Below are 115343 nucleotides of genomic sequence, written 5' to 3' on the forward strand. Positions count from 1 at the left end.
CGGCGCCGGCGCGGGTGCCTGGCCACGACCGCCAGCAGGTTGCCCTTGGTCGAGCCCACGTCGATAACCGTTTGCTGGTCGGTTACGAGGTCGAGTACCTGGGGCAGCACGGTCAGCATGGCATCCATGGGCACGGCCACGATGACGAGGCCCGCCGGCGCCACGGCGGCCCCTAGGTCGGCATGTATCTCATCGACCAAGCCCAGCTCCAGGGCCCGGCGGGCGTAGGGCAGGTGGTTTTCTACCCCAATAAGCTGGTCGGCCAAGCCGTGCTGCCGCAGGCTGAGCGCCAGTGAGCCGCCAATAAGCCCTAGGCCGATAATGGTGATAGTCATGGTTAATTAAGCTTTTGTCCTTGCGAGCGCAGCGAAGCAATTCTTCCTTTCCGCATTGCAGACGTTCACTAACGGCGTAAGGAAAGATTGCCGCGCTGCGCTCGCAAGGACAAGCGTTTTTTATATTGTTTGAACGACAGTCATACTCTTGACCCGCTCCAATGCCTCACGCAGCACGCTTTCGGGCTGGCAGAGGCTAGCGCGGATGTAGCCAACACCATTACTACCGAAGATGCCGCCCGGCGTGAGAAACACGCGGGCTTCGGCCAGCACGACGTCGCTGAGGGCGTAGCCATCGGCGTACTGCGGCGGCACAGCAGCCCAGATAAATAGTCCCACCTGGCCGGGTGCCGGCTCGCAGCCCAGGGCTTGCAGCAGCGCCACCACTAGCTCACGGCGGGCGCGGTACGTGGCGTTTAACTCCGCAAACCAGTCGTCGCCGAGGCTTAGAGCCGCCACAGCCGCCTGCTGGATACCAAGGAACATCCCCGAATCCATGTTGCTTTTAAAGCGCAGCACTTCGGTCAGCCAGTCGGCGCGGCCCACTAGCATGCCCACCCGCCAGCCGGCTAGGTTGTGGCTTTTGCTGAGCGAGTTGAGTTCCAGCGCTATTTCCTTGGCGCCGGGGATGCTTAGCAGGCTGGTCGGCGGCGTCTCGTTCAGCACGAAACCGTAGGGGTTGTCGTGCACCAGCATGATGCGGTGGGCGGCCGCAAAAGCCACTAGCTTTTGCAGGAACTCGGGGCTGGCCGGCGTGCCGGTGGGCATGTGCGGGTAATTGACCAGCATCATTTTGACGCGGCTCAGGTCACTCTGGGCCAGCGCGTCTAGGTCGGGCAGCCAGCCGGTGGCGGCCGTTAGGTCGTACTCGCGCACTTCGGCCCCGCAAATTTCGGCCACGGCCCGGTAGGTCGGGTAGCCGGGATTGGGAATGAGCACCGCGTCGCCGGCTTCCAGAAACGTCATGCCGATGTGCATCAGGCCTTCTTTCGAGCCGGCCAGGGGCAGCACTTCGGTGGCGGGGTCGAGGGCTACGCCGTAGCTTTTTTGGTAGAAAGCCGCCATGGCCTGGCGCAGGGCCGGCGTACCCTGGTAGCTCTGGTAGCCGTGGGCATTGGGCTGGGCCGCGGTAGCACCTAGGGCCGCCACCACGCTCGGGTGAGGCGGCAGGTCGGGGCTGCCGATACCCAGGCTGAGGATATTGGCGCCGGCGGCATTGAGGGCGGCTATTTCGCGCAGCTTGCGCGAGAAATAGTATTCGCCGGTGTTGGCCAGGCGGCTGGCGGTGGAGACGTTCATTTAACAGTTATCATTTAACAGTTATCATCTGTCATGCAGAGCGTAGCGAAGCAATCACCTCTGCTCGTCGCATGGGTCAGTTACCGTTCAAGTAACTCGTTCTGATGCGATTGCTTCGCTGCGCTCGCAATGGTAGCCGGCTCGGTTACGCTTTCCTGCCCAAAGTCCATGCTGCCGCGCTGGTAGGCACCTAGCACGCGCAGCTCTTCGGTTACGGTGGGCATTTCGGTTAGCAGTGCCGCTAGCTGGGCGGCGGTGGCGAACTCCACATCGGCGTGGAAGCCGTAGTGCCAGGGCTGGCTGGGGCGCGGGCACGATTGCAACTTGCTTAGGTTCAGTCCGTGGCCAGCTACTAGCGTCAGCACCTTGGCCAGCATACCCGGCGCGTGCGAGGTGTAGAAATACAGCGACGCCTTATCGGGCTGCGCCACGGGCGCGGCCTCGGCGGCGCGCTCCAGCACCAGGAAACGGGTGTAGTTGTTGGGGTCGTCGTTGATGGCGGGCGCCAGGATTTCTAAGCCAAAAGCCTCGGCAGCTTGGCCGCCGGCTATCACGGCCAGGCCGGGCGTGCGGCTTTCGGCTAGGCGCTGGGCGCTGAGGCCGGTATCCTCAGTTTCGACGAGCTGCCAGGCTGGGTATTGGCTCAGGTAGTCGCCGCACTGGCGCAAAGCCATGGGGTGCGAGTGCACGGCCTGCACGTCGGCGTGCGTGGTGCCGGGCAGCACCAGCAGGTGCTGATGAATGGGCAGGTACACCTCGCCGGTGATGGTGAGGTCGGCGCGCTCCAGCAGCAGATAATTAGGTAAAATACTACCAGCCAGCGAGTTCTCCATGGCCATTAGGGCGGCATCGGCGCGGCCGTCGGCCACTTGGGCTACTACCTCGCCGAAGGTGGCGCAGAAATTCAGGGCCGGGGCCGCGCCGAAATACTGGCGAGCGGCTACTTCGTGGAAACTCCCTTTGAACCCCTGAATGGCAACGTGCTGTGGCATGGTAGTAGAGAAAGAAACGCGGCGATTGGGAAACCGGCCCGCTGAAAAAACATAAAAAAAGCGCCACCCGAAGAACGAGTGGCGCTGCTAATTTTTTGTGGCTTAGCTACATGGCGACTCGTTCTACGCGGGGGGCGTAAAATAGAAATAGCCAAAAAAGTAGCGGTTGCTGAACATGATATCTGTCGAATTGGGTGGCAAGGTAGGCAAGAATTTTAAACTGACAAATTTCGCCACCTCTTTTTTAGCAAGCTTTTAGCCGTTCCAACGGCCAAATTTTCCCTGTTGGTAGTCGGCATACGCCTGTTCGATTTCAGCCTCAGTATTCATTACGAAGGGTCCGCCCGACACCACTGGCTCGGCGAAGGGCTCGGCGTGACCTAGGAGCAATACGCTGTCAATCAAGGCTTCGATAGCCAACTCGTCGCCGTCGTGGTCGAACTCGACCAGCTCGCGGGCGAAGGCTTCGGTACCGTTCACGCGCACGCTGCCCCGCACCACGTAGAAAAAAATGCTGCGGCTGGCCGCGATGGGCAGCGTGGCGGTGGCGCCTTCGGCCAAATCGAGCCAGGCCAGGGCCACGTCGGCCAGTGGCTGCACGGCGCCGGTGGCCTCGCCCCAGGTGCCCGATACGGCGTGCACCGTGACGCCGGCGGCCAGCTCGGCCGTGGGTATCTCTGGGGCTTGCAGGCCTAGGTAGCGCGGCGCGGTCATTTTATACTTGGCCGGCAGGTTGACCCAAAGTTGCAGGATTTCGAGCGGGCCGCCCGTTTTCTTAAACTCATTAGACGAAACTTCGGCGTGGATGAGGCCCGAACCGGCCGTCATCCACTGAATGCCACCGGCTTTAATGACGCTTTCGTGGCCACTGCTGTCCTTGTGCAAGATGTCGCCTTCGAGGATGAACGTGACCGTTTCGAAGCCGCGGTGCGGGTGCGGGCCGAAGGGCAGGCCCCGGTTATTGGCCCGGTACACCTGCGGGCCGTGGTGGTTCAGGAACAGAAATGGGTCGATGTACTCGACCGATGGCGTGGGAATGGCCCGGTAGGTGACGAGGTCAGCGATGGGCGCATTCACGGCCTGATGCTTTTGAATGACGGTGCGCATAGGTAGTACTAACTGCGAAACGGCGCCCCGGTTATGGCTGCACCAGGAAGGGCACGTTACCGGTGGCCACGTTGCCGTGCCCATCGTGGGCGTACAAAAAGAGGCGGTAGGCGCCGGGCTGCGCGGGCGCCGTAAACGACGCATGGCGCAGCTTGTCGGTTCCCATCGTGAAGGGCCGCGCCGCGGGCCGCGCCTCCCGGTCGCCGCCTTGCTTGAGGTCAGTGCTTTCGGGCAGCAGCTCCCAGTTGAGAATTAGCATATCAGCGTCGGGGTCGGTAACGTGCTGCTGCACTGCCGCTGGCTGGCCAGGCTTCAGGGTCACGGCCTGAGTTGCCGTTTTTCCTTCTACGGTGAAGCTCGCGATGTGCGGGGCGCGGTTTTTGGGCCAGTGGCCACTCCACTCATATTGCAGCACGTCCATGACCTCCGTTTCCTCGCCGGCTTCAGTAAAGAGGCCGTACCAGGTGGGCGTGCGCTCCTGCTTCTGACCCCAGAGAAAAATGTAGGAACCCAGGCAGTGCGCCCGGTCCTTGAGCACCGAGGCCTCGTAGCGGCTTTGGTACACGGCGGCTTTTTGGCTGCTGGTTTCCTCTACGGCGGCTTTCCAGGGCGTTTGAGGGCCTTCCCAGTGGCCGGTGGGGCCCCACTCGGCCACCAGGTACGGGCCTTGCCAACCGGCTTCGCGCACCTGCTGGGGCAGCGTGGCCAGCCCCGCGTAGGTGTTGATGCTCAGGATGTCCACGGCCGGGCAACGCGCCATGATGTACGCCACCTCGCGCCGGCCCACGCCCGCCAGCACCGTGGAGGTGGGGTGGTTGGGGTCCAGCTTGTGAATCATCTTGGCGATGTTATTCACCGCGTCCCACACCTTGGGGTTGGTGTAGTCGAGGTTCAGCTCATTGCCGATGCCCCAGACCAGTACGGCCGGGTCGTCCTTGTACTTCAGTACCTCGGCCTTAATCTTTTCGAGCTGCTCTGCCACAGATGAGGCGTCGTCGTAGTCGAAGCCGTGGCGCTCGCGGGCCACGTCGAGGCCCAGCATCACGGTCAGGTGGTTTTTATTAGCGGCGGCCAGCACCCTAGGTGCCTCGCTAGTGCTCCAGGTGCGGAGGGAGTTGCCGCCGTAGGCCGCCAGGCGCTCGGGGTACTGGCTGCCGCCCGCACCTTTCACGAAGTAGGGCTTGCCATTGCGCAGCAACTCGTAGCCGCTGGCCGTGCGGCTTACGGTTACCTTAATGGGCCCAGCGGGTGGGTCAGCCCCGGCGGGCGCCGCGGCTAGGGTCAGCGCGGCCAGAACCAAGCCGGCGCGTAAAGAATAGAATGGCATAAAGGAAAAGAATGGGCGGCAAAAGTAGCCAGATAGCCCAGTTATGACTGGATAGGCATCTGAAAACCCATAAAACACGTCCGTCATGCTTCGACTTCGCTCAGCATGACGGACGTGTTTGTGTCTTACCCTCCTCCTAGGTGGCTTTTCTAGGCTTGCTCCTCGGTGGGCGGCGTGCCGCGGAAAGCGTCCGTTTTACCTACGCCAGCGGTTAGCTTCACCGGCTTGTTGTCCTTGGCCGACTGGTAGATGGCTTCCATGATGCGCTGGTCCTGTAGGCCTTCCTCACCGGGCGTATAGGGCGTTTTGTTGTCGCGCACGCACTCGGCCATGTGGTCCATTTCGAGGGCAAACTGCTGCTTGCCGGGGTTGCTGGGCTGCTCTATCATTTGCTTGCCGTTAGGGGCGTGCACCAGCTCTTGTTTGAGGCCTTTGTAGGGGAAGGCCGGGTCCATTTTGATGGTGCCCGTTTCACCGTGCACGGCGTAGCTCTTGTTATTGAACGAGCCGTAGCCCGTCATGCACTGCGCAATCACGCCGCTTGGGAAGCGGAGCGTAAAGCTCACGTTCTCTTCAATTTCCTTGAAGCGGTCGTCGCCGGGTGTGCTGTAGATTTGGGCGCTCACCTCGGTGGGCTCCTCCCCTAGCAAGAAGCGCGTAGTGTTGAGGCAGTACAAGCCCACATCGGGCAGCGAGCCGCCGCCGGCCAGCGCCTTTTTGTGGCGCCACTGCTGGTCGTGGGCCTGGTTTTGGCAGTTCATCATCTGGATGAGCTTGGTCTTGCCGTAGGTTTTGTCGCGCACCAGCTTCTGGGCGGCGCGGTTGAGGGGCTCGTACTGAATCCGGTAGGCAATCATAAGCTTTTTGCCGGCCTTGTTGCAGGCCGCAATCATCTCCTCGCACTCCTTCACCGAGTTAGCCATCGGCTTTTCGCAGAGAATATGCTTGCCGGCCTTGGCGCCCCGCAGGGTAAACTCGTGGTGCTGCGAGTTGGGCAGCACGATGTAAATCACCTGCACCTCGGGGTTGTCCTTGAGCTTGTCGTAGTTCGCGTACGAGTAACAGCTGCTGGCCTTAATACCGTATTGCTTAGCGGCTTTGGCCATTTTATCGGCGTCGCCGCTCACCAGGGCTACCGGCTTGCAGTGCTTGGCCTGACCAAAGGCCGGCAGAATCTCGGCGAGCGTGAGGTGACCTAGGCCCACGATGGCGAAGCCCACGCGCTGGTCGGGCGCGTCGGGGTTGGGGAAGGGGCCGGCCTTGGGGTCGGTGGGCGCCTCCAGCGGCGGCAGCTTGATGTCGAGCGGGCCGGTGGGCGGCGCGGTGGTGTCGAAGCCCCCTAGGTCGGCGGCTTCGGCGGCGGCCAGCGGTAGGGCCGTGGCGATGCCCGCGGCGAGCAGGCCGCGCCCGGCGTGGTTGATGAACTGGCGGCGCGAGGTGCCGGGGGTAGTGGGTTCGCTCACACCTAGGGCAGCTTGGTCGAGGGTGTTGGCGGCAGAATCTTGAAACATAGCTAGCTAAAATGGGATGAAAGCGCGGTGGCAGCTTGGCTGTACGTGCCGACATCTGTAAAATGTTGCCTTCGCGACTGCGCATCAATTCTGTTGGCAACTCATTAATTGCTAAGCACCTTTAGGCTTGACCTAGTTAGCTCGTTTTGGGGTGAGCTTAGTTTACGTCAGTGCGCTAGTCGGTCAGCCGCAACTGGTCCTTGCAGCACCTGCTTAGTGAGGCGCGCATCTTTCTAGCGAGTGGCGCGCCACCCGCCAGTTGGCACTTACCGGCCAGGCCTCCATGAATGCGGGTAATCACCTAGGCCGCACGCAGCTACCCCTGCGCAATACCTACTTACTTTTGCTATATACCGAATCATTTATTTGATTTTTATGGCGGACTCAACTCCTTCTGCCCCGGCTTTTTTAAGCGAGCTCACCATACCGGCCGAGTGGGATGCGCTGTATCCGCTGGGCGAACTGGTAGCCCAGCTCAATGAAGGCGGGTTTTTGCTGCTTCCCGGCTTTGAGGCCGATTTTGTGCTTAACTCAGCTACAGGCGGCTGGGTAATAACAGGAGGCGACTACGCCCGCAGCAACGCGTTTGAACCTCAAAAGGCTGCTGCTCAATTTCAAGACCTCACCGGTGATATGCGGCGCGCCATCTTGAGCGGCTATGCCCAGCAGGCCCAGCGCCGGCTCGACCCGCGCTACCCAGGCTTCACGGCGGGCGTGCTCGCCGAGCTGCTGCCCGCCCCGGTGCCCCCGGTGTTGCCGCCAAACGTGTCGCCCTTTGACCTAGGCGCGGTGCTGCGCGCCTGCGGGGCCTCGCTGCACGTGGCCGCCGTCGAAGCCCGGCTGGTGCTGGGAACACCGGCCGAGCCCGCCCCGCCCGTCACCGACGAGGCGCTGCTGCTGGCTTCGGTGGTAGTGTTTGTGGCCCAGCTAGACCTCACGGCTTGGCTGGCGCATGTAGCCAAGTGCCAGCCCACCAGCGAAGTGGCCCAGCTGCTGGGGGCCCTGGCGCGGGGCGAGCTGTATGAAGCGGAGTGGGGCGGCGTCATTCCGAAGCTAGTGGGCTACTTTCGGTCCAAAATGTCATTGCGCGACCGCCTCTCGGTCTACGGGCCGTGGTCGCTACTCGTGCAGCTATTTTGCGTGGTGTATGCGCGGCCGGGCCAACTAGCCGAAATCAAGGCGCAGAGCGCCGCCTTCCGGTTTCTGCGCCAGGCCCTAGACCGGCTGCCTGCTGACTGGGCTATCCGACGCGGCCTCATCTTGCTGGCCGTGCGCGACGGGCTGGAGCATCTGGCGCGCACCGCCGATGCGCCCGGCCAGGCCGCCGCCTCCCTCAATTTTGCCCAGACGGCCCTCCTAGCGGCCCAGCTGCTACCGCCCCTTTCTGAGCCCACCTTTGCGGAGGCGTGGCTGGTGCACCTAGTCGCGCAGCACGAAGGCTACAGCTGGTTTCGGCCCCGGGCTGACCATACGGCGGAGCCTATGATGGGGTGGCGGCTAGCGGCATATACTGGGTCGTTGGGGCTCTCCACCCTGCCGTTTTGCCAAGCCAGCAGCCACTGGCTGGCGCAGGGCCAGGTCACCAACCAGTTCTGGACGGCGGCCTGGTGGACGCTCGACTTATTGCGCGCTGCCCTGCGCCAGTGCTATACCCTAGGGCAGCAAAACCCGCTGGCTGGGCCCAAATCAGGACACGAAGCTGTAGTTCAAAACCTTATAAGCCGCCATGCCAAGTTTACGCTATTGCTGCTAGAAATGGGTGCTCGTAGTGCAGAAACACTGCAGGTGCTGTCGATGTGGGGACGAAATACTGCGGAAGAAGTCCCGTTTAAGAAGCTATTAGCTGGCTACCCCGAGCGCTACGAAGCGGTACTGAACGCCATTACAGCCCACGGCTACGGACCCGAAGCCGTCCTATGCCTAGGCGAGCTCCTAGCCGAGCTGCCCGCTTAGCTGCGCGCTAGCGGGCGAGGATAGGGGGATATTTTCTTCTGAGCGAGACTGCTGCCCGCGCGCAGGCAACCTCCAGTCGACTTCGTTGGTTGTTCGTGTTCTGCCGTGCATTCTCAGAGTACCGGGCGCCGTTAGCGACCTGGCATCTGAATGGCAATCATTTGATACCTAAATTTATGCCTACCCTTTTCGAGCCGCTTGCCCTGCGCGGCCTCACCCTCAAAAATCGCATTGTGGTTTCGCCCATGTGCCAGTACAGCGCCCTCGACGGCTTTGCCAACGACTGGCATTTGGTGCACCTGGGCAGCCGCGCCGTGGGCGGCGCCGGGCTGCTCATTCAAGAAGCCACGGCGGTGTCGCCCGAGGGCCGCATCACGCCCGAAGACCTCGGCATCTGGAAGGACGAGCACATCGAGTTTCAGCAGCGCATCAACCAGTTTATCGAGGCTCACGGCAGCGTGCCGGGCGTGCAGCTGGCCCACGCCGGCCGCAAAGCCAGCACCTACACCAGCTGGCTGGGCAAGGGCCACGGGGCGGTGCCCGAGGCCGAGGGCGGCTGGGAGGTAGTGGCGCCTAGCGCCATCGCGTTCTCCGACAGCTACCCCCAGCCGGTGGCGCTGGATGCGGCCGGCATCAAAAAGGTTATCGCCGACTTTCGCAGCGCTACCGAGCGATCGCTGGCGGCTGGCTTTAAGGTAATTGAGCTGCACGCGGCCCACGGCTACCTGCTGCACGAGTTTTTGTCGCCGCTCTCAAACCAGCGCACCGACACCTACGGCGGCTCGTTCGAAAACCGCATTCGGCTGCTGCTGGAAGTGGTGGCGGCCGTGCGCCAGGTATTACCCGAAGACTTCCCGCTGTTCGTGCGCATCTCGGCCACTGACTGGACGGAGGGCGGCTGGACGGCCGACGAGTCGGTGCAGCTCGCCACCTGGCTGCGCGACCGCGGCGTGGACCTTATCGACTGCTCGACGGGCGGCAACGTGGAGAAGGCCAGCATCCCAGTGGGCCCCGGCTACCAAGTCGAGTTTGCCGAGCGCATCAAGCGCGAGGTGGGTATTGCCACCGGCGCGGTGGGTATGATTACCACGGCCGCTGAGTCGGAAAAAATCGTGGCCAGCGGCCAGGCCGACCTGGTGCTGCTGGCCCGCGAGGAGCTGCGCGACCCTTACTTCCCGCTGCACGCCGCCCACGAGCTGGGCGCCGAAGTGGCCTGGCCCGTGCAGTACGAACGCGCCAAGCCCCGGCGCTAGGTATCGGTAACACGGGCTTTAGCCTACCACCTAAACGCGTGCTTACGGTGCGCGCTTTAGCCCAAATCGAAAATGAGGATGTTCGAAAGCTGGTGAAAGCTTTCGAACATCCTCATTTTTTGCTTCCGTTCTACTCTGAAACCACACTAAGCTACAAGGTAAACACCAGCAGCTTTACCAACTCTGCGCCAAGCTAAAACCCAGGCTAAGCAGCCGGCGCACCTGCACAATAACTGGAGGAAATTGGCCAAAAGAATGGGCGCAGTTGCGTACCTTTTGCCCAAACTTTTCCCACTCAACTTATTACGTATGAGCCAGCTTCCCGAAACTCCGTCTCGGCGTACCTTCCTCAAGCAAGGTGCGGCTGCCACGGCCGGCATCATCATCGTTCCGCGCTTTGTGCTGGGCGGCAAGGGCTACACTGCCCCTAGCGACCAGCTTGTAATTGCTGGCGTGGGTGCCGGCGGCAAGGGCGAGAGCGACATCGCCATGTTTGCCAAGACTGGCAAAGCGCGCATCGCCTACCTCTGCGATGTGGACGACCGCCGCGCTGCCAATTCGCGCAAGGCGTTTCCGCAAGCCAAGTACTACAAGGACTGGCGGCAAATGCTTGACAAAGAGCACAAGCACATCGATGCCGTGTCGGTGTCGACGCCCGACCACAACCACGCCGTGACGGCCATGGCGGCTATGCAGCTGGGTAAGCATGTCTACGTGCAAAAACCTTTAACCCACGACATCTTTGAGGCCCGCGCCCTCACCAACGCGGCCAAGCGCTACCCCAAAGTGGTGACCCAAATGGGCAACCAGGGCGCCTCCAACGACGGCGTGCGGCAGCTCATGGAATGGTACGATGCCGGCACCATCGGCGACGTGCACACCATCTATTGCTGGACCGACCGGCCCGTGTGGCCCCAGGGCATTGCCTGGCCCACCACCAAGCAAACGCCGCCCGCTGAGCTGGATTGGGATTTGTGGCTGGGCACGGCGCCCCAGCGCGACTATGTCGATAAGCTCATCCCCTTCAACTGGCGCGGCTGGTGGGACTACGGCACCGGCGCCCTCGGCGACATGGGCTGCCACCTGCTCGAATCGCCCTTCCGGGTACTCGATTTGCAGTACGCTAACTCGGTGCAGGCCAGCGTGGGCAGCGTGTACGTCGATGAATTTAAGCGTGGATACTTCCCCGAAAGCTGCCCGCCCAGCAGCCACGTCACGCTCACTTTCCCCAAGACTAATAAGACCAAGGGCGACGTGACCGTGCACTGGATGGACGGCGGCATTCAGCCCGAGCGCCCCGACGAGCTAGGCCCCAATGAGCTGTTTGGCGACGGCGGCAACGGCACCCTATTCGTGGGCACTAAGGGCAAGATGATGGCCAGCACCTACGGCGCCGACCCGCGCCTGCTGCCCCTCTCACGCAACCAAGAAGTGAAGGTGCCCCAGACCCTAGCCCGCGTGCCCGGCCAGGCCGATGGCCACTACGGCCAGTGGGTAGAAGCTTGCCTCGCCGGTGCTGGCAAGATGAAGGTGAGCTCGCCTTTCGAGCTGGCCGGCCCGCTCACCGAGGCGCTGCTCATGGCCAACCTCGCCATCCGCGGCTACGACTTGCAAAAGCCCAAGGCTTCGGGCAAAGGCTTCGACTACCCTGGCCGCGGCCGTAAGTTGCTGTGGGACAATAACCAAATGCGCATCACCAACCTCGACGAGGTGAACCAGTTCGTGAAGCGCGAGTACCGCCAGGGCTGGAAACTGGCCTAGGTAGCGTTTTTCCTTTAAAAAAGGTCCTGCCACACACAGTGCGGCAGGACCTTTTTGCTTATCAAGGAGGTAGCTTACTTCAGTAAGTACCCGCTTTGCACCACTTTACGCTGGTCAGCGGCGTTGCAGAGCGAATAGCTAAAACCTTTTTGCAAGGCAAAGGCGCCGGTGACGCCCTGATTATTCACGGCGATGAAGCAAACTTGAATATCCTTGGCTTTGGCGCCTTTAATGCGGTTCACGCGCTCGACGGCGGCGCGGCACGCCGCCTCGGGCGACATGCCCTGGCGCATAAACTCGACCACGGTGTGCGCGCCGGCCATGCGAATCACATCTTCGCCCTGGCCGGTGGCGGCGGCGGCCCCTACCTCATTATCAACGTATAATCCCGAGCCGATGAGGGGCGAGTCGCCCACCCGGCCGCGCATCTTGAAGCCCATGCCGCTGGTGGTGCAGCTGCCGCTGAGGTTGCCCTGCGCATCGAGGGCCAGCATGGCAATGGTGTCGTGGTTTTGGGGGCCGCCCACGGGGCCGGTTTTGCGGTTGCCGCTGTTTTCGATGTTCACTACGGGCTTGTACTCGCTGGTTTTCAGCCACTCGCGGTACGCCTTTTCGGCGTCGGGGCTCAGCTTTTGGGGCTGCAGGGGAAAGCCCTGGGCCACGGCAAACTGCTGGGCGCCCTCGCCCACGAGCATCACGTGGGGCGTTTTTTCCATCACGCGCCGCGCCACGCTGATGGGGTGCAAAATGCGCTCGAGCGCGGCCACGCTGCCGCAGTTGAACTGGTGGTCCATGATGCAGGCGTCGAGCGTCACGATGCCATCGCGGTCGGGGTTGCCACCCAGGCCCACGCAGCAGTTTTGCGAGGCCTCGGTCACCATTACGCCGGCCTCAACGGCGTCGAGGGCGGGGCCGCCTTTTTTCAGGATTTCCCAGGCGCCTTGGTTAGCGGCCACGCCATCGTTCCAGGTCGAAATAGCCAGCGCTTTGCCGCGTGCATTGGGCGGCAGCGGCACGGGCACGGCGCCGCCGGGCTGGGCGGTGAGCAGCGCCAGACTGGCGGCCGAGGAGGTCAGAAATTTCCGGCGAGTAGCCATACAAAGTCGGGGGTGAAAGCGGATGCGGCGGGCCAAAGAAAGCACCGGCGCGCCAGCTTGCCACCTTCGCCCCCCATAAAGCCACCCGGCGACCTAGGCGGCCGGCGTCCAGCGCGGCACCTGGGGGTCGGGGCACTGCACGCCGGCCGGGTAAGTCAGCAGCTCGACTAGGGCACCCCAGGGCGTGTGGCCGTACACGAAGGCGTTGCCGGGACCAGCCTCCACTCCTTTCAGGTCGTGGGGCTCCGACAGCAGCCGCCCGCCGGCCGCCTCAAAGCGCTGCATGGCGGCCGCTAGGTCATCGACGTACAGCCCGATGTGGGTAAAGCTGAGGTCAACTAGGGTAGCCGGTGACTGCTGTTGCGCACGGGCCACCTCAAACAGTTCGAGGGAGGCCCCGTTGGCCAGGCGCAGCAGCCGAATCTGAATAACCTGGCCGCCGGGCGGCAGGCCCAGCTGCTGCTCGACGCAGGCGCCGGCCTGGGGCGGACTGGTTTTAAGGTGCGAGTCGTAGATAACCTGCGCCCCAAAGGCCTGCTCCAAGAATTGGGTGGCGGCCTCCAGGTCGGGCACCGTCCAGCCGACGTGGTCAATTCCTCGAAACGTGTTTTTCATAAGTAGGTAGATAGAGTGGTACAGCCTGATACGCAGGCCGCGGCAAGTAGTGCTAGGCACTGGCGCTGAATCTCCTACCATCTTATCTCAAGGGGCCGCGCTAGCCACCAGCCGGGCCGTTACGAGCAGCTGGCCCACGTGGCGGGTGGTGTGCTCGGCGGCGTGCACCAGCAGGCCTATCACGGTGCTCGGCAGCTGGGCGCGGCCCACCCCGCGCCACTCAGGCAAGGTAGCTTCGGGGGTGGCTTGCAGCTGCACCAGGGCCATATTCACCTGGTGGCTAAAGGCCTGCACCAGCTCCTCTACGGCCCCTAGGTGGGTGGGCGGCTGGCCCTCGGCGGCGAGGTAGGCGAGCTGGGTTTCACTCAGGACTTCGCCGCGGGCGTAAGTGAAGGTGCGGTCGAGCACGCCCGCTAGGTGGCGCAAATGGAAGCCCACCGAGGCCAGCCCCAGGGGCCGCTCGGCCAGCCGGGCGGCCGGGAAGTCGGCCAGCAGCGCGGTTACTTCTTCGCGGGCTTGCAGCAGGGCGTGGGCCACGGGCTGGAGCAGCGGCGGCACCGCGGGCAGCGGGCCGCGCAGCCACACTTCGGGCAGGCTGGGAGTGGGCATGGGCAATAATAAAACGTGGTGTACGCAAGGTTCGGCGCCAAGGCCAAGCAGCGGGTCAGGTAGGATAACCGACTAATGGGCCGGCAAGTGGCGCGCATCTAGTGGGGCGAGTTTCGGGCGGTTGTACCTTTGGGGGGCGCGGCCCGGCCGCCCTTTTCGTTCGCGTTTCATGTCTGCATCTTCTGCTTCCGCCCTGCTGGCCGCCGCCGCGCAGTTTGGCACCCCGCTCTACGTGTACCAGGCCGATACCATTCGGGCCCAGTACCACAAACTCACCACCGCCTTCAGCGGCCACCCCACGCGGTTTTTCTACGCCTGCAAAGCCCTCACCAACGTGGCCGTGCTGAAGGTGCTACTGGCCGAAGGCGCGGGCCTCGACTGCGTGAGCATCAACGAAGTGCGTCTAGGCCTACACGTGGGCTTTCAGCCCGAGAACATCCTGTTCACCCCCAACAGCGTGGCCTTCGCCGAGCTGGTAGAGGCCAAGGAGCTGGGCGTGAATCTCAACATCGACAACCTGTCGCTGCTCGAGCAGTTTGGGGCCACCTACGGCGGCTCGTACCCCGTGTGCGTGCGCCTGAACCCGCACATCGAGGCGGGCGGCAACTACAAGATTTCGACTGGCCACATCGACAGCAAGTTCGGCGTCAGCATTCACCAGATGCGCCACCTCGAGCGCGTGGTGAAGGGCACCGGCCTGCACGTGCGCGGCCTGCACATGCACACGGGCTCCGAAATCAAGGACGTAGCCGTGTTCTTGCGCGCCTTGGAAATTCTGTTCGACGCCGCGCGTCGCTTCCCGCAGCTCGAATTTCTGGACCTAGGCTCGGGCTTCAAAGTACCCTACAAGCCCGGCGACCCCGAAACCGACGTGGCCGGCCTGGGCGAGCAGGTGGCCGCCGCTTTCTACGAGTTTGAAAATGAATACGGCCGCCCGCTCGAAGCCTGGTTCGAGCCCGGCAAGTACCTGGTGAGCGAGGCCGGCTACCTGCTGGTCGAGGTTTCGACCGTGAAGCACACCACGGCCACCGTGTTTGCGGGCGTCAATTCGGGCTTCAACCACCTCATCCGGCCCATGATGTACGATGCGTATCACTACATTTCCAACCTCTCGCACCCGAATGGGCCCGAGCGGCTGTACACGGTGGTGGGCAACATCTGCGAAACCGACACCTTTGCCTGGGACCGCCTGCTGCCCGAGGTGCGCGAGGGCGACGTGCTGGCCTTCCACAACGCCGGCGCCTACGGCTTCGAGATGAGCAGCTCGTTTAACTCGCGCCTGCGCCCCGCCGAGGTGCTGCTCGATGGCGACGAGGCCCCGCGCCTCATCCGCCGCCGCCAAACCTTCGAGGACCTGCTAGCTGGGCAAGTATAAGTAGTGCTTAATTGCTAGTGGGTAGTGATTAGAGGCCAATCGTTTGTCACTAACCACTACCCACTAGCAGTTAAGCACTAAAAACTATTCCTGCTCCAGCAGCCAGGCCACCGCCTCGGTTTCGTGCTCGAAGTTGCGGTAGAGATGGCCGAGCTTGCGGCTGGTCATGACGATGCCCGTCATGGCGAGGCGGGCAAATACGTTGTGCGCCACCACCACGGCACCGTAGCGGTAGCCGGCTTCGCGCACGGCGCGCGGCAGCCAGTCGTTTATCATCCAGGTTTCTTCGGTGGGCGTAAAGGCGCTCATCGCTTGCTGGTTGACCAACATTTTGCTCCAGCCGTGGCGCTTGAGGGCTTGCTGCGCGTGCGTGAGCAGCGCCTGAAACTGCGTTTCGCTGCGCAACCCAGCGTAGTATTCTAGGCGGATATAGGCCTCCGGCTCTTCCCAGAGGCAGCCAGCGTTGTTTTTAAAATAGATAGTGCGCGCAGCCATAGCATAAAATAAGAAACGGGTAGAACCCGCCGCAAGGTACTGTACCGAAACCAGCCACTTGCTTCCCCTAAACTTGCAGGTGCCACCTTAGGTTAGCTTTTCGTTGCCTTTTACGCTTCAGCTTATGAAACCGCGCCGTAAACCCACCGCCCTCCGCAAGCCCGACTACTTCCCCGCCGGGCAGGTGCTCACGGGCCTCGATGCCCCGCGCCTGCTGGCCCTAGGGCGCGAATTCGAGCAGTTTCACTTCATCAGCTGCGAGCTGGCCGAAGCCGACCTAAGCGGGCTGCGCTTCGAAGACTGCCTGTTTGAGCGTTGCAACCTGAGCACGGCCAAGCTCGGCGGCACGGCCCTGCAAAACGTGGCCTTTGCCGACTGCAAGCTGCTGGGCGTGCAGTTCTCGGCATGCCAGGACATGCTGTTTGGGGTGCACTTCGACGGCTGCCAGCTGCGCTACGCCTCCTTCGGGGGCAAGCGCATGGCGGGCACCCGCTTCGGGCAGTGCACCCTCGACGAGGCCGACTTTACCAACGCTGACCTCAGCGGTGCCTCGTTTGCGGGCTGTGACCTCACGCGGACGGGCTTTCACAGCACGGTGCTGGCCGGGGCCGACTTCACCACGGCCACCAACTACGCCCTCGACCCCGAAACGAACACCCTCACCGGGGCACGCTTTGCGCTGGCCGGGCTGCCGGGCTTATTGGCCAAGCACGACCTAGTGGTGGAGTAAGGCCCGCGCTGGGGCACTGATAGTTAGTGAGCCTCATCGCCCCGCCCGCTTTTTTTAATCGTATTAGTTGCATTGTCAGCGCTTAAAATAGTGTTTAAAAGCACTTTATAGCTGTACTTTTCCAGCTTGCTGCTTGCCGCAGCGCGGTGTCCGTTGCCCACCTAGGGCACCGCACCCGGCGCGGCCGAGGCTACCAGCCCCGCAGCCCGAGCGGCTGAATCGCTGAGCATTAGCTAGTAAGCACCTTATTTTCAGCTAGTAGCAAGAATTATTAGCGGTCCATTTGCGCTACCTGGCGGCTAGGTAACGGGCGGCTGGAAGTGCGGAATACGGCGATTGGGCATAGAACAATAGCTAGATTGGGGGACTTGGAATAAGCGCGCAGCTAATATAATTTTACCGGAACCAGCTAGTTACTATTTATCAGTTTATGAGTAGCTTGCGTCACTTATCAGACTTTTATCTTTATCATTATTTCAAACTATGCGTTTACTGGTTACTTTCTTGGGCGCAGCCTCCTTGCTCACTGCCCATGGCTAGCGCATTGATGCTCAGAAATTCACTTTCGACTACGTGCGCCGGCTGGTAGCCACTTCTACCAGGCCTAGGTAATGCTCCGCTACGAAGAGGCCGTGAAGCAGCAGAAAGCCGACCATTCGTCGGCCGTAGCCGACGCAAAAATCAAAGCCGAAAAAGACAAGCAGGCGCACAAAGCGCCACCCTCTACAACGACGCCGAAGCCAACCTGTGGCTGAACAATTTTGACGAGGCCGACCGCCTCAAGCTGCTGAGTATCTCGCGCTATCACGGCATGGCCAACGAGCTGGGCACCACAATGCAAGACCAGCGCACCCGCTTCAACGCTAACAAAAAGAGCTAGTTAACAAACTTCCGAAACCTTACTCTACCTGTTCACCTCTTTTCTGCTTTTAGAAGCCCCTCTCTGAGGGGCTTTTATTGTTTAGTACTGTTTAGCCTGGGTTAATGCCGCTGTTAGCGACCCTAGGGCGCCCCGCCGCTTTTAACCTGCACTGGGCCGCCCGCGTAAGTGCTAGCCCCACCAAACCGGAAGGATGATGTTGCTTTTTTTGCTAGCGCCGCTGCCGCACCTATTGCCGCTGCTGGCCCCGCCCACGCCGGCCCAGCTAGTGGTGCCGGGCCGCAGCATGGGCAACCTGAAGCTCGGGGCCGACGCGGCCACGCTGGCCACCCTAGGGCCCGCCGCCTACAGCGACGCGGCCATGCAAAAGGCCTGGGCCACCTGGTTTGGCACGGGCCACCCGCCCGCCCAACTCGACGTATACACGACCATGATACCGGGCCAGGACACCCACAAGGCGGTGCAGGTGGTGCGGGCCACGTCTGCTTACTTCCGCCTGGCCAACGGGCTGCGCACCGGCGCCACGCTAAGTCAGATTCAGGCGAGCTATGGCCGGCTGCCGCTGGCCATCAGCTACCGGCTCCAGGCTGGCCCGCGCTACCTCTACGATGATGTGCGGCGCGGCATCGCCTTCGAACTGGATGGCCAGGCGAGCACCAGCCACTGCCGGGCGCTCGTGGTGCACCAGCTGGGGCAGCCAGTGGCCAAAACTTACTTGTCGATGCCGGTTTATTTAAAAGAAGTGCCTGTTCGCAACTAAGGGTAGCTTGGACTCTGTGAGCCCGGGCGCTCGCGCAGCGAGCATCTACGCTTGAATAGGTACAAGACGCTACCTAGGCGCAAACAACGCCAGACCAGATGCGAGCTACGCTCGCGCTCGGACTCGCAAAGTCCAAGCTACATTTCACTTATTCGCTTACCCCTGATGACCCCTGCCGCGCCTAAGCCCTCGATGCTCACGCCGTTCACCTACGCGCTGTTTCGGGCCATCTGGATTGCCTCGGTGGTGTCGAACGTGGGCACTTGGATGCAGAACGTGGCCGGCGTGTGGCTCGTAACCACGCTCACGACCTCGGCCCTGCTGGTGGCGCTTATGCAAACGGCCACCAGCCTGCCAGCCTTTTTGCTGAGCATGCCGGCCGGCGCCGTGGGCGACCTCATTGACCGGCGTAAGCTGCTGCTGGGCACCCAGGGCTTTATGGCGGTGGTGGCCTTTAGCCTGGGCGCCTTCACGTTTACGGGACACATTACGGCGCTGGAGGTGCTGGGCTTCACGTTTCTGCTGGGCATGGGCGCGGCCCTGAACGGGCCGATATGGCAGGCCGTGGCCACTGAGCTGGTGCCCCGACCGATACTGCCGTTTGCCATCACCCTCAATGGAGTGAGCAACAATATTGCTCGTGCCATCGGGCCGGCCCTAGGTGGCTTAATCATCGCCTATTACTCGCCGGGCTGGGTGTTTATGGTGAACGGGATTTCCTTTATCGGCACCTGGGTGGTAGTGTACCGCTGGCGGCGGGCGGCGGAGCCCAGCAGTGGCCCGGCCGAAAACTTCACCGGCGCGCTGCGGGCAGGGTTGCGCTATGTGCAGTATTCGCCGGCCATTTATGGGGTGCTGGTGCGCACGTTCGCCTTCTCGTTTGGGGCCAGCGCCATGTGGGCACTGCTGAGCGTGGTAGTGGCGCGGCGGCTGCACCTAAGCTCGGGCACCTACGGCGTGATGCTGTCGTGGCTGGGCGCAGGCGCCATTACGGGGGCTTTTTTGATGGGCCGCGCCGGCCAGCAGCTCTCCATGAACCAGCGAGTGCTGCTGGGCTCCATCGGCTTTGTGGGCACCAACCTAGCCCTGGCGCTGGTGCCGAGCGAGTACTGGCTATTTCCGGTGATGTTTATTTCGGGCACCTGCTGGCTGATTGTGATGACCAGCTTCAATACCACCGTGCAGCTGCACGTGCCCAAGTGGGTGCAGGCGCGGGTGGTAAGTATCTACATGCTCACGTTTCAGGCCGGCATGAGCATCGGCAGCGTGGCCTGGGGTGAGTTGGCCGACCGCATCAGCCTGCAAACCGCCCTGCTGGGCGCAGCCGGCTGGATGCTGGCCAGCCTGCTGCTGGCCTTGCCCTTTCCTATTCACCAGCCCGAGGGCCTCGACCTAGCGCCCGCCGACAGCCGCACCGACCCCACCATTGCCACCTCCACCGGCGAGATTATCGACCCTGAAGATGGCCCCGTGGTCGTGATGATAGTGTACGAGGTAGCGCCCGCCGACTGGCCAGCCTTCCACGAGGCGGCCCAGCAGCTCACGCGCTTGCGCCTGCGCGATGGCGCGCTGCGCGCCGGCGTCTTTGCCGATGTGGCCGAGCCTACGCGCATCACCGAGTTTTTTTACGTGGCCACCTGGGGCGAGCACCTGCGCCAGCACCGCCGCTTCACCCGCGACGACCAGGCGGTGGAGGCGCAAGTGCGGCAGCTGCACCACGGCCCCAAGCCGCCGCGGGTTTCGCACTTTCTGGCTTTCCCCCGCACCGCCAACGTGGAAGTGCCCAGCCCGCCGCTGCAAATGGCCGAGAGCGTGCAGTAATATTCAGGTAGGGTGCGGGGCTTGCCCCCGCCCGGCGTTGTTAAGAAACACGTTACTCAGCAACGCCGGGCGGGGGCAAGCCCCGCACCCTATTCCAGTTCTTACGTAGCCTTCCAAAACAAAAGCCAACCGCTGGCAGCTATTAGCTAACAGCCCAAAAACTCCTCTCTTGCTTACCCTCCTTGTTGGCACCAGCCGCCCCCAGTCGCGCACCCGGCGCGTGGCCGAATTTTACGCCACGCTGCTCGACGAGCTCGGCGCGCCCTACCAGTTCCTAGACCTTACGGACTTACCAGCCGACCTGCTCACCGAAGCCCTTTACCACAATGCCGGGCGGCACGACGAGTTCAACCGCCTCATCGCGCCGCTCGACCAGTCGGACAAACTCGTCATTTTCGCGCCCGAGTACAACTGTTCCATCCCCGGCGCGCTCAAGACCTTTATCGATGCCCTCCCCTACCCCGGCGGCATCCGGGGTAAGAAGGCGGCGCTGGTGTCCCTCAGCAGTGGCGGCCAGGGCGGCCTGCTGGCGCTGAGCCACCTCACCGACATTTTGTTCTACCTAGGTACCAGCGTGTTGCCGCAGCGCGTGCGCCTGCCCCACATCAGCCAGCACTTGTCGAAGGAAGGCGAAATTACCGACCCATTACTGCGCCAGGTGCTGCGCGAGCAGGCCGAGGCTTTGCTCAGCTGGTAGTACCGTAGACCCTGTGGGTCCGCGCGTCGGTCAGTGCACGCGCGGACCCACAGGGTCTACGGTACTACCCTAGCGGCGCACCAGCAGCACCAGCCCGTAGAGCGTGACCACCAGCACTCCTAGGGCCGAGAAAATGGCCACAAAGTCGCGCACGTTTTTGCCGGCCCAGTCCATCAGGAAAAACTTGTGCAGCACGGCAAACGACAACCCCTCGCGCCGGTCGCCATCGGTGACGAGCGCCGCCAGCTTGCCCGACGCGGGCTCGACATAAAGGGCAGGGTGGCCCGGCCCGTCGAAAGCCAGCTTCACCACCGGCAGGCGCTTGTTGACGAAGCCGTACTCGCCGGCAAATTTGGTTACCAGCTCGGGGCTAAGCAAGCTGGCCGTAGCCGGCGCCGGGCCGGCCGCGGGCAGACCTAGGGCCGTTTTGGTGGCCGTAGCCGCGGCCGGCTCGGGTGCCGCGCAGCAGTCGGCCATAGTGGAGTTGCTTTCGGCACTAGCCGCGGCGGCCGTTATGGGCTGGCTCAGCTTGGTGTTGAATTCCTGGGCCAACTCGCGGGCGTAGCGAAACTCGCCATCGGGCAGTAGCTCGCCGTTGCGGGTGCTGCGGTACTGCACCAGCGGCAGGCCATCGGCCTTTTTGCTTACCAGCCGGTAGTAGGGCTGGCCGCCCACCCGCGCCAGCGACAGCTGCGTGACGGGCGCGGCGCCACCTGCGCCACTCAGGGCCTGGGTGAGCGGCCACGCCAGCTCGGCGGCGCCAAACGTGGTGCGGCGGGCTACGTCATCGCGGCGGTCGGGCGTCAGCTTTTGCCACAAGTGATACGAGGCGCTGAGGGCAAACGTGAACGTGACGAACGCCACCCACAGCCCCAGCGTACGGTGCCGCCGGCGCAGCCAGCCCACCGCATCTTGGGCCGAGCGCGGCTGCCGCAGCTTGCGCCGCACGAAGCCGTAGATGACCAGGCCACTCAACGCCGACAGCCAGATGATGGTAGTGAACACCAGCATAATGCCCAGGTGCAACGGCCGGGGCAGCGCCTCCAGAAAGTCCCAGTTGTGCATCATGCCAAACACCCACAGGAAAGTAGCCCGCGCGTGGTTGTTGAAGGTGCCCATGCGGCTCTGCCCGGTTTCGACAAACACGGCCATGCCATCGGGCCGGGCCAGCGTGATTTTCCAGACTGGTAGCAGGCGGTTGATGAATTTGTAGTCGCCGGTGTAGTGGGTCAGGCGCTCGGCGCTGGCCACGGCGCTGGTCGAGTCGGCCAGCAGGTAGCGGGCCACGTCTTCGGCATAAGCCTGGTCGCCGCCGGGCAGCTCGCGGCTGGTGGCGGCCGAGAAGTAGCGCAGCTTGCCCGAGGCCGTCGTGACCTGGTAGTAGGGCTGGCGCTGGTACTGCACCACGCGCAGGTTTTGCACGGCGGGCAGGTGGTGGTCGGCGAGCACCTGCGCCACGGGCACCACGAGCGCCGTGGCGGCGAGCGGCGGCGCAGGCACCGTTTCGTGCGCGATGGGTGGGCGCAACCAGTTGGACATCAACGGGTGCGAAATACCACTGAGCGTCCACAAGATGACGGGCACCACCGTGATAATTCCGAGCAGCCGGTGCCAGCGGTACATGTGGCGGCCCACGAAGCGCCGCACCGGCGAGCCGGCCCGCGCGGGGGCGGCTACCACCGGCGGCACCGAAGAAATTTGATTACTAGACATATAGCTTGCTTGTAAAACGAAGTGGCACTTCGTTTTTTGCTGCAATTCAGGAACGGAGTGCCACTCCGTTCTACAGTCTTATTCTTTGGCTCGGCCCGCGAAGGTGTAGCCCACGCCTAGGGTGTAGGTGCGCGGCGCGGCGGCCTGGTACGTGGTGCCGTACTGGTTGCTGGTAACCGTGGTGACGTACAGCGCATTGCCGAGGTTCACCACGTTGGCCCACACGTCGAGGCCCCGCAGCATCGGCTGCGGCAGGCGGTACCCTAGGCGCAGGTTCAGCAGGTTGTAGCCGGCGTAGGTCTTGGTATTGGCCGTGTTGGTGTAGTACTGGCCAATGCGCTGGTACTCCAGCCCGAGGCGAGCGCCGGGCAAGAAGCGCGGCTTGTAAAACACCTCCGCGTTGGCAATCCAGGTGGGCGCGTTCAGCATGCGGTTGCCCGAGTAGTCGCGGTTGCGGCCCTGCACCACCTCGCTGTAGTCCACGTATGTATGGCGCGCATTGGTACCGCTGAGGCGGAAATTCACTTCCGAAACGGGCGCGTAGGTCAGCGTATATTCGACGCCGCGGTGGCGGGTGGCGCCCACGTTTTCGCTCTGGGTCGTGTTATCGGCCTGCAGGATGCTGACAATCTCGTTGCGCCCTTCCATGTCGTACACGCTAAGGTCAAGGTACACCTTGCGGTCGAGCAGCGCCACCCAGCCGCCGGTCTCGTAGTTGGTAAAATTGGCTTGCTTGAGCTCGATGAGCTGGCGCGAGCTGTACAAGCTACCCGTTTCGGGCGGCTGGAAGCCGGTGCTGAAGTTGGCGTACACGCCCTGGCTAGCCCCTAGGGCGTAGGTGAGCCCCAGCTTGGGCGCCACCAAGTTGTAGCTGTTCCGCTGAGCGGCCTTCTTCGAAGTAGCACTACCACTTAGGTTATTGCTGAAATTATACTGCACCCGGTCGTAGCGCAGGCCACCCACGATGCGCAGGTTTTCCGTGGCTTGCACCTCGTATTGGGCGAAAGCGGCCGTATTAAACAGGTCGATTTTATAATCGTCGAGCAGCCGGCCAGTGTCGGTGTAGCCGGTGTAAAAGTTATTGGCCACGTCCTTCTGAATCGTGAGGTAGCGCGCCCAGTAGGTGCTCGGGCTGTAGTCGAAATACCCGCCCACGATGAGCCGCGAATTCAGAAACCCGAGGTCGATGCGGTGCTGCGCCAGCGCCCCGTAGCTCTTAAACGACTGATTATTCACCTGGCCATTCGAACTTTGGTACACGCCATTCGCGCGCACGTCGCTGATGAAATAGCTCGGCAGCTGGCCGGTCGAGTTGGAGCGGTAGAAGGCCGTGAGGGCCGTTTGCTGGGCCGGGTTCCACTCGTGCTCTAGGCGCAGGCTACCGCGCACGGCCGTCACCACGCGGTTAGTGAAGCGGTTGTTGCTCTGGTAGCTGCGGCTATAAAAGCGGGTGCTGTCGAGCGTGCCGGGCGTTTGGGTGTTGAGGTAATTGTAGGTGCCCATGCCAATGAGCCGCGTGCGCGGGCTGAAGGCGTAGTCGGCCCGCAGCGTCCACGACTGCTTGTCAAAATCGGTATAGTCTTGCCAACTAGTACGTTGGCGGGCCGCGTAGCCACCCGCGTACAGCCCGAGCTTGCCCACCGTGCCGCTAGCGCTGGCATCGAGGCGGCGGTAGCCAAAGCCATCGCCCTGCACCGACACGCCCGCCGTGGGCACCGGCGTGGGCCGCTGCGTGAGGAAGTTAACCGCCCCGCCGATGGCATTGGAGCCGTAGAGCGACGAGGCCGGCCCCTTCACCACCTCGATGCTGCGCACGCCCGCCTGGTTGATTTCGTAGAGCGCGTTGTGGTTGAAGATGCCGATGGGCCGGATGGGCAGCCCGTCCTCTAGGTACAAATACACCGCGTTGGTGCTGATGGGCTGGCGAATAGCCATCATGTGCTGCTCGTTGCCAAGGTTCACCATGTACACGCCGGCCACCTTGTTGAGCAGCTGGTACGGGGCCGTGGCTTTAGTATCGGCAATGAGCTGCGACGCAATTTGGCTGATGGCCACCGGCGCTTCGGTGCGCTTTTCCTGCTCGCGGCTAGCCGACACCACCACGCCCTGCAGGTTTACGGGCGCCGCTTCGAGCCGCACCGTGAGGGCGTTATCTGCACTAGGCACTCTCACTTTCTGGGCGTTATAGCCCATCAAGGAGACCGTTACCTCGCGGGTGCCAGTGGGCACGGCCAGCGCAAAACGGCCGCCGGCGTCGGTGGTGGTGCCCGTGCTGGTGCCCGGCACCACTACCGTTACGCCCGGCAGCGGCTGCTGCGTTTGGGCATCGAGAATGGTACCGCGCAGTGGGGCTTGCTGCGCATAGGCGCTACCTAGGCAGCCCACGGCCAGCCCGGTAGTAATAAAAAACGACTTCATCCCTTGCGAATCAGGTGCTAAACGAACCTAGGGGCAAGGCGCGGCAGCCTAAGCCTGCGCGCGATGCGTCAGGCGGGCCGAGCCGGCCGGCAACTCCCTCCTTGCTGGTTGGTTTAGGCGCCGAGCGGCGGGCGAAAAAGAGCGCCGAGTGGCGCGGCGTAGGTGCCCGTTACCAAACGGGCGTAGCGCGGGGCTACCTGCGCGGCCACGCGGGCCGGCTGCGGCTGCCAGCTACTAAAGGCGGCGGGCAGCATTTCGAGCCGCTCCTTGAGCGGGCCGGCTGACTTACTCTCGCGCTCCTCCTGCTTTTTGAGCTGCTTAGCAAAGTAGCATTTGCCATCGCAGTGCAGCTGGGGCCGGGCTTTGTTGACGCAGAAGCGCGCCGTAATAGTGGCCTGGTTCAACGTGAAGTCCACCACCAGCAGCTCGCGGCTGAAGGTTTGCAGCAGCACCAGGGCCGAGAGCAAATAGGCGAAAATGGACTTCACAGGTTGGAAATAGCTAACCGCCGGCAAAAGTACGACTCACCGCTCCGGCCGCGCAGACCATGGCCCGCAAAAATTCGTTGGTTAGGATATGGGCAGCAGATTTGGCAGCCGCAACTTCACCGCGTTCTCAGCTGTTGCTCCTAGCTTAGCAATTGGATGTCACGAACTTTTCACCGCTGGCGCGTGTGCCCTAGGTAGCTCGGTGAGCCGCCCATTTCTGCTAATAACGCGGCGCTTTACTTTCCATTTCAACGATATGAAAACCCGTCTCTCTACCCTGCTCGGGCTGCTGGTGGTTCCGCTGGCGCTATTCAGCGGCTGCAAAAAAGACAGCGACTCGCTCGAAACCACTGGGCCAGTCAATATCACCGTTCGCAACGTGGCAGGGTCGCAGGACCTAGCGCTAAACAGCACAGTGGCTACTACGGCAGCGGGCGAGACGTTTACCGTTAGCACGTTTGAGTACTACCTGTCGAATATCAAGTTTACCAAAAGTGACGGCACCACTTATGCCGCGCCCGACACCTACTTTCTGGTCAACCAGGCCAAGCCCAGCAGCCTGAGCTTTATGGTGCCCAACGTGCCGGCCGGCGACTACACTGGCGTGAGCTTTATCGTAGGCGTGGATGCGCAAAAAACCGGCCTCACCGACCCAACTACCTTCACCGGCGACCTCAACCAGGCCAACGCCATGTACTGGACCTGGAACAGCGGCCACATTTTTATGAAGCTGGAAGGCACCATCACCTCCACCAGCCCCGCAAAGCCACTGACTTGCCACATTGGCGGCTACACCGACCCCAACAACGCCATCGTGACGGCCGCGCCCGCTTTCAACGGCGCCAAGCTCACGGTGCAAGCCAACCATACCTCGCAGCTGCACTTGGCCGCCAACGTGACGAAGATTTTTGACGGCCCGACTCCGACTGCGCTTAGCACCTTTACCGGCGTGCACATGCCCAGCACGCAGTCGGTGCAGCTCGCCCAAAACTACGCGGCCGGCATGTTCACCGTTAAGAAAATCACCACCGACTAACTCCTCGCTGCCGTGGCCACACTCAGGCGCACTTCGTGGGTAGGCCGGCGCGCCGGCTGGCTACTGCTGGCCGCCCTCGGGGCGGTGGGCAGCGCGGCCGTGGCCCATTGGCGCCAGCCCGCCGCCGCGCTGGCGTTGCCCGCCAACTTCCCGGCGCTGGTGTACGAGGTAGCTAAAAACCAACCCGACGAAGCCACCTTCGCGCTCGGTCGGCAGCTGTTTTACGACCCCCGCCTGTCGAGCGACGGCACCGTGTCGTGCGGCTCGTGCCACCAGCAGCGCCGCGCCTTCACCGACGGCCAGGCGCTGGCCCTAGGGGTGGCCGGCCGCCGCAGCGCCCGCAATACGCCCGCGCTCCAGAACCTGGGCTGGCACCGCAGCTTCATGGCCGATGGCGGCGTGCGCGGGCTGGAGCTGCAAGCGCTGGCCCCCCTCACCAGCCCCCAGGAAATGAACGAGCCGCTGGCCGACGCCCTAGCCAAGCTCAACGCCGACCCCGAATATCGCCGGCGCTTCGCCGCTATTTACGGGCCGGGCCAGATAGATACGCCGCAGTTTTTGAAGGCGCTCGCGCAGTTCACGTCGGCCCTCGTCAGCGCCGACTCGCGCTACGATAAGCACGTGCGGCACGAGCCGGGTGGCCAGTTTACGGCGCCCGAACTGCGCGGCCAATCGCTGTTTCAGCAAAAATGCAGCAACTGCCACGCCACCGACTTATTCACCGACGAGTCGTTTCGCAATAACGGCCTCGACCGCACATTTCCGCTGGACTCGGGGCGGGCGCACATCTCGCAGCAGCCCGCCGATGCGGGTCGCTTTCGGGTGCCGAGCCTGCGCAACGTGGCCCGCACCGCGCCCTACATGCACGACGGCCGCTTTGCCACGCTGCCGCAGGTGCTGGCCCACTACGCCCACGGCGTGCGCCCCTCGCGCACCCTCGACCCGCTGCTGCACCAGCCCAATGGCCGCCTAGGCCTGCCAATGACTGCTCAGGAGCAACGCGAGCTACTCGCCTTTTTGAATACGCTGACCGATAATAACTTGCTAACCAATCCGCGCTTTTCGCCGCCCGCGTCAGTCGGCCGAAACCAACCGCTGGCGGCTAGTGTTGGGCGCTGACGGTACCGTATCTTAGGTTTCCCCTTTGCCCTTATCAGTTAATATGCCGCAACATCTTACGCGTTTTCTAACGGGCTTTTTGCTGCTGCTGGGCGCGCTAAGTCTAGGTGGCTGCCACTCTGCGGAAGGCATCGACCCCGAGCCCACTGGGCCGACGGCCTACACGCTCACGGTGCCAGCCGGCTTCCCCACCCCCGTCATTCCGGCCGATAACCCGCTCACCAACGAGGGCGTGGCCCTGGGCCGCATGCTCTTCTACGAGAAGCAGTTATCGAGCACCGGCACCATGTCGTGCGGCTCGTGCCACCAGCAAAGCAAAGCCTTCACCGATGGCCTGGCCAAAGCCGTGGGCGTCGATGGCGTAGCTAACCCGCGCGGTACCATGTCGCTCGTCAACGTGCTCTGGAGTACTACGCTCACCTGGGACGGCGCTTTTTCGACCCTCGAAACGCAGGCCCTCAAGCCCCTCGAAAACCCCATCGAGCTGCACCAGCCCCTCACCGTGAGCGTGGGCAAGCTGCAAAACACGACCACCTACCCGCCGCTGTTCCTAGCCGCGTTTGGCACGCGCACCATCACGAACGATTTGGTACTCAAAGCGCTGACGCAGTTCGAGCGTACGCTGGTATCGGGCAATTCGCGCTTCGATAAGTACCTGGCCAACAACCGCCAGGGCTTCACCACCGATGAATCAGCCGGGCTGGTGCTTTACCAAACACACATCAGCCCCGGCCGGGTGCGCGGCGCCGAGTGCTTCCATTGCCACACCCAGCCGCTGATGTCGTCGAACTACGAAGGCAAGTTCTTCAACAACGGCCTCGACCTGACTTTCAGCGACCTAGGGCGGGGCGGCGTCACGGGCTTGGCCGTGGACAATGGCAAGTTTATCGCGCCCACGTTACGCAACATCACCCTCACGGCGCCCTACATGCACGACGGCCGTTTTAAGACGCTGGAGGAAGTGCTCGACCATTACTCCGACCACGTGCAAATGGCCAGCCCCGGCCTCGACAACAACCTCATCGAAGGCCGCAACAACCCGCCCTTCGGCACCCACATGGACCTCACCACCACCGAAAAGCGGCAGGTCCTGGCCTTTTTGAAAACGCTCACTGACTCGACCTTCATCACCGACAAGCGGTTCTCAAACCCGTTTTAGACTGAGCTGGGGCCGAATAATCCCCTATTTTCGGACCTAGGGCTAAGCGCTCGCTGTGCATTACTGCACCTTATAGCCCTTCAGTAGGCTATCGAGCAAATGCAGGAGCAGCACCATGTTCACGGTATAGAGCAGCATCGTGACCTCACCCTGCCAGCGCAGCTGCCGCCATGCCAGGTACAGCAGCAGGTATACAGTCAGCAAGCCGAAGTACCACAGCGCCTGCGGAGTCGTGAAATTGTCGAATTGCAGGGTGTAGGCCCCAAACACCTGCCAAAACAGCAGCGTGGCGCCCGCCAGCGCTGCGTAGCGCCGCCACGGCCAGGCCGGCTGGGTAGCCAGGTAGCCCAGCAGCACCACCACAAAGGGCGTCGTGAGCAGGTACCGGCCGGCATTCCAGATACTACCACCCTGGAAAAGCAGCAGGAACAAACCCGCGCTCGCGCAGTAACCTAGGGAAAAGAGTACTTCTAGCGGCAGCGGCGGGGGACTGGGCCGGCCGCGCCAGCGGCCTATCTCCTGCCACAATCGCCACCCGCACAGCACCGCCGCCGCCACGCCAACCCACACGCCCAGGCCGTCAATCCAGACCATGTCGATGCCCGAGGGGTCGGACAGCGGCAGCGTGGGCAACCGGAAAAACTGCCCCCACGCGTGCTTTACTTTCACGAAGCCCCAGGGCTCGCCCGTTTGCTGCCATTGCATGAGGGCCACCACGCCCACCGAGAGCGCCAGCACCAGCACCGCCAGCGCGCCCCAGCGCAGCGCCGGCCGCCGCTGCCCCGGCTGCCCCGCCCAAAGCAGCACCATCAACCCCAACGCGGGCATAAACAGCGTGCTGGCCGAGCGCGTGAGCCCGCAGCCGAGCAGCCCCACGAGCCACCAGCCCAAGCGGCGCTGCCGCAGCCCAACCAGCAGTAGCGCCCCAAAAGCGAAAAACAGCGCCTCCGAATAAGGCACCACCATAAAGAGCAGCACCGGGGTCGAAAGCAGCAGCAGTTGCAAGCGCGCCGGCAAAGCCAGCTGCCGCGCCAGCCAGGTAGCGGACCCTAGGAAAACCACGGCGTTGACTAGGCTGATGCCGAGCAGCCCCAACCCTGAATAGCGCCACAGGTAGGGAAACAGCGGAAAAAAAGCCACGTTGCTAATGCCCTCCGGCGCATACGAATAGCCGCTCTGCTTTATCTGCTCGTACCAGATAACGTCCCAGTTACGCAGGGTGGCCCCGCTCGGCAGGTACTGGATAATGCCAAAGCAATACAGGGCCGACGTGATACCGGCCAGCAGCAGCAGGTGCAGGGCCAGCACTTGCAGGCTGGCGTAGCGCGCCGCGGGCGGCCCTAAGCTACCCGCCACTGGTGCGGGGCTGTGCTGTTTACCGCTCACCAGTCAATTGTATATCGTCCAGCCACAGATTTTCGCCGTTGGTTTCGGGGTGCCAGAGGTACATTTTCAGCTCGTCGGAAGCTTCCATATCGGCCGGCAGTTGGATGTATTTCTGCACCCGCTCCCATTTTTGATAGCGCCGCACGGTTTGCTCTATTTCCAGCCCGGTCCAGATATTGGGCCGGCGGCCGTGACAGTCAATTTCCACGATGATATTGGTAGAGCGAATGCGGCCACTGGGCAAGTACACCCAGGCGCGTAGGCGCAACCGACGCGGCACAAACCCGCATTTGCTGAGCGCCGTCAGGTGGGGCGGCCCATACAGCATGCCGTCGGCCAAATGCTCCGCGTACCGGCCCGAATGCACGTGCTCGGTGCTTAGCACGGCGGGCAGCGGCGTTACCCAGCCTTCAAACTGCTCAAAATCTGACTCAACCAGCACGCACTCGCTGGAGCGGTCGGCCCGCTGGCAACCGGCCAGCAATATTCCCCAGCCGGCCAGCACCGCCCCTAGGTAGGCGCGTTTCTTCATAAGCTACCCGGTAGCGCGTGAGTAAGGAGCTTACTCACGCGCCATCGGCTAATCGACATTATCGTGCAAAAAGCGGTTGTCGCCCAGCAGCTCGTTGTCATCCGATAGATTAAACCGCGAGATGTTCTGGGTGTTGCTCGGGGCCAGGGGCTCCAGCTTTTGGCCGCGGCGCAAGTAGGCAGGCGTGTCGAGGTGGGCCGTAGCCTCCGGCGACAGCGCCTGGTTGGAAGACTGCATCAGCCGGTTGCGCCGCTCAATGGCCTGGGCTTCAAGGGCGGCAGCCCTAGGGCGCGGTGGCTGCGGCGCGGGCTGGGTGTTGCCCGTCACTAGCACCGGCTCGCCAGGCGCCGTAAAGGGCGCACCGGTTAGCGGGGCGTGGGTTGAGGGCGCCGCCGGGCCGTTCAGGTCGAACGTAATGCGGGCCGGCTCCGGCGCCACCGTGGCCGTGAAGCTAGGCACTACCGGGGCCGCGGGGGCCGGGGCAGGCGCACTAGCGCGCTCCTTTTCCGCGGCTACCGGCTGCGGCTCGGGGGCCGCTACGGGCTCGGGCGCTGCCACGCCAGGGCGTCCGCTAGCGTTGGCATTAATAGTGTGTGCTTCGCGGGCAAAGCCCGTGGCAATGACGGTCACGCGAATGCTCTGGCCCAGCGTCTCGTCGATACCGTGGCCAAAAATCATTTCGGCGTCTTCACCGGCCTTACCCTGGATGTACTCGGTGATTTCCGAGAGCTCATCCATTTCCAGCTCGGCTTGGTCGCCCGACATGATGCTGAGCAAAATCCGCTGCGCGCCCCGAATATCGGTGTTGTTGAGCAGCGGCGAGTTCAGCGCCTCTTCGGCCGCCCGGCGAGCGCGGTTTTCGCCTTCCGTGATGGAGCTGCCCATAACGGCCGCGCCCGAGTCCTTCATCACCGTTTTCACGTCTTCGAAGTCCACGTTCACGTCGCTGGTCACCGTGATGATTTCGGCAATCGACTTGGCCGCCGTCGTCAACACTGTGTCGGCCTTGGCGAAAGCCTGGCCCATGGTCAGGTTGCCGTAGAGTTGGCGCAGCTTGTCGTTGAGAATCACGAGCACCGTGTCGCAGTTCTCGCTCAGCTCCTTGATGCCTTGCTCAGCTTGGTCGCGCTTCTTCTTGCCCTCGAACAGGAACGGCGCCGTCACGATACCCACCGTCAGGATATTCAGCTCCTGCGCCACCTGCGCAATAACCGGGGCAGCCCCAGTACCGGTGCCGCCGCCCATGCCCGCCGTGATAAACAGCATCTTGGTGCCATTGCTCAGCAGCTCCCGGATTTGCTCGCGCGACTCCAAGGCGGCTTGGCGGCCGCGCTCGGGCTTAGCGCCCGCGCCGAGGCCTTCGGTCAGGTCTACCCCAATCTGCAGCTTGTTCGGCACCGTGGAGCTTTCCAAGGCCTGCCGGTCGGTGTTACAAATTATAAACTCCACGTCCTTGATGCCTTGCTTATGCATGTGCTTCACGGCGTTGGAGCCTCCACCTCCTACCCCAATTACCTTAATAATCGAGCGGCTCTGGGAAGGAATATCGAAAGTAAAATTCATAGATTCAATGAGTGAGTGAGTGAGTGAGTGAATGCGTGATTGAGCAGGAAGCTAGGCCCTTTGCTCATTCACGCACTCACGCATCCGCTCATTGATTAATATTGTTTATCGTCAAAATCATCAATTAAAATACCCTTCAATTTGCGGGTAATGTCGCCTAGGTAGGAGCCAAACTTACTAGGGCCCTTAGGCTCCTTTGGTGGCTCCAGGGCCTTGGGGGCGGGCACCGGGGCCGGGGCCGGAGTTGCCATGAAGCTAGGCACCACGGGCGCCGCGGCGGGCGCCACGGGAGGCGCCGCCTGGTAGCTGTAGCTGCTCTGGGTTTCCTCCTCCGCGTAGCCGGGGCGGGCGACATTGCGCTCGTCCTGAGCCTGGTAGCCGGCCAACACGAGGCCCACGCCAGTGGCGTGCATCGGCGACTTTACCGTCTCGATTTTGCTCTTGCCTAGGTGCTGGTTGGGGTAGCCAATGCGCGTGTCGAGGCCGGTGAGGTATTCGGTCAGCTGCTCCAGGTTCTGAAGCTGCGAGCCGCCGCCCGTCAGCACCACGCCCGCCGATAGGTGTTCGTGCAGGCCCATGCGGTAGATTTCCGCATACACTAGCTCGATAATCTCCGACATACGGGCCTCGATGATGTAGGCCAGGTTCTTGAGCGATACCTCCTTGGGCGGCCGGTTGGGCAGCCCCGGAATGCTCACGATTTCGTAATCGGAAGCTTCTTCGGCAATGGCTTTGCCAAACTTCACCTTGAGCTGCTCGGCCTGGTTGGGCGTCACGTTGCAGCCCTGCTTGATGTCCTGGGTAATGATGTTACCCCCGAACGGCAGCACCGCCGCGTGGCGAATAATGCCATCCTTAAACACGGCTAGGTCGGTAGTACCGCCGCCAATGTCAATGAGGGCCACACCCGCTTCCTTCTCCTCATCGCTCAGCACCGATACGCTCGAGGCCAGCGGCTCCAGAATCAGGTTCTCAATGGCCAGGCCAGCCTTGGTTACGCACTTGTTGATGTTGTTGATGGCCGCGCTTTGCGCCGTGATGATATGGAAGTTGCCTTCCAGCCGCACGCCCGCCATGCCCACCGGGTCGGTCACGCCACCTTCAAAATCAACTTTGTAGTCCTGCGGCATCACGTGAATAATCTGCGAGCCGGGGGGCGTCACGAGCCGGTACATGTCGGCCGTGAGGCGGTTCACGTCGTCCTGCGTAATCTCGTTGTCGCCGCTAGGGCGCGTAATGGAGCCGTTGTGTTGCAGCGACTTGATGTGCTGCCCCGCAATGCCCACGTTTACTACGCCGATATCAATGCCCGACTGCTCCTCGGCCTGCCGAATGGCGCGCTTGATGGCCTCCACCGTCTTGTCGATGTTGAGCACGATGCCGCGCTGCACCCCGTCGGATACGGCCGTGCCCATGCCCATAATTTCGAGCTTGCCGTACTCGTTTTTCCGTCCCACCAAGGCGCAGATTTTAGTGGTGCCAATGTCGAGACCGACGACGATTTTATCTTGTTGCATGGGGACAGGGCAAGCGTGAAAGAGCGGAGGCTAAGCTAGTTAGCTGAATTATCAAAATTTATAAATCTCGTTATCAACCATTTGTCATTCACAAATGATTTGATTTTGGTATTCCACGTTGACGCGGTGGTAAGTATCCCACCCTAAAACGGAAGGAATTTGTCGGTAAAATACCATCAATTTGGCGAATTTTTCTGAAATATTTTCGGGCGGACCGAACTCGATGCGTTGGTCGCCGACCTGCTGCGTAAAGCTCAACTTCCCCCCGGGTTCCACAAAAACTTCGGCCACCTGCGCGTGCCAGAAGGGATGCTCGTCTACGTAGCGCAGGAAATCGAGATACCCCCGTGACGTACTATCCTGAAAAAAGGTTGTGGGCAACCCACCGCCGCCCGCCCGGCTCACGGTAGCCACGCGGGCCGTGTAGAGCGGCGATAAGGGCAGGCGCTTACCCGCCGCATCCACGTAACTATCGAGGCGGTCGTCGGCGTGCACCAGCCGCGCAATGGGGTGGTTTTGGTGAATGTCAGCGTGCAGATTACCAGCCAGGTCGCGGTATACCTGGGCCTCGCGCACGAAGGGGTGCGCCTTTAGGCGACCTTCCAGCACCCGCAGGCGCGGGCCTTCGGGCACGGTGCCCAGCACGGGCTCTTTGCCGCCGTTGGTGAGCAGTGCCGTAACGCCCCGCTCGCTGATAAAATAATTATTCGACTCGTTGGCAATATTGACCACAATATCGCTCACCGGCCGGTGGGCCTGCCGGTACGCCGCAAACGCGGCGGCCCCGGCCAAGCCCAGCAGGCAGGCAAACGCGACGAGTAAATTGCGAACGTTCTTTTCCATGTAAGCTAGGTACGCACCTAGGTGCTGATTTTGGCGGCTGCCGTGGCGCAAGCGCCTAGATTAGTTAATGCGCGGCTAGCGCGTCAGGATGGCTTTTAATTCGGGCACCAGCGTGTCAATATCGCCAGCACCCACGGTAGCGAGCACGTCAAAATCGGCTTGCTGGGCGGCATTGGCTAGCACTTCGGCTTTGGTTTGAATGGATTTTTTAGGCGCCGTAATTTTTTCCAACAGCATTTCCGATGTCACGCCCGGCAGCGGTAATTCGCGGGCTGGGTAAATGGCTAGCAGCACTACTTCATCAGCCAAACTCAGACTTTCGGAGAAGCCCTCGGCAAAATCGCGGGTGCGGGTAAATAAATGTGGTTGAAAGATAACCCGCAGTTTCTTAGCCGGATACAACGCGCGCAACGAGCGCAGAAATGCCTCGATTTCGCGCGGGTGGTGAGCGTAGTCATCCACGTACACTTTGTCAGGCCCGGTCACGATAAACTCGAATCGCCGCTTCACGCCGCGGTAGGCTGCCACGGCCGCGCGCAGCGTATTTTCACCCACGCCGTAGACCTGCGCCACGGCCGCGGCGGCTAGCATATTTTCCACGTTGTGGAAGCCCGGCACGGCGAGCTGCAACCCCGCCACCACGCCCTGTGGGCCGTGCAAGTCAAAGTTAAACTGATGCCCCTCAGGCGTGATGTCAGCGGCAAATAAATCGAGGCCTTGCGCCGCGCTCAGGCCGTAGCGCAGCACGTGCGTACCGGCCGGTGCGGCGGCCGCCACGCGCGCATCAGCGGTGTGGTTGAGCAGCAGCGTACCACCCGGTTTTAATTGCGCCGCAAATTGACAAAACGATTCTACTAGGGCCTCCTTAGTGCCGTAGATATCGAGGTGGTCGGCGTCGGTGCTGGTCACGATGGCCACGTCGGGGTGCAGCGTCAGGAAGCTGCGGTCGTACTCATCGGCCTCCACTACCACGGGCGCATCGGCGCTTTTGGGCAGCAATAAATTACTCCCTAGGTTCACCGCAATGCCGCCCAGAAAGGCGCCCGTGTCCACGCCCGCGTGGTGCAGCAAATGCGCCACCATACTGCTGGTGGTGGTTTTGCCGTGCGTGCCGGCCACCGCAATGGTAGGCTTGCCCTGCGTGAGCACGCCCAACACCTGGCTGCGCTTGCGGATGTCGTAGCCCTGCGCACGCAGCCACGCCCACTCGCGGCTGTCGGCCGGAATGGCGGGCGTGAGCACCACCAGCGTCTGCATTTTATTGGCCTTTACTTCGGCCGGAATAGCAGCGACCTCGTCGGTGTAATGCACGGCAATTCCTTCGGCTTGCAGCGCTAGCGTCAGGGGCGTTTCGGTTTTGTCGTAGCCGCTCACGCTGTGGCCGTTGGCTTTAAACCAGCGTGCCAGCGCCGACATGCCGATGCCCCCGATACCTAGGAAAAAGATGTAAGGAAATTGCTGCATTTTGGTAAGCTTGGGGAAGTTTTCCCGCAGGATTGCGCGGGGTTTTCCGCAGAGTTTCGCAGAGTTATTTTTTTAGCAGGCTGAATAATTCATCCACAATGGCCGTAGTAGCATCCGGACGCGCCAACTTGCGTACGCGCTCGCTCAACTGCTGCTGGCGCTCGGGGTCGGCGAGCAGGCGCAGGGTTTCGTCGTAGAGGCGGGTGGCGGCGTGCTCATCGGTGATGAGCACGGCCGCGCCTTTGCTCACCAGAGCCAGCGCATTTTTCGTCTGGTGGTCTTCGGCCACGTTGGGCGAAGGCACCAGTATTGCGGCCTTGCCCGTGAGGCAAAGCTCTGAAACTGAAAGTGCGCCGGCCCGGCTAATTACTATATCCGCCGCGGCGTAGGCCAGGTCCATGCGCTGAATAAATTCCAGTGCTTGCAGGTTGTCGGCGGCGTAGGGCGCGGCCTGCTCCTTAGCTTCAGGATAATAGAGCTTACCAGTTTGCCAAAGCAACTGCACGCCGGCTTCGCGCAAGCGACCTAGGGCGGCGGCGGTGGCCAGGTTGAGGGTGCGGGCGCCGAGGCTGCCACCCACCACAAGCAGCGTTTTTTTGGTAGTGTCGAGGCCAAAAAACCGCTGCGCGTCGGCGCGGTTGCCGCGGGCAATTTCGGTGCGCACCGGGTTGCCAGTCAGCACGAGTTTATCGACCGGAAAAAACTTTTCCATGTCGTCGTAAGCCACGCAGATTTTATTGACGCGACGCGCCAATAATTTATTGACTAGCCCCGCGTAGGAATTCTGCTCCTGAATCAGACTCGGAATACCACGCGACGTAGCAGCCAGCAGCACCGGCGCCGAGGCGTAGCCGCCCACGCCCACTACCGCATCGGGCCGAAACTGCTCGACCAATTTGCCCGCCTTGCGCACCGACCGAAATACCCGCACCGGAAACATCAAGTTTTGCGGCGTGAGGCGGCGCTGCAAACCGCTGATATCCAACCCTACTATCTCATAGCCCGCCTCCGGCACGCGCGTCATTTCCATCCGGCCGTTGGCCCCCACGAAAAGGATTTCGGCGGCAGGTTCGCGCCGGCGTATTTCGTTGGCAATCGCCACGGCCGGAAAAATATGCCCGCCCGTACCGCCTCCGGAGATAATAAATTTCATGGTGTTGGGCTGCTGGCTATTAACTATTAAAACAATCTCGTTGCGAAAAAGCCAACAGCTAGCAGCTGTTAACTAACAACCTACTACGCCTAGGTAGCACGCTGACTAGGAATACGCGCCGCGCCGGGGTCTTCGCCGGTCATGGGCCGAATAGCGCGCTCGCCACGGCTTACCGCCAGAATGATTCCGATGCTCAAACCAGTAAAAATAAGCGAGGTACCACCCATGCTAAGGAGCGGTAGCGGCAGGCCTGTCACAGGCCCTAGGCCCACGGCTACGCCCATATTTACCATGGCCTGCAAGACCAGACTAAAGCATAATCCCGCCGACAAAAGCCCGCCAAAAGCCCCCTGGCTATTCATCACGGTTTTTAACCCGCGATATAAAAAAGCCAGGTAGAGGAACAGCACGACCAGCCCGCCTAGCATGCCATATTCTTCAATGATAATGGCGTAGATAAAGTCAGAATACGGGTGCGGCATGATGTTGCGCTCAGTGCTTTTACCAGGACCCTTGCCGCTGATGCCGCCCGTAGCAATGGCGATGTAGGAATGCTCGAGCTGAAATGGCGGTTTTTTCTTGGCATCCGTGAAGTTGGAAACGCGGGAAATTACCGTGCCCAGGCGCTGCCCAGCCGCCAGGCCAGCGCCCCCCAACACAGCCCCAATCAGTACCATTACGACCATTTGCTTGAGCGGCACGCGGCCGATAAACATAAGCAGCAAACAGGTCAGAAAAAGCAGTAACGCCGTCGATGCGTTGGACAGCACGATGAGGCCGCAGATGACGCCCACCCACAGCATCACCGGAAACAGCGTGCTCCAGAAATCGTGTAGGTGCTGCTGGCGCCGACTGAGCATGCTCGCCAAGTGCGTAATGAGCGCTAGCTTGGCCAAGTCGGAAGGCTGAAACGTTTGATTAATTACCGGAATCGTGAGCCAGCGCGAGGCATCATTGAGCGTAGTGCCACCCGCGAAATAGGTGTACAACAGCAGCGGCACCGACAGCAGCAGCGCGTACAGCGACAGCCGCGAATAGTGGCGGTAGTCGATGCGGTGCGCCAGCCACATCAGCCCCAGGCCCATAAAAATCAAGCCCGTGTGCTTTAACGCAATACCCTCCACCGAACCGCCCCGGCCGTGCAGCTCCTGCCGGTAGGCTAGCGTGCCCGTGGCCGAGTACACCACCGCGATGCTGATGAGTGAAAACAAAATAACGATGGCCCACAAAATGGGGTCCCCTTTCAGATTTCGCTGAAGCCAGGTAAGCCGGGTTGCTTGCATAAATCGCAGATTTAGCGGATTTAACGGATTTCGCAGATACGCCCGCCTGCGGCGGGCTGACTGGCTTTTTCTTCGTTGTCAGGGGAGGGCGTTTACTGCGGCGGCGAATTGTTGGCCGCGGTCTTCGTAGTTTTTGAACAGGTCGAAGCTGGCGCAACAGGGCGAGAGCAGCACCACATCGCCGGGGGCGGCGAGGGCCGCCGCGCGCTGCACGGCGTCGGTCATGCGCTGGGTTTCTTCGAGGTGCGGCACGTGGTCGGCGAAGGCGGTGCGCAGCTTGGCATTGTCTACGCCTAGGCACACTAGGGCTTTTACTTTCTGCTGCGCCAGGGGCTGCAGCGACGCGTAATCGTTGCCTTTGTCGGTGCCGCCGGCTATCCAAACAATGGGGCGCTTCACCCCATCGAGCGCGTACCAAGCGGCTTCGACGTTGGTTGCCTTGCTGTCGTTGATGTACGCTATACCGTTTATTTCTCGCACCAGTTGCAAGCGATGGTCGGCGTTATGGAAGGTACCTAGGGCTTGCTCAATCTGCGCGATACCAACGCCGGCTACGCGGGCGGCGAGCACCGCGGCGGCCATGTTTTGCACATTGTGGCGGCCAATAAGCACTGATTTAGTCAGGCTTACTTTTTCTTTCTTCGTGCTGTCGGGCGTCAGTTGAATCTCTAGAAACTGCTCATCAACTGTCTTACCTGCGGCATCTATGTGTCCAGCAAAATAATAAGATTTAACGCCCGTACCTGCTATCGGCGGCTCTATCGAAAATGGCAGCGCTTGGAATGGAAAATGACGCTCTTCTTTCTGCCCTACCAGCAGGCGCCACAAGTTATTTTGTATTTGCGCATCATCGGCATTGTAGATGAAATAGCCATCGCTAGCCAGGTTTTTTGCGATGCGAAACTTAGAGGCGGCGTACTCGTCGAGCGAGTAATTATAGCGGTCTAGGTGGTCGGGGGTGATATTGAGAACTACCGCTATCCAAGGCTGAAAACCATACGTATCGTCGAGTTGGAAGCTGCTCAGCTCCAGCACGTAGTACTCAAATTTATTCTCAATTACTTGCTCGGCTAGCGAGTAGCCGATATTACCCGCCAAACCCACATTATAGCCCGCCTCTTTTAGCAGGTGGTAAGTGAGCAGCGTGGTTGTGGTTTTGCCATTGGTGCCGGTAATGGCGATGCAGCGCGCCTGCGTGTAGCGGCTGGCGAACTCTATCTCCGAAATAATGGGAATATTCTGCTCGCGCAGCGCTTTAATTACCGGCGCTTTCTCCGGAATGCCGGGGCTTTTAATTACCTCATCGGCTTGCAGAATGCGGTCGAGCGTGTGCTGATTTTCTTCGAATGCTATACCGGCCTGCGCCAGCTTTTCCTTATAAACGGGCTGGATAGCGCCGCGGTCGGACACGAATACGGCGTACCCTTTGGCCTGGGCCAGCAGCGCTGCGCCCACCCCGCTTTCAGCAGCACCTAGAATAATAATATTTTTCTGACCCTCCGCCATGCTAATAGCTTTTTAGTACCTTATTAACGCAATTTCAACGTCACCAACGTGATAACGGCCAGCATAATACCAATAATCCAGAAGCGCGACACAATCTTGGATTCGTGGTAGCCGAGCTTTTGGTAATGGTGGTGCAGCGGCGACATGCGCAGTAGGCGGCGGCCCTCGCCATACTTGCGCTTGGTGTATTTAAACCAGCTCACCTGCACTACTACCGACAGGTTTTCGATAATAAACACGCCGCACAAAACTGGAATAAGCAACTCCTTGCGCACGGCCAGTGCCAGCACCGTAATAATACCCCCTAGGGCCAGCGAGCCGGTATCGCCCATAAATACCTGCGCCGGATACGAGTTGTACCACAAGAAGCCAATGCAAGCTCCGACGAATGCCGTGCAAAAAATAACCAATTCGCCCGAATCCGGGATGAACATAACATCCAGATAATCAGCCAGAAAAGCATTACCGCTCACGAAGGCAAAAATAGCCAGCGTAACCCCGATAATAGCCGACGTACCAGCCGCTAGCCCGTCGAGGCCATCCGTGAGGTTGGCGCCGTTGCTGATGGCGGTTACCAGAAATACGACGATGGGAATGTAAAACAGGCCATACAATCCTTTGAAAGCCGTGCCGGCCTGCGCAAATAAATCGCCGTAGTTCAGCTCGTTGTTTTTCATGAACGGCACCGTCGTAATGGCCAGGTGCACGTCCTTGAATATTTTGGTCGCATCCACCGCCGAGTATTGTCCGTTGGGCAGCAAATACTCGCGAACCGTAATCTCGTTACTGTAGAACAGTACCCAGCCCACCGTAATACCTAGGCCAACCTGCCCCAGTATTTTAAAGCGCCCGCTTAGCCCCTCTTTATTCTTGCGAAATATCTTGATGTAGTCGTCTAGAAACCCAATCAGCCCGAGCCAAACGGTGCTGAGCAGCATCAGGATAATGTAGATATTACGCAGGCGCGCAAACAGCAGCACGGGCACCAGAATAGCCAGCAAGATGATGAGGCCGCCCATCGTGGGGGTACCTTTTTTCTCGCTCTGGCCTTGCAAGCCCAGGTCCCGAATGGTTTCGCCCAGCTGCTTGCGTTGCAGCACGGCGATAAGCTTGCCCCCGAATATCTGGGCAATGAGCAGCGACGTAACTACCGCCAGCGCGGCGCGAAAAGTCGTGTACTGAAACACGCCGATGCCGGGAATGTGGTAATGCTCGTGGAGGTAGCGAAAGAGGTAGTAAAGCATTTTGTTGAATTAAAAATTAAAAATGATGAATTAGAAATTGGGACTGCATCGGCTTTGTAGCAATGCGTTCTCCATTTCTTGTTTCAGCAATTTTTAATTCATCATTTTTAATTTTTAATTGAAGAAAGCGCGGCTCGCAATTCCTCCCGGTCGTCAAAAGGTAATTTCACGCCCTTTATTTCCTGGTAGGTTTCGTGGCCCTTGCCGGCTACTAGCACTAGGTCGCCGGGGCGGGCCAGGGCCACGGCGGCCCGAATGGCCTGGCGGCGGTCGGGCACCAGCTGCACGTGGGCATCAGCGGGCGGCGTGAGGCCGGCTTGCATCTGCCGCAGGATTTCCAGCGGGTCTTCGTCGCGCGGGTTATCAGCGGTGAGGATAGCCTGGTCGGAGAGTTGGGCGGCGAGTCGCGCCATGATGGGGCGCTTGGCCGCGTCGCGGTTGCCGCCGCAGCCCACCACCGTAATAATGCGCTGCTCGGGCCGGCGCGTTTGGTGCAGCGTTTGGAGCACGTTTTCGAGGGCGTCGGGCGTGTGGGCGTAGTCCACGAGGCCAATAATGGGGTTGCCGGGTACGGCTACGGGCTCGAAGCGGCCCGGCGCCGTGGTGAGGCCCGAGAGGATGGTGAGCGCTTCGGTGGGGTCTTCGCCCAGCAGCACGGCGGCGCCGTACACCGCTAGCAGATTGTAGGCGTTGAAAATTCCGATGAGGCGAAACTGCACTTCGCGGCCCTCAATCTCGAGGTGCAGGCCGTGCATTTCATTATCGACTAGCCGGGCGCGGTAGGTAGCGGCCGTGCGCAGCGAGTAAGTAGCGCGGTGGGCGGCCGTGTTTTGCAGCATCACCGGGCCGCGCTTGTCGTCGGCATTGGTGAGAGCAAAAGCCGTTTTGGGCAGCGCGTCGAAGAAAGCTTTTTTGGCCTTCAGATAATTATCGAACGTGCCGTGGTAGTCGAGGTGGTCGTGGGTGAGATTGGTAAATACGCCCCCCACAAAGCGTAATCCATCGATGCGGTGCTGGGCCACGGCGTGGCTACTCACTTCCATGCAGGCGTGAGTGCAGCCGGCGGCCACCATGCGCGCCAGCAGCTCGTTGAGCCGAATGGCGTCGGGCGTGGTGTGCGTGCTCGGCACCACCGTTTCGTCAATCTGATTCTGCACCGTGCTCAGCAGGCCGCAGTGGTAGCCCAGCTCGCGCAGGAGCTTGTGCAGCAGCGTCGCGCAGGTAGTCTTGCCATTGGTACCCGTGACGCCCACTAGCTGCAGCTGCCGCGAGGGGTGGCCGTAGAACGCGCTGGCAATGGGACCTAGGGCGGCCGCGCTGTCGGCCACCTGCACGTAGGTAGTGGCGGGGTTTAGGTCGGTGGGCAGCTCTTCGCAGACCACCACGGCGGCACCCAGGCCCACGGCTTTGCCAATGAACTGGTGCCCATCGGTGGCGGTACCGCGCAGGGCGCAGAACAGCAGGCCCGGCCCCGCCTGGCGCGAGTCGAGGGTGAGGCCGCTGACGGGCACGTCGGGCGGGCCGTGCTGCGCCAGCACGGCTACCTCGGTGAGCAGGGAAAAGAGCGGAAGGTTCATTTAGGCAGATTTGGGAGCGCGGCCGGCTTTGACTACGGCAGGCGGAGTAGCTGCGGGCCGCTGCGCGGTGCGGATGTCGGCCGGAGTGGCTCGCTTGGGCGAAGCCGGCTTCTTCTTATCCGCTTTGGGCGCGGTTGCTTTTGCGGGCTTCGAATTTGTGGGGTTGTCTTTTGCGGAGGTCGATTCTGGCTTCGAGCTAGGTTTTGCCTTCGCGGACTTTTCGGTAGACCTAGGCGCTTTCGCTGGTGCCGCTTTGGTGCTACGCGCCGGGCGGCTGGCCGCCTCGTGCTCGGCGGGCACCAGCAACGTGTTCTCGGCAATCTCCGTGTGGGTCGGCTCGGGCAGGGCCATGGGGGCGGCGGCTAGCGCGGCCGTGGGCGCCAAGGCCAGGCTCACTACCGCACCCCGTTTTACTACTTCGCCGGATGCTATTGACTGCTCACGCACGCGACCGGTGCCGCTGGTACGCACCTTCAAGCCCCGGTTTTCGAGTAAGAACAGGGCATCGCGCAGCGTGAGGCCGTGGGCGTCGGGCATGCGGCCGGCGCGGGTTACGGTGGGGTTGGGCGTCACTTCTACGGTGCGCGTCACTACGGCCGTGTCGGCGGCGCGAGTGGCCCGCACCCATTCTTCGCCACCAGTAGCCCGGGTTTGGGCTGGCAAGCCCATGCGCTGGCAAACCAGCGCTATTTCATCCTGCACCCCGGCGCGCACCAGCGGCGCGGGCGAGCGGTGGGCGGGCACCCGCGCCAGCATGGGGCGCTGGCTGGCCTGGTCGCGCGCCATACAGCGGTCGGCAATATCCCGGAATACCGGGGCGGCCACCTCGGCCCCCGACCAGCCGCCCTTGCTCGGCGAGTCTATTACCACAATGCAGCTGTACTTGGGCTTATCAGCCGGAAAAAACCCGCAGAAGCTGGTCGAATACGTCTTGGTATAATGGCCGTTCTTGAATTTCCAGGCCGTGCCCGTTTTGCCCGCAATGCTGTAGTCGGTGGGCCGGATTTTGCGGGCCGTGCCTTCCAGCACCACGCCTTCCATCATGGCGTGCAGCTTGCGCAGGGTTTCGTCGGAGCAGATTTTCTGATTCAGCACCGGGGCTTCGAATTGCTCCAGTACTTGGTCGGCCTGCTTGATTTCCTTCACAATGATGGGCTGCACTTTTACACCGCCGTTGGCCACGGCATTGTAGAAAGCCAGCGTTTGCAGAGGCGCGATTTTCAGCTCGTAGCCGATGCACATCGTCGTGAGCGAGGTGCGGCTCCAAGTCCGGTCCTTGGGGTCTTTAATGTAGGGCAGGGCCTCGCCCGCCATCTGGAACCCTAGGGGCTTGGGCAGCCCAAAGCGTTTCAGGTAGTCGGTGTAAGCCGAAGGGTTGCCGCTGAAATACTGGTTTATCAGCTTAGCCACGCCAATGTTCGACGACTTTTCAAACACCTGCTGCACCGTCAGTTTGCCGTAGCCGTGGGTGTCCGTTTTCACGGCCCCGCCGATGAGCATCCGCCCGTTGCCGGTGTCCACAATGTCATCGAGCTGAATCTCGGGGTGCGCCTCCAGCAGGGCCATCATCGAGGCCAGCTTAAACGTGGAGCCTGGCTCGGTGCGGCCCTGGTCGGCAAAGGCGTAGTTGTAATCCTCCTTATACGTGCCGTCTGAAGCCTTCCCTAGGTTGGCCACCGCCTTGATTTCGCCGGTGCGCACCTCCATCAGAATGGCGCAGCCGTACTGCGCATCGTTGGACACCAAGGCTTTGTAGAGCGCATCCTCGGCGCCATCCTGCAAGTTGATGTCGAGCGTCGTCTTGATGTCGTAGCCCGGCTGGGGCTTGATTTCGGTACCGTCATACACGGGCTTCATGCCGCCCGGTACGCGCTCGTAGAGCGCCTCGCCAGACTTGCCCGCCAGCTTCGTCTGAAAGGTAAATTCCAGCCCGGCGCCATTGTGGTCTTCATTCACGAAGCCCACGGTGCGCTGCGCCAGCCCGCCAAAGGGCCGAAAGCGTTTGTCTACCTTCTCGAAAATAACCCCGCCCCGGCGCTTGGCTCGGAAGATGGGCCAGCTCGCCAGCTCCTTCTTTTCCTGAAAATTTATCTGCCGCGAATTCAGGCGCAGGTAGCGCACGGCGGGGTCCTTGGCGTTGTATGCCGTTATCAGCCGGCGCTTATACTCCTCCTTACTGCGGTCGCCAAAGAAGTGCGCCAGGTGCCAGGCCAGCGAGTCGACGCCCTTGCGGAAGGCATCATTTTCGACCACGCCGGGGTCCCAGGCCACCCGGAAGAAGGGCAGCGAGGTCGCCATGATACTCTTGCCATCGCTGGCAAAAATATTGCCCCGCGTGGCTGGCACCGACTGGTAGCTGATGCGGCGCTCCTGCTCCAGGGCCCGCCACTTGGCGCCCTCCTGATACTGGATGTGCGAGATTTTCCAGGCGATAGCGCTCGAGAAAATGGCCACGCCCAGAAATGCCAGCCGCACCCGCGTGACGATGGATTTCTTAACGCTGCCTTTCATGGGTCACAGTCTTTTTAGCGTCCTTGGTTGATACTGCCTTTGATTTACCTAAACGAGCGGGAGCAGCTGTTTTATTTTGTACCGACTTGGACTTTTTAGAACTCTTCTCGGAACTTCTGGCCGGCATACGGCGGGCTCGCTCAACCGGCTCTCGGGGTCCAATGGCCTCACCACTAGTATCTTCCTCCAAGCCCGGCGGCGGTGGACCAGCTTCGAGCACGTCGTCGGCGCCCGCCGCTTCGGCAGCCTGCTGGCGGCGCGCGCGCCCTAGGAGCGAGTCGGCGCGCTGCGTGGCGGCCGAGTCGCGGGCGGCGCGGGCAGCTAGGGTATCGGCCGTGAGTACGGGCATAGTTTCCAGCTGAGCCTCATCAAGATGGCCAGGCGGCACCACGATGCGGAAGGGCGGCGACGAGCTTTCCACGAGCCCAATAGCCGCCACTTTGCGCGCTACCTCGCTCTGCTTGCTGGCCTCCATGTAGTCCGACGACAGCGTGGTATAATCGGCGCGCAGGTCTTCGGTTTCCATCTTGAGGCGCTGGATGTTGCGGTTCATGCGGTTGCCGTAGTGCGTGTTGCCGATATAAATAAGCGTGAGCAGCATGATAAACAGCACCTTGGGCAAGTACTGCACGGGCAGTCCTTCCTCGAAAAAGCTATCGAGCCCCGTGAAGCGGTCGAGCAGCGAGAACAGGCTCCAGGTCGAGCCTGGCCGCGCCGGCACTTCGGGCGCGGGCTTGCGGCGGGGCGCGGGCTTTTCGACCACCGATTCGGGCGCCTCCGTGACCGGACCCGGCAGGGGCTCGGCGGCTACGGGCCCAGGCGCCAGCACCGGCTCAGGGGCGGGCAGCGGGGCGGCGGGGCGCGCTACATTGGTGCGGGGCGGCCCGGCAGTGGGGCGAAGCGTGTTGGCAGCCATGAGCTTACGCAGGAATAGAGGTACGGACACCGACCCGCAGCTTGGCGCTGCGAGCCCGGCTATTCTGGGCAACTTCGTCGGCCGATGCCTCAATGGGCTTGCGCGTCAGCGCCTCGAACGGCAGGCTGGTACGCCCGTACAGGTCTTTCTCGGCCTGGCCAAAAAACTTGCCCTGACTCAGAAAATTCTTCACCAGCCGGTCTTCCAGCGAGTGGTAGCTCATCACCACCAAGCGGCCACCGGGGCGCAATACCTGCGCCGTTTGGGTCAGCATTTCCTGCAAAGCAGTTAGCTCATCGTTCACCTCAATGCGCAGCGCCTGAAATACTTGAGCTAGGTACTTGTTTTCCTTACCCCGCGCCGTAACGGGCTGAATAGCCTGCTTGAGTTCTTGAATGGTGCGCAGTGGGCGCTGGCGGCGCGCCTGCACCACGGTAGCGGCCAGCGTGCGGGCGTTGGTGACCTCGCCGTACATGCCAAAAATGCGGTGCAACGCCGCTTCATCGTAGTCGTTGAGCACGTCGGCCGCCGTGGGGGCGGTAGCATCCTCGGGGTTCATGCGCATGTCGAGCGGCCCGTCGAAGCGGGTGCTGAAGCCCCGAACCGCCGTGTCGAACTGGTGCGACGACACCCCTAGGTCGGCCAGCAGGCCATCAACGGGCAGGGCGCCGAGGTTAGCCAACTCGCTGGTAAGCTGCCGAAAATTGGCCCGAATGAACGTGAACTGCGGCCGGGCCAGCACCTGCGCTTCGCGCTCGGCGGCATCGTCCTGGTCGAAGCCATACAAATGGCCATCAGTTAGTTGCTCCAATATCCGGGCCGAGTGGCCGCCCCCACCAAAGGTTACATCGACGTAGCGGCCCGCGGGCTGCAAGGCCAGCGCTTCGAGGCACTCGGTCAGCATCACCGGGCGGTGGTAGGCGGTATCGTTGGGGCGAGGGGCGAGGCTCATCGGGTGGGGAGAGCCGGCGAGCCCGGCGTATCGGGTGAAAGGGAAACGAACTTCTGCGCCAGCTTGGAAAACTCGCCGGGGTCCTTTATCAGGTAGTCGTCGTAGCGGGTGGGGTCCCAGAGCTCGCAGCGGTTGCCGAGGCCCACGATGATGGCTTCCTTCTCCAGCCCAGCGTAGCGGCGCATGGAACCGGGCAGCAAAAACCGCCCAATATTATCGAGCTCCACCTCCGTCACGCCCCGCAGAAAATTGCGCTGAAACTGCCGGTACTCCTCATTAAACTCGTCCAGGGCCGTCACGCGGGCCTGAATCACCTCCCAAGCCGACCTAGGGTATAGCACCAGGCAGGGCTCGAGACCGCGCACCAGCACCAGCTGGTTGGCATGGGCATCGGGCAGCGCCGCCTTCACCTTCGCCGGCAGCACTAGCCGCCCCTTGGGGTCGAGCTTGCAGTCATATTCGCCGGTGAGAGATAGGGACATGGGAGGAAAAAGCGGCGAACGAGGGTGCGGGCTGAATAACAAAAGTACGATTCGTTTCAAAAAAGCCGCCACTTTCTACCACTTCTTACCACAGGGCGAAAAGTGCATTAGGAACGCCTAAAGCTTCTTTTTATTAGTTATGAAACATTGTTGCAATACATAAACAGCCTTCGGCAGGCGGTTCGGCTCGACCCAGACTTTGCTCACCGCACTTTTTTACGCCATCAATATTTAAGCAACGCTGTTGCATTAATATTAGCTATTTGACTAACGAGCAATCATTTATATCCTAGATTGAGAATACTGATGTCAACTCTATGCCTGACGATTTATGCACTGGTATTCCTTACTTGCAGCTATGAATTCCTACCCCCTTTCTTCTCTGCGCGGCTGGGCCTTGGCGGGTGCGCTGTGCTGGCTGGGCTTGCCTGGCTGGGCGCAGCGGCCAGCCCCGGCCCGCCCGCAAACCATCCTGTTCGTGGGCAACAGCTTCTTTCACGGGGCCTTCCAGCCCGTACTGAGCTACAACGCCGCGGCCATTACCGACGAGAACTTTAAGCCCGACCGCACCGGGCAGCGCCGCCAGTACGAGCGCGAGGAACGCCCGTGGGGCGGCATTCCGGGCATTTTCAAGAAGATGACCGACGAGGCGGGCCTGTCCTACGACGTGCACCTGGAGGCCATCAGCGGGCAGACCTTGAAATTTCATTACGACAGCGCCCTCGCCGTGATTCAGCAGCCCAAGTGGGATAAAGTGGTGCTGCACGACTACAGCACCGGCCCGGTGCCCGCGCGGCACGGCGGCGAGCCAGCCCGCTTCTTTGAGTACGCCACCCGCCTCGAGCAGGCCGTACACACCGCCAACCCCGCCGCCCAGGTGTATCTCTACGAAACCTGGGCGCGGGCCGACCTCACCTACCCCGCCGGCAAAGGCTACAGCGGGCTGCCCCTCGACTCAATGACCCACGACCTGCACGCGGCCTACTACCGGGAAGCCGCCCAAAACGGGCACTTTGCCGGCGTGGCGCCGGCCGGCGATGCCTGGCTACGGGCCGTGCAGCAGGGCGTAGCCATGCCCAATCCCTACGCTCCCGAGGCAGGCAAGGTCGACCTGTGGGGCCGCGACCACTACCACCCCAGTACCTACGGAGCCTACCTGAATGCTTGCGTGCTGCTACTCGAGGTTGCGGGCTACGACCCGCGCAAGCTGGGCAGCGGCGAGCAGGCCGCCGCCGCGCTGGGCATCGCGGCGCCCGTGGCGGTGCAACTGCAACGCCTGGCCTACGAGCAGGTGCGGGCATCTCCCAAATTAGGCCAGGACCAGGGCCAAGGCAAACCCGGAAAGCGTCGCAACTGATACCAGACCTACGGTTGTCATGCTTCGACAAGCTCAGCATGACAACCGTGACAGTATTTTGTACTACTCCTGAACTAGAGACTACTACCTAAGGGAAGCAGCAAAATTTTACACCAACCAGCGTGTTTGCTGCACACGGCAAGCGCTCTGGCTGGCGTATTTTTGTATACTATGCCACGCCCCCTCCCCTACCAACACCGTTTGCTGAGCGCCTTGCTGGCGCTTTTGGTGCTGGCCGCGTCGGTGGGGCTCACGGCCGAGCGCCACCGTTGCCGCATTAGTGGACGCAGCACGGTGGCCCTGAGCTTGCCCGGCCTGGCTTCGCGCGGGGCGAAAACCACTCCTGGCCCCGGCAAGCCGGGCCGCCCCTGCGGTAAGCGCCGCACCAGTGGCTGCTGCGACATTAGCCATTCGCAGCACAAGCTCAATGCCCAGAGCGCCGCGGGCGTGGCGAAGTGGCTGCCTACCCCACCCCAGCTGCTGCCGCCAGCCTTGCTGCTAGCGCCGCTGTGGGCCGGGCTGCCGGCCGGGGCCCCGCTGGCGGTAGGCGTAGCCGTGGGCACCGCGGCCAATTCATCGCCGCCGGGGGTACCTAGGGCGGGGCGCGTGCTGCTCGCGCTCGTGTGCACGCTCGTCGTTTAGTCGGTTTCTGATAAGGCCTGCCCAGCTGAGCTGGGTTGACCATTTATTTTTCAGAATCCACTAAATTATTACGTGTATGCTAACTATCAGCGGATTACCTCCGCGCATTTTGTTATTTTCCTTTTGCAGCCTACCGCTGCTGGCCCAGGCCCAGAGTGGCGCAGCCGTGCGCGGCGAAGTGCACGAAACGGGTGGCGCGGCGGCTCCCCTGCCCGGCGCGGTGGTGCGCTGGTTGCTACCGGCCGGGGCCAGCGGCCCCACTACCAGCACCGATGGAGCGGGCACGTTTGTGCTGCCCTTCCCGGCGCAGGCCAGCCACCGGCTGATTGTCAGCGCAGTGGGCTACACCGCCGATACCGTGGCGGTGCCCGCCAGCACCACGCCCTACCTGCGGGTGAGCCTACGCGGCAGCGCTGCCCTGAGCGAAGTGACCGTGACCGGGCGCCCGCCCGCCTACTCGGCCAAGGCCGTGGGCAACCTGCAAACCATCAGCGCGCGCGACCTTACCAAGTCAGCGTGCTGCAACCTGGCCGAGAGCTTTGAGACCAACGCGGCCGTGGAAGTGAGCACCGCCGACGCGGTGAGCGGCGCCAAGCAAATTCAGCTACTAGGCCTCGATGGGGCGTACTCCCTGCTGACCATCGACAACCAGCCGGCCCTGCGCGGCCTGGCGGCGCCCTACCGCCTAGGGTACCTGGCGGGCCCCTGGATTGGCAGCATCGACATTATCAAGGGCACGGGCTCGGTGGTGAATGGCTACGAGGGCATCTCGGGGCAGGTGAACGTGCAGCTCAAGGAGCCCGACAAAACCGACCAGCTGCTGCTCAACGCCTACGTCAACGACCTCGGCAAATTTGACCTCAACGCCATTGCTTCACAGCGCTTCAACAAGAAGTGGAGCAACCTGCTGCTGCTGCACAACGACCACCTAGGCGCCCGCGTGGACCGCAACGGCGACGGCTTCCTGGACCTGCCGCTGGCCACTCAATTCAACGGCTACGACAAGGTGAAGTACCTCTCGGGCACCGGCCTCGTGGCCGAGCTAGGCGTGGGCGCGCTGCGCGAAACCCGGCAGGGTGGGCAGCTCGACTTCCGCCCCGATGCCCCCGACGCCTACCGCCAGCACTACGGTACCACCCAAACGACCAACCGCTACACGGCCCAGGCGCGCACTTCGTACGCCTGGCCCGGCCGCCCTTTTCAGAGCCTAGGGCTGCTGGTGAACGGCACGAGCCACGACTTCAACTCGACCTATTCCTTTAAGCAGGACACCGGGCCGCGCGTGTACGATGGCCACCAAAACACGGGCCAAGCTACGTTGCTGTTTCAGAGCGTTATTCAGAACACGACCCACGTGTACCGCGCGGGCCTCAGCTTTCTCTACGACGATTACCGCGAGCACCTGGGCACCGGCCGCACCTACTCGACCGATACCCCGGCCCTCATCGAGGCCCGCGAAAACCGCCGCCGCACCGAGCGCGTGCCCGGCGCCTTTGCCGAGTACACCTACAATAATGCCCGCAACCTGACGGCCGTGCTGGGCCTGCGCACCGACTACCACAACCTCTACGGCTGGCAGGTGACGCCGCGCTTCAACCTTAAGTACGACCTGCGCCCGACCACGGCCCTGCGCCTGTCGGCCGGCCGGGGCCTGCGCGTACCCAACCCCATTGCCGACAATGCGGCGATGCTGGCCAGCGCCCGCGAGTTCTACATCGCGCCCAATCTTAGGCCCGAAACGGCCTGGAATATTGGCGGCTCGCTCACGCAGTACTTCCAGCTGCTAGGGCGCCAGGCCACGTTTGTGGTCGATTACTACGACACGAGCTTCCAGAATCAATTGGTGGCCGACATGTATACCAGCCCGCAGTACATCGTGCTGGACAACCTGACGCCGGGTGCCCGCTCCTTTGCCCGCAGCTTGCAGGCCGAAGTGCAGGCCGAGCCCGCCAAGGGCTTGCAGGTAAAGGCCGCCTACAAGTGGCTCGATGTGCAGAGCACCTATGCCGGCCAGCTGCTGCCCAAGCCGCTCACGCCCCAAAACCGCGCTTTCCTGAACCTAGGCTACGCCTCAGCCTTCGATAAATGGCGCGGCGACTTCACGGTGCAGTGGTTTGGCGAGCGCCCGCTGGCCCACCTGCCCGCCGATGGCAGCAACGTGGGCCACCAGCACGGCTCCGGCACCGCCGGCCTCGAATACGCCCCCCGCTACGCGTTGCTCAACGCCCAGCTCACCCGCGCTTTCAAGCGCCTGGAAGTGTACGTGGGCGTCGAAAACCTCACCAACTACCGCCAGTCCGACCCCATCCAAAACGCGGCCACGCCCTTCAGCGCCGGCTTCGACGCGGCCATGGTGTGGGGCCCGGTGTACGGGCGGATGACTTACGCGGGCCTACGGTATCACATCGATTAGAATCCCAGATTTAACGGATTGCGCAGATACGCCTGCCTGTGGCAGGCTGACTACTCTGGGGCCGAGAAGATTGAGCCTAGGCTTGTGCTCGTTGGTGGCACTTATTTTTTACTTTCAACTGTTTCGTTTATTATGAAAGCTTTCGCATTTTCTCTGCTCACTTTGCTGAGCATCAGCGGCCTGGACGCCCAGGCCCAAACTGCTCCGGTAGCAACTACTACTAAAGCCAAAGGCGCTGAACAAGTGCAGTTTAAAACCTCGGCTGTGTGTGACATGTGCAAGGCGCGCCTCGAAAAAAGCCTGGCCTACGAAAAAGGCGTGCAGGCCGCTCACCTCGATGTACCTAGCAAGGTATTGACCGTCACTTACAACCCGGCCAAAACCACGCCAACCGCCCTGCGTACCGCCGTGCAAAAAACCGGCTACGACGCCGACAACGCCACCGCCGACAACCGCGCCTACGAGCGCCTACCCGAGTGCTGCAAAAAAACCAACGCCCCCCACTAATCGCTGATTTAACGGATTGCGCAGATACGCCCGCCTGCGGCGGGCTGACTGCCCGTTGGGCTTTACAGGAAACGGAAAAGGGATGCTTTCACAAGCACCCCTTTTCCGTTTTCTAGGTCCGCCATCCCTCTAAGAGAAGTTCCAGCGAGTAGTCAGCCCGCCGCAGGCGGGCGTATCTGCGCAATCCGTTAAATCAGTTAAATCTGCGATTTAGCTTGCCATAGGCGCCACCAGGGCAGGTAGGGCTGGTCGTGGTGCTCGTAGTGGTAGCCGAAGAAGTAGCAGCTTACGAAGGCCCAGGCATGCAAGGGCCATTGGCGCTGGCTGCGCGACTTGTGGTGGTTGTCTTCGTCGTGCTCGCCGCGGTGCGGCAAGTAGGTGCCGAAGAAGAACAGCTGCAACGTGGCCAGCACGGCTGGCACCATCCAAAAGGCAATGACATTGGCCTGCGGAAACCAGATTTTGAGCACGTTGTAGGTAGCGGCCATCAGCAGCACCTGCCACCACGTCACGTAGTTCCAGGCAAAGCGCAGCAGCCAGGGCAGAAAACCTGGTTGGCCCTCGGGATGATAATCGGGGTCGTCCTGGGTGCCCACGTGGTGGTGGTGGCGATGGTGCTTGGGCAGTTGGCCTGGAAACCAATTATAGGCAAACAGCAAGGTTGCCACTGTGCCAATAGCGTTGTTGAGGCGCTTATCATGGCTGACCACGCCGTGCATAGCATCGTGCCCCGTGATGTAAAGCCCAGTATATAAGTGGGTTTGGAGCAACACCAGCAAGTACGGCGCAGGCGAATGCCAATCGGGCTGGTAGAACGCTAACAAATAAGTCAGCAGGCTGGCCCAGGCCGTAATAATGAGCCCGGCGGCAAGCACACCCTTGCCCGCCAGCGGCTTAGGAGCCACTTTCGCGGGCAAAACAACGGAGCGAAGCATATGCATAAACTATAGCGCTGCTCGTGGTTCTTACAGCCGCACGAGTAGGTCGCGGACTTGCTCCATGAGCCACATAGGCGTGCTCGTAGCCCCGCAAATGCCCACCGACTGCCCCGGCCCGAACCAAGACGAGCAGATTTCCTCGGTTTTAGAAATAAAGTGCGTGCACGGGTTGGTATCCTTGCACACTTGGTAAAGCACCTTGCCGTTCGAACTTTTGGTGCCCGACACGAATACTATCTGGTCAAACTGCGCCGCAAAGCGCCGCAGGTCCAGGTCACGGTTACTCACTTGCCGGCAGATAGTGTCGTGCGCTGTCACTAGGTGACCCCGACTTTCCAGCTCGTTTTTAATATTATAAAACGACTCAGTGCTCTTCGTCGTTTGGCTGTAGAGCGTAATATTTGTGGGCAGCTCATGGTGCAGCAGCTCCTCCAGGTTCTCAAATACGATGGCCTTGCCGTTGGTTTGGCCCAACAATCCCCGCACTTCGGCGTGGCCATGCTTGCCATAAATGAAGAGCTTTTCACGCCGGTCGAAGCTCGTTTTGATACGATTTTGCAGCTTAAGCACTACCGGGCAACTCGCATCAATCAGGGTCAGGTTATTGGTCATCGCCTGCTGGTAGGTACTCGGCGGCTCGCCATGCGCCCGAATAAGTACAGCCTCATCGCGCAGCACTGCCAACTGCTCGTAATCAATAATGCGCAAGCCTTTGGCTTCTAGGCGCTGCACTTCCTCATCATTGTGCACAATGTCACCTAGGCAGTACAAATAGCCCTGCTCGTCAAGCAGGTCCTCAGCCATTTGAATAGCGTAGATGACGCCAAAGCAAAAGCCGGAGTTAGAATCGATGCGAACACTTAGGTGCAAACCAGACTGCATATCATCGAACTAACTAGAAAGGCTGGCTGAAAGTTACTTTAGTAAGCTAGTAATTAGCCTTAAATCTACGACCTACCCAAAAGACTTAACTACTTTTTACCTGTGCTAACTGTTCAGCTTGGGCTTCTGATACGTGGCCTCGGCCTACCAGGAAGCCGCGCACCGTGCGGAAAGCTTCTTCATCGAGCCCCGAGCGGGGGTGTTGCAGCGCGGCGGCCAGCAAAAATGCCTTGTCTTCGTCAACGTGCTTGCTCAAACCCAAGAAGGGAGGCAGGTTGCTCTCAACCGAAAAGCGCAAAAAACGGATTTCAGCATTAGCAGGGTCGAGGGCTACCGCCTGCTCGAAAGTATGAGCCGCCTGCTGCACGTAGGTGAGCTTGTTCAGCATCGACGCGTCACGGGCCTTAATAGCCTCAGAAGCAGCTTTATACCCTAGTACCACTGCATCGTTTGCCTTGTAGCCGTGCAGCAGGTTATAAAATTTCTCGCCAGCCTCTTTATTGGCGGCAGCCTGCTCATATTGGTGGCGCAAGGCGGCAGGAGAATAAGGCGACATGGAAGGTAAAATGAAGGATTGATGAGGTAAAAAAAGCTTGGATTTTGAAAATAATTGCCTACTGTTCAAAGCGTTGCCAGTAGCAGCAAGCAGCAAGCAGGGAATAAGCAGCGATTTTCTCATAGTCCCAAAGCTACATCGCTACCCGCATTAAGGTTCGGTGGCCCCGAGCTGCGCACGCTGTCAGGAGGTAACCTAGGACAGCACGCCTAGCCCACAAGATGCAGGCGATACCGCAGCCACGAACTCAGGAGCAGCAGGAGCTTGGTATTGTCGGGAAGGCGGACGCGCTCGGCCAGTACCTGGGCCGCCGGGGCCTGCCGCAGCTTATAAAAAAGCTTTAAATAGTACACGTAGGCCAAGTGCACACCCAGCCGCGCCGAGCGCGGCAGCTGCTGAATACCCACGTAGGCAGCTTCAAAGTCGGCCCGGATGTCGGCCTCAATAGCCCGCTTGGCCTCGTTGTCAAACTGCTCGTAGCGCAACCCGGGGAAATACACCCGCCCCCGGTCTTCGTAGTCGGAGCGAATGTCACGCAGGAAATTAACCTTCTGAAAAGCTGCTCCTAGGCGCCGTGCCGGCTCGCGCAACCGCTCAAACTCGGCTGGCTGCTGGTGGCAAAATACCCGCAGGCACATCAAGCCCACCACCTCGGCCGAGCCATAAATGTATTTTTCGTACAACTCCTGGCGATAATTGCGGTCTTCCAGGTCCATTTCCATGCTGCGCAAGAACGCATCAATGAACTCATGGTCAATGCCATACTCGTTCACGGCCCACTGAAAGGCGTGTAGCACGGGGTTCAAGCTAAAGCCAGCGGCGATGGCCGCGTAGGTATCGCGCTCAAACGTGGCCAGCAGCGCCGCCTTGTCGTGGCTATGAAACGTGTCTACTATCTCATCAGCCCAGCGCACGAAACCGTACACGGCGTAAATAGCGCGGTGAAACTCCTTATCCAACGTGCGGATACCGAGGGAAAACGACGTACTATAGCGCCGCGTAATGAGCTGGGCGCATGCGAGACTGGTGTCAGTAAATAGCTGTTCGTGGTTCACGGATGAAAACTAAAAAGGCTACCAAAAGTGCAAGAACGGCGCCCTGCTGCTTACTTACTCTGCTTTCGGGCCAATTGTTCTGGCTATCGCCGACCTAGGCCGCTCAGCTGAAGAGCACGCCGTGGATGAGCTACTTAATTTCTTTCAGCACTTCGCCCGCCACCACTTGGCCCGAAATCAAAGAGGGCGGCACCCCCGGCCCGGGCACCGTTAGCTGGCCCGTGAAGTAGAGGTTACTCACCTTCTTGCTTTTGAGGCTGGGCTTCAGGATAGCCGTCTGCTTCAGCGTGTTGGCCAGGCCATAGGCATTGCCTTTGAAGGAGTGGTAGTCGGCCACGAAGTCGCGGTGGGCGTAGCTGCGCTTGTACACCACGTGCTCGCGAATAGAATGGCCGCAGTGCTTTTCGAGCCGGTCCATCAGCAAGTTGTAGTACTTCTCTCGGGTGGCCTCGGGGTCGTCGAGGTTGGGCGCCACCGGGATGAGCAGGAACAGGTTTTCCTGGCCAGTGGGCGCTACCGTGGGGTCGGTTTTGCTCGGCACCGAAGCATAGAACAGCGGCCGGCTGGGCCACTGCGGCGCCTCGTATATCTCGTGGGCGTGCTGCGAAAAATCTTCGTCAAAGAAGAGGTTGTGGTGCAGCAGGTTATTTAGCTGGCGGTTTACACCTAGGTAGAATAGCAGCGACGAGGGCGCCATCGTGCGCGAATCCCAGTAAGCCGGCGTGTAGTGCCGATACTCAGGAGCTAACACCTGCTGCTCAATGTGTTGGTAATCGGCGCCGGCCACTACGGCATCGGCGGGCCAGAAGCCGGTGGCGGTGCGCACGCCGGTGGTACGGCCATTTACAACTACAATTTCCCGCACTTCCTGGTCATACTCAATTTTAACGCCCAGTTCCTCGGCCAGCGCCACCATGCCGCGCACTATCTGATGCATGCCGCCTTTGGGGTACCAGGTACCTAGGGCCAGGTCGGCGTAGTTCATAAGCGAGTACAGCGCCGGCGTGTTCTCGGGCGTAGCGCCCAGAAAAAGCACCGGAAACTCAATGAGCTTGAGCAATTTGGGGTGGCTGAAGAACTTGCGCGCGTGCTTGGCCATGCTTTGCAGCAAGTCGAGCCGCACGGCGCCCTTCACGATATCCCAATCGATAAATTCCGTAACCGAACGGCTGGGCAGATGCACAAATTTGTTAATACCAACCTCGTATTTATACGCCGCCTGGGCCAAAAACTCGTCGAGCCGGGCCGCGCTACCGGGCTCCAGGTTCTCAAACAGTTGCCGCAATTGCGGCATGCCCGCCGGAATCCCTAGGGTATCGTTTTCGCCAAAAATCACTTGGTACGACGGGTCGAGGCGCAGCAGCTCGTAGTAGTCCGCTACCCGCTTACCAAACTGCCCAAAGTATTGCTCAAACACGCCGGGCATCCAGTACCAGCTCGGGCCCATGTCAAACGTAAAACCTTGGGCCTCAAATACCCGCGCTCGGCCGCCAGGGCCTTCGTTCTTTTCGAGTAGCGTTACCTGCCAGCCGGCCTTTGCCAAAAACGAGGCGGCCGACAGCCCCGCAAATCCAGCTCCTATTACTACTGCTTGAGACACTTCTTAGTGGTTAATGATTAGGGACTAGTGATTAATTATCCTTGGTTTGGTTATTTACTAGTCCCTAACCATTAATCACTAAAAAGAGCCGCGCCTTCCGAACTGGCGGAAGGTGCGGCTCTTTACAACCCAAAACGCAGCCGTAAGTTAGTCCTGTTCTGGCTCATCAAGAGCCACAACCCCGGCGCGGTCGGCGCCAGCGGGCGCGTACACTTGCAGCGCAGCCTTTAAGTCCTTGCGGGCAATGTGAATGCGGTTTTTGACCGTACCAATTGGGATTTGCAGCTTCTCCGCAATCTCCAGGTATTTATAGCCAATATAATACATCATGAACGGCGTGCGGTAGTCCGAGCCCAGGCTAGCGATAGCCTCGTTAATGTCGCGCACCACAAAGTCGGTCGTTGCCCCGTTGTGGGTGATGTAATTTTCGTCGGTGTTAAAGTACTGGAAATACTCAGTCGAATCGATGTTCGAGCTGCGCTTGGTAATCTTGTTATAGTTGTTGATGAAGGTGTTGCGCATGATGGTGTATAACCACGCCTTCAAATTGGTACCAGCCTTAAATTTATCTTTGTTGAGCAGCGCTTTTAGCAGAGTTTCCTGAACTAGGTCCTTGGCATCGTCGGCATCGCGGGTAAGATTCATCGCCACGGGACGGAGCGACGAAGATATTTTCTGCACTTGGGAAGTGAATTCCAGAGAAGTCATATTGTTGAAGGGTTCGTAGCAGAATCTTAAACAAAGGTAGACGACAAGTGAGAAAAACGGCTCGATGGTGGCAGTTTTTTTTAGAATGTCAGCGCCGACCTGCGTAGCCCCGCCAGGTACGCAAATAAGAGACGCAGAGGCCGTGCTCGGGCTTTACTTTTCTGTTAATTCTGCCTCAACTACTTGATTTATAACAGGAATTAAATCCCTGAATTCGTGTAGGCACGCCATTGGCAGGCAACCTTCCGGCAGCTTTTTGGCCTGCACCGCCAGCGTTCCAAACAGCAGTAAAGTGGCTTCGGGGCACTGTTTGCGCAGCTCGTCGGCGTAGTTCTGTACTTGGCCCCTGGTTGGGGCCATCGTGAGCACCGTGGCCAGCACCGTGGGCTGGAAAGCCTGGGCTGCCGCCACCACATCGGGCAGCGGCAAGTTGGGGCCTAGGTACAATACCTGCTGGCCCCGCGCCCGCAGCGCATAATTCATAAAGAGCAGTGCCAACTCGTTCCATTCGCCTTCGGGCAGAAAGAGCAGCCAGCGCCGCGCATCGGTTTGGCTGAGCGGAATGAGGGGCAGGGCATCGGCCGAGGCCATTAGCTCTTGGCGCAGTAACTGCGTCACCAGACGTTCCTGAGCCACGCTTAGCGAGCCCTCTTTCCACGACACCCCTAGGCGCTGCAACAGCGGGTAACCCAGCCGCAACAGGGCATCTTCGGGGCCAAGCTGGCCAATGGCCTCGTCGAAAAGGCGGTGCAGGCGGGGCTCATCGAGGTCGAGGGTGGCGCCCAGCATGGCGTTGAGACGCGCGAAGTCAGCGGGCTGCACCTCGTTGCAGAGCGACATGGCGGCGGTCTGGCATTCGTCTTCACTCAGGCGTACCACCTGCGAGATTCGCTGTCCGCGCGCGCACAGCGCCGCCACGTTGAGCAGGCGGCGCAAGTCAGCCTCACCGTAGGTGCGGATGTTAGTAGTAGTACGGCTGGGGCTCAGCAGGTTATAGCGTTGCTCCCAGATGCGAATGGTATGAGCCTTAACTCCAGAGAGCTGCTCTAAATCGCTGATAGAATAACGAGCCACGGATTTGAAGAATAACTAGATAACTAAAATTTCCTGCCGACAAGGCTGCTCGATGAGCCACGCACGAAAAGGACCTATGCAATAAGTCAGTGCTTGAATAAAAGATAAAAATAGTTGGTTGTGTCAAATTGAATAAGCCACAAACTTAACAAATAGTTTTGAAGATGCCGGGCACGCGCCCATCGGCTCATTGCTGGCGCCGGGTGGCCTGCTGCCGCGCCAAGCGCAGGTATTTGGGTGACACCCAGAGCAGGCCGAACTCTTCGGAGTGGTCGCGGCCCTGGGTTTTATGGTGCATTTTGTGGGCCATTTTAAGGGCCCGCAGGTACACGTTGTCGGTTTTTTTCCAGAACGGCAGCCGGCCGTGAATCAGGCCGTCGTGCACCAGAAAGTACACCGAGCCGTAGGCCGCGATGCCGACGCCCACCCAAAACCACCACCGGTCGCCGTTACTACCAGTGATGAACAACACGGCCGAAATAGCGCCGTAAATGGCGAAGAACCAGTCATTTCGCTCAAAGGGACGGGGGCTGGGCCGCACGTGGTGCGAGCGGTGCAGCACCCACAGTGGGCCGTGCTGCACAAATTTGTGCATGAACCACGCCCAAAATTCCATGAAGGCGAAGGTAGCGAGCGTGATAAGTAAGTGGGCCATTGACTATTAGCTGTTGGCTATTAGCTTTTGGCCGGTAAGGTGCAAACTCAATGAGAGTCAACAGCTAACAGCTTGTGGCTAACAGCTAAAGAATAACTACCAGTCTATCTTCTCTTTGTTCAGAAACGCGGCGATGCCCCGGCGGTAGTCGTCGGTGGCGCGAGCGTCGGCATTGCGCTGGGCGGCGTAGCGCAGGCCTTCTTCGAGGCTGAGGGCAGGCAGGTGGGCCAGGAGCTCCTTGGTCATCTCCATGCTGTTGCCCGAGTTTTCGCGCACTAGGCGCAGGGCGTAGTCGCGCACCGCGTCGGTCAGCTCATCCTGGTCCACTAAAAAGGTGATGAGGCCATAGTCGAGCGCTTGCTGCGCCGAAAAGATATCGCCGCTGAGCAGCAGCTGCTTGGCACGGGTTTCGCCGAGGCGGCGCACCAGAAATACGCTCACAATGGCGGGCAGAAAACCGATTTTTACTTCCGTGAAGCCAAACTTGGCTTCGGGTACGGCGAAGGTGAAATCGCAGAGGGCGGCCAGGCCGCAGCCACCCGCCAGAGCGTGGCCCTGCACCTGCCCGATTACTACCTTCTTGAGGGTATTAATCTGGTGAAACAGCTGCATGAGGTGCGTGCTGTCGGCCAGGTTTTCCTGGTAGGTGTTGGCTTGCAGCTCTTGCAGATACTTGATATCGGCGCCCGCGCAGAATACATCGCCGTTGGCCCGCAGGATAATAATCTTCACCTCCTCGTCGGCTTCGGCAGTCTCGAAGGCGTGCTTTAGCTCCGTTACCACGTCGGCACTCAGGGCATTGCGCTTGGCGGGGCGGTTGAGCGTGATGTAGGCTAGGCGGCCTTCGACTTCGTACTGCAAAAAACGCAGAGCCAGTAGTTCTTGGGTTGGATAATTTTCCATAACAATAAATACGACGAAAGTTAATAAGCAGATGACATGCGCAAAGCCAGCTATGCGCAATATACTCGCTACGCCCCGGCGCACGCCGGTGGTACCTAGGGCAACTAGCCGCCTAATAGCTTTTACTAAGCTCAGCGCTTGATAGTCAAGGCATAAATAAATGCACCTTGCTCGTTCACATCCCAGGTGCGGAACCCCGCGGCCCGCAAAGCGACGCTTTGGCGGGCAACGTACCAGCGCTGGCACGAAGAATCGAACACCACCCGCGCCCGCGGGCCAAAGTGCGCCGCCAGCCCATCGGGGTACACGCGGGCGTTGCGGCGCAGCACCACCACGTCGGCCGGTACCAGCGGGGCCACGCCCGGCGCCAGCCGCCGCAGCCGGCCGCGCACGAAAGCCACGCGCAGGCCGCGCCAGCTGGCTAGCACCACCGGCGCGGGCGGGTAGCGCCGGGCCGAATCGGCCGGGCCGGGGGCGCCGACCAGCTGCACGGGCACGGCCGCGCCTTGCCAACCCACGCAGTAGCGCGGCCGGCGAACGCGGCGCAGTATTAAGCTGGGCTTGAGGCGGTAAGTGCGCTCAGTTTCGGAGAGGGGCAGCGAATCGGCCGTTACGAACTCGGGCGCCGCGCCCTGCCAAAAACCCACCACCGAGCGCCGCGGAATGCTGTACACCACAAACTCGCGCACGGGCGCCACCTCGGCGGCTTCGGCCACTCGGCTGCCCGCGTACAGGCCTAAGAGGGCCAGCATGCCGCCCACCCATGCCAGCCGCCGCGTGGCGAAAAACGCGCACACGGCCAGAATGAGCAGAAAAATGAGCAGCGTCTGGAGCTGATTGAGGTGCACGCCGCCCACCACCGCGCCCGGCAGCAGCTGACCCACGAAGAAGATATATTTATTGAAAGCCCAGATGAGGCCCTGAAACACCCCGCCCACGGCCCTAGGTACCCAATCGAGCCCCGGCAGCCACTGCGCGGGCAGGGCCACCAGGCCTTTCACCAGCAGCAATACCACGCCTACATACACGGCCACGCTCGAAATGGGCACGGCAATGAGATTGGACAGCAGGAAGTTGAATGGAAACTGGTGGAAGTAGTACAGCCCCAGCGGGAAGGTGGCAATCTGGGCCGCGAGGGAGAGCGCCGAGAGCTGCCAGGCGGCATCGGCCAGCCACGCGCTGCCGCGCCAGAAGCGCTGCTGCACCGGGCCGTGCCAACTGCGCTGGTGGTCGAGCACTCGGTTGCGCACGTCGAGCCAGCGCACGATACGCGGCTGCAAGTACACGATGCTGACCACGGCCAGGAAGGAGAGTTGAAATCCCACGTCGCAGAGCAGATAGGGATTGTATAGCAATAGCACGCAGGCCGCCGCGCTCAGGGTATTGAACAGGCTGCTCTGGCGCTCCCAAGCCTGGCCCACTATCACGAGCGTAAACATGACCGTGGCCCGCAACACCGACGCCGAAAGGCCGGTCAAAAACGCGTAGCTCCAGATAAGCGCCAACCCCAGCCCGGCCGTGAGCAAGCGTCGCCGCAGCGCCGAGCCCCCCAGCGGCACCCGCGCCAGCAGCCACTGCAAGCCCGCAAACAGTAGCCCCACCTGCAAGCCCGACACCGCCATAATGTGCGTAGTGCCCGTGTTGGCATACGCCTGCTTGGTGGCTGCGTCGATGTCATCGCGGAAGCCCAGCACCAGGGCCGTACCTAAGGCGTACTCAGGCGGACTTTTGACATATTGCCGAAACACGCCGTCGAGCACCGCCGCCGCCCGCTGGCTGATGGCCACCACGGCGCTCAGCGGCGCCTGGCCCAGCACCCGGTACTGCCCTAGGTGCACAAACTGCGAGTGGTAGACTTGGTGGTACTGGAGGTAGCGGCGGTAGTCAAACTCACCGGGGTTGGCGGGGCCTTTGCTGAGCTCGGGCATGCCCTGAACCAGCCACACCTCGCCGTAGCGCGGGGCGGGCACGGCGGCGGCCGTTTCGTGGCGCGGCAAACTCACCCGGATGCCGCCCGTAGCGGCCTGCCAGCGGCCGCCCACCCGCACGGCCTGCACCCGCAGCGTGGTAGCGAAGGTGTTGGCCCGCACCACGGGCGCCTCATCCACGGTGGCGCGGTAGTACTCGATGCGCGGCGCAAAACGCCCTAGGTGGTCGGCCCGGCGGCTTTCGGTGTAGCCCTGGATGCGGGCAAAACCCAGCGCGGCCACTGCCAGCAGCCCTAGCAGGCCCGCCGCATCGGTGGCCGCGGGCGTGGGCTGCCGCTGGCTCCAAAACCACAGCAGCAGGTAGGCAGCCACCAGCCCCGCCGCCCAGGGCGCGGCGCTGCCGGCCCAGCTCTGCCCTAGGTAGAGGTAGGCCACGATACCCAGGATGAAGGCCAGCGCCACGCGCAGCAAGGGAGCCGAAGACCAGTTAACCATAAGGCGGAGGCTATAGAAAGCTCCGCAATATAAGTGAACGGCTTAGCCTAACACCATCTTATAGTGCTGAATATCGCACTCCTCAAACATGTTACCCACCTTTTGGAAGCCGGTGCGCTCGTAAAGCGGAATGGCCCGCAACTGGGCGTGTAGGTACACCTGGGCGGCGTCGGGGGCTTCGGCGCGCACGTCGGCCAGCACAGCCTGCACCAGCGCGTCGCCCACGCCCTGGTTGCGAAACTCATCCAGCACGGCGAAGCGCTCCAGCTTCACGCCATTCTCGGTGGGGCGCCAGCGGGCGGCGCCGGCGGGCTGGCCGTCCACGAGGGCTAGGTAGTGGCGGGTGGTTCGTTGGCGGTCGTGCTGGTCGCACTCATCTTCGGCGGGCACGCCCTGGCCCTGCACAAATACTTTTTCGCGAATAGTGAAGGCCGCGTCGAGGTCGCGGAGGTCGGATACTTTGCTGACGGTGGTCATGGGCGTAGGTTCTTTATTCTGCAAAGAAAAGCCCGCTGTGCTAGGCACAACGGGCTTTCTTGGTTACGCTAGCATTTATGCTAACTAGGGCTACAGCGCCTGCTCATGATTCACGGGCAGCTCAGCTTCGGGCAGGTCGTAGTTGCGGTCGTCGGAGGGGCGGCGGTCGCGGTAACCGTTGCCCTGACGGTGGTCGTCGCGGCCACGGTCGTAGCCACCTTCGCGGCGGCGCTGCTTGTTTTCGGCGTCGCGGCGCTGCTCGGCCACGTCGTGCTTGTCGTAGGCTATCACAATGTCTTTTACCAGGCGGTGGCGCACCACGTCTTCGGCCGTCATTTCGACGTAGCCGATGCCAGGGATATCCTTCAGAATATCAAGCGCCTGCATCAGGCCCGACTTCTGGCGGGTGGGCAAGTCAATCTGGCTGCGGTCGCCGTTCACCATCACCTTGGCCGAGGGGCCCATGCGGGTCAGGAACATCTTAATCTGGCTCGGCGTGGTGTTCTGGGCCTCGTCGAGCAGCACGAAGGCGTTGTTGAGCGTGCGGCCGCGCATGTAGGCCAGCGGGGCGATTTCGATAATCTTGTTTTCCTGGTAAAACTTCAGCTTCTCGGCCGGAATCATGTCCTCCAAGGCATCGTAAATCGGGCGCAGGTAGGGGTCCACTTTCTCCTTCATATCGCCGGGCAAGAAGCCGAGGCTTTCGCCGGCCTCCACCACGGGGCGCGAAATGATGATTTTCTTCACCTCCTTATTCTTGAGCGCCCGCACAGCCAGCGCCACCGAAATATAGGTTTTGCCGGTGCCCGCCGGGCCCAGCGTAAAGGTGAGGTCGTGCTTGAGCACGGTATCCACCAGCTTTTGCTGGTTAGGCGTTTTGGCCTTGATGATGCCACCCTTGGCCCCAAACAAAATAACGTCGGGCGAGGCGGCGAGCACGCGGCCTTCGGCCTCTTCGGAAGTAGCCGAGAGGTGCAGGTTCACGTCGCGGTCAGTGATGACCCCATACTGATGGTAGTGCTCAATGAGCGAGCTCAGGATGTCATTGACTCGCGTGATAACATCAGCCGGACCCTGCACTTTGATTTCATTACCGCGCGACACAATTTTGGAGCCCGGAAAGGCGGCCGCAATGCGACGGATATTTTGATTGTCGGCCCCGAGGAAATCGACCAGGGAGACATTTTCGAGGGTGATGACTTTTTCGACCAAGCGCGTAAAGCAGGGAAAGAGGGAGGGAGAAAGCGAATTACTGGGGCCCTGACCAGCAGGCAGTGCCCGGTTGGCACCATTTTTACTACTGCCGCGGCCAGCCGGCCGGGGGCGGATTACCCCTACAACGGAACTACTTTTGCGGCCGTTCCAGCTACTGCGGCTGGCGGCTAAACAATACTACGAAAAAACCGGCGACTGGGGCATGGGGGTACTAACGCTACTAACGGACTTTGGCTACCGCGACCACTACGTGGCCGCACTCAAAGCCCGTTTGCTGCACCTAGGTCCTACCCTGCCGGTGATGGACATCACGCACGGCGTGGAGCCCTATAACATTGCGCACGCGGTGCACGTGCTGCGGGCCGTATTCCGGGATTTTCCGCTCGGCACCACGCACCTCATTGCGGTGAGCGACTACGGGGCCAGCCCCACTGGGGCCGTGGCCACGCCCGCCTGGCACGCTGCCCAGCACCAGGGCCACTACTTTGTGGCGGCCGACAACGGCCTGCTGGCCCTGCTCTGCGACGGCGTGCCCGAGCGGCTTGTGCGCCTACGCGGCGCGGCCCCGGCCACTACGGCCGCCCTGTTTGGCAATCCAGCCGGGTCCTTGCTGCCGCTGGTGGCCTTCAACCCCACCACCGACGTGCTGGCCCCGGCCGCCGTGCGGCTGGCCCTGGGGCAGCCCATCGATACGCTGGGCCAGCCCACCACCGAGCTTTACTCGCTCACCAACCGGCAGGTGCGCCTGCAGGACAACCGCATTACGGGCCACGTGGTGCACGTGGACCACTACGGCAACCTGATTACCAACATCTCGCGCGAGGCGGTGGAGGTGACGGGCCGGGAGCGGCTGCCCATCATCAAGTTTGGCCGCGAAACCGTGCGCGAGCTGCAGCCGCACTTCGCCGCGGCCCCGCCCGGCGAGATTGTGTGTGCCTTCAATTCGCAGGGCTGCCTGTGCATTGCCATCAACCAAGGCCACGCCAGCGAGCTACTGAGCATGTATTTCGACTCGCAGGTCGATGTGTGGTTTGATGCCGAAAGCCCAACTGCCGCGCCTGGCACCTAGGTTATAGTAAAAAGGACAGGGAGGCAAAAACCAGAAATGATTCCGGTTTTTGCCTCCCTGTTTGTTGTAAAACTTAGCTTTGGTGAAAGCTAAGGCGTGGTTTTGGTAGTGTCAGTCTGGGTGCTGTCGGGGCTGGCAGCCGTGATGTCCACTGTTTTGTTGTCCGATACAACTTCGGCGGTTTTGCTAGGTTCGGTGGCGGCGGGCTGGCTAGAGCACGAGGCCAGCAGGGCGCCCAGCACGAGGGCGGGGCCAGCAAGCCACAAGGGGCGGCAGGAAAGCGGATTCATAGAAAAGGGAGAAGACAATGGAAAGTAATGACTTGATTCTACGTGACGCTACCCCGGAAGTTTGGCCTGCCCCCTGCTGGCCCTAGGCGGCGCCTAGGTGCCCAGCCGCAGGCTATGCACGGCTTGGTGCCGCGACGCGGGCAGCGGCCGAGGTCTATTTGCGCCAGGGTTGCCAACCTCCAGGGGCATTGAGCGGTACTATTAGTGAGCCATTTTTCTTTTGCCAACCTAGGCGTTTCCCATGTCTGACTCCCCCACTTACTTCGCCTTCTACGGCCTGCCCGAAGCTTTTTTACTAGACGAGGCCGCCCTCAAGACTAAGTACTACCAACTCAGCCGCGAGCTGCACCCCGACTTTCATGCCCAGGACACGCCGGCGGCCCAGGCCGAAGCGCTGCGCCTCTCGACGCTCAATACCGACGCCTACCGCACCCTGCAAGACCCCGACCGCCGCATGGCTTACCTCCTCGGTCAGCACGGCTTGCTCGAGGAAGGCAGCGCCCAAAACCAACTGCCCGGCGACTTTCTGATGGAAGTAATGGAGCTGAACGAGCAGCTGATGGAGCTGGAGTTTGAGCCCGACTCCGCCGCCACCGCCAACCTCGAAGCTGAAGTAACGGCCCTGGCCGACACGCTCGATGCTGGTATTCAGCCCGTACTGGCGGGTTACGCGCAGCTGCCCCCCGACCACCGCCCCGCCGCCCTAGCTCAGGTCAAGACGTATTATCTAAAAAAGCGCTATCTCTTGCGGCTTCGCCAGCAATTGGCTACCTTTGCGGCCCGCTCGTGACTACCGGCCGAGTGGAATTGTTCTTGCCCGGATGGCGGAACCGGTAGACGCGATGGTCTCAAACACCATTACCGCAAGGTGTGCCGGTTCGACTCCGGCTCCGGGTACAGGAGCTACTGAAGCAGCTCTAAACTACTAAAAGCCCCCTTTTCAGCCCCGCTGAGAAGGGGCTTTTTCGTTTGGGTTAAAACGCAAGCACGCTGGACGAAGCACAGCGGCTAGGTATTCCATAGGTACTACCAACATGACACGAAAAAGCCCGGCCGGTTGGTCGGGCTTTTTCGTTGATAAAATACAATCATAAGTATTAAATAGCCTCATTACCGATGAGCCAATTAATGCAATCAGCAACACCGTTGTAATCCCTAATCAAATCAGGTAAGTAGCTCGACTTCATTAGATTAGCAAAGCTCGCCCATACCATTTCATTTTTACCTACAATACCTAAGTGAGTTTCTATACTTCCCATTCTCCAAAGCCAAATTCCGTGCAATAGTAACTTCTGGTGTATAGCTTCTATATGAGGTTGAGCCTTAATTTGATTAGCGAGCACAACGAACGCCTCTGCTGCCGTCATAGAAGAACTTTTTGCAGGCCAGCCATTTTGCGCGAGAGTTATTCCATTAGATGAAGCTATTTCGTCGAATATCATATGGCATGCAACTACATCAGTGTCTTCCTCGTCTAGAAATCCATCTTTAATGGCATTTATAAAACCAAAATCTAAATCAACAATTGACCTAGTTGGCAAGTCCATAACCTCTAACACTTGCATTGATTTTTTTGTACTTGCAACACCTCCCATTGATATAAGAGCATACTTATGAAGTCCCATCGATTTACCTGCTATCGCTTCGAACAATCTTGGTAATAGTTTTTGCTCTGTTCTACCTTCAGCAAGAATTATCTTTTCTGAAAACAAGATTTTTGACGAATTACTTAAAGAAAATAACAAACCTATTTGGCTCGCAGAATCAGCTTCTATATGGGGAACAGCAGACTTTAGTGTAGACCTTTTGTATGTTCCCCTAGCCCGTGTTTTTCTTATTAAAACAGCATCTGCTATATCATCTGAAGTGACCATTATTGCTGAATGAGTAGAAAATACAACTTGGTACCCTTCAGTTGAAAGAGCTTTAAGTGAATCTCGCACTATTTCTATTGCTTGGGGATGTAAGTAAAGCTCGGGTTCGTCGATAAGTAAAAGCGTAGTAGTATTATGATTCTCTTCCTCCCGTTTTAATTCGGCAAGATGTCGTATTAATGCCATCTGAATAGAGCGCTGCGCTCCGTGCCCTAATGACGATATATCCCTACCTTCTGAATCTTGGTGTTCGTAAATCTTGATTGTTCCTTTATTAAAAACTTCTTTTAATTCTGGCGTAGGAACATGTAGCTTTATATTAATATCAGGAAAGAATGAATCTATTTTCTGGTTTACTGCCGTATCAAACTGTCTTAATTCTGCTGCTCGGCTATGGCCATCAGCGTCCATTATACCCTTTAGCTCATCAAGAACATTTCTAACTTGAGCACCATACTGAGTTTCTAATGGCCCAATTATCTCGCCTAATAGCTTACCAATAGTTGTTGTTGTCTTAGACTTACTTACATCTTCTTCAGCATTTTCCATAGCACCAATTTGAATTGGCTCTGGAAACAATGCATTAAGAGCATTATCAATTCCGGTTGGATTAGAAACCCACTCACTACCCGCAGTAGCCTCTGAGCTAAATACTTGCAATTTAATTCTTGCTACACTATCCCCAGGCACAAGTTGCGTCCTTCTTATTTGCAGTGAACCATCTACGATAAATTTACTAATACTTACCTTGTGACTTGGAAGTATAGAATTAAGAAGCTCATCAGTTATCCCATCTATCCTACCCTCAACAACAACTGGCAAATCGAGATTATTGAAGTCATTTACTTGCAAACTTGTCCTACGCAATAGCCACTTAATAGCAGATAAAATATTGGATTTACCAGCATTATTATATCCGATTAATGGTGTATAAGCGGATAACTCAAATACTTCAGACAAGATTGACTTATAATTCTCTATTTTGATTTCAGCAAGCAGATGTGACATGTTTATTTTCTTTTGATGAAGAGCGAGATTGGTGGTTAGTAAATGGTGCGACGCTACCAGCACCTGTGACACTTGCGCTTCCCTATTTTCTGCGCCCCGGCCACAGGCATTGACTTGACTTCGTGCGTGCAGCGGTTCAAACCGTTACGCAGCGTGAGGGTAGGCAGAAAGTGCTCCATAGCTACCAAGATAGAGGGGTCGGCATGTTGGTACAGCTTTACCGTACTCTCTTAGGGCCTCCCGCTAGGCACAAACTCCAAAATGGGTACTGCGGCGGCCCTAGGTAGCCGCGCTCACAGCTTGATTTTCACGGCCACGCCCTCCGAGTAGTTTCGGAATTTTAGCAGCAGCGTGCTGGTTTGGGCGTCCCAGGTGTGCGTGGCCGGCTCGGGTTGGGCCTGGTGCGTTACTTCTATTTGCTTGGGGTTGGCGGGCAGCAAAATCCGCATCACGTTGTTCGTGTTGGCCGGGCTTTTGGTGGAGAACGAAACGATATTCTGCTGCACCTTGAAATCATACACCCGGGCAGCGGCGGCCAGCACGGCGGGCGCTTTCGCCTGCTTGGCGGGCGCTAACCGATACAGGAAAGCCTGTTGATTGGGAGCAATGGATTTGGATTGTAGGACAGGTAGCTCTGGATTGTAGAGGTCTAGCAACGGCCCCTGAATGATTAAAGGTTTTTGGTCTTCGTTTTCGTCCATCACCGCCGCTAGCGTATACGGCCCGCGGTCTAGCCGATACGAATTCTTAAATACCATTTTCCCCGCGTGCGCATCGTTTTCATACGCCTGCTGGATTTGCTTGATAAAGCGCTGGTCGGCATTAGGCTGCAAAACGATTTCCTTGGGGTCGGTTCTCGTTATATACACTTTTCCTTTGCCGTAGGTATAAGCAGCGTCTTGCTGGGCCGGCGGCAGCTGCATTACTTTCAGCAAATGCTCGAAGGGCGTATTGTATTTAAAATTACCCGTATTCCACCATTCTTTTACTTGCTGGAAAGGGTCCGCGTCTTTGCCATAATACACGAGCACGCCGCCCGCTTTCACCCATTCCGCTAGCTTTTCGTGCACTAGCGGCGAGGTTGGCTTCATGTTCGCGTAAGACAGCAACAATACGTTGGTGTCCTTAAGGGCTTCCGGATAAGCCAGGTTTTCCATGTGTACTAGGTCCACCGGAACCCCTCGTTTGAAGAGCGGCAGCGCCAGGCCGTAGAAGTTGGAAAGCTGCGGGTCTTCGTAGCCCTGGTGGGTAGGAAACCGCTGAAACATCATGGAATTGCCCAGCAGCACGGCTATGCCGCGGCTGCCGCTCACGTGGCTGGCGGCCTGGGGCATGGTGTTCAGGGCGTTAATCATGACCTGCATTTGGGTGGCGTAGGCGGGCGCGATGGGCTGCGGCTCGGCTTTATTCTCCACCGGAAACTTACCTAAGTAGATGCGGTTGGGCCAGGGCATCACCTCAAAATGATTTACCGTCGGGAACATCAACTCCGCCGTGAAAGTGGCTTCGTAATTCTTCTTATAATCGTCCCAGCTTCTGACGCCGTCTTCAATCGGGTCGGTTAGGAAATAAACCGTTTTCTTGGTGGGCGCCGTCATCGACAGCACGGAGCTGTATTCCAGGAATGCGTTTTCGAATACCCGTTCTTTCTTTACCCCATTAAAATAATTGGGCACGCGGGCGGTTCCGGTCCACACCTGGGCAATGTACCCGTCCATGCCGGGGAGCGCCGCTAGGCTGGCTTCCGGACTGATAATTTCCCAGGCCGAGTAATTCAGTAAGGAATGAGTAGGCACAAAGCATTTCACGCGCTGGCCTTTGCTTTCGCTATAGGTTTTTATATAGGAGAATATTTCTTTTAAGGCATTAAAATACAGATGATATTTAAGCTTAGATGATAAATAAGTAGCCTCGGGCGATTCGTGCTGCGGCAGCCAGGGGAAATGGTAATAGTCCTGCCATTCCTGCTTAAACGTTTCGCTGTAGCCGCCCCGGGCCCAATACTCGGGCTCTTCTAAGTAGATGGCCGTCACCCCGAAGTCAATTGCCGCTTTGACCTGGGTCTTCATGTATTCTAAATAGCTCCGCGAGGGCACCACGTAGGGTACCGTGGGGCCGTGCAGAATGGGCGTACCGTCGCGTTCCCGCTGGATGTCGGCGTCGTGCTGTTTGCCGTCGAAGCGGCCATCGAAGTAGCTCTGGTAGTTGCCCCAGGCAATGCCCGTCATGAATTGCACGTCGTAGCCCTTGCCGGTCCAGGAGGCCGCGCGGGCCGGGAAGTCATCCCCAATGCCGTAGAGCATCACGATGTCGGACCGTACATCGACGGCGGCGCTCCAGGGCTGGTCTATCTGGAACGAAGTTGTTTGGGGCTTGCTGCGTGTCGGTTGAGCAAAAGCCGAATTACAAAGGAGCAAAGACAAACCCAAAGAAACTCGCTTCATCATGCTGCTACTAGTACGTTACTAAACTGTTTTACAGACTTCTACCTTAGCACCGTCGATAACCGATTAACTTCGGCGCTATGGCCACTCGGCAGCGGCGAAGCCGCCCGGCGGCAGGGCCTAGGCAGGGCCTTTTATCAAGCCTGAGGCCAGCCGGCCAGTTTGGGGCTTAGGTGCAATAGTAGTCCAGATTCGGCAAGGCTGCACAAACACCAGAGGGGTGGCGGCCTCTTCCCAAGGAGATAGGGTACTGGTTGAGAACGCCGCTCACCAGCCGCGTTGCCAGGTTTTGCTAGCATAACCGCGGCTAGCAGGAGCAGCCACGGCCGCACCCACAGGCAGCGGCGGGGTTAGCTACCTAGGGGACCTGATAAGGCGCGAGCGGGCGCGGGTGAGCGCGGGTGGCGAGCGGCATTTTAGCTGGGCCGAATGAGTGGGCAGCAAGCGGCGCCGGGGGGTGGCTGGGCTAAGCCGACCCTAGGCGGCCGGTTGGGAATGAGCCGCAGCACTATTCACACATTGGCTTGCACAAACTTGGCTGGCCGTGCGTAGCTTTACTGAAACCGGCTGACAGGGCTTTTTTACGCAATATATCGTCATCAGGTGCTGTTTATCAAGGGCGGCGATGCCTGCTTTCCTTGCCGAGTCCCCACTTACCCGTCTGCCTATTTTCCTGCCCTACTATGCTCGCAGAGCTACCGCATCCTGCCCTATCTACTCGTGCTCCTGCCCTACTTTTTGCTAAGCCCGGCTGGCCGGCCAGCGCCAGTGACCTAGGCGCAGCTCGGTCCGGCCGGCTGGCTATTCACTGGCTGCTCGCGCTGCTGCTACTTCTGCTAAGCGGCGCGGCCACCACGGCCCTAGGGCAGGCCACCACGCCCCCCGAGTGCAGCCAGGACGAGAAGTTTGCCAACACCTGGTATTTTGGCTACCGGGCGGGGCTCGATTTCAACCAGGCTACCGATTCCATTCCGCCCACGGTGCTGACCGATGGCCGGATGACGGCCCCCGCCGGGGCGGGGGTAATGTCAGACGGTACCGGCAAGATTCTCTTCTACAGCAACGGCGATACCATCTGGAACGGCAACCACACCGTTATGACCAATGGCACGGGCATGGGCGGCAGCCGGCTCGTCACCGACGGGCCCTTGCCCATCCGGATGCCCGGCAGCCCGCCCGTGGGCATGCCGGGGGCGCTAACGCGCTACCTCATCTTCACGCAAGACGCGGCGGGCGGCCCTAGGGGCCTGAGCTGGTCGGAAATTATCATTCCGGCCGGCGGCGGACCCGGCACCGTAACCCTCGCCACCAAGAACACGCCGCTTACGCAGGGCACGACCGAGAAAATGACGGGCGTGTTTCACAAAAACGGCTGCGACATCTGGATTATCGTGCACGGCTGGGGCAATGCCAAGTCCGGCACCGCCAACCGGGGCGACTCGTTTCTGGCCTACCGCGTAACGACCGCTGGCGTGAACCCGACGCCGATTATCTCCACCGTGGGCTCGCTGCACGCGCCGAGCGTGTCGCCGCTGGGCTACCGCGGGCAGATGAAGGTGACGCCCGACGGCCAGCGGCTGGCCGTGGCCCGCTACAGCGAGGTAGTGGGCGACAGCAGCAGCACCGTTGAGCTATTTAGCTTTGATACCAGCACGGGCCAGGTGAGCGCCAATCCCCAGCGGCCATTTATTGTTGACAGCGGCGAGGGTAAGTACTACGGGGTCGATTTTTCGGCCGGCAGCAAGCTCTACGCCACGGTGATGAACCCGCCCAAGCTGCTGCAATTTGATATCAGCGGCAACGGGCCGGTTAACAAGCAGAGCATTCCGCTCCGGCAAACCACGCCGGTGAACCTAGGCTCGCTGCAAGCGGCGCCAGATGGCAAAATCTACGTGGCCCGCGAAAACCAACCGGCCCTGGGCTTCATCACCTACCCCGACTCGGTGGGGGCCAAGGCCCGCTACGCCGATGACAGCCTGACCTTGCGGCTGAGCGGCCGCAGCAGCGGCCTGGGCCTGGTCAATTTCAACCAAAGCTCGCTGTTGCGGGTGGGTTTCAGCTACCAGTCTACCTCCTGCCTGGGCATCACGTTTACAGCGCCGCCCATTGATTTTGATAACAAGGTTTACGCGTGGGATTTTGGCGATGGCGCCACGTCTACGCTGGAAAACCCCCAGCACACCTACGCGGCCCCCGGCAACTACGTAGTGACCGTGCGCATCACCACGAACTGCTTTTGCCGCGAATCGCAGGGCCAGATTCTGGTGCCGGGCGCGCCCACGCCGGGCAGCATCGGCCCGGCGCAGGCGCTGTGCGCCGGCGGCACGCCGGCCCCGCTCGCCAGCACGGCCGCGGCCGGCGCGGGCACCGGGCAGTTCAGCTACCAGTGGCAATCCTCGGCCGACAACGCCACCTGGGCGGACATCAGCGGCGCCACTGCCCCCGGCTACGCGCCGGGCGCGCTCACGGCCACCACCTACTTCCGGCGGCTGGTAACCTCGGGCTTCTGCGCGCCGCGCACGCCCACGGCTTCCGTGGCCATCACCGTGCTGCCCGCGTTGGCAGCTGGTAGCATTGCCGCCGACCAAACCGTGTGCGCGGGCACCGCGGCAGCTCCACTATCGAGCAGCACGCCCGCTGCAGGCGGCAGCGGCACGTTTGCCTACCAGTGGGAAGCTTCGGCGGACAACAGCACCTGGGCGGCCATTGGCGGCGCTACCGGCGAAAACCTCTCGCCCGGCGTGCTCACGGCTACTACGTACTTCCGCCGCCGGGTAACCTCCGGCCCCTGCGCCGCACTCTCCAACACCGTGACGATAGCTGTGACCCCTGCCCTGGCGGCCGGCAGCATCGCCGCCGACCAGGTACTGTGCGCCAACAACACCCCTAGCCCCCTCACCAGCAGCGCCGCGGCTACGGGCGGCACCAGCGCCATTGCCTACCAATGGGAATTTTCGCTTGATAACAGCGCCTGGGCGGCGATAAACGGCGCCACTGGCCTAACCTATGCGCCGGGCGCGCTGTCGGTTACCACGTACTTCCGGCGCCGGGCCAGCTCCAGCACTACCTGCGCCCCGGTGTTCTCCAATGTCGTGACTATCACCGTAGCTCCGGTGCTGACGGCGGGCGGCATTGCGGCCGACCAAGGGCTGTGCACCGGCAGCACCCCCAGCCCGCTTACCAGCACCGCCGAAGCCGGGGGCACCAGCGGCATCACGTACCAGTGGGAATCGTCGCTCGACAACGCCACCTGGACCGCCATCGGCGGGGCCACGGGCCCAACGTTCGCACCGGGCGCGCTCACGGCCACGACCTACTACCGGCGCCGGGCCACGTCGAGCACCGCCTGCGCGCCGGTCGTGTCCAACGTTGTGACCATTACCGTAGCGCCGGCCCTGACGGCGGGCAGCATTGCGGCCGACCAACTATTCTGCGCCGGCGCCACGCCCAGCCCGCTCACCAGCACCAGCGCCGCCGCGGGCGGCACGGGCACCATCGCCTACCAGTGGGAATCGTCGGCAGACAACAGCGCCTGGACGGCGCTGGCGGGCGCCACCGGCCCTACCTACGCACCGGGCCAGCTGAGCGCGACGACTTACTTCCGGCGCCGGGCGACATCAGGGCCGTGCGGCCCGGTGTTCTCCAATGTCGTGACCATTACCGTGGCCCCGGCCCTGACGGCCGGCACCATCGGCGCCGACCAAACGCTGTGCCTAGGTGCCACACCCAACGCCTTGAATAGAGCAGCCAGCCCCAGCGGGGGCACGGGCAGCTACGCCTACCAGTGGGAATCGTCGGTTGATAATGCGACCTGGGCGGCCATTGCCGGCGCCACGGGCCCCGACTATGCGCCCGGCCCACTCACGGTTACCACGTACTTCCGGCGCCGCCTTACCTCGGGGCCGTGCGGCCCGGTGTACTCGCCCGTCGTCACCCTCACGGTGTTGCCGACGCTGAATGCGGGCACCATTGCGGCCAACCAGACTATTTGCGCCGGGGCCACGCCGGGCGCGCTCAGCAGCATCCTAGGGGCTGCGGGCGGCACGGGCACGTTTGCCTACCAGTGGGAATCGTCGACGGACAATGCCAGCTGGACCGCTATTGCTGGCGCTACCAATGCCACATTTGCGCCCGGCGCGCTCACGGCCACCACGTACTTCCGCCGCCGGGTAGCCTCGGGCACCGGCACCTGCTCAATGGGGATTTCCAACGTCGTGACGATACTGGTGCAGCCCGTGGTGACGCCCACCGTGAGCTTGACGGCCCCGCCGGTGCAGTGCCCCGGCACGGCCCTCACCTTCACGGCCGTAGCGGCCAATGCGGGCGCCGCGCCCACGTTTAGCTGGTTTGTTAATAACGTGGCCGTGGCCAGCGGCCCCACCTTCACCAGCAGCACGCTGGCCACCGGCGACCTGGTGCGGGTGGAGGTAACGCCCACCGCGGGGCTGTGCAGCACCGGCGCAGCCGTAGCCACGGTCACCGTCACGCGCACACCCACCACGACCCCCACGCTCACCATTGCGGCGCAGCCCAACGCACCAGTTTGCCCCGGCGAGCCGCTGACCTTCAGCATCGCCAGCGTAACCGGCGCGGGCGCGGCGCCCAGCTACCAGTGGCAGATTAATGGCAATGACGTAGCCGGGGCCACGACCCCGGTTTTCACCAGCACCACGCTGCGCGATGGCCAGACCGTGACGCTGCGCCTGCGCACGACCAACGAGTGTGGCCAGCTTACAACGGCCGTTTCCAATGGCGTGGTCGTGCGCATTCAGCCGCCGGTGGTGGTAAACGCCGGCCCCGACAAGGAGATTCTGGCCGGCACCTCCGTAACCTTGGAAGGCACCGCCGATGGCACCTACCCCGTGACCTGGTCGCCGGCTCTGGGGCTGACGATTCCGCCCAGCAACCCGCTGCGGCCCATTGCGGCGCCGCTGGTTACGACCACCTACACCCTCTCGGCCGGCACCGGCGGCTGCGCCAGCTCCGACCAGGTGACCGTGACCGTGCGCCCGGCCATCCGCATTCCCAATGCCTTTACGCCCAACGGCGACGGCCGCGACGATACCTGGCAGATTGAGTTTATCGAGCAGTATCCCGACAACACCGTGAACGTGTTCAACCGCTGGGGCAACAAGATTTTCTCGGCCACCAACTACAGCCGGGCCAATGAGTGGCGCGGCGACATCAACGGCCAGCCCGCCCCGGTGGGCACCTACTACTACGTCGTCGTCACGAAGGGCCCGCTCGGCAAGTCCTACGCCGGCTCGATTACGATTCTGTACTAAACTACCCGCCCGGCGGCACCAGCCGCCGGGCTACCTTCTTTCTAGCTAGACGCTTAGTTCTCTCCCGGTTATGAAAAGAGTTTTATCGCTGCTCCTTCCCCTGCTGCTGCTCGCTGCCGTGCCGGCCCTGGCCCAGCAGCAAGCCCAGTACAGCCAGTACATGAACAACAACTACATTCTCAACCCCGGCGCGACGGGCGTGGAGGATTACATTGATGTCAAGTTCAGCTACCGCACCCAGTGGACGGGCCTGGAAGGGGCACCCAAGACGTACTACGCCAGCATCACCTCCTCGCTGGGCAAGTGGCGCACCACCGACAAGCGCACCATGCGTGACCGACAGCGGCCGTTTCACGCCATCGGGGGCCTCGTGTACAACGACGTGACCGGCCCCACGAGCCGGCTCGGCGCCTACGGTTCCTACGCCTACAACGTGGTGCTGACGCGCAACATCCGGGCGGCGCTGGGCGTGTCGGCGGGCATGCAGCAGTTCTCCGTCGATGGGCAGCTGCTGCGCTTCTACGACCCCACCACCAGCGCGGCCAGCGCCGCCTCGCGGGTGTTTGATGCCTCGGCCGGCTTGTGGGTTTACAGCCCCGATTTCTACGTGGGAGTATCGGGGGCGCAGCTGCTGGGCAATCGGCTCAACTTCTCCTACGGGCCTGGCCAGGTAGGCGCGGGGGCACCCGGCAACTCGCTGCGGCGGCACTACTTTGCCACGGCGGGGGTGCGGCTGCCGCTCAGCGAAGAGTGGTCGGTGGTGCCGTCGGTGCTGGTTAAGGCCGTGAATCCGGCCCCGCTTTCGGTCGATGTCAACGCCAAGCTCAAGTACCGCGACCTGCTGTGGGCCGGCGTATCGTGGCGCGCCTTCGACTCGGTAGTGGCGCTGGTGGGCCTCAGCTACGAGCAATTCACCCTAGGCTACTCCTACGATGCTGGCATCTCGGAGCTGGCCGGCTACAACAGTGGCAGCCACGAAATACTGCTGGGCCTGCGCCTCAAGAAAAAAGCCCAGGTCGTGTGCCCCGACAACAAGTTCTGGTAAGCCGAACGGCCTAGGGCACCCCTACTGATAAAAAGCCTGTCATTGCTGCGCTACGCTTGCAATGACAGGCTTTTTACGTTCCTAAAAATTACCAGTATTGGCTACTTACTGGTCATGAGCGCGGCCATCGTCTCGATGCCGTCCCAGAGGTTACCTAGGCGAATATTCTCGTTTTCGGCGTGCTGGTTGTTGTCGTAGTTGGCCACGGGCACGGTGAGCGTGGCGGCGCCCAGTTCCTGCTTGAAGACGTAGAGCGGCAAGCTGCCGCCCGAGGTCGGGAGCAAGACTATCGGCTGGGCCACGGTCGATTGCACGGCCTGCACCACGCTGCGCGCCACGGGCGAATCTAGGGGCGTGCGCTGGGCGTTGTAGCCGGTTTCGGGGGTCACGCGCACCAGGCGCGGGTGCTGAGCGCGCTCGGCGTCGGTGGGCTCGGCGCGGGTCACGAAGTAGCCCTGGCGCTGGAGGTGGCGCACTACTTTCTCGGTTTGGCGCTGGTAGTCATTGCCCAGCACGAGGCGCAAATCCAGCATGGCCTCGGCGGTGGTTGGGATGACGTTGGCGGCCTGCGCGCCCACATTGGCGCTGCGCAGGCCGTTGATATTCAGGGAAGGTTGATTAATGAGCGCGACCAGCGACTGGCCCGCGCCATCAGGGCGGGCAAAGCCGAGCTCGCGCTGCAGGTCGGCCTCCACGGCGGGCACGCGGCGCACGGCCTCCAGCTCAGCGGCGGTGAGGGGCACCACGTCGTCGTAGAAACCGGCGATGGTGACGCGGCCGGTGCTGTCCTTCATCGAGGCCAATAGCTGGGCCAGCCCTAGGGCGGGATTGGGTGCCCAGTTGCCGTAGTGGCCGCTGTGCAGCGGGCGTTTGGGGCCGTACACGGTGAGGCCCACATTGACATCGCCGCGGGCGCCGAACACGACCTGCTTGCGGCCCGACTGGTGCACCGGCCCGTCGCAAATTATCCAGAGGTCTGATTTCAGCAAGTCGCGGTGCTGGTGCAGCAGCTCGGCCAGGTGCGGCGAGCCCTTCTCCTCCTCGCCTTCGAAGAAAAACTTGAGGTTGACGGTGGGCTTGATGCCGCGCTGGGCCAGGGCCTGGTAGGCCGACAGAATACTCATCACGCCGGCCTTGTCGTCGGAGCTGCCGCGGGCGTAGAGGCGCCACTCGGGGTTGAGCGGGGTGCCGGGCGCGGGCAGCGGCAGCAGCTGGCCGCCATTGGCGAGCGAGCCGCTGGCCAGCACGGGTTTGAAAGGACTCAGGCCGGGCGCCCACTGGGCCGGGTTAACGGGCTGGCCGTCGTAGTGGGCGTAGAACACCAGTGTGCGGGTGGCGCCGGGCACGCGCACCTCGCCAAACACGGCGGGCGGCACGCCGGGCGTGGTGGCCCGCAGCAGTTGCACGTGGGTGAGGCCGCGCTGGCGCATCATGTCGGCGATGGTGGCGGCGGTGCGGCGCAGCCCGGCGCTATCGGCCGCCACGCTCGGAATGGCCAGCAGCCGCAGGTATTCGGCCAGCAATTCGTGCTCGTGCTGCTGCCGGTACTGCCGCACCTGCTGCAAGATGCTGGCGGCCGGCCCGGCCGCCAGCAAGAGCCCTAGGGTGGCTACGAAGCCAAGCAAGCGGCCAAGCGGATAAGTATGCTTCATGGCGCCGAAGTAAGGCGAAAAAGGGTGAAAGTCAGCGGCGGCTACTTGGTTGTAAGGCTTATTTTTCAAGTAACACAACGTCCGTCATGCAGAGCGTAGCGAAGCATCTCGCTCCATTGCTTACGTTTTGATTACTGCACCACGCGAAATGCTTCGCTACGCTCTGCATAACAGACGTTGTGTTGATGCAGCCAATTCCGGAATAAGCTTACCAGTACCTACGCCACCTTTCGCATTTCCTTGCGTCATTTGGCCGTTGGCCGGCGTGTGCGTTTCCAGCGGTTGGCTACGCGCGCCCGGCGTTGTTCATATGGCTATTTCTCGACTCGCATTTATCCTGTTTTGCTGGCTGCTGCTGCCCCTGGGTGGCCGGGCCCAGATGGCATACCCCGCGCCGGTGGCCGGCGATTTTACGCTGCCGAACTTCAAGTTTGTGAGCGGCGAAACGCTGCCCGTATTGCGCCAGCACTACACCACCGTGGGGCAACCTAGGCGCGACAAAGCGGGCCGCATCACCAATGCCGTGCTCATCATGCACGGCACCACGGGCGCGGGCACCAGCTTTTTGAGCGACCTGTTTGCCGGGCGTTTATTCGGGCCGGGGCAGCCGCTGGACGCGGCCAAGTACTACGTCGTCTTGCCCGACGCCATCGGCCACGGCCAGTCGAGCAAGCCAAGCAACGGGCTGCGCATGAAGTTTCCGAAGTACACCTACGACGACATGGTGGTGGCCAACTACCGGCTGCTGACCGAGAAGCTCGGCGTGCAGCACCTGCGCCTAGTCATGGGCACTTCCATGGGCGGCATGGAAACCTGGGTGTGGGGCTACACCTACCCCGGCTACATGGATGCCCTGCTACCCCTGGCCAGCCTGCCCGTGGAGATAGCCGGCCGCAACCGCATGCTGCGTAAAATGGCCATCGACCTCATCGAAATGGACCCCGCCTGGCAGGGCGGCAATTACACCGCCCAGCCCAAAACCGGCCTGGCCGGCGCCGCCTCCTCGATGATAGTGATGGGCAGCAGCCCCAAGCAGATGCAGAAGCTGGCCCCCACCCGCGAGCTCGCCGAAGCCGCCCTAGCCAAGACCGAGGCCAACTTTTACCGCACCCTCGATGCGAATGATTTTATTTACCAGTTCGACGCCTCGCGCGACTACAACCCCGCCCCGCACCTCGGTAGCATCAAGGCGCCGCTGTTTGCCATCAACTCGGCCGACGACCAAGTGAACCCGCCCGAGCTGGGCATTCTGGACATCGAGATTAAGAAGGTAGCGCAGGGCCGCTACATCTTGCTGCCCATCACGGACCTCACCACCGGCCACGGCACCCACTCTAACCCCGCCATTTGGGGCAGCTATTTGCAGGAATTACTAGCCCTGACCGAGAAGCCGCAGTAGACTAACGCAAGGCTCACCTGACGCGGTTTCGCAATCAGGGTACGGCCACGTGGTAGCGCGGACTTTCAGTCCGCGAGTGGACTAGCCACCTGAACTAGCGGACTGAAAGTCCGCGCTACTGCACCCATTTTCGAAGCTTTTCTAGGTCCATCGCCCCACTCTTTTCTAGCAGAAAGGATGGGGCTTTTTCGTGGCGCCTAGGTAAGCAAAAAGCCGCTGCCAACTCCCGAACCGGCAACAGCTTTTATTTCCTGGATTCAGGAAGTATCAATATTCTTAAAATTATCTATACCTTAGGAATCAAAATATATCCCCTCATATCACAATTGCCTGCGTATGGCCGTTTCGACCTCTACTCCTAAGATTAAAGTGGCGGTGCTGGGCGGCGGCGTGGCCGGCATGAGCGCCGCCCACGAGCTAGCCGAGCGGGGCTTTGCGGTGGATGTGTACGAGCGGCAGCCGGTGTACGTGGGCGGCAAAGCGCGCTCGGTAGACGTGCCCTTCGACAAGCTTTTGCAGCTGCACGACGTGGCGCTAGGTACCCCGGCTGGGGCGCCGGCCCCCGATGCGGCGCCCCGGCCCGACCTGCCGGGTGAGCACGGGTTTCGGTTTTTTCCGGGCTTCTACAAGCACATTACCGACACCATGAAGCGCATTCCCTACGGCACTAACAAGCAGGGCGTGTTCGATAATCTGGTGGCCTCGCAGCGGGTGCTGCTGGCGCGGTTTGGCCAAGCGCCGCTGCCGGCGCTGGTCAATTTTCCGAAGACCTGCGCCGACCTCGAAACCATTGTGCAGGACCTAACTCAGGCAAACACCGGCCTCACGGCTGCTGATAAGAAGCTGTTTGCCCGCAACCTGTGGCAGATTCTGACCTCGAGCTACGAGCGCCGCCAGCAGGTGTACGAGCGCCAAAGCTGGTGGGACTTTATGCAAACCGACGCCGAGCGCCACCGCGATTCGCTGCCGCCCCAGGCCCCGCTGCGGCCCGACGCGCTCGCCGACATCCACCACCACCTAGGGGGCGCCGCCGAGGCCAAGCCCAACGTGCCCTTTCCCTACGAAATCTACTGCGTGGGCGGCCTCACGCGCTCGCTGGTGGCGGCTCAGCCCAAGCTGATGAGCGTGAAAACCGGGGGCGACATTCTGCTGCAGTTGCTGCTGCTCATCGGCGACCCCACGGCCCACACCGACCGCATTCTCAACGGCCCCACCAACGAGGTGTGGCTCAATCCCTGGCTCGATTATCTGACCACCCTAGGGGTGCGCTACCACCACCACCGCTACGCCACGCGCCTCGAGTGCGACCCCGATACGCGCCGCGTTACGGCCGCCTTTGTGCGCCCCGAGGTGGGCGACGCCGAGGAGCGCATCGAGGCCGATTACTACGTGGCCGCCGTGCCCGTGGAGCAAATGGCCCAGGTGCTCAAAAACAGCCCTGACCTGCTGAAAATCGACGCTACGCTGGGCTTTATCGAGAAGCTGGCCGCCCCCGCCACCAAGGCCCTGAACTGGATGAACGGCATCCAATTTTACCTAAATGTGGACGTGCCGCTGGCCCCCGGCCACATCATTTGCCTCGACTCGCCGTGGGCCGTCACGGCTATTTCGCAGGCGCAGTTTTGGCCGCAGCACCCGCTCTCGGGCTACGGCAATGGTGAGGTGAAAGGCCTGCTGTCGGTGGACGTCAGCAACTGGTTTGAGAAGGGCCTGAACCACAAAACGGCCGAGAAATGCACCCTGCCCGAAATCGTGCGCGAGGTGTGGGCCGAGCTCAAGAAAAGCCTCACGCAGGCCAATGGCGAGTGCCTGCTCACCGACGCCATGTGCGTGGGCTGCTACGTCGATTCGGACATCGAGCCCGGCACCAACCGGCCGGTGCCGCCGCCCATCAAGAGCCCCTTTGTGGCCGACCACAACACCGAGCCGCTGCTCGTGAACACGGCCAACTCGTGGAGCCTGCGCCCCGAGAGCTTTTGCGGCGTCGAGAACCTGTTTCTGGCCTCCGACTACGTGCGCACCAACACCGACCTGGCCACCATGGAAGGCGCCAACGAGGCCGCCCGCCGCGCCGTCAACGGCATCATCGCGGCCAGCGGCAGCGGGGCGCCGTTCTGCCAGATTTGGCAGCTGCACGAGCCCGACGTGCTGGCCGTGCTGCGCTGGCGCGACCGCCGCCGCTTTGCCAAAGGCCTGCCCTGGAGCGATGCCCTAGGCGACCTGCCCACCCGCCTGCTGCATGAAGCCAATTACTGGTGGCAGCACCTGCGGCGCCCGGCCCGGCGCCCCGCCACCGCCGTTACCAGCACCATTTCTTAGCCCGCCCCAATGACTGCCTGGATTAATACGCGCGACTATTCTACGCTGGAGCTGCTGGTGTTCGGGGCCGGCTGCGTGCTGTGGATAGTGGTGTACCTGTACACGCTGCGCAACCTGCGGCGGCACCAGTTTATGGATATTCCGCTGGCCACGGTGTGCGGCAACATCGTGTGGGAATTTTTGTGGAGCTGGGTGTTCACGACCGACATGGGGGCACTGTTTCAGTGGGGCTACCGCTGCTGGTTTTTTCTCGATTGCGTCATCGTCGTGGGGGCCTTTCGCTACGGCTACAAGCAAGTGACGCTGCCGGGGCTGCGCGAGCGGGCGGCGGCGCTCTTTGGGTTTGGCATCGTGGCGTGGGCGCCGGTGCTATACTTCTACATCGCGCGCTACGATGCGCCCATCAGCCACATGGGGGCCTACTCGGGCTACATTCTCAACGTACTCATTTCGGTGCTGTACCTGCCGCTGTATTTGCGGCTGCGGGCGCAGCCCGAGGGCGCCCTGTTTTCGGGGGGCAGCGCGTGGGCCAAGGCGGTGGGCAACGCGCTCATCAATTGGTTTTGCTTTCTGCATTTCCGCGATGGTTTCTTGCTGAGCTTGTGCGTGCTGACGTCGGTGTTCGACGTGGCCTACCTGCTGCTGGCGGCCGACCGCCGGGCAGTTAGGGTGCCGGCTCCCGCCCTCTCGCCCGCCGTTTCCTAGGTATGCAGCTCCGTCCGTTTTGGCGCTGGCTCGGCTTCGAGGCCCTACCGTCTGAGGAGGTGAAGCGCCGCACCACTGCCATCGAGATGGGCATTTTTATGGCTACCGGCGGGCTGGTATATGCGCTGGTGTACGCGGCGCTCGGCTTTGCCAGCCTGCCGCTGATGGCGCTGCTCTACGTGGCTTCCTTCGGGCTCAACCTGCTGGGTCTGCACCTTACGGGCCGTTTTGGGCTGTATGAGCGGGTGCAGCTGGCGAGCGCGCTGCTGTTTCCGCTGGCGGGCCACGTGCAGCTCGGCGGCTTCCAAAACAGCTCGATGCTGGTGCTGGCGGTGTTCCTGGCCCCGGCGGCGGCGCTGCTTTTCAACTCGGTGGCCGTGGCCCGGCGCTACTTCTACGCGGCGGCGGTAACACTTATTCTGGCAGGCATTTGGGACTATTGCTACGCACCGGATGAGCGCCTGCCGCGGCTGGTGCTGGCGGTATTTGCGGTGCTGAGCCCGCTGTTCACGTTCACTATTCTGTACTTTCTCATGGAAAGCTTTCGCCGCAAGCAGGAGCAGCTGCGGGCCGAATTGCAGCAGTCGCTCGACCACTTGCAAGCCACCCAGGCCCAACTAGTACAGCGCGAAAAAATGGCGAGCCTAGGCGAGCTCACGGCCGGCATTGCCCACGAAATTCAGAACCCGCTCAACTTCGTCAACAACTTCGCCGACGTGAGCACCGAGCTGCTTGATGAGCTGCGCGAAGAGCAGCTGAAGCCAGCGCCCGACCCCGAGCTGGCCGCCGAGCTGCTGGCCGACTTGCGCCAGAACCTGACCAAAATAACGCAGCACGGGCAGCGGGCGGGCAGCATCGTGCGGGCCATGCTCGCGCACTCGCGCACCAGCACCGGCGAGCGCCAGCCCACCGACCTCAACGCCCTCGCCGACGAATACCTGCGCCTGGCCTACCACGGCCTGCGCGCCAAAGACAAGTCATTCAACGCCACCCTGCTGCCCGACCTGGCGCCCGGCCTGCCCCTGGTGCCGGGGGTGAGCGCCGACCTAGGGCGCGTGCTGCTCAATCTGTTTACCAATGCGTTCTACGCCGTGCACCAGCGCCAGCGGATGGGCGCCGAGCCCGCCTACGTGCCCACCGTGGGCGTGAGCACGCGGGCCGTGGCTGGCTACCTAGAAGTGCGCGTGTACGACAACGGCCCCGGCATTGCGGCCGACATCAAAGACAAGATTTTCCAGCCCTTTTTCACCACCAAGCCCACCGGCGAAGGCACGGGCCTAGGCCTCTCGCTGGCGCACGACATCATCGTGCAGGGCCACGGCGGCACGCTCACCGCGGAGAGCGTGCCGGGAACAGGTACCACGTTCACCATTACGCTGCCGGGCCAGGCCACCTAGGTCACCGGCCCCGGTCATTATTCAACAAAACGGATGCGCTGCACCTACCTTCTTATCCTCTTATTCCAGGCGCTGCTGGCGGCGGGGCAGGCCGTGCCCTACGGCCACAACCCCGCCGCGGGGCACTACCAGACGGTGCGCGGCGTGCGGCTCTACTACGAGGCGTACGGGGCGGGGCCGCCGCTGTTGCTCATCCACGGCAACGGGGGCAGCATCCAGGATTTCCGGCAGAATATTCCCTACTTCGCCCGGCACTACCGCGTACTGGCGGTGGACAGCCGCGCTCACGGCCGGTCAGTGGACCGCGGCGATTCGCTGAGCTTCGAGCTGATGGCCGACGACTTTGCGGCCCTGCTCACCAACCTGCACCTCGACTCGGCCTACGTGCTGGGCTGGAGCGACGGCGGCATCAACGCCGTAGTATTGGCCCTGCGCCACCCCAAACTGGTGAAGCGCCTGGTGGCCACCGGCGCTAATTTCTCGCCCGACTCCACGGCCCTGACGCCCGCGCTGTGGCGCCAGCAGCAGCGCGCCTACCAAGAAAACAAAGGCAAAACCTTGACCGACCCCAAGCAGCAAAACGACTGGAAAGTATTCCTGCTCGACGTGTTTCAGCCTCATATTCCGCTGCCTAGGTTGCGCCAAGTCGCGGCCCCAGCCTTCATCATCGCCGGCGACCGCGACCTGATTACGCTGGAACACACCGTGGCTATCTACCGCCACCTGCGCCGCGTCTGGCTCTGGATAGTACCCGACAGCGGCCACGCCACCTTGCAAGAGCACGCCGACGAATTTAACCGCAAGGCGGACGCTTTCTTTCGGGCGAAGAGTATTTCGAGCGCTCCGCACTAATCAAGTCTCAATAATTGTCCGTCATGCTGAGCACAGCCGAAGCATCTCTACCGCATTATTGAACGGTGCGGTGGAGATGCTTCGGCTGCGCTCAGCATGACGGACAATTATTGAGACTTGATTGTAGTCGGTCCTAAGCAGACTTGCTAGGCCAACCTACTCCCGCGTCAGCACCACCAGCACAATCACTTGGCTGGGGTCTTTGGGCGAAAGTTTATTCTCGAAACTGTCCAGCTCGTAGCCTTTGGCCAGCCATTCTTTTACCTCCGGGAAGGTGAGTAGTTCCGCTTTAGAAAAGGGCACGGGCTTACTTTTCTGGCCCTTCTTTGCCCCTTCGGAAAAGAAGGTCAGTAGTTTGGTAGCCGGCAGGGTTTCTTCAGACATGCTAGTGTGGATAAGTCGGTTGTTTAGTGTGGATAACCCGTTGTTGTCAGATTCGGCTTTACAGATTGCGCAGCCAGGTAGCGCGGGCGGCCAGTTGCTCGGGCGTGGCGGCAGGGTCTGGTGCGAAGTAGTAGCGCTGAATTTCCTCGCCTGAGGTCAGCTTGACTTGCACTTCCTTGGGGGCGGCCGTGCCGCGCCGAATGCGCAGCCCTAGGTTAGTACCCGGCGTGCGGACGGCCATGCGGCTCTTGCTGAGGCCGGCGTAGGCGGGGCCTACCACGGGCTCGTCGCCCACGGCCAGCAGCTCGTCGCCGGGCAAGATGCCAGCGGCTTGCATGGCGGGGCTGGGCTGCTTGATGAACACGCTGCCATCTTCGTGGCGGTCGTAGGCCACCGAGCCAAAGCCAGTGAGTTGGTGGCCAGTGGGGTGCTCCGCCTCGTAGCGAATACCGACGCGCCCTAGGTACTGCTGCAGCGGCAAAGGCTCGGCACCCTGCACGTAGCGCTTGAAGAAGTCGCCAATCTCCGGATACGTTAGGGCGGTGAAATCTTGGAAGAAGTTTTGCTCGCTGATGGGGTGGTCGGGACCGTATTTTTTGGCGAGCTGCAGGAGTACGTCGCGCAGGCCGCGGGTGCCGTGGCTCAGCTCCAGCAGGCGCAGGTCAAGCATGGTAGCCGTGAGGGCGCCGCGCTGGTAGATGTTGCCATACTGGCGCTGGCCTTCGTCGGTGAACGATTTGAGACCTAGGCGGCTGAGGGTGTAGGTGCTATCGTAGCCGGCGCGGTCGGTCTGCTCCTCGTCGTGCAGTACCGACAGGTAGTCGGGTAGCGGCACTAGGCCGCCGCGGAGCTGCATCATGTGGGCGGCCCACTCGGTCACGCCCTCGTACAGCCAGAGGTGCTCCGAGCCGGTGGGCTGCACGAAGTTGAAGTGCTCCACCACTTCGGAATGGATGTTGAGCGGCGTCACGATGTGGAAGAACTCGTGGGCGGCGATGTCCACCACATTCTGCCCAAACTCCGGCGTCAGCGCGCCCTCTCGCATAATGTATTCGGAGCTGTAGGAGTGCTCCCAGGCGCCGGCGCCCTTGTCGCTAAACAGGTAGAGGAAGGCGTAGCGCTTCACCGGCAAATCGCCCCCTAGGAAGGCCTGCGCGGCGCCGAGCATCTTCTGCATGCTGCCGAGCAGCGGCTGGGCCTGCACTTGGCCCTTGGCCGAGTAGCAGTAGAGGGCCACGTCGGCGTTGCCCACTTTGGTGGTGGTGCTGGTGAGGTTGCCGAGCAAGATGGGCGAGTCCACGGCCTGGTCGTAGCTCTTGGCGTGGTAGTAACCCTGCTTATCGGCCTCCAGCACGGTGCCGACCTGCCAGGCGCTGGGGTAGTTGAGCTTGAGGCGCAGCGACTTGGCCTGCCAGCCCTGCGGGTAGCCGAGCACGGTTTGGCCATTGACGAGGGCGTGGTCGGCCTCCAATGACGAGCCGCACATGAGGTACACGTTGTGCTCGGGCACGGGCGTGGCCCAGGTTTCGGCGATGGTGTAGCGGATTTCGCGGGTCTTTTCAGGCTCGGCCAGCTCCCACTGGTTAGTGCTGAGCTGCTTGCTACCTAGGGGCTTGCCCTTGGCATCGAAGGCGGCGAAGTCGCGCACGTAGCGGCCCATATCCATGACCTGGTAGGTGCCGGGCGCAGTGGCTGCAAACTGGTACACGGCCTGCGCCTTGCTGAGCTTGGGCACTTCGAGCCGCACCTGAAACTGGTGCGCGGCTGCCGTGGGGTCCATCGTGACGGTGTAGGTGAGCTCGCGGGGCGCCCGCGAGGCGTAGGCGGGGGCCGCGGCGGCAAGCAGCAGGCTAAAAAGGGCAGCTAGTTTCAAAAGCAAAACGGGGTATAGGAAGTAGGCAATGCGCCGCGGCGAAGGGCATAGATACTGGCATTGGCCTAGGTCCTCTCCCGCCGTAGCGACTCTTCAAAGGTAACCTAGGGCGGCTGGGTGGGTTGGTGCATTGCTCGCCGGGGGTAGGGCCTCGCCCCCGGCGAGCATAACCTCCCTACCGAAGTCGAAGCAACAGCGCTGAGACTGGGCTAGCTACGAAAGGACGTTGTGGCCACTCTAATCTCGCGTGGCTTACCAGTCGGCTATCGACCTCTGCGTCCTGGATACTAAAAGTTTCACCGGCAGCAACTACCAGCGGCCCTGAAGTCGCGTATACCTAAACCCGGCCTCCCCGCGCCTGCTTCTCTATATGCTACAAGAATTTTCTCCCGCGCTGCAACCCGGCGACACCGTGCCCAACGGCCCGTTGCCCGACGGCTCTACCCTATTGGAGCGGCGCGGCCAGCCCGTTATCCTGGCCTTTGCCCCCAGCGAATGGAACCCAGCGCAGGCGCACCAGAGCGCAATTTTTGTGAGCTTGTCGCAGGAGTTTGACAACGGCGCAGCCTTCGCCGAGGTGGCGCCCCAGGCCTGGCACTCGCTCGACTACCGCGGCGAACTCGCCGAGCAGCTAGGCGTGGCCGGGCAGCGGGCACTGCTGCTACTCGACGAAGCGGGCGTACTACGCTGGAAAACAGTAATTGAGCCCGGCCAAGAAATACAGTCCGGCCAGGTGCTGGCAGCACTTGAGGCCCTGCGCCCCGCGCCAGCGGCCCCCAACACGGCGGCGGCCCCTAGCGCGGCAGCTATAAATGAAACTGAGGTCGCCAGCGGCGGAATGTCGCGCCGCACCTTCGTGACGGCCACGCTGGCCGCGGCGGCGCTGCTGACGCTACCCAGCGTAGTAACCGCGGCCCCGGCAGCCGTTTCAACTAGCCCCACTCTCACTGACGACCGCCCCGCCATGCTACCCGTCGCGCTCACTATCAACGGCCAAAGCCACCGCCTCCAACTCGACCCGCGCACGGCGCTGCTCGACGCGCTGCGCGAAAACCTGCACCTCACCGGCACTAAAAAAGGCTGCGACCACGGCCAGTGCGGCGCCTGCACCGTGCACCTCGATGGCCACAGCGCCCTCTCGTGCCTCACGCTGGCCGTGATGGCGCAGGGCAAGGCCATCACCACCATCGAGGGGCTAGCGAAGGGCGACGTGCTGCACCCCCTGCAGGCGGCATTTATTAAGCACGACGCATTTCAATGCGGCTACTGCACGCCGGGCCAGCTGATGGCGGCCAGCGCGCTGCTCACCGACCCGCACACGCGCCACGGCTCGGCCGTCGAAATCCGCGAGGCCATGAGCGGCAACCTGTGCCGCTGCGCCGCCTACCCCAACATCATCGCCGCCATTGAGGAGGCCCAACGCGCCTAGCCGCCCCTAGCCCCTACCTATGCATCCGTTCCAATACCAGCGCGCCGAGAACCCCGGCCAGGCCGTGACGGCCGTCGCCAAAAATCCTGAAGCAGCGTTTATTGCCGGCGGCACATCGCAGGTCGATTTGCTGAAAGAAGGCGTGCACCAGCCCAGCCTGCTGGTGGATGTGGCGGGCCTGCCGCTGCGCCAAATCAGCGAGTTTGAAGGCGGCGTACGCATCGGGGCCAACGCGACCAATACCGAAGCGGCGTATTACCCCGCCATTCAGGCGCGCTACCCGGCCGTGAGCGAGGCGCTGCTGGCGGGCGCCTCGGTGCAGATTCGCAACATGGCTACGATGGCCGGCAACCCCTTGCAGCGTACCCGCTGCCCCTACTTCCGCGACCTAGCCCAGCCCTGCAATAAGCGCACGCCGGGCAGCGGCTGCGCGGCCATCGGCGGCTACAACCACGTGCACGCGCTGTTCGGGGCCTCGGCGGCGTGCGTGGCCACGCACCCCAGCGACCTCGCCGTGGCCCTCGCCGCCCTCGCCGCCCGCGTGCAAACCACCGGCCCGGGCGGCAGCCGCACCATCGCCTTCACCGACCTGCACCGGCTGCCCGGCACCACCCCGCACCTCGACACGACGCTGGCGCACGGCGAACTGATTACCAGCATCGACCTACCGGCCTTTGCGGGCCGCTCGCACTACCTCAAGGTGCGCGAGCGCGCCTCCTATGCCTACGCCCTCGCTTCGTGCGCCGTGGCGCTAGAAATGGACGGCCCGAAAATCAAGCGCGCCCGCATTGCGCTGGGCGGGGTGGCCCACAAGCCTTGGCGCACCCCGGCGGCCGAGGCGCTGCTCGCGGGCCAGCGCCCCACCGAAAAGCTGTTTCAGGCCGCCGCCGCCGCTGCCTTTGCCGACGCCAAGCCGCTGGAACACAACGCCTACAAAGTACCGATGGGCCGCAACCTACTGGTGCGCGCCCTGCTGGAAACCAGCGGCTTGCAGCTTTTGCAGGGCCCGGCCGGCACCGCCTTTGCCGCCAGCGTGGGCGGCATGGCCGGTCAGGTAGCTACTCCCAATTAACTAGAGAATATTCTTATGCTAACCGAAGCTACCGGGCAACCGCTCGACCGCGTAGATGGCCGCCTCAAAGTGATGGGCGGCGCGCGCTACACCGCCGAGTGGGACCTGCCGGGCCTCGCCTACGGCGCGCTCTCCACGAGCGCCATTGCCCGCGGCAAGGTGCGCGCTATTGATGTGAAAGCCGCGCAGCAGGCCCCCGGCGTACTAGCGGTGCTCACCTACCTCAACGCCCCGCGCCTCCAGCCCATGCCCGATAAGGTGGGCGGTTCGCTGTTTCGCGGCGAGGGCGGCATCACCGAAACGCTGCAACCGCTGCAAGATGCCGCCATCGAGTACGCTGGCCAGCCGCTGGCCGTGGTGGTGGCCGACACCCACGAGCACGCCCGCCACGCCGCCACGCTGGTGCGCATCACCTACGACGAAGCCAAGCCCGAGCTGGACCGCGCCACCGCCAGCCGCCAAACGCTACCCGAGTCCTTCACGGGCAGCAAGGAAGAACCGCTGCAAGTGACCGTGGGCGACCCTAAGGCGGCGCTGGCTGCCGCCCCAGTGAAGCTGGAAAGGGTGTACGAGTCAGCCATCACGCACCACAATCCTATCGAGCAGCTCGCCACCATTGCGCGCTGGGAGAAGCGCAACGGCGCCGATTACCTGACGGTGTACGACACCACCCGCGGCGTTGATACGCTGCAGGAGGTCTTTGCCGCCTCGCTGAATTTACCCAAGGAAAACGTGCAGATTATCTGCCCGTTTATTGGTGGGGCGTTTGGCTCGAAAGGCTGGCTCTACGCCCCGGCGCTACTCACGGCGATGGCGGCCCGCGTGGTGGGCCGCCCGGTCAAAATCGAGCTGCGGCGGCAGGATATGTTCAGCACGGCGGGCCAGCGCGGCGCTACCCGCCAGACCTTGTCCCTAGGTGCCACCCGCGACGGCAAGCTGACGTCCCTGCAACACGATACGCAGGCCCAAAGCTCGATGGTGAGCGGCTACACCGAGCCCTGCGCCCGGGTGTCGCGCATGATGTACGCGGTGCCCAACCTAGGCTTCGCGCACCACCTATCGCACCTCAACCTGCCCTCGCCCTGTCCCATGCGCGGCCCCGGCGAAACCGTGGGCGGCTGGGCCCTGGAGTGCGCCATCGACGAACTGGCCACCGAGCTCAACCTCGACCCGGTAGAGCTGCGCCTGCGCAACTACGCCGACAAAAACCCCGAGACCGGCAAGCCCTTCAGCAGCAAGCACCTGCGCGAGTGCTACGCCCGCGGCCAGGAGCTTATCGGCTGGGCCAAGCGCAATCCCAAGCCGCGCTCGATGCGCGAGGGCAACAGCCTCATCGGCTACGGCATGGCCACCACCATGTACCCGGCCGCCCGCCGCGAGGCCTCGGCCCGCGCCACCATCTTCGCCGATGGCCGCGCCCTGGTGCAGAGCGCCACCCACGAGCTGGGCAACGGCGCCTACACCATCTTCCGCCAAATCAGCGCCGACGCGCTAGCCCTACCCGTTGACAGCGTGCGGTTTGAGCTGGGCGATTCGGCCCTACCAAAGGCGCCCACCACGGGCGGCTCATCCACTACGGCCACTGTCGGCCCAGCCGCCACGGCGGCTAGCCAAGCGGCCCTCAGTGCCCTCAAGAAAGTAGCTATCCGCGATGCTAAGTCGCCGCTCTTTGGCGCGACAGAAGAAACCATTGAGGCCCGCGACGGCCGCTTGGTGCGCAAGGCCAACGCCGCCCAGGGCGAAACCTACGGGGCCATTTTGCAGCGCGCCAAACTGCCGTCCATCAGCGCCGAAAGCACGACCAAGCCGGGCGACGAGCGCGAGCAATTCTCGTTCTACTCGTTCGGGGCGGTGTTTGCCAAGGTGCGCGTGGACGAGGCCAGCGGCTCCGTACGGGTAGCGCAGCTGTGCGCCGTGTACGACGTGGGCCGCCTCATGAACCCCCAAACGGCGCACTCGCAGTTCATCGGCGGCATGGCCATGGGCCTGGGCGCCGCGCTCATGGAAGCCACCCACTACGACGACCGCAACGGCCGCGCTGTGGTGCGCAACCTCGCCGATTACCACGTGCCCAGCATGGCCGACACGCCCGATATCATCGCGGAGGCGCTCAACATTCCCGACCCGCACATCAGCGCACAGGGCGCCCGCGGCATCGGCGAAATCGGCTGCGTGGGCACACCCGCCGCCATCACCAATGCCGTGTTCCACGCTACTGGCCAGCGCCTGCGCTCGCTACCGCTCACGCCGGATAAGGTGCTTAAAGCGCTAATGAGCTAGCTAGCGGTGCGCTGGACGGCTTACTACAATGCGTCGTTCCTAAAATATTGGCCTACCGCATTAGCAGGCTTAGTACAAGGCAGCAGCCTGCTGTTGCGCGGACTTTGTAGTCCGCGACTTACCCCACAACGCGGACTACAGAGTCCGCGCAACAGTAGGCCGTATGCTGCTTCTGAAACTGCACTGGGGCTATTTCTAGGTCCGGCCGAGCAAGTAACACGGAGGTTGTAGTCCGCGAGTCGATACGTCGGCTACTTGCGGACTACAACCTCCGCGCTACATTCGGCTTCTCGCTGGCTCATCCCTGCTTTATGCTGCTCACGATTACGACGACCTACCAGCCGGCTACCGACCTAGGTTACCTGCTGCACAAGAACCCCGCCCGCCTGCAAAGCCTGGAAATCACGGGCGGCCTGGCTCACGTTTTTTATCCCGAAGCCACCGCCGAGCGCTGCACGGCCGCCCTGCTGCTCGACCTCGACCCGGTGGGCCTAGTGCGCGGGCGCGGCAACGGCGACGGCTTTGCCCTGGAGCAGTACGTAAACGACCGGCCCTACGTGGCCTCGTCGTTCCTGAGCGTGGCGCTGAGCAAAGCCTTTGGCACCGCCATGAACGGCACCTGCAAAGACCGCCCCGCCCTGCCCGCCGAAGCGTTGCCGCTGGCCATCACGGTGGCCGTAGTGTCGGCGCCCGGCCCCGACTGGCCGCGCCGCCTCTTCGAGCCCCTAGGCTACGCGGTCGAAACCGAGGCCTACCTCCTTGACCCCACCCAGCCCGAGTGGGGCGATAGCCCCTACTACACGCTGCGCCTGCGCCACGACGGCCTGCGCCTGCAAGATGTGCTCACGCACCTCTACGTGCTGCTGCCAGTGCTCGACAACGACAAACACTACTACGTAGACCAGACCGAGGCCGAAAAGCTGCTGCACCGCGGCGGCGCCTGGCTACCCCAGCACCCCGAGCGCGGCTTCATCACGCGGCGGTATTTGCGCTATTTAGCGGCGATGGTGAACCCCACGCTGGCCCGGCTCCTGGAGGGCACCGAGGAAGAGCTCCCCGAGCCCGCGGCTCCCGAAACCGACGAACCCGGCGCCCTACCCCCCACCCCCGCCGCGGTGGCGGCCGAAGCCCCCGAACCCAAGCTTTCGCTGCACGACCAGCGCCTCCAGCAGGTGGCCCACGAAATCTACCAGCTCGCCCCCAAGCGCGTGCTCGACCTGGGCTGCGGCGAGGGCAAGCTCCTGCGCCTGCTGCTGCGCCAAGGCAAGATTGAGTTTATCCGCGGCATGGATGTGTCACACCAGGCGCTAAGCCGGGCGGCCCAGCGCCTGCACCTCGATGAGCTGTCGCCGCGCCAACGCGCCCGCATCGAGCTGATTCAGGGGTCGTTGCTGTACCGCGACGAGCGACTGGCCGGCTTCGACGCGGCGGCGCTGGTGGAGGTAATCGAGCACCTCGACGAAAACCGCCTCGCCGCCCTCGAAGCCGTGGTATTTGCCCAGGCCCGACCGGCGCACGTCTTTGTCACCACGCCCAATGCCGACTACAACCAGCTCTTCGAGAAGCTCAACGCGGGCGACTTCCGCCACGACGACCACCGCTTTGAGTGGACTCGCGCCGAGTTTGCGGCCTGGGCCTCCGGCGTGGCCCAGCGCCACGGGTATCAGGTGCGCCTCGAAGCGATGGGAGACGAAGTGGAGCAGGTAGGCGCCCCGTCGCAGATGGCGGTGTTTGGGCTAGCATAGCCCGGCTCTTTCTGCGTAATGTTCCCCAATTATATGTCTTGTAAACGAGTGTCATGCTGAACGCAGTGAAGCATCTCTACCGCCTCGTTGAACGAATGCAACGAGGCGGTAGAGATGCTTCACTGCGTTCAGCATGACCCGTTTTTACGTTTTTCTTAATGGAGGAACAAGGCTATAGTATAGTGGCGCGAGCCACTAAGCGCGCCATAGGCCGGGCCGGCCTATTTGACACGGGCATTACTGCTTTTAGCAGAAAAATGACCAACTTAGTGGGCCCTTTTTCTGCTATGAACCCGACCTCTTCTATCCCCTTGCCGGCAACCCTAGCCGAAGCCCATGCGCGCATAGTTGAACTGGAGCAGCAACTGGCCCGGCAACAGACAGTGGCGGCGGCCGAAGCCGAGCAGCGGCTCTTTTACCACAGCATATTAGGTGAGTTACCCGTCGATGTCGCCGTATTCGACGGGGCGCACCACTACCGCTTTATAAACCCGCACGCCATTCGCAGCCCCGAAATCCGAAGCTGGATTATCGGCAAGAACGACTTTGAGTACTGCGCCTACCGCGGCTTCAACCCCGAGCGGGCCGTGGTTCGGCGCACCCACTTCGAGCGGGCCGTGGCCGAACGATGCCAAGTGGCCTGGGAAGAGGAGCTGCCCCAGCCCGACGGCAGCACGCGCTATTACCTGCGCCACTTCATGCCCGTGCACGAGGCCAGCGGCCAGCTCAAGTTCGTACTCGGCTACGGCCTGGAGATTACCGACCGGGTGCTGGCTGAGCAGCAGATGAAAGAGGCCCGCGAGGTGGCCGAAATGGCGGCCTCGGCGCGCACCACCTTCCTAACCACGATGAGCCATGAAATCCGCACGCCCTTAAATGGGGTATTGGGCATGGCGGCGCTGCTGGCCAAAACGCCCCTCACGCCCGAGCAGCGCAAGCAGGTGGGCATCATCCACTCATCGGGGCAGCACCTGCTGGGCGTTATCAACGACGTGCTCGACGTGGCCAAAATCACCTCGGGCAAGCTGGAGTTGGAGCGCATTTCGTTTGACTTGGTCGAGTCGGTAACGCGGGCCGTGGCGCCCCTGGCCGAGCAGGCCCGGCAACGCGCGCTAGCTTTTGAGACCAAGTGGCTGGATGTGGGCCACGCTTGGGTACTGGGCGACCCCTTTCGCCTCAATCAGATTCTACTCAATCTGCTTTCCAACGCCCTCAAGTTTACGCACGCCGGCAGCGTGACGCTGCGCATCAGCCGGCTTGCCCAGGCGGCAGGTTCCTTCACGGTCGAGTTCCGGGTGAGCGACACCGGCATCGGAATTCCGGCCGATAAGCTGGAGCACATTTTTGAGAGCTTCAGCCAGGCTTCGTCGGGCACCACCCGGCAGTTTGGCGGCACCGGGCTGGGCCTCCACATCAGCCGGGCCCTGGTGGCGCAGCTCGGCGGGCAGCTCACGGTCGAGTCCAAGCTTGGCCAGGGCAGCACGTTTAGCTTCGTACTGGCGCTGCCCGAGGCCGAGACCCCCGTGAGCGAAGTGCCCCAGCAAACCCAGGAAGGCAGCCTCGATGGCCTGCGCATCCTGCTAGTCGAAGACAACGACATCAACCGGATTATTGCGAGCTGCATGGTGCAGGACTGGGGCGCCGAGGTCGATGAAGCCCCCGACGGCAAAGCGGCCATCGAGCTCTTCGAGCAACACCGCTACGACATCGTGCTGATGGATATTCAGCTGCCGGACATGACCGGAGTAGACATCACGCAGTACATGCGCCGGCACGCCGACGCCCAGCGGGCCCAAACGGCCATTTTGGCCCTTACCGCCAGCGCCTACCAGTCGGATATGCAGGCCTACCTAGCCGCTGGCATGAATGACTACATATCGAAGCCCTTCGACGAAACCGTGCTCTGGAGCAAGATGATGGCGCTGCGCCCCAGTGGCAGCAGCTAACCAACCGAGCGCCGCTCCACCCTCCTAGTCACCACGCCCAATGCCGACTACAACCAGCTCTTCGAGAAGCTCCACGCGGGCGACTTCCGCCACGACGACCACCGCTTCGAGTGGACCCGCGCCGAGTTTGCGGCCTGGGCCTCCGGCGTGGCCCAGCGCCACGGGTATCAGGTGCGCCTCGTGGCGATGGGCGACGAGGTGGAGGGCGTAGGCGCCCCCTCGCAGATGGCGGTGTTTGAATTAATTATTTAATTTCTCCCACTTGTCAATTAACTCAGATTCTAATTGATTTTTAGTTGCGTTAAAATCTACTTGTCTTTGGCTATTTGAACAATCGCGAACTGAGCAGGAATTATCTATAAACCTTAGTGGTGTACTACCATGCTTCGTACAGTAAGCATCTAATTCATCAATAAACGGATTGCCGTTAAAATCAAAAAATACTTGCCATCTAAATAGCACTCCTTCATTAGGATATTCAACCTTATTTAATCTCATCAATATAGTTTGCTTATCATTGTAAATAGAGGCTTTACCATTAGATTCAATAGGCTTACCTATTTCCCTAATCACAAAGTACAGAAATAAAATAACTGTAATTCCTAAGAGTATCTGCAAGACACTGACACGAGGTTCACTTAGCTGAGATACTGCTTGTTTAATTGATATAGAATCAGTTATACTTTTTACGTAAGCGTACCCCAGTGTTATAAGCCATAGAAACGCAGCAGAAATCACTTTGCTCCAAACAGGGTCTTTCCAAATATTTTTTAACATATTTTAAATCAGATAAATACGTCTTTTCAAGTTCGTATTATACAGAGACTCCTACTTGCAATCGCTTTTGTTATTCCACACTCAACTTCAAATGCCCGCCCAAACCTTCCCGAATAATCCGCATCAGCGTTGAAAGCCGAATATCTGAGGCATCATTTTCAATGCGCGAGATATAGGTTTTTGTGGTGCCACACTTCTCGGCTAGCTGCGCTTGGGTCAGGCCTTTTTCCTTGCGGAGCTCTTGCAGCATGGCTCCGAGCTTAAACGCTTCGAAGCCTTCTTCGAACTCTTCGCGGGCAGGTGTGCCGGGCTTGCCGTACTGCTCATCGAGATGGTCGGCGAAGGAGGTGAGGTGATTATCTGACTTTTTCATCGAAGTATTGCTGTTTGATTTTCTCGGCTAATTCTAATTCGTTTTTTGGCGTTTTCGGCGTCTTCTTTTGGAAGCCGTTGACGAGGATGACAAGCTTGCCTTTGTCGAAGAAGCTGAAGACGCGATAGATGTCGGAGCCGACTTCGACGCGGATTTCATACAGGCCCGAGCTGCCGGTGATGTGCTTGAAGTACTTTTCGGGCACCCGGTCTACGGTAGACAGCAGCTTTAGCGTCCAGTTGAATTTCTTTTGCACCTCTGGTTTCAGCGTAGCGAAGAAATCCAGGTAGTAGCGACGGTAGTAGAATACGTTGCGAATAAATTCGTCGGCCATGCGCCAAAGTTAGCTAATTGGCTAACATTTCCTACCCTCATATAATGCCCCAAGATACCCTCAAGCTTCCCGAACTCTCCCTTATTCTGCTGCTTGGCAGCTCGGGGGCGGGCAAGTCTACGTTTGCCCGGCGCTTGTTTAAGCCCACCGAGATAGTGTCGTCGGATGTGTGCCGGGGGCTGGTGGCCGATGATGAGAACGACCAATCGGCGAGCGGCGACGCCTTTGAGCTGCTGCACTACCTGGTGGCCAAGCGCCTGAAGCGCGGGCTGCTCACCGTGGTCGATGCTACCAACGTGCAGGCCGAGAGCCGCAAGCCGCTGGTGGCTCTGGCCCGGCAGTACCACGTGCTGCCGGTGGCCATCGTGCTCGACGTGCCCGATGCCGTGGCCCACGAGCGCAACGCCCATCGGCCCGAGCGCCGCGGCATGGGCCCGCACGTGATAGCGCGCCACCGCCAAGACCTGCGCCGCAGCCTGCGCAACCTGCGCGACGAAGGCTTCCGGCACATTTTTCACCTGCGCGGGGTGGAGGAAGTAGACGCCGTGCAGGGCATCTTGCGCGACCGGCTCTACAACAACCGCAAGGAGGAAACGGGGCCGTTCGACATCATCGGCGACGTGCACGGCTGCTACGACGAGCTGCTGGCGCTACTCGGCGACCTAGGGTATATACTAGAGGAAGAGCCGGTGGCCGACGTGCGCGACCTCGGCATCCGGGTGACGCCGCCAGCCGGGCGGCGGGCTATTTTCCTAGGTGACCTGGTAGACCGCGGGCCGGCCTCGCCGCAGGTATTGCGCCTGGCGATGAGCATGGTGCGCAGCGGCGCGGCGCTGTGCGTGCCCGGCAACCACGACATCAAGCTGCTGCGCCACCTCAACGGCAAGAAGGTGACCGCCAACCACGGCCTGGCCGAAACCCTGACCCAGCTCGAAGGCGAGTCGGACAGCTTTAAGGGGCAGGTGCGGCAGTTTTTGGATGGGCTGGTGAGCCATTACGTGCTCGACGGCGGCAAGCTGGTAGTGGCCCACGCCGGCCTCACCGAGGAGATGCAGGGCCGCGGCTCGGGCGCCGTGCGGGCCTTCGCGCTGTTTGGCGAAACGACCGGCGAAACCGACGAGTTTGGCTTGCCCGTGCGCTACGAGTGGGCCCGCGAGTACCGCGGCCGGGCCATGGTAGTCTTTGGCCACACGCCCGTGCCCGACGCCGAGTGGCTCAATAACACCATTGACATTGACACGGGCTGCGTGTTTGGCGGCCGCCTCACGGCCCTGCGCTACCCCGAGCGCGAGCTGGTGGCCGTGCCCGCCGCCCGCGTGTACTGCGAGCCGGCGCGCCCGCTCAACTACCGCGCCGCCCAGCTAGCGGCGGCCGGCGCTGCCGAGAGCGACCTCAGCGCTCAGCACCAGCAAGACGATTTGCTGGATATTAAAGACGTAACTGGCAAGCAGTTTATCGAAACCCGGCTGCTGCGCGGCGTGACGGTGCGCGAGGAAAACGCCGTGGCCGCGCTGGAGGTCATGTCGCGCTTTGCGCTGCACCCCAAGTGGCTGCTGTACCTGCCGCCCACCATGTCGCCCACCGAAACCTCGGAGCTGCCCGACCTGCTCGAGCACCCCGCCGAAGCCTTCGCCTACTATAAAAAGCTGGGCGTAGAGCGCGTGGTGTGCGAGGAAAAGCACATGGGCAGCCGCGTGGTCGTGGTGCTGGGCAAGGACGAGGCCGCCATTCAGCGTCGCCTAGGTCTCACGGGCGAAGGCATCGGCAAGTGCTACACCCGCACCGGCCGCAATTTCTTCACCGATAAAGATCTGGAAACGGCCTTTTTGGCCCGGCTGCGCGACGCGCTGACCACGGCCGGCTTCTGGGAGAAATTCGATACCGACTGGGTGTGCCTCGATGCTGAGCTGCTGCCGTGGTCGGCCAAGGCCCAGGAGCTGGTGAAAAACCAGTACGCCGCCGTGGCGGCCGCCGCCACCGCCGCCCTGCCCCAGGTCGAGGCCATGCTGGCCGAAGCCGCCGCCCGTGACCTCGACGGCGCCGAGGCCCTGCTGGCCCGCACCACCGCCCGCCGCCAGGCCGCCGCCGACTACGCCGACGCCTACCGCCGCTACTGCTGGCCCGTGCACTCACTCGACGACCTCAAGCTGGCGCCCTTCCATCTGCTCGCCACCGAGGGCAAAACCTACTTCGACCGCGACCACGCCTGGCACATGGAAACCCTGCGCACCCTCGCCCTCGCAGACCCCGGCCTGCTGCGCGCCACGCCCTACCGCGTAGTGCCCCTAGGTGACCCCAGCGAGGTCGAGAGCGCCACGCAATGGTGGACCGACCTCACCGCCGCCGGCGGCGAAGGCATGGTAGTAAAACCCTACGACTTCATTCCCACTGGCCAAAAAAACCTCGTACAACCTGCACTCAAATGCCGCGGCCGCGAGTACCTGCGCATCATCTATGGCCCCGATTACCTGCTGCCCGGCAACCTAGAGCGCCTGCGCCAGCGCAACGTGAAAGCCAAGCGCAACCTGGCCCTGCGCGAGTTCGCGTTAGGCGTGGAAGGCTTGGAAAGGTTCGTGGCCGGCCAGCCGCTGCGGCGCGTGCACCAGTGCGTATTTGGCGTGTTAGCGCTGGAAAGCGAGGCGGTGGACCCTAGGCTGTGAGCAATGGTGGCGCTCCGTTTGGCAACAAGTAATCCCCCACAGTAGCCCAAAAACGCTTGTCATGCTGAGCGCAGCGCAGCGAAGTCGAAGCATCTCTACCGCACCGTTGAATGGCCCGGATGAAGCGGCAGAGATGCTTCGGCTGCGCTCAGCATGACGACTGTATTTCAAAGGCTTTCTACTCGCATCATAAGAACCCAATGCGCCTTATTCAACTTCTATTCTTTGTCCTTTTTGCAAGTACCCTATCAGTGCAAGCGCAGGACCTGACCATCATCCACGCCAACGTAATCGACGTGGCCACCGGCCAGATTAAGCCCGACCAAACGGTCATTATCACCGGCAAACGCATTACGAAAGTGGGGCCGACTACCGGCCCTGGCCCCCGTCGGGGCCGCGTGGTGGATGCCAGCGGGCAGTACCTCCTGCCGGGCCTGTGGGACATGCACACCCACATCTACTTCGACGGCACGGCCAACGCGGGCACGGCGCTGATTTTGCCGCTATTAGTGGCCAATGGCGTCACGGGCATCCGCGATATGGGCAGCGCGCTCGACTCGATTTTGCAGGCGCGGGACGCCGTGGCCAGCCACCGGCTGCTGGGCCCGCGCATGGTAGTCAGCGGGCCGATGCTCGACGGGCCCAAGTCGCCCTACAAAGCCTCCATCGCCATTGCCAGCGTTGAGGACGGGCGCCGGGCGGTGGCGATGCTCAAGGCGCGGGGCGTTGACTTCATCAAGATTCAATCGCTGGTGCCGCGCGAGGCGTACTTCGCCATTGCGCAGGCGGCGAAGGCGGCGGGCCTGCCTTTTGAAGGGCACGTGCCCGATGCCGTGCGCGCCACCGAGGCCGTGGCGGCTGGCCAGCGCAGCTTCGAGCATTTGATTGGCATTTTCGAAGCCAGCTCGACCACCGAGGACCAGTACGTAGCGGGCGCCCCCAAGCTGCCAGGTCGCCTGCTCACCACCTACGACCCCACCCACGAGGCCAACATTATCAAGTTCCTAGGTCAGCACCGCGGGGTGTGGCAGTGCCCGACTCTCTTCTGGGAGCGCGGCCAATGGCTGGTCGACAGCATCGCGTGGCGCCAGGACCCCGACCTCGGGTATGCCGGGGCCAGCTGGGTGGCGCAGCGCTGGCCCAAGGCTCAGCTCGGTATCGCCCGCACCCTCGACACCGACCCGCTGGCCGTGCGCGCCCGCTTCGCGAATCACGAGCTGGACATCGTGCGCAGGCTGCACGCGGCGGGCGTGGGCTTTCTTGCCGGCACCGACATGCCGGCGGGCGTCGACCTCATTCCGGGCGTGAGCCTGCACCTCGAATTGCAGCGTTTCGTGGCGGCGGGCTTTACGCCGCTGGAAGCCCTGCAAACAGCTACACTGAACCCCGCCCGGTTTTACAACCGCCTCCAGGATTTTGGCTCAGTGCAGCCGGGCCGGCTCGCCGATTTGGTACTGCTCAGCGCTAATCCCTTACTGGACATCGCCAACACCCGCAAAATTGTGGGCGTGCTGGCCGATGGGCAGTACCTGTCGCGGCCCGACTTGGATGCGCTACAGCGCCGCTTGCGGCAGGTGGCTGCCACTAAGTAGCCTAGTCCGGAGGCAACAGGCGCGACCCACGCCCGCCGGTGGCGCTTCGCTTACGAATATTCTTAATCAAAGAAAGCCTTAAAGCACAAGAGACTAGTGAATTTAGAAACGCTACCTGACCCGCTGGTTTTCGCGGGCTGACGCAGTAGCTTTACTATATTCTTCCTTCCCACCCCACCACCCGCATGCCCGAAAACTTACTAACCACGCTCATTCCCCTGCGGCTGGAAGTGCCTTCGCCGCTGGAAATAATTTCGCTCGACCAAACCATCAAGGTCCTGCACAAGTACCCGATTACGTTCATGGCGCCGCTGGACCTGGACACCACGTGGTACGAAAACTACTGCCGCGGCAAGATTGAAGCGCACGTGGAGCGCTTCGACTGGCACGGCTCCCAGGCGTTTGCCGAGCTGCAGTTGGACGCCAACTTCTACCGGCGGTTTTTGGCCTACGAGTACATGCTCATCTGCCACCTCGATGCTTTCGTGTTTCGCGATGAGGTCGCGCAGTGGTGCAGCCTGGGCTACGACTACATCGGGTCGGTAATTTATAACCCTAGGTGGGTATTGAAGAACGATTTTAAGCGCAAGCTCACCGGCTTCTCGCCCCCCGAATACTTCGGCAATGGCGGCTTTGCCCTCAAAAAAATCAGTACCTTCTACCACATCACGTCCAAGTACCGCTGGTATTTGCAGTTCAACTTCTGGCTCCGCAAAAAGCGCGGCCAAGGCTTACTCGATGACATCTTCCTGACTCAGCACTTCCCCAAGCTCACCACCTTCAAGATGCCGCCCCGCGCCCTGGCCGAAAAATTTGGCGCGGCCTACGAAATTTGGGATGCCGACAAGCTACCCTTTACCAACCAGGACGACAGCACCTTGCCCTTCGGCATCCACGCCTGGATTCAGCTTAACCAGGACTACTGGAAACCGAGCATTCGCCGGGCTGGGCACGCCATTTAGGATTGAGACTTAGACATTGGTCAGCTTCGCGGCCAAGCAGTAGCGCGGACTTTCCGTCTGCGCTACTGCTTGGCCGCGCTTCGGCCGTGCAAAGGCCCTAGGTCTGCTTTATTTACCCAGCAGCGCTAGCTTGGCCAGAAAGTCATTGAGCAGCAGCGCCGTATCGAGCCGGCGATACACCCGAATGGGCCGCCCGGTGGGGTTGACCTCATACGTGCCTTGCGCGCTGAGGCGGGGCGCCAGCCGTAGCGCGTAGTCGCTCGACGACGGGTCGGCCTCGAACGAGGATTGCAGGGCCGTGAGCAGCACCAGCGGGCTGTCGCCCAGAATATAGGTTTCGCCGATGTTGAGGTGATACTGCGGCAGTCGTGCCATCAGACTTTCGATGCTCGCGCTCAGGTACGCCCCAATTTTGCCCTTGGGTTTCACCTGGGTCAGCAACTGGGCATAAGGCAGCAGCACCTGCCGATACGCATCGCGTGGCACCTGCCACAGCGGCAGCCGCGTGCGGTTAAACACGGCCCGGGCGGCCGCTGGGTCGATGCCTAGGTTGTACTCGGGCGCCGGGGCGTGCGGCGGCGGCAGGGCCAGGTCGGGGTACTCGGGCCCACCTATCCAGACCAGCGTGAGCCGGCCGGCCAGGCGCGGCTCGGTGAGCGCGGCCGAGGCGATTTCGGTGAGGCCGGCCCCGCACAGCACGTACAGCGGCAGCTGCGTATCGGTGCGCAGCGCTTCCTTGATGATGAAATCGACGCCCGCACTCCTGACCGGCGTGCTATCGTTGGCCATCCCTAGGTTGGCGCCGGCCAGCACGGGCACGCGGCCCGTCAGGCGCAGCAGCGCCACCAGTTCGGCGGCTTTGCGGGCGGCGTTATCAGCCTGGGTGGCCGACGGGTCGAAGCCATCGCCCACCTTCAGGTGCGAGCCGATGATGGCCCGCACCTCCACTGAGGGCGACAGTAGTAGGTGCGCCAGCTGAAACAGCCCGTCGGGGTCGCCGCTAAAATCATTATCCACTATCACCCGCAGGCGGGGCGCTACCAGGCCAGATTTTGGCTGGCCTAGGCTCCGCAGAGGCCCGGCCAGCAGCAGGCAAAAGAGGGCGGCAAGGAGCTTTGACACGCGTAGAAAAGCTGCTGGCTATCAAGCCGTGGGCACTGGTTGAGCCAGCAATATAATGAGCCCTGCGGTTCATCTAGGGCCCGCGCGGCGGCGCGCCCATTTAGCTGGCTGGCACCCAGCATTTTTTTGGGTAAACTAGTGTACATTTACTATACTTAGCGCTGCCATCTTCCCACCCAACTTCACAGCTATTGTGAAAACTCTACCGTTGCGAGTCTACGCTTCCTGGACCGATGTGGCCCTGCTCGAAGCCCTGCGGGCCGACGACCGCGCGGCTTTTGCCGAGCTCTACGAGCGGTACTGGCACCGGGTGTTTGGCTTGGCCTACCGCCGGCTCGGCTCGCGCGAAACGGCCGAGGAGCTGGTGCAGGACTTGTTTGCGGCGCTTTGGCACAAGCGCCAGGCGCACAACATTGAACACCTCGAGCACTACTTGCTCACGGCCATCAGCCGCCGCGTTATCGGGCACCTGCGGGCCCACCGGGTGCGCGAGGCCTACGCCGACTACTGCCGCTGGCACCAGGCCGAGGCCACCCAGGAAACCGAGCAGACCCTGGCCGCCGCCGACCTGTCCGACGCTTTTTCTAATGCCTTATTACGCTTGCCCGAGCAGTCGCGTGAGATATTCCGGCTAAGCCGGCTCGAGCACTTTTCGGTGCACGAGATTGCCCAGCAGCTCAACCTCTCGGCCAAGGCCGTGGAGTATCACCTCACCAAGTCGCTGCGGCTCCTGCGCCTGCACCTGAAAGATTTTGTGCTGCTGATGGTTCTTTTTTGCGCAGGCTTGCTAGGGTAGATTATTAACCCATTTTATTGTCTTACAGTAGCTTAAATAACTTTACTCAAGCACCGGGATTCGGCTGATTACGTGAAAGCCAAAAAAAAGATGCAAATGGTTTAGGGGTTGCCACGGGCTGCGCGTCTTTCATTTCAGACGCCCCTTGGGCCGCCCGCTATGCTCTCCCAAACCGAATTCGACGCCCTGCTCCAGCGCTACCAAGCCGGCCATTGCCAGCCCGGCGAGCAGCAGCTCGTGGAGCAGTGGAGCCAGCAGTTCGGCCCGGCCAGCAACCTGCCGCTCGCCGACCACGAGCAGGCCGCGGCCAAAACCGCCATGTGGCGGCGCATTGCCCAGCTCACGGCCGACGAGCCGGCGGCCATTTCGCCCGTAGTAGTGCCTTTTACGCCGCCGCGCCGGTCGTTGTGGCGGGCGCCCGCCCTGCGCTGGGCCGCCGCCGCCGCCCTCACCCTAGGGGCCGGCGCTGCTTGGTGGCTGCCGCGCACCCCGGCCCCCGTAGCCGCTACTTCGCACTGGGTGCGGCGCACCAACGGCACCACCCACGCGCAGTACCTGCAGTTGGCCGACGGCAGCCGCGTAACGCTGGCCACCGGCAGCACCCTCCGCTACCGGTCGGACCTGGCCGGCGCGCGGCGCGAGGTATACCTGCTGGGCCAGGCCTGCTTTAAGGTCGCCAAGAACCCCGACCGGCCGTTTTTAGTGTACACCGACAAGCTCGTGACTACGGTGCTGGGCACTACTTTTCTGGTGAAAGCCTACGCCGGCGAGCCGGGCCTGGTGGCCGTGCGCGAAGGCCGCGTGGCCGTGCAGCGCCGCCAGGGCGCCGAGCTCAGCGCCACTCCCAACCGGCTGGCCGCCGCGGGCGTGCTGCTGCTACCCAACCAGCAGGCTACCTACTCGGCCACCACGCGCCACCTAGCCAAGGCCCTGGTCGACAAGCCCCTGCTTCTTACGCCGCAGCCGCTGGCTTTTCGAAACCGGCCGGTGGCCGAAGTCCTCACCGCCCTGGCCAAGGCCTATGGCGTGAACATCGTGTACGACCCGCTGAAGCTGCGCGACTGCACCATCACGATAGCCTTCGAGAATGACTCGCTTTTTGAGCAGCTCGATACGTTGTGCAAAGCTTTGGATGCCAGCTATAAAATGGCCAACAATGCTCAGATTATATTTGAGCGAGGCGGCGGCTGCCTTGCCGGCCGCACCTAGGTAGCGGGCCGCCTGCCCGTTGCCAAGCGGCTCTTTTCTAATTATACGCTTTTGACTTTTTTTTATTTCCCACCCACAAACGATTCCGGCGCATGAAAAATGGCCTACCCTCCCGGCGACACATTTGGCGGCCCGCCAGCTTGCTCGCATTCAATCTGTTGCTGGCCAGCCCGCTGGTCAGCACCGCGGCCGCTCGGGCCCCGGAAGCCCAGATTACGCTCGACCGCAGAATAACGGTGCGGGCCGAGTCACAGACTATCGAAACGGTGCTCGACCGCCTGGCCCAGCAGCTGGGGGTGCAGTTCGTGTACAGCCCTTCGCTCATCGGGGCCGAGCGGCGCGTGACGCTGCAAGTGGCCGACAAGCCGCTGACGCAGGTGCTCGACGAGCTGTTGGCCCCGCGCCACATCCAGTACGAGGTGCGTAAGAACCGCATCATTCTGAGCCAGGCCAAGAAAACGGCCGCGGCCAACGTGCCTGTTTCGGGCCGCGTGACCGACTCCAAAGGTGAAGGCATCCCCGGCGTAACAGTGCTGGTGCGCGGCACCACCATCGGGGCCTCGACCGACGCCACCGGCGCCTTTAGCCTGAGCGCCCCCGAGGGCAGCACGCTGGTATTCAGCAGCGTGGGCTACACCAGCCAAGAGGTGCCGCTCACGGGCACTACCACCGGCCTGGCTATCTCCTTGAAGGAGAGCGCCAAGGACCTAGGCGAGATAGTAGTGGTGGGCTACGGCACCCAGGAGCGTCAGAGTGTGACGGGCGCCGTGGCCTCGGTATCGGGCCGCCAGATTGCGGCGCAGCCGGTATCGGATGCTGCGCAGGCCATTCAGGGCCGGGCGGCGGGCGTAACGGTGACCCAGAACTCGGGCGCGCCGGGCGGGGCGGGCGGTACGTCCATCCGGGTGCGGGGCATCACATCGTCGGGCAACAACTCGCCGCTGTACGTGGTCGATGGTTTCCCGCTGCCGGCCGCTACCGATGGCAACGGCCAAGCCACCGGCACCGAGATTAACACCATCAACCCCAACGACATCGAGAGCATCGACGTGCTGAAGGATGCCGCCTCCACGGCCATCTACGGCCTACGGGCCGCCAACGGCGTCGTCATTATCACTACCAAGCGCGGCAAGGCGGGCGTGTCCAACGTGAGCCTCGACGCCTACGTGGGCCAGCAGCGGGTGTGGCGCCAGATTCCGATGCTCAACGCCGAGCAGTTTGCGACCCTCAACAACGAGGCGCGCACCAACGGCGGCCTGGCCCTGATTCCGAAATACGCCAACCCCTCGGCCCTCGGGGCGGGCACCAACTGGCTCGACGCCATCTTCCGGCCGGCGCGCATGCAGAACTACGCGGTGTCGGCCACCGGCGGCAGCGAAAAAGCGCGCTACGCCGTGAGCGCGGGCTTTTTCCAGCAGGATGGCACCATCATCAACAATGATTTTAAGCGCTTTACGCTGCGCGCCAACGGCGACGTGGCGCTCAGCAAGAAGTTTCGCATCGGCAACACGCTGGCCGTGACGCACCAGGAGGAGCACGCCCTCAACAACAACAACAACGAGTTTAGCGGCATTATTCAGCTGGCGTTGCAGGCGCCGCCCACGGCCCCGGTCTACAACGCCGATGGCAGCTTCTACGAGTTTACCTCGGCCGACAACTACGGCGAGGAAAACCCGGTGACCGGCGCCCTGCGGCCCAATATCAAGAACACCACCAACCGGGTTACGGCTACTTTCTTTGCTGAGCTGGAGCTCTTTAAGGGCCTGCGCCTGCGCACCAACGTGGGCACCGACTTGCAGTTTTACCAGGGCGACGGCTTCTTCCCATCCATCGTGGGCTCGTCGAAGTACCCCGCCTCGCAGGCCCAACTGAACAGCAACTCGAACTACAACCCGAGCTACCTCATCGAGAACACGGCTACCTACAGCAACGTGATTGCCGAAAAGCACAGCCTGACGGTGCTCCTGGGCCAGTCGGCGCAGCAGTTCAACTACAGCTACCTAGGGGCTACCCGCATAGGCTACTCGCGCAACGACCTGCAAGTGATTGACCAGGGCCCCATCAACGACCTGCGCAGCAACAGCGGCGGCAACGGCTACTCGCGCCTGCTCAGCTACTTTGCCCGCGTCAACTACGAGTATGCCGGCAAGTACCTGTTCTCGGCCATCGGGCGCTTCGATGGCTCGTCGGCCTTCTCGCAGGACAATGCCATCGGCTTCTTCCCCGGCGTGTCGGCGGGCTGGCGCATCTCGGAGGAGGACTTCATGAAAGACAACACCGCCGTCAGCAACCTGAAGCTGCGCTTTGGCTACGGCAAGGTGGGCAACCCCCTGAACGCCGGCACCTTCCAGTACCTGGCCACCATCAACTCGAACAACTTTAACAGTAACGGCGTGCCGGGCACGGCCTACGTGTTTGGCCCCGGCAACCAGACCGTGAATACTGGCGCGGCCCCCACCCGCCTGCAAAACACGAACCTGGTTTGGGAAAACAACACCCAGTATAACATCGGCCTGGACCTGGGGTTCTTCAACGAGCGCTTGCAGGCCAACATCGACCTGTACACCCGCAAGTCGCCGAACCTGATTGCTTCGGTGCCGGTGAGCACGGTGTCGGGTACGATTGAGAACATCAACCAGAACGCCGCCTCGTCGGTGAACCGCGGTATTGACCTGGCCATCACGTCGGCCAACTTTGTGAGCAGCACCAACGGCTTTACCTGGACCACGACGCTCAACTTCTCGGCCTACCGCAACAACCTGGAGTCGCTGGGCAACGGCACGCCCTACTTTGGGCAGAGCACCCGCGGCGGCGCCAGCGTGGTGCGCTACGCCGCCGGCACGCCCTTCGGCTCATTCTACGGCTACGTGGCCGACGGCTTGTTTCAGACGACCGACGAGCTTGCGGCCCTGAACGCAAAGTCGCCCACCGGTAACTACCAGTTCGCGGGCACCGCGCCCGGCGACATCAAGTTCCGGGACCTCAACGGCGACGGCGTCATCAACGCCCAAGACCAGGCCTACATCGGCAACCCCAACCCGAGCTTCACCTACGGCCTGAACAACACGTTCAGCTTCAAGGGTTTTGACCTGAACGTATTCTTGCAGGGCTCGCAGGGCAACGACGTGTACAACCTGAACCGCTACTACACGGAGGGCGGCATCTACGGCTCTTCCAACGCCGGCGCCATCGCCCTCGAGCGCTGGACGGGCCCCAACACCAGCAATTACATTCCGCGCGCCGTGGCCGGCGACCCCAACCAGAACCTGCGCATTTCGAGCCACTACGTCGAGAACGGCTCCTACATGCGCATCAAGCTGCTGACGCTGGGCTACAACCTACCTAAGGAGCTGTTTGCCAAGATGGCCGCCGTGCAGCGGGTGCGCGTGTACGTGAGCGCCCAAAACCTGGCCACCTTCACCAAATACAAGGGGTTTGACCCCGAGCTGGGCAACCAGGGCGGCAGCTTCGGCGTCGACCGCGGCATCTACCCCCAGGCCCGTGTGCTGCTGGCCGGCCTCAACATTGGCTTCTAAGCCGGGCGTTTTCTTTTCTCCCACCTACTAGCTGACCCCTCATCGTATGTTATTTTCTCAACGCCTCGGCACGGCCGGGCTCTTCCTAGGTTTGCTCGCCAGCGCCGGCTGCACCAAGGACTACCTCAATATTCAGCCCACCAGCGCTGTTACGGCCGAAAACTTTTATAAGACCCAGACCGACGCCTTGCAGGCCACCACGGCCGCGTACTCGCAGCTGTACCAGAACGGGATGTTTAACTACTCGCTCTGGGGTATCGGCGACGTGATGTCGGACAACACCTACCTAGGCGGCGGCGGCGCGGCCGACGGCATCGAGTTTCAGCAGCTCGACAGCTACAACATTCCGAGCACCAACCCACTCACTACCAGCCACTGGCAGCGCGCCTACCTCGGTATCGGGCAGGCCAACCAAGTACTGCTGCGCGTGCCCGCCATCGACATGGACGCCACCCTCAAGAACCGCTGCCTGGGCGAGGCTGAGTTTTTGCGGGCCCTGTACTACTTCTACCTCGTGCGGGGCTTCGGCGACGTGCCGCTGGTGCTGACGCCCGCTGCCAGCGCCGCCGAAGCCGCCAGCCAGACCCGCAAGCCGGTGGCCGACGTGTACGCCCAAATCATTAAGGACCTGACCGATGCCATCACCAAGCTGCCGGCCTCGTACTCGGGCGAGGACCTGGGCCGGGCCAGCAAGCTCTCGGCGCGGGCCCTGCTCGCCAAAGTGTACCTGACCCAGGGCGACCTAGGCAACGCCGCCACCCAGGCCCGCACTACCATTGCGGAGGCCACGGCGGCCGGCAAAGCCATGTGGCCCAACTTTGCCGACAACTACAAGGTCGAGAACGACAACGGCCAGGAGTCGCTGTTCGAGGTGCAGTTTAAGTACGGCCTCACCAGCTACACCACCGACGGGCCGGGCAGCGTGATGAACGAGTTTTGGGGCGCCCGCTTCTTTGGCAGCCCCTACGTGGTGGCCTCGGGCGGCTATGGCTTTAATGTGCCCGAGAAGGACCTCGTGTCGCGCTACGCCGCGGGTGACACCCGCCGGGCGGCCAGCCTCTTCGCCCCCGGCGACCTCTACCCCGATGGCCAGGTGCAGCCCGCCACGCTGGTGGGCAACCCCAACGGCTACAGCATCCGCAAGCAGTACGTGGGCCGCACCAACGTCAACAACTGGGACTCGCCGCTCAACTTTCCGGTACTGCGCCTCGCCGAGGTGTACCTTATCCTGGCCGAGTCGGCGGGCAACACCGCTGAGGGCGTGGAAGCCATCAACAAGGTGCGCCGCCGGGCCTTTGGCTTGCCCATTAACACGCCCGCTGCGGCCGTGGACTACACCGCCGCCACGCCCAACTTCAAGGCGGCCGTCATTCAGGAGCGCCGCCTGGAGCTAGCCTTTGAGGACGACCGCTGGTACGACCTCAAGCGCACCGGCACGCTCGTGGCCACCATGCGCGCCCAGGGCAAAACCATTCAGGATTTCAACAACCTGCTGCCCATTCCGCAGGCCGAAATCAACGTGAACCCCGGTCTGACCCAGAACCCCGGGTACTAGACTAGCCTAACTAAAAATTAAAAATGATAAATTAAAAGTCTCTTCAGCAACACGTTGAGATTTTTAATTTATCATTTTTGATTTTTTATTCTTTTTAAATAACGCCCGCGCCGTCTTCCATCCACCTCTGTCGCCCACCACCCCATGCTTACCTCTACTCTCCACCGTCGCTGCTCACCGCACCTAGGCGCCTTTCTCGTGTTGGCCGTGGCCGCTGGCCTGGGCCGGCCCGCCGCCGCCCAAACCGCCCCGCAGCTCGGCAAAGCCAGCCTCAAAGAAGTGCTGGCCGCCCTCACCCCCGACGAAAAAGTGCGCCTGGTCATCGGCGTGGGCTTCTACCCCTCGGGCTTCCCGGCCGGAATGCTGCCCCCCGGCCCGCCCGGCGGCGACAAGCTACCCGAGAAAGTGGCGGGCGCGGCTGGCCGCACGCATCCCGTGCCGCGCCTGGGCATCCCGGCCCTCACGCTTTCGGATGGGCCGGCCGGCGTGCGCATCGACCCCATTCGGGGCAAGGACAGCACCAAGACGTACTACGCCACGGCCTTTCCAGTGGCCACGCTGCTGGCCTCGACCTGGGATACGATGATGGTGCGCCGGGTGGGCGTGGCCTTCGGCAGCGAAGTGCGCGACTTTGGCATCGACGTGCTGCTGGCGCCGGGCATGAACATCCACCGCAACCCCCTGGGGGGCCGCAACTTCGAGTATTACTCCGAAGACCCGGTGGTGACGGGCAACATCGCCGCCGCGCTGGTTAACGGCGTGGAGTCGAACGGCGTGGGCACTAGCATCAAGCACTTCGCGGTAAATGAGCAGGAGTTTAATCGCATGCAGCTCAACTCGAAAGTGAGCGAGCGGGCGCTGCGTGAGGTGTACCTCAAGGGCTTCCAGATTGCGGTGAAGAAGTCGCAGCCCTGGACGGTCATGTCGTCTTACAACAAAGTAAACGGCACCTACACCTCCGAAAGCCCCGACCTTCTAACCTCGCTGCTGCGCCAGGAGTGGGGGTTTAAGGGCCTGGTAATGACCGACTGGTACGGTGGCCACGATGCCGTGGCCCAGCTCAAGGCCGGCAACGACCTGCTGGAGCCTGGCACCCTAGTGCAGTACAACGCCGTGACCGAAGCCCTCAAAAGCGGCCAGCTCACCACCGCCCAGCTCGACCAGAACGTTACACGCGTGCTGGAGCTGGTCATGAAGTCACCCACCTTTAAAGGCTACAAATACAGCAGCCAGCCGGCCCTGAAAGCCAATGCCGCCGTGGCCCGCCAGGCCGCCGCCGAGGGCATGGTGCTGCTGCGCAACCAGGGCGCCACGCTGCCACTAGCCGCCGGCCGCAAGGTGGCGCTCTTTGGCAACGCCTCTTATAACCTCATCGCGGGCGGCACGGGCAGCGGCGACGTAAACAAAGCCTACACCATCTCCATCGCGCAGGGCCTGGCCGGCGCGGGCTTCGCGGCCAATGCGGCCTTGAGCCAGGGCTACGCCCAATACGTGAAGGGCGAGAAAGCCAAGATAACCAAGCCCAAAGGCTTGCTCGACCCGGCGCCCGTCATCGCCGAAATGCCGCTCGACGCGGCCCAGTTGACGCCCGCCGCGCAGGCCGCCGACGTGGCCATCGTGGCCCTAGGGCGCAGCGCCGGCGAGGGCGGCGACCGCCAGGTGCAGGATGATTTTACGCTCACCGCTGCCGAGCAAGCGCTGCTCAAGCAGGTGAGCACGGCTTTCCACGCCCAGAATAAGAAGGTAATCGTGGTGCTGAACGTGGGCGGCGTGACCGAAGTAGCCAGCTGGCGCGACCAGGCCGACGCCATCTTGCTGGCCTGGCAGCCCGGCCAGGAAGGCGGCCACGCCGTGGCCGACGTGCTCAGCGGCAAGGTCAACCCCTCGGGCAAGCTGGCCACCACCTTCCCAATGAGCTATACCGATGTGCCCTTCAGCGCCAACTTCCCCGGCAAGCTGCTAGATGCCAGCACCAAGGGCGGCGGCCTGATGGGCGCGCCCTCCGAAAACACTTATGAGGAAGGCATTTACGTGGGCTACCGCTACTACAATACCTTTAAGGTAAAGCCCGCCTACGAGTTTGGCTACGGCCTGAGCTATACCACCTTCACCTACGGCCCACTGACCGTAGTACGCACGCCAACCAACGACCTCACGGCCCGCGTGACCGTGAAAAACAGCGGCAAAGTGGCGGGCAAAGAAGTTGTGCAGCTCTACGTGAGCGCCCCCAAGGGCCAACTCGAAAAGCCCGAGAGCGAGCTCAAGGCTTTTGCCAAAACCAACCTGCTCCAGCCCGGCCAGTCGCAGTCGCTTACGTTTAAGCTCACGGCCGCTGACCTAGCGTCGTTCAATACCGCGACTTCGTCGTGGGTGGCCGATGCGGGCGCTTACACGGTGCGGGTCGGTGCGTCGTCGCAGCTGATGAAGGGCCAGGCGACCGTTCAGTTTCCCAAGGCGGTAGTGACCGAAAAGAGCCGCCCGCTGCTGGTGCCTCAGCAGCCCCTCACCGATTTGCGCGTGGGCCAAGTGGCGAAGTAGGCCGGCGGGGTCCGCCCGCCGACCGGGTAGCTTCACCCCTAGCCCCCTCTCCTTAGGGAGAGGGGGGACTAACACTAGTTCTAGCCTCTAAAGACTAAAAGCTAGTTCCCCCTCTCGCCAAGGAGAGGGGGCTAGGGGGTGAGGTTGACAAGGCGGCGAGCTAACCTAGCTATCATATAGTCTCTCACTACCCATGCCACCCACCCGCCTCCCCCACCTCGTCACCATAATCCTCACCAGTGCCCTAGGGCTGCTCGGCCCGCGCACCCACGCCCAAACGCGAGTGGCCGAATGGGTGGCTACCACCGCCACGGCGGGCTGGGTACCGCAGTCGCTCCCCAAAACCTCGGCCAGCGCGGGCCCGGCCGATGCGACCATCGACCTGCAACGGCCGCAGCAAACCATCACCGGGTTTGGGGCGTGCTTTAATGAGCTGGGCTGGACTTCGCTGAGCGCCCTAGGGGCCTCCGACCGCGAGAAAATTATGCGCGAGCTGTTTGCGCCGGGCGTCGGGGCCAATTTTACCATCTGCCGGATGCCCATTGGGGCCAATGACTTTTCGCGCGACTGGTACTCGTACGACGAGACGCCGGGCGACTTTGCGCTGGCCAACTTCAGCATCGCCAACGACGAGCAGACGCTGATTCCGTTTATTAAAAGTGCGCAGCGCTACCGGCCGGCCTTGCAGCTGTGGGCCTCGCCCTGGAGCCCGCCCACCTGGATGAAGTACAACCACCACTACGCCGCCGCGGCCGTGCTGCCCGAGTACCGCAAGGCGTTTCCGGCGCTGGCCGAAAACGGCCTGCCCGTGGACCGCCAGGGCAAGGAAGGCCACAACCTGTTCATTCAGGAAGACCAGTACTTCGTGGCCTACGCGCTGTATTTCAGCAAGTTCATCGAAGCTTACCACAAGCAGGGCATCCCGGTGGGCATGGTG

General features: G+C 61.6%; 89 protein-coding genes and 1 tRNA gene (2 of these 90 cut by a window edge). 40 read left to right on the plus strand and 50 right to left on the minus strand.

All coding sequences use genetic code 11. The features are described from left to right. From ACFSDX_RS12440 to ACFSDX_RS12465, 6 genes are all read right to left on the minus strand, one after another. A protein-coding gene (locus tag ACFSDX_RS12440; RefSeq protein WP_382313891.1) for a prephenate dehydrogenase crosses the window boundary here: on the minus strand, positions 1–335 show its beginning. 514 nt of this gene lie to the left of the window's left edge; 335 of the gene's 849 nt are visible here — the first part of the coding sequence; the start codon lies at positions 333–335; its stop codon lies beyond the left edge, outside the window. Positions 336–455: 120 nt separating this feature from the next. Further along, positions 456–1634 (minus strand): pyridoxal phosphate-dependent aminotransferase, encoded by a 1179-nt coding sequence (locus ACFSDX_RS12445; protein WP_382313892.1) that lies wholly within the window; start codon positions 1632–1634, stop codon positions 456–458. 80 nt (positions 1635–1714) lie between these two features. Beyond that, positions 1715–2626 (minus strand): prephenate dehydratase, encoded by a 912-nt coding sequence (locus ACFSDX_RS12450; RefSeq protein WP_382313894.1) that lies wholly within the window; start codon positions 2624–2626, stop codon positions 1715–1717. A 255-nt stretch (positions 2627–2881) separates the two neighbouring features. After that, positions 2882–3733, minus strand: a complete 852-nt coding sequence (locus ACFSDX_RS12455) for a pirin family protein (RefSeq protein WP_382313896.1) — start codon at positions 3731–3733, stop codon at positions 2882–2884. A 31-nt stretch (positions 3734–3764) separates the two neighbouring features. Then, entirely contained in the window at positions 3765–5060 is a 1296-nt protein-coding gene (locus tag ACFSDX_RS12460) for a glycoside hydrolase family 2 TIM barrel-domain containing protein (protein ID WP_382313899.1), read from the minus strand. A gap of 149 nt (positions 5061–5209) precedes the next feature. Next, a complete protein-coding gene (locus ACFSDX_RS12465; protein ID WP_382313901.1) occupies positions 5210–6571 on the minus strand; it encodes a Gfo/Idh/MocA family protein in 1362 nt (453 codons plus the stop codon). 375 nt (positions 6572–6946) lie between these two features. On the opposite strand from ACFSDX_RS12465, the gene ACFSDX_RS12470 reads away from it, so the two are divergent. The 3 genes from ACFSDX_RS12470 to ACFSDX_RS12480 all read left to right on the plus strand — a co-directional run bounded on the left by ACFSDX_RS12470 (position 6947) and on the right by ACFSDX_RS12480 (position 11538). Next, positions 6947–8524: a hypothetical protein gene (locus ACFSDX_RS12470; RefSeq protein ID WP_382313904.1), complete on the plus strand. Its 1578-nt coding sequence runs from the start codon at positions 6947–6949 to the stop codon at positions 8522–8524. Positions 8525–8700: 176 nt separating this feature from the next. After that, a complete protein-coding gene (locus ACFSDX_RS12475; protein WP_382313906.1) occupies positions 8701–9777 on the plus strand; it encodes an NADH:flavin oxidoreductase/NADH oxidase in 1077 nt (358 codons plus the stop codon). A gap of 309 nt (positions 9778–10086) precedes the next feature. Beyond that, the gene (locus ACFSDX_RS12480) at positions 10087–11538 is read left to right on the plus strand and encodes a Gfo/Idh/MocA family protein (protein ID WP_382313908.1); all 1452 of its coding nucleotides are present in this window, start codon (positions 10087–10089) and stop codon (positions 11536–11538) included. 74 nt (positions 11539–11612) lie between these two features. Here the strand turns inward: ACFSDX_RS12480 and ACFSDX_RS12485 are convergent, their stop codons facing one another. The 3 genes from ACFSDX_RS12485 to ACFSDX_RS12495 form a co-directional block, all read right to left on the minus strand. After that, positions 11613–12635: a N(4)-(beta-N-acetylglucosaminyl)-L-asparaginase gene (locus tag ACFSDX_RS12485; RefSeq protein WP_382313910.1), complete on the minus strand. Its 1023-nt coding sequence runs from the start codon at positions 12633–12635 to the stop codon at positions 11613–11615. A 93-nt stretch (positions 12636–12728) separates the two neighbouring features. Continuing rightward, the gene (locus tag ACFSDX_RS12490; RefSeq protein WP_382313912.1) at positions 12729–13250 is read right to left on the minus strand and encodes a VOC family protein; all 522 of its coding nucleotides are present in this window, start codon (positions 13248–13250) and stop codon (positions 12729–12731) included. A gap of 87 nt (positions 13251–13337) precedes the next feature. Further along, positions 13338–13859, minus strand: coding sequence for a DinB family protein (locus ACFSDX_RS12495; RefSeq protein WP_382313915.1), 522 nt, complete (start codon positions 13857–13859; stop codon positions 13338–13340). Between the two features lie 169 nt (positions 13860–14028). On the opposite strand from ACFSDX_RS12495, the gene lysA reads away from it, so the two are divergent. After that, positions 14029–15234 (plus strand): diaminopimelate decarboxylase, encoded by a 1206-nt coding sequence (gene lysA / locus ACFSDX_RS12500; RefSeq protein WP_382313917.1) that lies wholly within the window; start codon positions 14029–14031, stop codon positions 15232–15234. Positions 15235–15318: 84 nt separating this feature from the next. Here lysA and ACFSDX_RS12505 read toward each other — a convergent pair whose 3' ends face one another. Further along, on the minus strand, positions 15319–15729 hold the full coding sequence (locus ACFSDX_RS12505; RefSeq protein ID WP_382313919.1) for a hypothetical protein: 411 nt from the start codon (positions 15727–15729) through the stop codon (positions 15319–15321). Positions 15730–15853: 124 nt separating this feature from the next. Between ACFSDX_RS12505 and ACFSDX_RS12510 the strand changes: the two genes are divergently transcribed. From ACFSDX_RS12510 to ACFSDX_RS12530, 5 genes are all read left to right on the plus strand, one after another. Beyond that, complete coding sequence (locus tag ACFSDX_RS12510; protein WP_382313920.1) at positions 15854–16459, plus strand: pentapeptide repeat-containing protein; 606 nt, start codon at positions 15854–15856, stop codon at positions 16457–16459. A gap of 611 nt (positions 16460–17070) precedes the next feature. Continuing rightward, the gene (locus ACFSDX_RS12515; protein ID WP_382313922.1) at positions 17071–17214 is read left to right on the plus strand and encodes a hypothetical protein; all 144 of its coding nucleotides are present in this window, start codon (positions 17071–17073) and stop codon (positions 17212–17214) included. A 318-nt stretch (positions 17215–17532) separates the two neighbouring features. Further along, complete coding sequence (locus ACFSDX_RS12520; protein WP_382313924.1) at positions 17533–18099, plus strand: hypothetical protein; 567 nt, start codon at positions 17533–17535, stop codon at positions 18097–18099. 165 nt (positions 18100–18264) lie between these two features. Continuing rightward, positions 18265–19920: an MFS transporter gene (locus ACFSDX_RS12525; RefSeq protein WP_382313926.1), complete on the plus strand. Its 1656-nt coding sequence runs from the start codon at positions 18265–18267 to the stop codon at positions 19918–19920. Positions 19921–20089: 169 nt separating this feature from the next. Beyond that, on the plus strand, positions 20090–20617 hold the full coding sequence (locus ACFSDX_RS12530) for an NADPH-dependent FMN reductase (protein ID WP_382313928.1): 528 nt from the start codon (positions 20090–20092) through the stop codon (positions 20615–20617). Between the two features lie 69 nt (positions 20618–20686). Here the strand turns inward: ACFSDX_RS12530 and ACFSDX_RS12535 are convergent, their stop codons facing one another. The 3 genes from ACFSDX_RS12535 to ACFSDX_RS12545 all read right to left on the minus strand — a co-directional run bounded on the left by ACFSDX_RS12535 (position 20687) and on the right by ACFSDX_RS12545 (position 25236). Next, a complete protein-coding gene (locus tag ACFSDX_RS12535) occupies positions 20687–22330 on the minus strand; it encodes a PepSY domain-containing protein (protein WP_382313930.1) in 1644 nt (547 codons plus the stop codon). A gap of 78 nt (positions 22331–22408) precedes the next feature. Beyond that, positions 22409–24748, minus strand: a complete 2340-nt coding sequence (locus ACFSDX_RS12540) for a TonB-dependent receptor domain-containing protein (protein ID WP_382313932.1) — start codon at positions 24746–24748, stop codon at positions 22409–22411. Positions 24749–24861: 113 nt separating this feature from the next. Then, positions 24862–25236 carry a hypothetical protein gene (locus ACFSDX_RS12545; protein ID WP_382313935.1) on the minus strand — a complete coding sequence of 125 codons (375 nt, stop codon included), beginning with the start codon at positions 25234–25236 and terminating at the stop codon, positions 24862–24864. A gap of 256 nt (positions 25237–25492) precedes the next feature. On the opposite strand from ACFSDX_RS12545, the gene ACFSDX_RS12550 reads away from it, so the two are divergent. From ACFSDX_RS12550 to ACFSDX_RS12560, 3 genes are read left to right on the plus strand one after another with little or no spacing between them, the layout of a single operon-like run. Then, positions 25493–26272, plus strand: a complete 780-nt coding sequence (locus ACFSDX_RS12550) for an MbnP family protein (protein ID WP_382313937.1) — start codon at positions 25493–25495, stop codon at positions 26270–26272. Positions 26273–26284: 12 nt separating this feature from the next. After that, positions 26285–27391 (plus strand): cytochrome-c peroxidase, encoded by a 1107-nt coding sequence (locus ACFSDX_RS12555; RefSeq protein WP_382313939.1) that lies wholly within the window; start codon positions 26285–26287, stop codon positions 27389–27391. Positions 27392–27434: 43 nt separating this feature from the next. Further along, a complete protein-coding gene (locus tag ACFSDX_RS12560) occupies positions 27435–28550 on the plus strand; it encodes a cytochrome-c peroxidase (protein WP_382313941.1) in 1116 nt (371 codons plus the stop codon). Positions 28551–28610: 60 nt separating this feature from the next. On the opposite strand, the gene ACFSDX_RS12565 is transcribed toward ACFSDX_RS12560, so the two are convergent. The 15 genes from ACFSDX_RS12565 to mraZ all read right to left on the minus strand — a co-directional run bounded on the left by ACFSDX_RS12565 (position 28611) and on the right by mraZ (position 47479). Continuing rightward, positions 28611–29936 carry a hypothetical protein gene (locus ACFSDX_RS12565; protein WP_382313944.1) on the minus strand — a complete coding sequence of 442 codons (1326 nt, stop codon included), beginning with the start codon at positions 29934–29936 and terminating at the stop codon, positions 28611–28613. Next, positions 29926–30468, minus strand: coding sequence for a hypothetical protein (locus ACFSDX_RS12570; protein ID WP_382313946.1), 543 nt, complete (start codon positions 30466–30468; stop codon positions 29926–29928). Before ACFSDX_RS12570 ends, ACFSDX_RS12565 begins: the two co-directional genes overlap by 11 nt. Positions 30469–30516: 48 nt before the next feature. After that, positions 30517–32031: a cell division protein FtsZ gene (gene ftsZ / locus ACFSDX_RS12575; RefSeq protein WP_382313948.1), complete on the minus strand. Its 1515-nt coding sequence runs from the start codon at positions 32029–32031 to the stop codon at positions 30517–30519. 95 nt (positions 32032–32126) lie between these two features. Continuing rightward, positions 32127–33548, minus strand: coding sequence for a cell division protein FtsA (ftsA, locus tag ACFSDX_RS12580; RefSeq protein WP_382313949.1), 1422 nt, complete (start codon positions 33546–33548; stop codon positions 32127–32129). Positions 33549–33632: 84 nt separating this feature from the next. Then, positions 33633–34391, minus strand: coding sequence for a cell division protein FtsQ/DivIB (locus ACFSDX_RS12585; protein ID WP_382313951.1), 759 nt, complete (start codon positions 34389–34391; stop codon positions 33633–33635). Between the two features lie 75 nt (positions 34392–34466). Continuing rightward, positions 34467–35855 (minus strand): UDP-N-acetylmuramate--L-alanine ligase, encoded by a 1389-nt coding sequence (gene murC, locus ACFSDX_RS12590; RefSeq protein WP_382313954.1) that lies wholly within the window; start codon positions 35853–35855, stop codon positions 34467–34469. 64 nt (positions 35856–35919) lie between these two features. After that, a complete protein-coding gene (gene murG, locus ACFSDX_RS12595) occupies positions 35920–37008 on the minus strand; it encodes an undecaprenyldiphospho-muramoylpentapeptide beta-N-acetylglucosaminyltransferase (protein WP_382313956.1) in 1089 nt (362 codons plus the stop codon). An 89-nt stretch (positions 37009–37097) separates the two neighbouring features. Further along, positions 37098–38291, minus strand: coding sequence for an FtsW/RodA/SpoVE family cell cycle protein (locus ACFSDX_RS12600; protein WP_382313958.1), 1194 nt, complete (start codon positions 38289–38291; stop codon positions 37098–37100). 78 nt (positions 38292–38369) lie between these two features. Further along, on the minus strand, positions 38370–39797 hold the full coding sequence (gene murD / locus ACFSDX_RS12605) for a UDP-N-acetylmuramoyl-L-alanine--D-glutamate ligase (protein ID WP_382313960.1): 1428 nt from the start codon (positions 39795–39797) through the stop codon (positions 38370–38372). Positions 39798–39820: 23 nt separating this feature from the next. Further along, the gene (mraY, locus tag ACFSDX_RS12610; RefSeq protein ID WP_382313962.1) at positions 39821–41041 is read right to left on the minus strand and encodes a phospho-N-acetylmuramoyl-pentapeptide-transferase; all 1221 of its coding nucleotides are present in this window, start codon (positions 41039–41041) and stop codon (positions 39821–39823) included. A gap of 107 nt (positions 41042–41148) precedes the next feature. Next, a complete protein-coding gene (locus ACFSDX_RS12615; RefSeq protein WP_382313965.1) occupies positions 41149–42618 on the minus strand; it encodes a UDP-N-acetylmuramoyl-L-alanyl-D-glutamate--2,6-diaminopimelate ligase in 1470 nt (489 codons plus the stop codon). Next, positions 42619–45129: a penicillin-binding transpeptidase domain-containing protein gene (locus ACFSDX_RS12620; protein ID WP_382313967.1), complete on the minus strand. Its 2511-nt coding sequence runs from the start codon at positions 45127–45129 to the stop codon at positions 42619–42621. Beyond that, on the minus strand, positions 45113–46045 hold the full coding sequence (locus ACFSDX_RS12625) for an FtsL-like putative cell division protein (protein WP_382313969.1): 933 nt from the start codon (positions 46043–46045) through the stop codon (positions 45113–45115). Before ACFSDX_RS12625 ends, ACFSDX_RS12620 begins: the two co-directional genes overlap by 17 nt. A gap of 4 nt (positions 46046–46049) precedes the next feature. Further along, entirely contained in the window at positions 46050–46997 is a 948-nt protein-coding gene (rsmH, locus tag ACFSDX_RS12630; RefSeq protein ID WP_382313971.1) for a 16S rRNA (cytosine(1402)-N(4))-methyltransferase RsmH, read from the minus strand. Next, a complete protein-coding gene (gene mraZ, locus ACFSDX_RS12635; protein WP_382313973.1) occupies positions 46994–47479 on the minus strand; it encodes a division/cell wall cluster transcriptional repressor MraZ in 486 nt (161 codons plus the stop codon). Before mraZ ends, rsmH begins: the two co-directional genes overlap by 4 nt. Positions 47480–47837: 358 nt before the next feature. On the opposite strand from mraZ, the gene ACFSDX_RS12640 reads away from it, so the two are divergent. The 4 genes from ACFSDX_RS12640 to ACFSDX_RS12655 all read left to right on the plus strand — a co-directional run bounded on the left by ACFSDX_RS12640 (position 47838) and on the right by ACFSDX_RS12655 (position 52398). Next, complete coding sequence (locus ACFSDX_RS12640) at positions 47838–48836, plus strand: hypothetical protein (protein ID WP_382313976.1); 999 nt, start codon at positions 47838–47840, stop codon at positions 48834–48836. Positions 48837–49007: 171 nt separating this feature from the next. After that, complete coding sequence (locus tag ACFSDX_RS12645; RefSeq protein ID WP_382313978.1) at positions 49008–49478, plus strand: hypothetical protein; 471 nt, start codon at positions 49008–49010, stop codon at positions 49476–49478. 109 nt (positions 49479–49587) lie between these two features. Beyond that, entirely contained in the window at positions 49588–51891 is a 2304-nt protein-coding gene (locus tag ACFSDX_RS12650; RefSeq protein ID WP_382313981.1) for a TonB-dependent receptor, read from the plus strand. Between the two features lie 132 nt (positions 51892–52023). Next, entirely contained in the window at positions 52024–52398 is a 375-nt protein-coding gene (locus tag ACFSDX_RS12655; RefSeq protein WP_382313983.1) for a heavy-metal-associated domain-containing protein, read from the plus strand. Between the two features lie 197 nt (positions 52399–52595). Here ACFSDX_RS12655 and ACFSDX_RS12660 read toward each other — a convergent pair whose 3' ends face one another. The 12 genes from ACFSDX_RS12660 to ACFSDX_RS12715 all read right to left on the minus strand — a co-directional run bounded on the left by ACFSDX_RS12660 (position 52596) and on the right by ACFSDX_RS12715 (position 64881). Next, positions 52596–53333, minus strand: a complete 738-nt coding sequence (locus ACFSDX_RS12660; protein ID WP_382313985.1) for a fatty acid desaturase — start codon at positions 53331–53333, stop codon at positions 52596–52598. A gap of 30 nt (positions 53334–53363) precedes the next feature. Further along, complete coding sequence (locus tag ACFSDX_RS12665; protein WP_382313988.1) at positions 53364–54218, minus strand: 4-hydroxy-3-methylbut-2-enyl diphosphate reductase; 855 nt, start codon at positions 54216–54218, stop codon at positions 53364–53366. Positions 54219–54303: 85 nt separating this feature from the next. Beyond that, the gene (locus ACFSDX_RS12670; protein WP_382313989.1) at positions 54304–54897 is read right to left on the minus strand and encodes a hypothetical protein; all 594 of its coding nucleotides are present in this window, start codon (positions 54895–54897) and stop codon (positions 54304–54306) included. 86 nt (positions 54898–54983) lie between these two features. Next, positions 54984–55829: a phytoene/squalene synthase family protein gene (locus ACFSDX_RS12675; protein WP_382313991.1), complete on the minus strand. Its 846-nt coding sequence runs from the start codon at positions 55827–55829 to the stop codon at positions 54984–54986. A gap of 130 nt (positions 55830–55959) precedes the next feature. Next, a complete protein-coding gene (locus ACFSDX_RS12680) occupies positions 55960–57429 on the minus strand; it encodes a phytoene desaturase family protein (protein ID WP_382313994.1) in 1470 nt (489 codons plus the stop codon). Between the two features lie 147 nt (positions 57430–57576). Next, positions 57577–58137 (minus strand): sigma-70 family RNA polymerase sigma factor, encoded by a 561-nt coding sequence (locus ACFSDX_RS12685; protein WP_382313997.1) that lies wholly within the window; start codon positions 58135–58137, stop codon positions 57577–57579. 153 nt (positions 58138–58290) lie between these two features. After that, positions 58291–59211, minus strand: coding sequence for a MerR family transcriptional regulator (locus tag ACFSDX_RS12690; protein ID WP_382313999.1), 921 nt, complete (start codon positions 59209–59211; stop codon positions 58291–58293). A 187-nt stretch (positions 59212–59398) separates the two neighbouring features. Next, positions 59399–59866, minus strand: a complete 468-nt coding sequence (locus ACFSDX_RS12695) for a sterol desaturase family protein (protein WP_382314000.1) — start codon at positions 59864–59866, stop codon at positions 59399–59401. Positions 59867–59962: 96 nt separating this feature from the next. Further along, entirely contained in the window at positions 59963–60769 is an 807-nt protein-coding gene (locus ACFSDX_RS12700; protein ID WP_382314002.1) for an enoyl-CoA hydratase/isomerase family protein, read from the minus strand. Between the two features lie 131 nt (positions 60770–60900). Continuing rightward, positions 60901–63192 carry a ComEC/Rec2 family competence protein gene (locus tag ACFSDX_RS12705; protein WP_382314005.1) on the minus strand — a complete coding sequence of 764 codons (2292 nt, stop codon included), beginning with the start codon at positions 63190–63192 and terminating at the stop codon, positions 60901–60903. A gap of 42 nt (positions 63193–63234) precedes the next feature. Beyond that, positions 63235–63693: a GNAT family N-acetyltransferase gene (locus tag ACFSDX_RS12710; protein ID WP_382314008.1), complete on the minus strand. Its 459-nt coding sequence runs from the start codon at positions 63691–63693 to the stop codon at positions 63235–63237. Positions 63694–63759: 66 nt separating this feature from the next. Then, entirely contained in the window at positions 63760–64881 is a 1122-nt protein-coding gene (locus tag ACFSDX_RS12715; RefSeq protein WP_382314010.1) for a PhoH family protein, read from the minus strand. Between the two features lie 139 nt (positions 64882–65020). Here ACFSDX_RS12715 and ACFSDX_RS12720 point away from each other — a divergent pair, with 139 nt between their 5' ends. Next, positions 65021–65953: an SAM hydrolase/SAM-dependent halogenase family protein gene (locus tag ACFSDX_RS12720; protein WP_382314012.1), complete on the plus strand. Its 933-nt coding sequence runs from the start codon at positions 65021–65023 to the stop codon at positions 65951–65953. 89 nt (positions 65954–66042) lie between these two features. Here the strand turns inward: ACFSDX_RS12720 and ACFSDX_RS12725 are convergent, their stop codons facing one another. Beyond that, positions 66043–66243 (minus strand): hypothetical protein, encoded by a 201-nt coding sequence (locus tag ACFSDX_RS12725; RefSeq protein ID WP_382314015.1) that lies wholly within the window; start codon positions 66241–66243, stop codon positions 66043–66045. Between the two features lie 241 nt (positions 66244–66484). On the opposite strand from ACFSDX_RS12725, the gene hscB reads away from it, so the two are divergent. Together hscB and ACFSDX_RS12735 are read left to right on the plus strand one after the other, a co-directional pair. After that, the gene (hscB, locus tag ACFSDX_RS12730) at positions 66485–67033 is read left to right on the plus strand and encodes a Fe-S protein assembly co-chaperone HscB (RefSeq protein ID WP_382314017.1); all 549 of its coding nucleotides are present in this window, start codon (positions 66485–66487) and stop codon (positions 67031–67033) included. Between the two features lie 25 nt (positions 67034–67058). Further along, positions 67059–67140, plus strand: a tRNA-Leu gene (locus ACFSDX_RS12735). Positions 67141–67340: 200 nt separating this feature from the next. Here the strand turns inward: ACFSDX_RS12735 and ACFSDX_RS12740 are convergent. Both ACFSDX_RS12740 and ACFSDX_RS12745 read right to left on the minus strand, forming a co-directional pair. Then, on the minus strand, positions 67341–69125 hold the full coding sequence (locus tag ACFSDX_RS12740) for an ATP-dependent nuclease (RefSeq protein ID WP_382314019.1): 1785 nt from the start codon (positions 69123–69125) through the stop codon (positions 67341–67343). 293 nt (positions 69126–69418) lie between these two features. Then, a complete protein-coding gene (locus ACFSDX_RS12745) occupies positions 69419–71548 on the minus strand; it encodes a hypothetical protein (protein WP_382314021.1) in 2130 nt (709 codons plus the stop codon). A gap of 704 nt (positions 71549–72252) precedes the next feature. Between ACFSDX_RS12745 and ACFSDX_RS12750 the strand changes: the two genes are divergently transcribed. Together ACFSDX_RS12750 and ACFSDX_RS12755 are read left to right on the plus strand one after the other, a co-directional pair. Further along, entirely contained in the window at positions 72253–76854 is a 4602-nt protein-coding gene (locus tag ACFSDX_RS12750; RefSeq protein WP_382314023.1) for a T9SS type B sorting domain-containing protein, read from the plus strand. 70 nt (positions 76855–76924) lie between these two features. Beyond that, on the plus strand, positions 76925–77899 hold the full coding sequence (locus ACFSDX_RS12755) for a PorP/SprF family type IX secretion system membrane protein (RefSeq protein WP_382314025.1): 975 nt from the start codon (positions 76925–76927) through the stop codon (positions 77897–77899). A gap of 101 nt (positions 77900–78000) precedes the next feature. On the opposite strand, the gene ACFSDX_RS12760 is transcribed toward ACFSDX_RS12755, so the two are convergent. After that, positions 78001–79551, minus strand: coding sequence for a M20/M25/M40 family metallo-hydrolase (locus tag ACFSDX_RS12760; protein WP_382314027.1), 1551 nt, complete (start codon positions 79549–79551; stop codon positions 78001–78003). Between the two features lie 310 nt (positions 79552–79861). Between ACFSDX_RS12760 and ACFSDX_RS12765 the strand changes: the two genes are divergently transcribed. The 5 genes from ACFSDX_RS12765 (at position 79862) to ACFSDX_RS12785 (ending at position 86223) form a co-directional block, all read left to right on the plus strand. Then, complete coding sequence (locus tag ACFSDX_RS12765) at positions 79862–80950, plus strand: alpha/beta fold hydrolase (RefSeq protein ID WP_382314029.1); 1089 nt, start codon at positions 79862–79864, stop codon at positions 80948–80950. Between the two features lie 336 nt (positions 80951–81286). Next, positions 81287–83269 carry a hydroxysqualene dehydroxylase gene (locus ACFSDX_RS12770; protein ID WP_382314031.1) on the plus strand — a complete coding sequence of 661 codons (1983 nt, stop codon included), beginning with the start codon at positions 81287–81289 and terminating at the stop codon, positions 83267–83269. A gap of 9 nt (positions 83270–83278) precedes the next feature. Beyond that, entirely contained in the window at positions 83279–83974 is a 696-nt protein-coding gene (locus ACFSDX_RS12775; protein ID WP_382314033.1) for a transmembrane-type terpene cyclase, read from the plus strand. A 2-nt stretch (positions 83975–83976) separates the two neighbouring features. After that, a complete protein-coding gene (locus ACFSDX_RS12780; protein WP_382314035.1) occupies positions 83977–85371 on the plus strand; it encodes a sensor histidine kinase in 1395 nt (464 codons plus the stop codon). Positions 85372–85404: 33 nt separating this feature from the next. After that, positions 85405–86223: an alpha/beta fold hydrolase gene (locus ACFSDX_RS12785; protein WP_382314038.1), complete on the plus strand. Its 819-nt coding sequence runs from the start codon at positions 85405–85407 to the stop codon at positions 86221–86223. 156 nt (positions 86224–86379) lie between these two features. Here the strand turns inward: ACFSDX_RS12785 and ACFSDX_RS12790 are convergent, their stop codons facing one another. Both ACFSDX_RS12790 and ACFSDX_RS12795 read right to left on the minus strand, forming a co-directional pair. Further along, positions 86380–86607 (minus strand): hypothetical protein, encoded by a 228-nt coding sequence (locus tag ACFSDX_RS12790; RefSeq protein WP_382314040.1) that lies wholly within the window; start codon positions 86605–86607, stop codon positions 86380–86382. Positions 86608–86665: 58 nt separating this feature from the next. After that, on the minus strand, positions 86666–88480 hold the full coding sequence (locus ACFSDX_RS12795; RefSeq protein WP_382314043.1) for a M61 family metallopeptidase: 1815 nt from the start codon (positions 88478–88480) through the stop codon (positions 86666–86668). Positions 88481–88850: 370 nt separating this feature from the next. Between ACFSDX_RS12795 and ACFSDX_RS12800 the strand changes: the two genes are divergently transcribed. From ACFSDX_RS12800 to ACFSDX_RS12820, 5 genes are all read left to right on the plus strand, one after another. Beyond that, positions 88851–89909 carry a 2Fe-2S iron-sulfur cluster-binding protein gene (locus ACFSDX_RS12800; protein WP_382314046.1) on the plus strand — a complete coding sequence of 353 codons (1059 nt, stop codon included), beginning with the start codon at positions 88851–88853 and terminating at the stop codon, positions 89907–89909. 19 nt (positions 89910–89928) lie between these two features. After that, positions 89929–90981 (plus strand): FAD binding domain-containing protein, encoded by a 1053-nt coding sequence (locus ACFSDX_RS12805; RefSeq protein ID WP_382314049.1) that lies wholly within the window; start codon positions 89929–89931, stop codon positions 90979–90981. A gap of 15 nt (positions 90982–90996) precedes the next feature. Continuing rightward, positions 90997–93261, plus strand: a complete 2265-nt coding sequence (locus ACFSDX_RS12810; RefSeq protein WP_382314053.1) for a xanthine dehydrogenase family protein molybdopterin-binding subunit — start codon at positions 90997–90999, stop codon at positions 93259–93261. Between the two features lie 311 nt (positions 93262–93572). Beyond that, on the plus strand, positions 93573–95006 hold the full coding sequence (locus tag ACFSDX_RS12815) for a 3' terminal RNA ribose 2'-O-methyltransferase Hen1 (protein WP_382314055.1): 1434 nt from the start codon (positions 93573–93575) through the stop codon (positions 95004–95006). 287 nt (positions 95007–95293) lie between these two features. Then, positions 95294–96952: an ATP-binding protein gene (locus ACFSDX_RS12820; protein ID WP_382314057.1), complete on the plus strand. Its 1659-nt coding sequence runs from the start codon at positions 95294–95296 to the stop codon at positions 96950–96952. A gap of 240 nt (positions 96953–97192) precedes the next feature. On the opposite strand, the gene ACFSDX_RS12825 is transcribed toward ACFSDX_RS12820, so the two are convergent. From ACFSDX_RS12825 to ACFSDX_RS12835, 3 genes are all read right to left on the minus strand, one after another. Next, positions 97193–97729 carry a hypothetical protein gene (locus ACFSDX_RS12825; RefSeq protein ID WP_382314060.1) on the minus strand — a complete coding sequence of 179 codons (537 nt, stop codon included), beginning with the start codon at positions 97727–97729 and terminating at the stop codon, positions 97193–97195. A 70-nt stretch (positions 97730–97799) separates the two neighbouring features. Continuing rightward, positions 97800–98102 carry a helix-turn-helix domain-containing protein gene (locus ACFSDX_RS12830; protein ID WP_382314062.1) on the minus strand — a complete coding sequence of 101 codons (303 nt, stop codon included), beginning with the start codon at positions 98100–98102 and terminating at the stop codon, positions 97800–97802. Then, positions 98086–98436 (minus strand): type II toxin-antitoxin system RelE/ParE family toxin, encoded by a 351-nt coding sequence (locus tag ACFSDX_RS12835; protein WP_382314065.1) that lies wholly within the window; start codon positions 98434–98436, stop codon positions 98086–98088. The genes ACFSDX_RS12830 and ACFSDX_RS12835 overlap by 17 nt, the downstream gene beginning before the upstream one ends. Before the next feature lie 44 nt (positions 98437–98480). On the opposite strand from ACFSDX_RS12835, the gene ACFSDX_RS12840 reads away from it, so the two are divergent. From ACFSDX_RS12840 to ACFSDX_RS12850, 3 genes are all read left to right on the plus strand, one after another. Further along, positions 98481–101096, plus strand: coding sequence for a polynucleotide kinase-phosphatase (locus ACFSDX_RS12840; RefSeq protein ID WP_382314068.1), 2616 nt, complete (start codon positions 98481–98483; stop codon positions 101094–101096). A 251-nt stretch (positions 101097–101347) separates the two neighbouring features. Further along, positions 101348–102688 (plus strand): amidohydrolase family protein, encoded by a 1341-nt coding sequence (locus tag ACFSDX_RS12845; protein ID WP_382314070.1) that lies wholly within the window; start codon positions 101348–101350, stop codon positions 102686–102688. A 185-nt stretch (positions 102689–102873) separates the two neighbouring features. After that, positions 102874–103650 (plus strand): DUF5672 family protein, encoded by a 777-nt coding sequence (locus tag ACFSDX_RS12850; RefSeq protein WP_382314073.1) that lies wholly within the window; start codon positions 102874–102876, stop codon positions 103648–103650. A 108-nt stretch (positions 103651–103758) separates the two neighbouring features. Here ACFSDX_RS12850 and ACFSDX_RS12855 read toward each other — a convergent pair whose 3' ends face one another. Beyond that, the gene (locus tag ACFSDX_RS12855; protein ID WP_382314075.1) at positions 103759–104772 is read right to left on the minus strand and encodes a nucleoside hydrolase; all 1014 of its coding nucleotides are present in this window, start codon (positions 104770–104772) and stop codon (positions 103759–103761) included. A gap of 193 nt (positions 104773–104965) precedes the next feature. Between ACFSDX_RS12855 and ACFSDX_RS12860 the strand changes: the two genes are divergently transcribed. The 6 genes from ACFSDX_RS12860 to ACFSDX_RS12885 all read left to right on the plus strand — a co-directional run. After that, positions 104966–105568 carry an RNA polymerase sigma factor gene (locus ACFSDX_RS12860; RefSeq protein ID WP_382314078.1) on the plus strand — a complete coding sequence of 201 codons (603 nt, stop codon included), beginning with the start codon at positions 104966–104968 and terminating at the stop codon, positions 105566–105568. Between the two features lie 159 nt (positions 105569–105727). Continuing rightward, positions 105728–106777, plus strand: a complete 1050-nt coding sequence (locus tag ACFSDX_RS12865) for a FecR family protein (RefSeq protein ID WP_382314081.1) — start codon at positions 105728–105730, stop codon at positions 106775–106777. 92 nt (positions 106778–106869) lie between these two features. After that, on the plus strand, positions 106870–110313 hold the full coding sequence (locus ACFSDX_RS12870) for a TonB-dependent receptor (protein ID WP_382314084.1): 3444 nt from the start codon (positions 106870–106872) through the stop codon (positions 110311–110313). Positions 110314–110359: 46 nt separating this feature from the next. Next, a complete protein-coding gene (locus ACFSDX_RS12875) occupies positions 110360–111868 on the plus strand; it encodes a RagB/SusD family nutrient uptake outer membrane protein (RefSeq protein ID WP_382314085.1) in 1509 nt (502 codons plus the stop codon). A 144-nt stretch (positions 111869–112012) separates the two neighbouring features. After that, positions 112013–114406, plus strand: a complete 2394-nt coding sequence (locus ACFSDX_RS12880; protein WP_382314088.1) for a glycoside hydrolase family 3 C-terminal domain-containing protein — start codon at positions 112013–112015, stop codon at positions 114404–114406. Between the two features lie 193 nt (positions 114407–114599). Continuing rightward, positions 114600–115343 carry the 5' portion of a glycoside hydrolase family 30 protein gene (locus ACFSDX_RS12885; protein WP_382314090.1) on the plus strand. Its footprint extends 717 nt past the window's final position, so 744 of the gene's 1461 nt are visible here — the first part of the coding sequence; it begins with the start codon at positions 114600–114602; its stop codon lies beyond the right edge, outside the window.

It is taken from the genome of Hymenobacter bucti (assembly GCF_042681145.1).
In the GTDB taxonomy this organism is placed as follows: Bacteria; Bacteroidota; Bacteroidia; order Cytophagales; family Hymenobacteraceae; genus Hymenobacter; species Hymenobacter bucti.

Coding starts and splice junctions, on each gene's coding strand:
- ACFSDX_RS12445 (WP_382313892.1), bottom strand. CDS start 1,634: ATGAACGTCTCCACCGCCAGCCGCCTGGCCAACACCGGCGAATACTAT.
- ACFSDX_RS12450 (WP_382313894.1), bottom strand. CDS start 2,626: ATGCCACAGCACGTTGCCATTCAGGGGTTCAAAGGGAGTTTCCACGAA.
- ACFSDX_RS12455 (WP_382313896.1), bottom strand. CDS start 3,733: ATGCGCACCGTCATTCAAAAGCATCAGGCCGTGAATGCGCCCATCGCT.
- ACFSDX_RS12460 (WP_382313899.1), bottom strand. CDS start 5,060: ATGCCATTCTATTCTTTACGCGCCGGCTTGGTTCTGGCCGCGCTGACC.
- ACFSDX_RS12465 (WP_382313901.1), bottom strand. CDS start 6,571: ATGTTTCAAGATTCTGCCGCCAACACCCTCGACCAAGCTGCCCTAGGT.
- ACFSDX_RS12470 (WP_382313904.1), top strand. CDS start 6,947: ATGGCGGACTCAACTCCTTCTGCCCCGGCTTTTTTAAGCGAGCTCACC.
- ACFSDX_RS12475 (WP_382313906.1), top strand. CDS start 8,701: ATGCCTACCCTTTTCGAGCCGCTTGCCCTGCGCGGCCTCACCCTCAAA.
- ACFSDX_RS12480 (WP_382313908.1), top strand. CDS start 10,087: ATGAGCCAGCTTCCCGAAACTCCGTCTCGGCGTACCTTCCTCAAGCAA.
- ACFSDX_RS12485 (WP_382313910.1), bottom strand. CDS start 12,635: ATGGCTACTCGCCGGAAATTTCTGACCTCCTCGGCCGCCAGTCTGGCG.
- ACFSDX_RS12490 (WP_382313912.1), bottom strand. CDS start 13,250: ATGAAAAACACGTTTCGAGGAATTGACCACGTCGGCTGGACGGTGCCC.
- ACFSDX_RS12495 (WP_382313915.1), bottom strand. CDS start 13,859: ATGCCCACTCCCAGCCTGCCCGAAGTGTGGCTGCGCGGCCCGCTGCCC.
- lysA (WP_382313917.1), top strand. CDS start 14,029: ATGTCTGCATCTTCTGCTTCCGCCCTGCTGGCCGCCGCCGCGCAGTTT.
- ACFSDX_RS12505 (WP_382313919.1), bottom strand. CDS start 15,729: ATGGCTGCGCGCACTATCTATTTTAAAAACAACGCTGGCTGCCTCTGG.
- ACFSDX_RS12510 (WP_382313920.1), top strand. CDS start 15,854: ATGAAACCGCGCCGTAAACCCACCGCCCTCCGCAAGCCCGACTACTTC.
- ACFSDX_RS12515 (WP_382313922.1), top strand. CDS start 17,071: ATGCTCCGCTACGAAGAGGCCGTGAAGCAGCAGAAAGCCGACCATTCG.
- ACFSDX_RS12520 (WP_382313924.1), top strand. CDS start 17,533: ATGATGTTGCTTTTTTTGCTAGCGCCGCTGCCGCACCTATTGCCGCTG.
- ACFSDX_RS12525 (WP_382313926.1), top strand. CDS start 18,265: ATGACCCCTGCCGCGCCTAAGCCCTCGATGCTCACGCCGTTCACCTAC.
- ACFSDX_RS12535 (WP_382313930.1), bottom strand. CDS start 22,330: ATGTCTAGTAATCAAATTTCTTCGGTGCCGCCGGTGGTAGCCGCCCCC.
- ACFSDX_RS12540 (WP_382313932.1), bottom strand. CDS start 24,748: ATGAAGTCGTTTTTTATTACTACCGGGCTGGCCGTGGGCTGCCTAGGT.
- ACFSDX_RS12550 (WP_382313937.1), top strand. CDS start 25,493: ATGAAAACCCGTCTCTCTACCCTGCTCGGGCTGCTGGTGGTTCCGCTG.
- ACFSDX_RS12560 (WP_382313941.1), top strand. CDS start 27,435: ATGCCGCAACATCTTACGCGTTTTCTAACGGGCTTTTTGCTGCTGCTG.
- ACFSDX_RS12570 (WP_382313946.1), bottom strand. CDS start 30,468: ATGAAGAAACGCGCCTACCTAGGGGCGGTGCTGGCCGGCTGGGGAATA.
- ftsZ (WP_382313948.1), bottom strand. CDS start 32,031: ATGAATTTTACTTTCGATATTCCTTCCCAGAGCCGCTCGATTATTAAG.
- ftsA (WP_382313949.1), bottom strand. CDS start 33,548: ATGCAACAAGATAAAATCGTCGTCGGTCTCGACATTGGCACCACTAAA.
- ACFSDX_RS12585 (WP_382313951.1), bottom strand. CDS start 34,391: ATGGAAAAGAACGTTCGCAATTTACTCGTCGCGTTTGCCTGCCTGCTG.
- murC (WP_382313954.1), bottom strand. CDS start 35,855: ATGCAGCAATTTCCTTACATCTTTTTCCTAGGTATCGGGGGCATCGGC.
- murG (WP_382313956.1), bottom strand. CDS start 37,008: ATGAAATTTATTATCTCCGGAGGCGGTACGGGCGGGCATATTTTTCCG.
- ACFSDX_RS12600 (WP_382313958.1), bottom strand. CDS start 38,291: ATGCAAGCAACCCGGCTTACCTGGCTTCAGCGAAATCTGAAAGGGGAC.
- murD (WP_382313960.1), bottom strand. CDS start 39,797: ATGGCGGAGGGTCAGAAAAATATTATTATTCTAGGTGCTGCTGAAAGC.
- mraY (WP_382313962.1), bottom strand. CDS start 41,041: ATGCTTTACTACCTCTTTCGCTACCTCCACGAGCATTACCACATTCCC.
- ACFSDX_RS12615 (WP_382313965.1), bottom strand. CDS start 42,618: ATGAACCTTCCGCTCTTTTCCCTGCTCACCGAGGTAGCCGTGCTGGCG.
- ACFSDX_RS12620 (WP_382313967.1), bottom strand. CDS start 45,129: ATGAAAGGCAGCGTTAAGAAATCCATCGTCACGCGGGTGCGGCTGGCA.
- ACFSDX_RS12625 (WP_382313969.1), bottom strand. CDS start 46,045: ATGGCTGCCAACACGCTTCGCCCCACTGCCGGGCCGCCCCGCACCAAT.
- rsmH (WP_382313971.1), bottom strand. CDS start 46,997: ATGAGCCTCGCCCCTCGCCCCAACGATACCGCCTACCACCGCCCGGTG.
- mraZ (WP_382313973.1), bottom strand. CDS start 47,479: ATGTCCCTATCTCTCACCGGCGAATATGACTGCAAGCTCGACCCCAAG.
- ACFSDX_RS12640 (WP_382313976.1), top strand. CDS start 47,838: ATGAATTCCTACCCCCTTTCTTCTCTGCGCGGCTGGGCCTTGGCGGGT.
- ACFSDX_RS12645 (WP_382313978.1), top strand. CDS start 49,008: ATGCCACGCCCCCTCCCCTACCAACACCGTTTGCTGAGCGCCTTGCTG.
- ACFSDX_RS12655 (WP_382313983.1), top strand. CDS start 52,024: ATGAAAGCTTTCGCATTTTCTCTGCTCACTTTGCTGAGCATCAGCGGC.
- ACFSDX_RS12660 (WP_382313985.1), bottom strand. CDS start 53,333: ATGCTTCGCTCCGTTGTTTTGCCCGCGAAAGTGGCTCCTAAGCCGCTG.
- ACFSDX_RS12665 (WP_382313988.1), bottom strand. CDS start 54,218: ATGCAGTCTGGTTTGCACCTAAGTGTTCGCATCGATTCTAACTCCGGC.
- ACFSDX_RS12670 (WP_382313989.1), bottom strand. CDS start 54,897: ATGAGAAAATCGCTGCTTATTCCCTGCTTGCTGCTTGCTGCTACTGGC.
- ACFSDX_RS12685 (WP_382313997.1), bottom strand. CDS start 58,137: ATGACTTCTCTGGAATTCACTTCCCAAGTGCAGAAAATATCTTCGTCG.
- ACFSDX_RS12695 (WP_382314000.1), bottom strand. CDS start 59,866: ATGGCCCACTTACTTATCACGCTCGCTACCTTCGCCTTCATGGAATTT.
- ACFSDX_RS12700 (WP_382314002.1), bottom strand. CDS start 60,769: ATGGAAAATTATCCAACCCAAGAACTACTGGCTCTGCGTTTTTTGCAG.
- ACFSDX_RS12705 (WP_382314005.1), bottom strand. CDS start 63,192: ATGGTTAACTGGTCTTCGGCTCCCTTGCTGCGCGTGGCGCTGGCCTTC.
- ACFSDX_RS12725 (WP_382314015.1), bottom strand. CDS start 66,243: ATGAATCCGCTTTCCTGCCGCCCCTTGTGGCTTGCTGGCCCCGCCCTC.
- hscB (WP_382314017.1), top strand. CDS start 66,485: ATGTCTGACTCCCCCACTTACTTCGCCTTCTACGGCCTGCCCGAAGCT.
- ACFSDX_RS12740 (WP_382314019.1), bottom strand. CDS start 69,125: ATGTCACATCTGCTTGCTGAAATCAAAATAGAGAATTATAAGTCAATC.
- ACFSDX_RS12750 (WP_382314023.1), top strand. CDS start 72,253: ATGCTCGCAGAGCTACCGCATCCTGCCCTATCTACTCGTGCTCCTGCC.
- ACFSDX_RS12755 (WP_382314025.1), top strand. CDS start 76,925: ATGAAAAGAGTTTTATCGCTGCTCCTTCCCCTGCTGCTGCTCGCTGCC.
- ACFSDX_RS12760 (WP_382314027.1), bottom strand. CDS start 79,551: ATGAAGCATACTTATCCGCTTGGCCGCTTGCTTGGCTTCGTAGCCACC.
- ACFSDX_RS12765 (WP_382314029.1), top strand. CDS start 79,862: ATGGCTATTTCTCGACTCGCATTTATCCTGTTTTGCTGGCTGCTGCTG.
- ACFSDX_RS12770 (WP_382314031.1), top strand. CDS start 81,287: ATGGCCGTTTCGACCTCTACTCCTAAGATTAAAGTGGCGGTGCTGGGC.
- ACFSDX_RS12775 (WP_382314033.1), top strand. CDS start 83,279: ATGACTGCCTGGATTAATACGCGCGACTATTCTACGCTGGAGCTGCTG.
- ACFSDX_RS12780 (WP_382314035.1), top strand. CDS start 83,977: ATGCAGCTCCGTCCGTTTTGGCGCTGGCTCGGCTTCGAGGCCCTACCG.
- ACFSDX_RS12785 (WP_382314038.1), top strand. CDS start 85,405: ATGCGCTGCACCTACCTTCTTATCCTCTTATTCCAGGCGCTGCTGGCG.
- ACFSDX_RS12790 (WP_382314040.1), bottom strand. CDS start 86,607: ATGTCTGAAGAAACCCTGCCGGCTACCAAACTACTGACCTTCTTTTCC.
- ACFSDX_RS12800 (WP_382314046.1), top strand. CDS start 88,851: ATGCTACAAGAATTTTCTCCCGCGCTGCAACCCGGCGACACCGTGCCC.
- ACFSDX_RS12805 (WP_382314049.1), top strand. CDS start 89,929: ATGCATCCGTTCCAATACCAGCGCGCCGAGAACCCCGGCCAGGCCGTG.
- ACFSDX_RS12810 (WP_382314053.1), top strand. CDS start 90,997: ATGCTAACCGAAGCTACCGGGCAACCGCTCGACCGCGTAGATGGCCGC.
- ACFSDX_RS12815 (WP_382314055.1), top strand. CDS start 93,573: ATGCTGCTCACGATTACGACGACCTACCAGCCGGCTACCGACCTAGGT.
- ACFSDX_RS12820 (WP_382314057.1), top strand. CDS start 95,294: ATGAACCCGACCTCTTCTATCCCCTTGCCGGCAACCCTAGCCGAAGCC.
- ACFSDX_RS12825 (WP_382314060.1), bottom strand. CDS start 97,729: ATGTTAAAAAATATTTGGAAAGACCCTGTTTGGAGCAAAGTGATTTCT.
- ACFSDX_RS12830 (WP_382314062.1), bottom strand. CDS start 98,102: ATGAAAAAGTCAGATAATCACCTCACCTCCTTCGCCGACCATCTCGAT.
- ACFSDX_RS12835 (WP_382314065.1), bottom strand. CDS start 98,436: ATGGCCGACGAATTTATTCGCAACGTATTCTACTACCGTCGCTACTAC.
- ACFSDX_RS12840 (WP_382314068.1), top strand. CDS start 98,481: ATGCCCCAAGATACCCTCAAGCTTCCCGAACTCTCCCTTATTCTGCTG.
- ACFSDX_RS12850 (WP_382314073.1), top strand. CDS start 102,874: ATGCCCGAAAACTTACTAACCACGCTCATTCCCCTGCGGCTGGAAGTG.
- ACFSDX_RS12865 (WP_382314081.1), top strand. CDS start 105,728: ATGCTCTCCCAAACCGAATTCGACGCCCTGCTCCAGCGCTACCAAGCC.
- ACFSDX_RS12870 (WP_382314084.1), top strand. CDS start 106,870: ATGAAAAATGGCCTACCCTCCCGGCGACACATTTGGCGGCCCGCCAGC.
- ACFSDX_RS12875 (WP_382314085.1), top strand. CDS start 110,360: ATGTTATTTTCTCAACGCCTCGGCACGGCCGGGCTCTTCCTAGGTTTG.
- ACFSDX_RS12880 (WP_382314088.1), top strand. CDS start 112,013: ATGCTTACCTCTACTCTCCACCGTCGCTGCTCACCGCACCTAGGCGCC.